General features: G+C 59.9%; 107 protein-coding genes and 1 pseudogene (1 of these 108 only partly in view). 54 read left to right on the top strand and 54 right to left on the bottom strand.

From position 1 onward, the window contains the following. Window positions 1-1721 carry the 5' portion of a TonB-dependent receptor gene (locus V6S97_RS24035; protein WP_077998773.1) on the bottom strand. The gene continues 346 nt to the left of window position 1, outside the view, so 1721 of the gene's 2067 nt are visible here — the first part of the coding sequence; the start codon lies at window positions 1719-1721; its stop codon lies beyond the left edge, outside the window. Window positions 1722-2016: 295 nt separating this feature from the next. On the opposite strand from V6S97_RS24035, the gene V6S97_RS24030 reads away from it, so the two are divergent. Beyond that, the gene (locus V6S97_RS24030; RefSeq protein WP_113007839.1) at window positions 2017-2793 is read left to right on the top strand and encodes an IclR family transcriptional regulator; all 777 of its coding nucleotides are present in this window, start codon (window positions 2017-2019) and stop codon (window positions 2791-2793) included. Between the two features lie 2 nt (window positions 2794-2795). Here V6S97_RS24030 and V6S97_RS24025 read toward each other — a convergent pair whose 3' ends face one another. Next, window positions 2796-4097 carry an NtaA/DmoA family FMN-dependent monooxygenase gene (locus V6S97_RS24025; RefSeq protein WP_020809008.1) on the bottom strand — a complete coding sequence of 434 codons (1302 nt, stop codon included), beginning with the start codon at window positions 4095-4097 and terminating at the stop codon, window positions 2796-2798. A 214-nt stretch (window positions 4098-4311) separates the two neighbouring features. On the opposite strand from V6S97_RS24025, the gene V6S97_RS24020 reads away from it, so the two are divergent. The 7 genes from V6S97_RS24020 (at window position 4312) to V6S97_RS23990 (ending at window position 12384) form a co-directional block, all read left to right on the top strand. Continuing rightward, window positions 4312-5112, top strand: a complete 801-nt coding sequence (locus V6S97_RS24020) for an ABC transporter ATP-binding protein (protein WP_020809009.1) — start codon at window positions 4312-4314, stop codon at window positions 5110-5112. Beyond that, window positions 5109-6122, top strand: coding sequence for a FecCD family ABC transporter permease (locus V6S97_RS24015; RefSeq protein WP_334427822.1), 1014 nt, complete (start codon window positions 5109-5111; stop codon window positions 6120-6122). Before V6S97_RS24020 ends, V6S97_RS24015 begins: the two co-directional genes overlap by 4 nt. Further along, complete coding sequence (locus V6S97_RS24010; protein ID WP_020809011.1) at window positions 6119-7183, top strand: FecCD family ABC transporter permease; 1065 nt, start codon at window positions 6119-6121, stop codon at window positions 7181-7183. The genes V6S97_RS24015 and V6S97_RS24010 overlap by 4 nt, the downstream gene beginning before the upstream one ends. Before the next feature lie 23 nt (window positions 7184-7206). Further along, on the top strand, window positions 7207-8160 hold the full coding sequence (locus V6S97_RS24005; protein WP_020809012.1) for an ABC transporter substrate-binding protein: 954 nt from the start codon (window positions 7207-7209) through the stop codon (window positions 8158-8160). 222 nt (window positions 8161-8382) lie between these two features. Next, complete coding sequence (locus V6S97_RS24000) at window positions 8383-9222, top strand: siderophore-interacting protein (protein ID WP_020809013.1); 840 nt, start codon at window positions 8383-8385, stop codon at window positions 9220-9222. After that, window positions 9215-9493, top strand: a complete 279-nt coding sequence (locus V6S97_RS23995; RefSeq protein WP_020809014.1) for a phosphopantetheine-binding protein — start codon at window positions 9215-9217, stop codon at window positions 9491-9493. Before V6S97_RS24000 ends, V6S97_RS23995 begins: the two co-directional genes overlap by 8 nt. A gap of 62 nt (window positions 9494-9555) precedes the next feature. Then, window positions 9556-12384: a condensation domain-containing protein gene (locus V6S97_RS23990; RefSeq protein WP_111821091.1), complete on the top strand. Its 2829-nt coding sequence runs from the start codon at window positions 9556-9558 to the stop codon at window positions 12382-12384. 301 nt (window positions 12385-12685) lie between these two features. Here the strand turns inward: V6S97_RS23990 and V6S97_RS23985 are convergent, their stop codons facing one another. Together V6S97_RS23985 and V6S97_RS23980 are read right to left on the bottom strand one after the other, a co-directional pair. Next, window positions 12686-14032: a condensation domain-containing protein gene (locus V6S97_RS23985; protein WP_334427820.1), complete on the bottom strand. Its 1347-nt coding sequence runs from the start codon at window positions 14030-14032 to the stop codon at window positions 12686-12688. Between the two features lie 61 nt (window positions 14033-14093). Further along, window positions 14094-18551, bottom strand: a complete 4458-nt coding sequence (locus V6S97_RS23980; RefSeq protein WP_334427819.1) for an amino acid adenylation domain-containing protein — start codon at window positions 18549-18551, stop codon at window positions 14094-14096. Between the two features lie 81 nt (window positions 18552-18632). Here V6S97_RS23980 and V6S97_RS23975 point away from each other — a divergent pair, with 81 nt between their 5' ends. From V6S97_RS23975 to V6S97_RS23950, 6 genes are all read left to right on the top strand, one after another. Then, window positions 18633-19808 (top strand): isochorismate synthase, encoded by a 1176-nt coding sequence (locus V6S97_RS23975; protein WP_020809018.1) that lies wholly within the window; start codon window positions 18633-18635, stop codon window positions 19806-19808. Window positions 19809-19826: 18 nt separating this feature from the next. Beyond that, entirely contained in the window at window positions 19827-21452 is a 1626-nt protein-coding gene (locus V6S97_RS23970; RefSeq protein WP_334427818.1) for a (2,3-dihydroxybenzoyl)adenylate synthase, read from the top strand. A 90-nt stretch (window positions 21453-21542) separates the two neighbouring features. Continuing rightward, complete coding sequence (locus V6S97_RS23965; protein ID WP_020809020.1) at window positions 21543-22412, top strand: isochorismatase; 870 nt, start codon at window positions 21543-21545, stop codon at window positions 22410-22412. A gap of 13 nt (window positions 22413-22425) precedes the next feature. Further along, entirely contained in the window at window positions 22426-23181 is a 756-nt protein-coding gene (gene dhbA / locus V6S97_RS23960; protein WP_020809021.1) for a 2,3-dihydro-2,3-dihydroxybenzoate dehydrogenase, read from the top strand. A 30-nt stretch (window positions 23182-23211) separates the two neighbouring features. Next, a complete protein-coding gene (locus tag V6S97_RS23955; RefSeq protein ID WP_020809022.1) occupies window positions 23212-23925 on the top strand; it encodes a 4'-phosphopantetheinyl transferase family protein in 714 nt (237 codons plus the stop codon). A gap of 129 nt (window positions 23926-24054) precedes the next feature. Beyond that, on the top strand, window positions 24055-25968 hold the full coding sequence (locus V6S97_RS23950; protein WP_112495134.1) for a PhoX family protein: 1914 nt from the start codon (window positions 24055-24057) through the stop codon (window positions 25966-25968). Window positions 25969-26074: 106 nt separating this feature from the next. Here the strand turns inward: V6S97_RS23950 and V6S97_RS23945 are convergent, their stop codons facing one another. The 14 genes from V6S97_RS23945 to ubiT all read right to left on the bottom strand — a co-directional run bounded on the left by V6S97_RS23945 (window position 26075) and on the right by ubiT (window position 37569). Next, the gene (locus tag V6S97_RS23945) at window positions 26075-26770 is read right to left on the bottom strand and encodes a cytochrome c3 family protein (RefSeq protein ID WP_031233457.1); all 696 of its coding nucleotides are present in this window, start codon (window positions 26768-26770) and stop codon (window positions 26075-26077) included. Between the two features lie 2 nt (window positions 26771-26772). Then, window positions 26773-27264, bottom strand: a complete 492-nt coding sequence (locus tag V6S97_RS23940; RefSeq protein ID WP_077998774.1) for a nitrate reductase cytochrome c-type subunit — start codon at window positions 27262-27264, stop codon at window positions 26773-26775. Next, window positions 27234-29738, bottom strand: a complete 2505-nt coding sequence (napA, locus tag V6S97_RS23935; protein ID WP_020809024.1) for a periplasmic nitrate reductase subunit alpha — start codon at window positions 29736-29738, stop codon at window positions 27234-27236. Before napA ends, V6S97_RS23940 begins: the two co-directional genes overlap by 31 nt. Beyond that, complete coding sequence (locus V6S97_RS23930; RefSeq protein ID WP_003504694.1) at window positions 29713-30000, bottom strand: chaperone NapD; 288 nt, start codon at window positions 29998-30000, stop codon at window positions 29713-29715. The genes napA and V6S97_RS23930 overlap by 26 nt, the downstream gene beginning before the upstream one ends. Next, window positions 29993-30493, bottom strand: coding sequence for a ferredoxin-type protein NapF (locus V6S97_RS23925; protein WP_031233459.1), 501 nt, complete (start codon window positions 30491-30493; stop codon window positions 29993-29995). Before V6S97_RS23925 ends, V6S97_RS23930 begins: the two co-directional genes overlap by 8 nt. 7 nt (window positions 30494-30500) lie before the next feature. Next, window positions 30501-30686 carry a periplasmic nitrate reductase, NapE protein gene (gene napE / locus V6S97_RS23920; RefSeq protein ID WP_003504689.1) on the bottom strand — a complete coding sequence of 62 codons (186 nt, stop codon included), beginning with the start codon at window positions 30684-30686 and terminating at the stop codon, window positions 30501-30503. 201 nt (window positions 30687-30887) lie between these two features. Next, window positions 30888-32075 (bottom strand): NnrS family protein, encoded by a 1188-nt coding sequence (locus tag V6S97_RS23915; protein WP_334427817.1) that lies wholly within the window; start codon window positions 32073-32075, stop codon window positions 30888-30890. Further along, complete coding sequence (locus tag V6S97_RS23910) at window positions 32072-32824, bottom strand: ATP-binding cassette domain-containing protein (protein WP_020809027.1); 753 nt, start codon at window positions 32822-32824, stop codon at window positions 32072-32074. Before V6S97_RS23910 ends, V6S97_RS23915 begins: the two co-directional genes overlap by 4 nt. Then, window positions 32821-33630, bottom strand: coding sequence for an ABC transporter permease (locus V6S97_RS23905; protein ID WP_020809028.1), 810 nt, complete (start codon window positions 33628-33630; stop codon window positions 32821-32823). Before V6S97_RS23905 ends, V6S97_RS23910 begins: the two co-directional genes overlap by 4 nt. Before the next feature lie 5 nt (window positions 33631-33635). After that, a complete protein-coding gene (locus tag V6S97_RS23900; RefSeq protein WP_020809029.1) occupies window positions 33636-34622 on the bottom strand; it encodes an ABC transporter substrate-binding protein in 987 nt (328 codons plus the stop codon). A 139-nt stretch (window positions 34623-34761) separates the two neighbouring features. Then, window positions 34762-35145, bottom strand: a complete 384-nt coding sequence (locus V6S97_RS23895) for a hypothetical protein (RefSeq protein WP_020809030.1) — start codon at window positions 35143-35145, stop codon at window positions 34762-34764. After that, window positions 35142-36080: a ubiquinone anaerobic biosynthesis protein UbiV gene (gene ubiV / locus V6S97_RS23890; RefSeq protein WP_080865053.1), complete on the bottom strand. Its 939-nt coding sequence runs from the start codon at window positions 36078-36080 to the stop codon at window positions 35142-35144. The genes V6S97_RS23895 and ubiV overlap by 4 nt, the downstream gene beginning before the upstream one ends. A gap of 5 nt (window positions 36081-36085) precedes the next feature. After that, the gene (gene ubiU, locus V6S97_RS23885; RefSeq protein WP_003504676.1) at window positions 36086-37063 is read right to left on the bottom strand and encodes a ubiquinone anaerobic biosynthesis protein UbiU; all 978 of its coding nucleotides are present in this window, start codon (window positions 37061-37063) and stop codon (window positions 36086-36088) included. Then, entirely contained in the window at window positions 37054-37569 is a 516-nt protein-coding gene (ubiT, locus tag V6S97_RS23880) for a ubiquinone anaerobic biosynthesis accessory factor UbiT (RefSeq protein WP_020809032.1), read from the bottom strand. The genes ubiU and ubiT overlap by 10 nt, the downstream gene beginning before the upstream one ends. Before the next feature lie 149 nt (window positions 37570-37718). Here ubiT and V6S97_RS23875 point away from each other — a divergent pair, with 149 nt between their 5' ends. The 3 genes from V6S97_RS23875 to V6S97_RS23865 are packed head-to-tail and all read left to right on the top strand — an operon-like array spanning window position 37719 to window position 40239. Further along, window positions 37719-38069, top strand: a complete 351-nt coding sequence (locus V6S97_RS23875) for a DUF488 domain-containing protein (RefSeq protein ID WP_111791762.1) — start codon at window positions 37719-37721, stop codon at window positions 38067-38069. Between the two features lie 56 nt (window positions 38070-38125). Continuing rightward, window positions 38126-39652: a UbiD family decarboxylase gene (locus V6S97_RS23870; RefSeq protein WP_020809034.1), complete on the top strand. Its 1527-nt coding sequence runs from the start codon at window positions 38126-38128 to the stop codon at window positions 39650-39652. After that, window positions 39649-40239, top strand: coding sequence for a UbiX family flavin prenyltransferase (locus V6S97_RS23865; protein WP_031233462.1), 591 nt, complete (start codon window positions 39649-39651; stop codon window positions 40237-40239). The genes V6S97_RS23870 and V6S97_RS23865 overlap by 4 nt, the downstream gene beginning before the upstream one ends. A 4-nt stretch (window positions 40240-40243) precedes the next feature. Here the strand turns inward: V6S97_RS23865 and V6S97_RS23860 are convergent, their stop codons facing one another. Further along, complete coding sequence (locus V6S97_RS23860) at window positions 40244-40921, bottom strand: NnrU family protein (protein WP_020809036.1); 678 nt, start codon at window positions 40919-40921, stop codon at window positions 40244-40246. Between the two features lie 12 nt (window positions 40922-40933). After that, window positions 40934-41089, bottom strand: a complete 156-nt coding sequence (locus V6S97_RS23855; protein WP_003504656.1) for a hypothetical protein — start codon at window positions 41087-41089, stop codon at window positions 40934-40936. A 137-nt stretch (window positions 41090-41226) separates the two neighbouring features. Between V6S97_RS23855 and V6S97_RS23850 the strand changes: the two genes are divergently transcribed. The 8 genes from V6S97_RS23850 to V6S97_RS23815 all read left to right on the top strand — a co-directional run bounded on the left by V6S97_RS23850 (window position 41227) and on the right by V6S97_RS23815 (window position 47971). Next, window positions 41227-41760 carry a cytochrome c oxidase subunit 3 gene (locus V6S97_RS23850; protein ID WP_020809037.1) on the top strand — a complete coding sequence of 178 codons (534 nt, stop codon included), beginning with the start codon at window positions 41227-41229 and terminating at the stop codon, window positions 41758-41760. Between the two features lie 4 nt (window positions 41761-41764). Further along, complete coding sequence (locus V6S97_RS23845; protein WP_334427816.1) at window positions 41765-42055, top strand: hypothetical protein; 291 nt, start codon at window positions 41765-41767, stop codon at window positions 42053-42055. A 178-nt stretch (window positions 42056-42233) separates the two neighbouring features. Next, a complete protein-coding gene (locus tag V6S97_RS23840) occupies window positions 42234-42686 on the top strand; it encodes a c-type cytochrome (protein WP_003504650.1) in 453 nt (150 codons plus the stop codon). A gap of 24 nt (window positions 42687-42710) precedes the next feature. Further along, a complete protein-coding gene (locus tag V6S97_RS23835; protein ID WP_003504648.1) occupies window positions 42711-44057 on the top strand; it encodes a nitric-oxide reductase large subunit in 1347 nt (448 codons plus the stop codon). 66 nt (window positions 44058-44123) lie between these two features. Next, window positions 44124-44936, top strand: coding sequence for a CbbQ/NirQ/NorQ/GpvN family protein (locus V6S97_RS23830; RefSeq protein ID WP_031233464.1), 813 nt, complete (start codon window positions 44124-44126; stop codon window positions 44934-44936). A 72-nt stretch (window positions 44937-45008) separates the two neighbouring features. Further along, window positions 45009-46907, top strand: coding sequence for a nitric oxide reductase activation protein NorD (locus V6S97_RS23825; RefSeq protein ID WP_334427815.1), 1899 nt, complete (start codon window positions 45009-45011; stop codon window positions 46905-46907). A 146-nt stretch (window positions 46908-47053) separates the two neighbouring features. Continuing rightward, window positions 47054-47359: a DUF2249 domain-containing protein gene (locus V6S97_RS23820; RefSeq protein WP_020809041.1), complete on the top strand. Its 306-nt coding sequence runs from the start codon at window positions 47054-47056 to the stop codon at window positions 47357-47359. Window positions 47360-47437: 78 nt separating this feature from the next. After that, the gene (locus tag V6S97_RS23815) at window positions 47438-47971 is read left to right on the top strand and encodes a DUF2249 domain-containing protein (protein WP_020809042.1); all 534 of its coding nucleotides are present in this window, start codon (window positions 47438-47440) and stop codon (window positions 47969-47971) included. Window positions 47972-48053: 82 nt separating this feature from the next. Here V6S97_RS23815 and V6S97_RS23810 read toward each other — a convergent pair whose 3' ends face one another. After that, window positions 48054-49286, bottom strand: coding sequence for an NnrS family protein (locus V6S97_RS23810; protein ID WP_020809043.1), 1233 nt, complete (start codon window positions 49284-49286; stop codon window positions 48054-48056). Between the two features lie 236 nt (window positions 49287-49522). On the opposite strand from V6S97_RS23810, the gene nirK reads away from it, so the two are divergent. From nirK to V6S97_RS23795, 3 genes are all read left to right on the top strand, one after another. Next, window positions 49523-50665, top strand: coding sequence for a copper-containing nitrite reductase (gene nirK, locus V6S97_RS23805; protein ID WP_020809044.1), 1143 nt, complete (start codon window positions 49523-49525; stop codon window positions 50663-50665). Window positions 50666-50776: 111 nt separating this feature from the next. After that, the gene (locus V6S97_RS23800; protein ID WP_003504636.1) at window positions 50777-51694 is read left to right on the top strand and encodes an SUMF1/EgtB/PvdO family nonheme iron enzyme; all 918 of its coding nucleotides are present in this window, start codon (window positions 50777-50779) and stop codon (window positions 51692-51694) included. Between the two features lie 149 nt (window positions 51695-51843). Next, on the top strand, window positions 51844-52545 hold the full coding sequence (locus V6S97_RS23795) for a Crp/Fnr family transcriptional regulator (RefSeq protein ID WP_020809046.1): 702 nt from the start codon (window positions 51844-51846) through the stop codon (window positions 52543-52545). Window positions 52546-52615: 70 nt separating this feature from the next. Here V6S97_RS23795 and V6S97_RS23790 read toward each other — a convergent pair whose 3' ends face one another. The 11 genes from V6S97_RS23790 to V6S97_RS23740 form a co-directional block, all read right to left on the bottom strand. Further along, window positions 52616-53011, bottom strand: coding sequence for a c-type cytochrome (locus tag V6S97_RS23790; protein WP_031233466.1), 396 nt, complete (start codon window positions 53009-53011; stop codon window positions 52616-52618). A 69-nt stretch (window positions 53012-53080) separates the two neighbouring features. Next, complete coding sequence (locus tag V6S97_RS23785) at window positions 53081-53641, bottom strand: gluconate 2-dehydrogenase subunit 3 family protein (RefSeq protein ID WP_334427826.1); 561 nt, start codon at window positions 53639-53641, stop codon at window positions 53081-53083. Beyond that, on the bottom strand, window positions 53641-55326 hold the full coding sequence (locus V6S97_RS23780; RefSeq protein WP_060726721.1) for a GMC oxidoreductase: 1686 nt from the start codon (window positions 55324-55326) through the stop codon (window positions 53641-53643). The genes V6S97_RS23785 and V6S97_RS23780 overlap by 1 nt, the downstream gene beginning before the upstream one ends. 148 nt (window positions 55327-55474) lie before the next feature. Then, window positions 55475-56329: a sugar phosphate isomerase/epimerase family protein gene (locus V6S97_RS23775; protein WP_162694552.1), complete on the bottom strand. Its 855-nt coding sequence runs from the start codon at window positions 56327-56329 to the stop codon at window positions 55475-55477. Between the two features lie 124 nt (window positions 56330-56453). Continuing rightward, on the bottom strand, window positions 56454-57623 hold the full coding sequence (locus tag V6S97_RS23770) for a Gfo/Idh/MocA family protein (RefSeq protein ID WP_060726719.1): 1170 nt from the start codon (window positions 57621-57623) through the stop codon (window positions 56454-56456). 11 nt (window positions 57624-57634) lie between these two features. Then, window positions 57635-58684 carry a sugar phosphate isomerase/epimerase family protein gene (locus V6S97_RS23765; RefSeq protein WP_334427814.1) on the bottom strand — a complete coding sequence of 350 codons (1050 nt, stop codon included), beginning with the start codon at window positions 58682-58684 and terminating at the stop codon, window positions 57635-57637. Between the two features lie 38 nt (window positions 58685-58722). Further along, the gene (locus V6S97_RS23760; RefSeq protein WP_060726717.1) at window positions 58723-59745 is read right to left on the bottom strand and encodes a LacI family DNA-binding transcriptional regulator; all 1023 of its coding nucleotides are present in this window, start codon (window positions 59743-59745) and stop codon (window positions 58723-58725) included. Window positions 59746-59748: 3 nt separating this feature from the next. Next, a complete protein-coding gene (locus V6S97_RS23755) occupies window positions 59749-60717 on the bottom strand; it encodes an ABC transporter permease (protein WP_003504616.1) in 969 nt (322 codons plus the stop codon). A 1-nt stretch (window position 60718) separates the two neighbouring features. Further along, entirely contained in the window at window positions 60719-61663 is a 945-nt protein-coding gene (locus tag V6S97_RS23750) for an ABC transporter permease (protein WP_077998776.1), read from the bottom strand. Then, the gene (locus V6S97_RS23745) at window positions 61660-63153 is read right to left on the bottom strand and encodes a sugar ABC transporter ATP-binding protein (protein WP_077998777.1); all 1494 of its coding nucleotides are present in this window, start codon (window positions 63151-63153) and stop codon (window positions 61660-61662) included. Before V6S97_RS23745 ends, V6S97_RS23750 begins: the two co-directional genes overlap by 4 nt. 103 nt (window positions 63154-63256) lie before the next feature. Next, window positions 63257-64279, bottom strand: coding sequence for a substrate-binding domain-containing protein (locus V6S97_RS23740; protein ID WP_035212759.1), 1023 nt, complete (start codon window positions 64277-64279; stop codon window positions 63257-63259). A 307-nt stretch (window positions 64280-64586) separates the two neighbouring features. Here V6S97_RS23740 and V6S97_RS23735 point away from each other — a divergent pair, with 307 nt between their 5' ends. From V6S97_RS23735 to V6S97_RS23715, 5 genes and pseudogenes are all read left to right on the top strand, one after another. After that, complete coding sequence (locus V6S97_RS23735; protein ID WP_060726714.1) at window positions 64587-64982, top strand: (R)-mandelonitrile lyase; 396 nt, start codon at window positions 64587-64589, stop codon at window positions 64980-64982. A 146-nt stretch (window positions 64983-65128) separates the two neighbouring features. After that, window positions 65129-65611 (top strand): hypothetical protein, encoded by a 483-nt coding sequence (locus tag V6S97_RS23730; RefSeq protein WP_236760280.1) that lies wholly within the window; start codon window positions 65129-65131, stop codon window positions 65609-65611. A gap of 66 nt (window positions 65612-65677) precedes the next feature. After that, window positions 65678-65860: a glucoamylase family protein gene (locus V6S97_RS23725; protein WP_334427811.1), complete on the top strand. Its 183-nt coding sequence runs from the start codon at window positions 65678-65680 to the stop codon at window positions 65858-65860. 56 nt (window positions 65861-65916) lie between these two features. After that, window positions 65917-66256, top strand: a pseudogene (locus tag V6S97_RS23720) (helix-turn-helix domain-containing protein); the annotation flags it as partial. Window positions 66257-66296: 40 nt separating this feature from the next. Continuing rightward, window positions 66297-66671, top strand: coding sequence for a VOC family protein (locus V6S97_RS23715; protein WP_060726713.1), 375 nt, complete (start codon window positions 66297-66299; stop codon window positions 66669-66671). A gap of 68 nt (window positions 66672-66739) precedes the next feature. On the opposite strand, the gene V6S97_RS23710 is transcribed toward V6S97_RS23715, so the two are convergent. Further along, window positions 66740-67636, bottom strand: a complete 897-nt coding sequence (locus V6S97_RS23710) for a LysR family transcriptional regulator (protein ID WP_060726712.1) — start codon at window positions 67634-67636, stop codon at window positions 66740-66742. 125 nt (window positions 67637-67761) lie between these two features. Between V6S97_RS23710 and V6S97_RS23705 the strand changes: the two genes are divergently transcribed. The 4 genes from V6S97_RS23705 to V6S97_RS23690 all read left to right on the top strand — a co-directional run bounded on the left by V6S97_RS23705 (window position 67762) and on the right by V6S97_RS23690 (window position 72188). Next, complete coding sequence (locus V6S97_RS23705) at window positions 67762-68733, top strand: MBL fold metallo-hydrolase (protein ID WP_060726711.1); 972 nt, start codon at window positions 67762-67764, stop codon at window positions 68731-68733. Between the two features lie 35 nt (window positions 68734-68768). Then, on the top strand, window positions 68769-69338 hold the full coding sequence (locus tag V6S97_RS23700; protein WP_060726710.1) for a pyridoxamine 5'-phosphate oxidase family protein: 570 nt from the start codon (window positions 68769-68771) through the stop codon (window positions 69336-69338). A gap of 344 nt (window positions 69339-69682) precedes the next feature. Then, on the top strand, window positions 69683-70927 hold the full coding sequence (locus V6S97_RS23695) for an MFS transporter (RefSeq protein WP_020010259.1): 1245 nt from the start codon (window positions 69683-69685) through the stop codon (window positions 70925-70927). Between the two features lie 352 nt (window positions 70928-71279). Next, window positions 71280-72188: a helix-turn-helix domain-containing protein gene (locus tag V6S97_RS23690; protein WP_060726709.1), complete on the top strand. Its 909-nt coding sequence runs from the start codon at window positions 71280-71282 to the stop codon at window positions 72186-72188. A gap of 199 nt (window positions 72189-72387) precedes the next feature. Here V6S97_RS23690 and pyrF (V6S97_RS23685) read toward each other — a convergent pair whose 3' ends face one another. The 7 genes from pyrF (V6S97_RS23685) to pyrF (V6S97_RS23655) are packed head-to-tail and all read right to left on the bottom strand — an operon-like array spanning window position 72388 to window position 78086. Next, a complete protein-coding gene (gene pyrF / locus V6S97_RS23685; RefSeq protein WP_020010257.1) occupies window positions 72388-73041 on the bottom strand; it encodes an orotidine-5'-phosphate decarboxylase in 654 nt (217 codons plus the stop codon). Then, window positions 73038-73346 carry a hypothetical protein gene (locus V6S97_RS23680; RefSeq protein WP_060726708.1) on the bottom strand — a complete coding sequence of 103 codons (309 nt, stop codon included), beginning with the start codon at window positions 73344-73346 and terminating at the stop codon, window positions 73038-73040. The genes pyrF (V6S97_RS23685) and V6S97_RS23680 overlap by 4 nt, the downstream gene beginning before the upstream one ends. Then, complete coding sequence (locus V6S97_RS23675; RefSeq protein ID WP_060726707.1) at window positions 73343-74467, bottom strand: aminotransferase class V-fold PLP-dependent enzyme; 1125 nt, start codon at window positions 74465-74467, stop codon at window positions 73343-73345. The genes V6S97_RS23680 and V6S97_RS23675 overlap by 4 nt, the downstream gene beginning before the upstream one ends. Further along, on the bottom strand, window positions 74451-75386 hold the full coding sequence (locus V6S97_RS23670; protein WP_112292881.1) for a hypothetical protein: 936 nt from the start codon (window positions 75384-75386) through the stop codon (window positions 74451-74453). Before V6S97_RS23670 ends, V6S97_RS23675 begins: the two co-directional genes overlap by 17 nt. Before the next feature lie 54 nt (window positions 75387-75440). Next, window positions 75441-76667 (bottom strand): aminotransferase class III-fold pyridoxal phosphate-dependent enzyme, encoded by a 1227-nt coding sequence (locus tag V6S97_RS23665; RefSeq protein ID WP_060726705.1) that lies wholly within the window; start codon window positions 76665-76667, stop codon window positions 75441-75443. 1 nt (window position 76668) lies between these two features. Then, the gene (locus V6S97_RS23660) at window positions 76669-77229 is read right to left on the bottom strand and encodes an NUDIX hydrolase (protein WP_060726704.1); all 561 of its coding nucleotides are present in this window, start codon (window positions 77227-77229) and stop codon (window positions 76669-76671) included. After that, entirely contained in the window at window positions 77229-78086 is an 858-nt protein-coding gene (pyrF, locus tag V6S97_RS23655; RefSeq protein ID WP_223565233.1) for an orotidine-5'-phosphate decarboxylase, read from the bottom strand. Before pyrF (V6S97_RS23655) ends, V6S97_RS23660 begins: the two co-directional genes overlap by 1 nt. A gap of 369 nt (window positions 78087-78455) precedes the next feature. Between pyrF (V6S97_RS23655) and V6S97_RS23650 the strand changes: the two genes are divergently transcribed. Together V6S97_RS23650 and V6S97_RS23645 are read left to right on the top strand one after the other, a co-directional pair. Next, window positions 78456-79646, top strand: a complete 1191-nt coding sequence (locus tag V6S97_RS23650) for an ATP-grasp domain-containing protein (protein WP_162266709.1) — start codon at window positions 78456-78458, stop codon at window positions 79644-79646. A 14-nt stretch (window positions 79647-79660) separates the two neighbouring features. Further along, on the top strand, window positions 79661-80947 hold the full coding sequence (locus V6S97_RS23645; RefSeq protein ID WP_060726702.1) for an aminotransferase-like domain-containing protein: 1287 nt from the start codon (window positions 79661-79663) through the stop codon (window positions 80945-80947). A 299-nt stretch (window positions 80948-81246) separates the two neighbouring features. On the opposite strand, the gene tmk is transcribed toward V6S97_RS23645, so the two are convergent. After that, window positions 81247-81933 carry a dTMP kinase gene (gene tmk, locus V6S97_RS23640; protein WP_060726701.1) on the bottom strand — a complete coding sequence of 229 codons (687 nt, stop codon included), beginning with the start codon at window positions 81931-81933 and terminating at the stop codon, window positions 81247-81249. After that, entirely contained in the window at window positions 81926-83149 is a 1224-nt protein-coding gene (locus V6S97_RS23635) for an MFS transporter (protein ID WP_111791766.1), read from the bottom strand. Before V6S97_RS23635 ends, tmk begins: the two co-directional genes overlap by 8 nt. A 272-nt stretch (window positions 83150-83421) precedes the next feature. Between V6S97_RS23635 and V6S97_RS23630 the strand changes: the two genes are divergently transcribed. Beyond that, window positions 83422-84432 (top strand): hypothetical protein, encoded by a 1011-nt coding sequence (locus V6S97_RS23630; RefSeq protein WP_060726699.1) that lies wholly within the window; start codon window positions 83422-83424, stop codon window positions 84430-84432. 383 nt (window positions 84433-84815) lie between these two features. Here V6S97_RS23630 and V6S97_RS23625 read toward each other — a convergent pair whose 3' ends face one another. Genes V6S97_RS23625 through V6S97_RS23605 form a run of 5 tightly spaced genes read right to left on the bottom strand, consistent with a single transcriptional unit; the run spans window position 84816 to window position 88905 of the window. Next, the gene (locus tag V6S97_RS23625; protein WP_334427810.1) at window positions 84816-85559 is read right to left on the bottom strand and encodes an ABC transporter permease; all 744 of its coding nucleotides are present in this window, start codon (window positions 85557-85559) and stop codon (window positions 84816-84818) included. A gap of 2 nt (window positions 85560-85561) precedes the next feature. Continuing rightward, window positions 85562-86566, bottom strand: coding sequence for an ABC transporter substrate-binding protein (locus tag V6S97_RS23620; RefSeq protein ID WP_060726697.1), 1005 nt, complete (start codon window positions 86564-86566; stop codon window positions 85562-85564). A 19-nt stretch (window positions 86567-86585) separates the two neighbouring features. Beyond that, window positions 86586-87353 (bottom strand): nucleoside phosphorylase, encoded by a 768-nt coding sequence (locus V6S97_RS23615; RefSeq protein WP_060726696.1) that lies wholly within the window; start codon window positions 87351-87353, stop codon window positions 86586-86588. Then, window positions 87350-88114, bottom strand: a complete 765-nt coding sequence (locus tag V6S97_RS23610; RefSeq protein WP_060726695.1) for an ABC transporter permease — start codon at window positions 88112-88114, stop codon at window positions 87350-87352. Before V6S97_RS23610 ends, V6S97_RS23615 begins: the two co-directional genes overlap by 4 nt. Beyond that, complete coding sequence (locus tag V6S97_RS23605) at window positions 88114-88905, bottom strand: ABC transporter ATP-binding protein (protein WP_060726694.1); 792 nt, start codon at window positions 88903-88905, stop codon at window positions 88114-88116. The genes V6S97_RS23610 and V6S97_RS23605 overlap by 1 nt, the downstream gene beginning before the upstream one ends. A 481-nt stretch (window positions 88906-89386) precedes the next feature. Between V6S97_RS23605 and V6S97_RS23600 the strand changes: the two genes are divergently transcribed. Genes V6S97_RS23600 through V6S97_RS23585 form a run of 4 tightly spaced genes read left to right on the top strand, consistent with a single transcriptional unit; the run spans window position 89387 to window position 93022 of the window. After that, complete coding sequence (locus tag V6S97_RS23600; RefSeq protein WP_077998783.1) at window positions 89387-90229, top strand: dihydroorotate dehydrogenase electron transfer subunit; 843 nt, start codon at window positions 89387-89389, stop codon at window positions 90227-90229. Further along, window positions 90229-91164: a dihydroorotate dehydrogenase gene (locus V6S97_RS23595; RefSeq protein WP_112277340.1), complete on the top strand. Its 936-nt coding sequence runs from the start codon at window positions 90229-90231 to the stop codon at window positions 91162-91164. The genes V6S97_RS23600 and V6S97_RS23595 overlap by 1 nt, the downstream gene beginning before the upstream one ends. Continuing rightward, window positions 91164-92828 (top strand): Zn-dependent hydrolase, encoded by a 1665-nt coding sequence (locus tag V6S97_RS23590; protein ID WP_112277341.1) that lies wholly within the window; start codon window positions 91164-91166, stop codon window positions 92826-92828. The genes V6S97_RS23595 and V6S97_RS23590 overlap by 1 nt, the downstream gene beginning before the upstream one ends. 2 nt (window positions 92829-92830) lie before the next feature. Beyond that, the gene (locus tag V6S97_RS23585; protein ID WP_060726691.1) at window positions 92831-93022 is read left to right on the top strand and encodes a hypothetical protein; all 192 of its coding nucleotides are present in this window, start codon (window positions 92831-92833) and stop codon (window positions 93020-93022) included. A 17-nt stretch (window positions 93023-93039) separates the two neighbouring features. Here V6S97_RS23585 and V6S97_RS23580 read toward each other — a convergent pair whose 3' ends face one another. Continuing rightward, window positions 93040-94074, bottom strand: coding sequence for a LacI family DNA-binding transcriptional regulator (locus tag V6S97_RS23580; protein ID WP_077998784.1), 1035 nt, complete (start codon window positions 94072-94074; stop codon window positions 93040-93042). 138 nt (window positions 94075-94212) lie between these two features. On the opposite strand from V6S97_RS23580, the gene V6S97_RS23575 reads away from it, so the two are divergent. The 6 genes from V6S97_RS23575 to V6S97_RS23550 all read left to right on the top strand — a co-directional run bounded on the left by V6S97_RS23575 (window position 94213) and on the right by V6S97_RS23550 (window position 100382). Further along, complete coding sequence (locus V6S97_RS23575; RefSeq protein WP_060726689.1) at window positions 94213-95247, top strand: Gfo/Idh/MocA family protein; 1035 nt, start codon at window positions 94213-94215, stop codon at window positions 95245-95247. A gap of 12 nt (window positions 95248-95259) precedes the next feature. Then, the gene (locus tag V6S97_RS23570) at window positions 95260-96162 is read left to right on the top strand and encodes a sugar phosphate isomerase/epimerase family protein (protein WP_060726688.1); all 903 of its coding nucleotides are present in this window, start codon (window positions 95260-95262) and stop codon (window positions 96160-96162) included. Window positions 96163-96226: 64 nt separating this feature from the next. Next, complete coding sequence (locus V6S97_RS23565; RefSeq protein ID WP_060726687.1) at window positions 96227-97459, top strand: ABC transporter substrate-binding protein; 1233 nt, start codon at window positions 96227-96229, stop codon at window positions 97457-97459. Window positions 97460-97573: 114 nt separating this feature from the next. Further along, complete coding sequence (locus V6S97_RS23560) at window positions 97574-98476, top strand: carbohydrate ABC transporter permease (protein WP_060726686.1); 903 nt, start codon at window positions 97574-97576, stop codon at window positions 98474-98476. Then, window positions 98473-99300: a carbohydrate ABC transporter permease gene (locus V6S97_RS23555; protein ID WP_060726685.1), complete on the top strand. Its 828-nt coding sequence runs from the start codon at window positions 98473-98475 to the stop codon at window positions 99298-99300. Before V6S97_RS23560 ends, V6S97_RS23555 begins: the two co-directional genes overlap by 4 nt. Continuing rightward, the gene (locus V6S97_RS23550; protein WP_060726684.1) at window positions 99297-100382 is read left to right on the top strand and encodes an ABC transporter ATP-binding protein; all 1086 of its coding nucleotides are present in this window, start codon (window positions 99297-99299) and stop codon (window positions 100380-100382) included. Before V6S97_RS23555 ends, V6S97_RS23550 begins: the two co-directional genes overlap by 4 nt. A gap of 107 nt (window positions 100383-100489) precedes the next feature. Here V6S97_RS23550 and V6S97_RS23545 read toward each other — a convergent pair whose 3' ends face one another. Further along, entirely contained in the window at window positions 100490-101155 is a 666-nt protein-coding gene (locus tag V6S97_RS23545; protein WP_111791768.1) for a transglutaminase-like cysteine peptidase, read from the bottom strand. Window positions 101156-101403: 248 nt separating this feature from the next. Between V6S97_RS23545 and V6S97_RS23540 the strand changes: the two genes are divergently transcribed. The 3 genes from V6S97_RS23540 to V6S97_RS23530 all read left to right on the top strand — a co-directional run bounded on the left by V6S97_RS23540 (window position 101404) and on the right by V6S97_RS23530 (window position 105457). Further along, window positions 101404-102420, top strand: coding sequence for a DUF1402 family protein (locus tag V6S97_RS23540; protein WP_111791314.1), 1017 nt, complete (start codon window positions 101404-101406; stop codon window positions 102418-102420). Window positions 102421-102797: 377 nt separating this feature from the next. Beyond that, window positions 102798-104357 carry a TerC family protein gene (locus V6S97_RS23535; RefSeq protein ID WP_060726681.1) on the top strand — a complete coding sequence of 520 codons (1560 nt, stop codon included), beginning with the start codon at window positions 102798-102800 and terminating at the stop codon, window positions 104355-104357. A gap of 113 nt (window positions 104358-104470) precedes the next feature. Then, a complete protein-coding gene (locus tag V6S97_RS23530; protein WP_060726680.1) occupies window positions 104471-105457 on the top strand; it encodes a LacI family DNA-binding transcriptional regulator in 987 nt (328 codons plus the stop codon). Between the two features lie 32 nt (window positions 105458-105489). On the opposite strand, the gene V6S97_RS23525 is transcribed toward V6S97_RS23530, so the two are convergent. The 3 genes from V6S97_RS23525 to V6S97_RS23515 form a co-directional block, all read right to left on the bottom strand. Next, complete coding sequence (locus tag V6S97_RS23525) at window positions 105490-107175, bottom strand: metallophosphoesterase family protein (RefSeq protein WP_111791769.1); 1686 nt, start codon at window positions 107173-107175, stop codon at window positions 105490-105492. Continuing rightward, window positions 107169-107777, bottom strand: a complete 609-nt coding sequence (locus V6S97_RS23520; RefSeq protein ID WP_111791770.1) for a dual specificity protein phosphatase family protein — start codon at window positions 107775-107777, stop codon at window positions 107169-107171. The genes V6S97_RS23525 and V6S97_RS23520 overlap by 7 nt, the downstream gene beginning before the upstream one ends. A gap of 64 nt (window positions 107778-107841) precedes the next feature. Continuing rightward, window positions 107842-108648, bottom strand: coding sequence for an inositol monophosphatase family protein (locus V6S97_RS23515; protein ID WP_060726727.1), 807 nt, complete (start codon window positions 108646-108648; stop codon window positions 107842-107844). A gap of 342 nt (window positions 108649-108990) precedes the next feature. Between V6S97_RS23515 and V6S97_RS23510 the strand changes: the two genes are divergently transcribed. After that, window positions 108991-110976 carry a putative bifunctional diguanylate cyclase/phosphodiesterase gene (locus V6S97_RS23510; protein ID WP_111791771.1) on the top strand — a complete coding sequence of 662 codons (1986 nt, stop codon included), beginning with the start codon at window positions 108991-108993 and terminating at the stop codon, window positions 110974-110976. A gap of 298 nt (window positions 110977-111274) precedes the next feature. Here V6S97_RS23510 and V6S97_RS23505 read toward each other — a convergent pair whose 3' ends face one another. Both V6S97_RS23505 and V6S97_RS23500 read right to left on the bottom strand, forming a co-directional pair. Beyond that, a complete protein-coding gene (locus V6S97_RS23505) occupies window positions 111275-112375 on the bottom strand; it encodes a hypothetical protein (protein ID WP_060726676.1) in 1101 nt (366 codons plus the stop codon). Then, window positions 112372-113745: DUF4150 domain-containing protein (locus V6S97_RS23500; RefSeq protein WP_334427809.1), on the bottom strand; the 1374-nt coding region annotated here is incomplete at its 5' end. The genes V6S97_RS23505 and V6S97_RS23500, both read right to left, overlap by 4 nt.

The raw sequence follows: 113745 nt of genomic DNA, 5'->3' as shown, positions 1-113745 counted from the left end.
GCGTTGCTGGAAATCTCGTCGATTTTCGTCTTCAGCAGACCGGCGCTGGCCTTCAGCGTCAGATTGTCGAGAACCCGGTAATCAGCCCCGATTTCCAGACCGTAAGCATGAGCCTCTTCGGCATTGACGGTGTAGGATTCGCTGATACCCGTGGAGACGACGACCGGCACGTTAAACTGGGCGTTCTTCATGTCCATGTAGAACAGGTTGCCGTTCACCGTCAGCGTATCGTCCAGCAGGCTGGCGCGGGTGAAGAGCTCGTAGTTCCAGATTGTTTCCTTGTCGAAGCTCCGCCATTTGCTGGTGGTCAGGTCGAATGCGACGCCGCCGGGGTTATAACCACGGCTGACGAGGCCGCCGACTGTCCAGTCGTCGTTGATGGCATAGGCCAGCGACGCCTTGGGCAGGATTTCCGAGAAGGTTTCGTCATAATTGACCGAGCTTCTGCTGGTGGCGCTCAGCGTCCGGTAACCGGCGCGCTGGATCTGGTCCTGCTGGTAGCGCAGGCCGCCCGTCAGGGTCCACTGGTCGGTCAGGCGATAGCTCAACTCGCTGAAGAGGCCGAGATTATCTTTGGTGTCGTTGAAGCGCGATGTTCCGCGCAGATAAAGCACCTCGTCGGCTTTCGTATGCGCGTAATAAATGCCCGCGACACCGCTCAGCACATCCTCTTGATCGCCAAAGGTGACGCGCGTTTCGTGCGAGGTGTTCTTGAGATCGACATCCGCATCGCCGTTATTTGCAATACCAACCCGGCGTTTGGCGGTGGAGGCGGAAAACTGCGTCTGGTTGAACAGTTTCACGCCGTTCTCGAAATCGTAATTGATATCGAGAATGCCGGTATTGGTGTACTGCCTGAAATTCGGCATCGTGGTGGTGATGTGGTTGAGATCCTCGAAGGGACGCGACGCCGCCTCCTGGCTCGGCCGGTTCGAAGCATTATAGGAATAGGTCAGCTTCGTCGAAAGGCCGGGGATTTCCGACGGCTCCCACAGCAGCTTGAAGCGGCCGTTGAATTCCTTGAAATCCTGATCGGTGCCGTCATGGGCAAATGCGGAATTGATATAATCGATGAAGGTATCGCGGCCGGAATAATCGATCGCCATGCGCGCCGCCAGCTCATCCTCGATCAACGGTCCGGAAAAGGCAAATGACGCCCGCTTCTGGTGATAATTGCCTATTTCGGCCTGATAGGAAGCCTCAGGCGTAAAGGTCGGGTCCTTGGTGTTGACGAGGATCGCGCCGGCGATGGCGTTGGCGCCCTGCGAGGTGGTCTGCGGGCCGCGGAAGACCTCGATGCTGTCGACATCCCAGATGGAGCTCGCGCCATAGATGAACTCGTTATAACCGAGATAATGGCCGTCGACATTGATCGTGGCGCGCGGCACCGTGCCGGTGAAGAAGGCGATGGAGCCGGTATTCGGTCCCTGTGTATCCTGTCCGCGGATGATGGGAGCGCTGACATTATCGGTATAAACGATGTTCGGGATATCCTTGATCGCTTCCGACACGGTCGGGTCGCCGGTCTTTTCCTTCCTGATTTCCTCGGCGGTTTTGACCGAAACGGACGAAGCCGTGTTCTTCATGTCGCGCGCCACTTTTTCACCGGTCACGACGATCGGTTTCAACACGGTCGTGCCCGCCGCCTCAGCCTGCTGATCCTGACCGAGAACCGGCGTCACAAACATCGTCGCCAGCGTCAGAGCGCTGACCCCGCTCATCAAACGACCGCTAGAGCTAAACCCCATCACACACCCCTAAAAAACATGAGTATTAAAGTCATATTCAAGTAACGGAAGCGTTATCCGTTTCGCAATAGAGAATGCGTTCTGTATTGCGGACAAAAAGGCTTCCGTAACGGGATGTGCCATATTTACAACAAAGTTTAATCAGCGCCTCGTCGGCAATCACGGCGTTGCGAATGAAAGCCACTGAAAAGTCCGCAGAAATCGATTCCGATTTTCACCCGGATGCGTTAGGCATTTCTCGATACACGGGGGAACAAGCTTGAACGCCATGGATGACGAAGCGGACGAAGCGCCCGAAAACGAGGGCGAAAAGCGCTCGGCGCTTATTCAATCCGTATCGATCGCGGCGCGTTTTCTCAACCTTCTCGCCAGATCGGATACGGCGCTTGCGCTTGGCGAACTGGCCAAACGCGCCGGCACCGGCCGTTCCACCGCCCATCGTTATATGCAGAGCCTGGTGCGGGAGGGACTGGTGACGCAGGACCCCGCAAGCGGCAGTTACGATCTTGGACCGGCGGCGCTGGGGATCGGCATCAGTGCGCTCCGGCGAATCAATCCGGTCGAAACCGCCGGTCGCCAGATGAAAGCGCTCGCCGCCCAAATCGGCGCCAGTTGCGGCGTGGCGATCTGGACCGAACGCGGCCCGACCGTGGTGCGATGGGCAAGAAGCGCCAGTTTTTCCATCAGCACCGTGGCGCTCGGCGATGTTCTGCCGCTGGATAACAGCGCCTGCGGGCTGGTCTTCCAGTCTTACCTGCCGCCGGAGAGGATAGCCGCGGTGCGCAAGCTGCAACCGGCGGCCTTTCGTGGCTCCCGCCCGGATGCCAGAGTTCTGGAAACCATTCGCGAGGTGGGTGGTGCGGAACTCAATGAACATCTGTTCTCCGCCCTGACGGGCAAGGCCGCGCCGGTCTTTGACGCCCAGGGCGAACTCTGTTGCGTCGTCACCACCGTATCCTTCGTGGCCAACGCCGAGGCCGAACAGCATTTTTCCCGACTGATCGAGGCGGCCAGACAGGCGACGGCCGAATCCGGCGGCGCATAAGCCTATTCGGCCAGATGTTCCGCGAAGGTGCAGCCGGAATAGGCCGTGCGGAACAGCCCGGCATCGGCGAGTTTCGGCAGCAACCGCTCCAGCACCAGCCGCATGGATGCCACCGAACCGCCGGGCACCGCGACAAAACCGTCACAGGCGCCGGCCGCCGCCCATTCGCGGATGGTCTCGAAAGCATCGTCAACCGTGCCGATGATCTGCCAATGGCCGGAACCCATCACCTCTGGCCGTCGCAGCAAATCGGCGACGCTCAGCGTCTCCCGTTCGATCAGCCGGCGCAGCAGATTTGCGTGGGTACGGCTTCTCGGTGTCTCCGGTGGCGGCGGCAGGTCAGATGCAGTCACGACCCGCTGCAATGGCCAGTCCGAAAGATCGAGGCCGGTCATATCGCGGATGGAGGCAACGGCGCGGCCGCGGTTGGCGCGGGCATGGGTTTCCGCAAAGAGCTCCAGCGCCTCCTTGCCGCTATCCGCCAGATAAAGGCTGAGGCCCGGCATCAGCTTCACACCGTCGGGGTTGCGGCCATGGCCCTCAGCACGCCGCCGCAAATCCGCCCGGAGCTCGATGGCAGCCTGCATATCCGGCGTTGAGGCAAAGACGGCGTCCGCCACCGACGAGGCGAAATCACGGCCTTCGGGCGAAGCGCCCGCCTGCACCAGCGGAATACGGCTGGCATGGGCCGGCAGGTTGAGCGGGCCTTTGACACTGAAATGCCTGCCCTCATGCGCGACCGGATGCACCAGCGAGGAATCGGCGAACCGCCCGCTTTCCCTGTCGAGTTTAAGAGCTTCGTTTGGAAAACTCGCCCAGAGCTGCTGTACGACCTGCGTGAATTCGGCGGCGCGCTCATAGCGCTCCTGCGGTGAAGGCATCTCTCTCAGGCCGAAATTTTCGTGCCCCTCCAGCGCCGTAACGATGTTCCACCCCGCCCTGCCGCTGCTCAGCCAGTTCAGCGACTGTATCTGGCGGGCGACCACATAGGGCGGCAGAAACGTGGTCGATACGGTGGATAACAGGCCGACATGGCTGGTTTCCCGGGCGATGGCGGAAAGAAGCATGGTTGGGTCCATGCTGGCAAATCCGCCGCCGGTTTCCAGCCCCTCGGTGCGCAGGAAAAGCGTATCCGGCCTGAACACGAAATCCACATGCGCGGCCTCCGCACGCTGCGCCAGATCGACGAAATAATCGCTGGAAAACACCCCGTTTATACCGCTGTCGGCACGCCGCCACGCCTCGCCGCTGAGCCAGGTTGGGGCCAGCGACATGCCGACATGAAGCTTGGTCGCGACTGACATGATGCACCTCGACTGAAATAACCGGTAAGAAATTCACGCCCTGAATCGGCAAATTTCGATTTGTGGAGAGTTTTACTATAGTTTAGTGTCGCTTCAAGACCACACCATCGCCCTTGCCGGAAAGAAACACGTTTTCTGCTAGTTCGATGTTTAAATTCAAATAGTTATAACGGCCGCGCGGCGTCTCGACGCATGGCCGCATGAATAACAGGAGTTGTATCCGGTGCTTGACGCCACGGACCTTCACGCCAGTTATGGCCATGTTCCCGTCTTGAGAGGACTGTCCGCCCGCTTCCGAGCCGGTCGCGTTACCGCGCTGGTCGGCCCCAATGGCTGCGGCAAGTCGACGCTGTTGAAGACCATCATGGGTTTCCTGCCTTTGTCATCAGGCAGGATAAGCCTGGGCGAGCGTTTGATCGGCGAGATCGGACGCCGGGACCTCGCCCGCCGCATCGCCTATCTGCCGCAGGAATGCCATTGCCCTGACTATATGACGCTTGGCGAGCTGATCGAGCTTGCCGGTTACGCCCGTTACGGTCTTGCAGGCGGCCCGACCGAACGCGACCGGGCGCTTTTTGCCGAGGCGCTGAAGACCGTCGGGCTGGAAGACAAGGCGAAAGCACAGGTCAACACGCTGTCCGGCGGCCAGCGCCAGCGCGCCTTCATCGCCATGGTGCTGGCGCAGGACACGGACGTGATCCTGATGGACGAGCCGGTCAACCATCTCGACATGAAGTACCAATATGCCGTTCTCGGCCTCGTGCGCGAACTGAGCGACAGGCACGGCAAGACGGTTATCGTCGTGCTGCACGATCTCAACCTCGCCGCCACTTTCGCCGATGATGTCATCATGCTGAAGGCCGGGCGGGTTCTGGCGTCCGGGCCGGTGACGAGTACGGTCACATCAGCCAATGTCGCCGAGGTCTTCGATCTCGAAGCCGATATCTTCTCCCGTCAGGGACGGCTCATCTGCGTGCCCCGGCTGGAGCGGCAGGAACAGGCCATTCCGGCATGACCTCTAAAATAACGCTGATTTTTGCCGCCGCGCTGCTGCTGGCCGCCATCCTCATCTTCAATCTGGTGGTGATGGCTGCCGAGATGCCGCTTGCCGAAATCGCGGCGACGCTCTGGCGTGGCGAGGCCGATACCTATCAGCAGTCGGTGCTTCTCTATCAGCAAATCCCGCGGTCGCTGATTGCGATTTATGTGGGCGCCACCACCGCCGTCAGCGGCTGCGTGCTGCAGGGGCTTGTCCGCAATCCCCTCGCCTCGCCCTCCACGCTGGGGCTGAATGCCGGGGCGACGCTTTTTGTGATCGCCGGCGCACTGGTGTTCGATTTCTCTCCCGAGGTGCAGGGGCTTGTGGCGCTCGCGGGCGCCGGTTTCGGCTTTGCCGCCTGCTTTTTCGTCGCGCGCCTCGCCGGACGATCAAACGATCCGCGCGGCCTGTCGCTCATCCTTTCCGGCGCGCTGGTTTCGATGCTGCTGATCGGCGTGACGAATGCCCTGCTTCTCTCCAACCCCACGCGGCGCGCCGAATTCCTGAGCTGGGTGGGTGGCAATATCAACCACGTCTATGCCGAGCGCCTGTTCGATTTCTGGTGGATCGGCGCCATTGCGCTGGTGATATTGTGGGCGGTCGCCCGGCCGCTGACGCTTGTTCTGCTGGGCGCGGAAAAGGCCGCTTCCGCCGGTGTGAATGTCACGCGCATTTCCCGGATCGCGCTTTTTGCCACCATGCTGGCCTCAGGCTCGGCGGTGGCGATCTGCGGCCCGATCGGTTTCGTCGGCCTCATCGTGCCGCATATGATCAGGCCGCTGGTGGGTGTGAATTTCACGTTCGCCTTGCCGGCGTCCGCCCTTGTCGGGGCAGGCCTCTGCGTGCTGGCCGATCTTGGCGCGCAAACCCTGTTTGCGCCCTATGTGGTCAATACCGGGCTGTTCATGGACCTGCTTGGAGGCCTCGTTTTCATCGTCATCGTCAAACGCTTCTATCTTTCGCCCTCGGCAAGGGGGCTTTCATGAAGCGGCATTTCGCCACCGACGGCAAAGCGGTGCTGCGGCTGCCAAGCGGCCTGCAGATCGGCATCGGCAATCTGAAAGCCGGCCTTGTCTTGATTGCGCTGGTGCTGGTGCTCGCCGCCCTGTCCGCCAGCCTCGGCAATACCGAAACCGGCCTCATCGATCTACTCCGCGGCCTCGCCGGCGGGCATCTCAGCGACGATCAGGCCTATGCGCTGTGGACGGTGCGGCTGCCGCGCATCCTGCTCGGTTTCATGGCCGGCTGGAGCGTGGCGCTGGCAGGCGCGATGCTGCAATCCGTCGCCCGCAATCCGCTGGCCGATCCCGGGCTCTTCGGACTGAGCCAGGGGTCAATGACCACCATCATGCTGCTTCTGGTGCTGGTGCCGGCCGCCGCCAAGACCCTGGTGGCGCTTGCGGCTATCGGCGGCGGTCTTGCCGTGGCCTTTCTTCTCATCGCGCTCGTCGGGCGCGAACGCTCGAGCGGTCTAGCCATATTGCTGATGGGGATCGCAATCGAATCAGCGCTTTCCTCCGTCTCATCGGTGCTTCTGCTCTATACGCCGGCCGAAACCTCGCTGGCCCTGGCGGACTGGATGGCGGGTTCGCTGTTTCAGGCAAGCTGGCCGACCATCCTCGTTTTCGCGCCCCTCTTCGGTGCAAGTCTTTTGGGTATTTTTCTCATCGGCCGGGCGCTCGCCGTTTTCGATCTCGGCAATGAAATGGCCATGGCGCTTGGCGAAACGGTCAGGCATTCGCGCCCGCTCGTCATTGTTTTTGCGGTGATCCTCAGCGCCGCTTCCGTCACGGCTGTCGGTCCTTTGACTTTTCTCGGCGTCATCGCCCCACATCTCGCCACCTTCGTTTCGCCGGCAGTCGGCCGCGCCAGACTTTTCCTCTCGGGTCTCACCGGCGGTATTCTGGTGGTAACCGCCGATACGCTGTCGCGCGGGCTGGTGGCCGATACGCCGATGCCGATCGGCCTTGCGCTGACGCTGATCGGCGTGCCGCTTTTCATCCTCACGCTGCGCCTGCAGGCGCTGCGCAGAACCAACAGCCACTGAAGATATCGAATAAAGGGAATGCCATGCGAATTGCCATCCTCATCGCCGCCATTCTGGCCGCCGGAACAAGCCTCGCCGCCGAGCGCAGTGTAACCGATGCCGCCGGCCGCAGCGTCTCCGTTCCGGAAAAGCCGCGACGCATCGTCGTCATGCACGAGCCGCTCTTGGGAGTGCCGCTGATGGATCTCGGCGCCAATGTGGTCGGCGCCTATGGCCGCAACAGCGACGGCAAATTCGCAACCGCCGTCGATTTCATCGATACGGTTCTGGGTGAAGGCCACGCAAAACCGAAAGGTTTCGGCGCCGTCGGCCAGATCGACCTTGAAAAGCTGCGGGCGCTGCAACCGGACCTGATCGTTGCCACCGAAATGGACAGTGGCAAGGCCGCGCAGCTTTCCACCGTCGCACCCGTCTATCTGCAAAAGGCAAGCGCCGGCAAAGCCTATGGCTTCAGCGTGGAGGAGGATCTTGCCGCTCTGGTCGGGCGAAGCGACGTCTACGCCGAGCGCCATAAGACCTATGACACCAGGCTTGCCGCGGTCAAAAAGGCGCTGGGCGAAGAGGCGAAAGGCAAGACCTATCTGGCGATCCTGCTGACCGACCAGATCAATGCGGTGGGCGACATGTCCGGCGCGGTGCAGGCGCTGGAGGATCTGGGATATGCCCGGCTGAAAATCGACAGCGCCGCCTCTTCGGGCGGAATGGGCTCGACCCTGGTGATGCCGCTCAGCGCCGATGCCTTCGGCAAGCTCAATCCCGATCTGCTTGTCGTGATGAACAGCTATACCAGCCCCGTCCGCGGCGAGGCAGGAACGCGCGCTGCACTTGAAAAGATCATTCCCGGCTGGGAGCGTTTCGTAAAACCGGCGCGCGAGAAAAGGATCGTCTTCCTCGATTCCACCAGGGTCACGACGCCTTCCATTCCGAGCGCCTTGCACACGTTGGACGAGGTCGAAAGCTGGGCCGGTCGCCGCTGATCAGTCGGCGGCAATGCAGTTTGAATCCGCAGCGATATAAACTTGAGTTTTTGAAGAAAGTTATATTGCGACAGCGGAAACCGCCTGTTATGGTTCGCGCATCTTGACGCAACGACGCCGGATCGCGTGCCGGAAAAATCCCGACGCGCGATTGTCCGGCCCGCCGATCCGGGACTGCGACACCGCCGACCCCATCGGCAATATCCCAGGAAAGACAACAGCATGAGCATGCCAGAAACGATAGGTTCCGCAACACCGGATCGCACTCCCAAACGCCATCGCCACGCCGTCGCGCTGCGCGCGCTCAATGTCGCGCGCGTCGAAAAGCTCAGCCGGTCCATGGTCCGCATCGTCCTGACCGGACCGGAACTGGAGGGCTTTGCGAGCCTCGGTTTTGACGACCACGTCAAGATGTTCTTCCCCCAGCCCGGCGAAACCGAACCGAGCCTGCCGGTGATCGGCCCGAACGGCATTGAATTCCCGGAAGGCGCGCCGCGCCCGCTGGCGCGCGACTACACGCCGCGCAGCTTCGATGCCGAAAAAGGCGAACTCGCCATCGATTTCGCCACCCATCATGACGGCCCCGCCAGCAACTGGGCGAAAGCCGCAAAGGTGGGTGACAAGGCATGGATCGCCGGTCCACGCGGCTCCTTCACCGTTCCCTTCACCTATGACTGGCATCTGCTGATTACCGACGATACCGGCCTTCCCGCGCTGGCGCGGCGGCTGGAGGAAATGCCCGAGGGTACCCGTGTCGTGGCGCTGATCGAGGTCGAGACGGATGCGGATCGGCTGGAACTTACGACGAAGGCGGACGCCTCGATTGTCTGGGTAACGCAAAAGACGGAAAACGGAACCGATCACGATGCATTGGCGGGCGCGCTGCGCAAGCTGGAGCTGCCGAAGGGCGACTTCTTCAGCTGGGTCGCCTGCGAATCGAGGACCGCAAAGGAGGTTCGCGCCCTTCTGGTCGAGGAGTTCGGCGCCAACCCCAAATGGACTCGCGCTTCCGGTTACTGGCGTCGCGGCGCCAGCGGCGTTCACGATCATTTCGATGAATGAACCGGTAATCGCGGCGGGTGCCATGCTGGAAGCGAAAACGATGATGACGGAACTCAAGGCCCTTCTCGCCAGGGTTCTGGATGATGAGGTGCGCGATATCGAACCGGGGGACAACCTGTTCGGCCGCGGGCTTCATTCGCTTGCCCTCATGCGCCTGATGCCGCCGCTTTCACAGCTTGCCGGGACGCGGCTCGATTATGACGATCTGGCCCGGCAGCCCACGCTTGCCGCCTGGCAGGCGCTCATCGAACGGTCGCGCGCGGGACATTGATCCCGCGAGAAAGATCAGCCGCTTTCCCAGGGCGGCCGCCGAATATTTCCAAGGAGAGGACCATGGCAGCAGACAATACACGTGTGCTCGCACGTCGCATCGAAGAAACCTTCGACAAGGGAAACGCAGCCCCGCCGAGCCAATACGAAGAACGGGTCTGGTTCGAGCAGTTTCAGGATCCTGATCAGGTCTTCCGGCAGCTTCTCGCCTATCGCATCGGTGAAGAATGCGATCTGCTGCGCCTGACCTCGGCGCTGAAGACGGTTTGCGAGGTCTGGCCCGAGCTGCGTGCGCGCTTTGCCTTCGGCGAGGACGGCACTCTTGCCAAGAGCATCGAAGCCCCGTCCGCATCCATCGTGCAATTGCTGCATGTTCCCTCGGCAGACGAGGCCCTCACCTTGCTGCACGCCCTCCAGGCAAGACCCTTCGATGCCGAAACCGACCCGCCGTTTCAGGCCGTCGTGCTTTTGAGCGAAGGAGAAATCCTGCTGGCATTTCTGGTCCACGGCTTGCTCCGCGAAGTCCTCTCGCCACAGATCCTGCTGGAAGGTATCACGGCGGCCTATGCCGGTGAGACGCCAAAGCCGCTTTCGCCGCGCGCGGTCGAAAACGGCAGCGTCGACCCACTTCCGCTCAGCTGGCTGCAACGGCCGGCCTCCGGCTCGACCGTCGTGGCGCTGCGGCAAAACGGGATCGACAGGCCGGCGAGCCACAGCCACGGTGTCGATCTTCCCGCACCCCTGCTCGGCCTCAACAGTTCCACGGCGGGGAATGCGCTTCTCGCCCGCGCCGGCTCGCGTTTCGCCCTTTTCCTCACAAAAAACGGTGGTCCAGAGACCGTAACCCTGCGCCTGCAGCCCGGCGTTGCCATGCCGATTTCAGCTGAAGCCGCAGCACGGGTAGCGATCTCCCGCGGCCAATCGCCCGAACAGGCTGAAAAGGCCGTGCTGGCGGGGCTGGAACAGCGAAACGACAATGAAGGTGGAACGGCCACCTTCACGCTGCAGGCGCTTGCGACACCCGTTCAGGCCATATCGGAGCATGGCCTCCAGTTTGAGCACCTGCCCCTGCCCTCCCTGCAATCCGGTCTCGGCCTGACCCTTGCTACCGGTCCGACCTCAACTGGCGATATCCGCCTAGAACTGACGGGTGGCAAGGAGACATCGCCACATGCGACGGCCTTCCTGCTGGAGCGCTTCGTCAGCCATCTTGAAGGCGGCGCGGATTTTTCCGGCATCGTCCCTCAAAACGCCGCGGCAGCATCGGAACAGGCAGCCCTTTCGCCCGCCGCTTCCGGTCAGAACGACGACACCGCCGCGACAATCCTTACCGAATTCCGTGAAGCGCTCGTCTCGCCCGACATGGGACCGGATGACGATTTCTTCGATTTCGGCGGCCATTCGCTGATCGCCACCCGTATCATCGGGCGTCTTCTCGCCAATCACGGCATCGAGCTGCGCTTCAACGATCTCTTCAGCTACCCGACCGCCGCCTCGCTCGCAAAACAGGCGACCCGGCTTGAAACCGCCGCACCTGCGCAGGCCGAGGCTACGGCGAACGGCTCTCTGACTGCGCCGCTCTCGCTGGCGCAGATGTCGCTCTGGAAGGCCTATGCCGCCTTCGGTTTCGGCGAAATCTTCAACATTCCCTTCGCGCTCGATTTCCGCGATCCCGTGGATGAGAATGCCTTCGAATGTGCCTTCCTCGATATCATCGAGCGCCATCCCGGCCTGCGGACCCATTTCTACGTCGAAAACGATACGGTTCTGCAGAAGATCGTGCCGATGCATGATCTGCCCGGTTACAAATGGTTCTGGACCAGCGAGGAAAGCCAAGGTGTCGACCGGCACGCGGAGGCCGGCTGGCGATTCGATCTTGCGCGTGAACTGCCGATGCGCCTACGCTTCCTGCGGGATGCGCAGACCGGCCGCCAGGTGCTTTCCTTCCTCTTCCATCACATCGTGCTGGACGAATGGTCGGTGAACCTGATGATGGACGAGCTGACCGAGGCCTACAGGGCAAGGGCTGCGGGCAAGGCCCCGGTCTTTGCGACCAGGCCGGCGCCCTTCCATGAATTTGCGAGAAAACAGGTCGCGTCAGGTGTGAATGCCGGCCATCTTGCCTACTGGACGGACATGCTGCGGGATGCGCCGAAAGGCCTTACCCTCAACGGACAGGATGGCACGCCGCACGAGGCGTCGCAGGATGAAGCCCCGGCAGGCGGCTGGATCGAGTTCAAGCTGGAAAAACATGTCAGCGACGGGCTTTACGCCATTGCCAGGCAGAACAGCGCCTCGCTGTTCAACGTGGTCTATGCCGCAATTGCCGCATCGCTGCGCCATCTCGGCGGATTGAGCGATCTTGTGGTCGGCACCTCGGCTTCGGGCCGCACGGACAGCGGTTATTTCGATACGATCGGTTATTTCACCACTGTCGTCGCCCATCGTGTGCGTTTCGGCGAGACCATGACCATCGGCGAACTGATTTCTTCGGTGAAGAACACCATCAACGGTTCGCTGGAACACAGCGAAATCCCGATCGATCTCGTCGAGGAAGCGCTGGGCATGACGCCGGGCCGTGATCATCTGTTCGAGGTCTTCATCCAGATCCACGCCAAGAACAAGCTGAACGGCACCCTCGCCGGGCCGGATGGCAAGCCGGTGGAGTTCCGCCAGATCGACCCTGACAAGCACGAATCCATGCTGGGACTGCAATTCGAGGTGATGGAAGAGACGATAGGCGGCGAGCGCTCCATTCGCGTGCTGATGAGCTATCGCTCCGATCGTTACGGCCCTGACGATGTCGAGCGGCTGCGCAACACCACCAGCGGTGTCTTCAGCCGTTTTGCCGAAGCCGGCGCTTCGAGCCGCGTGCTGACGACACTCGCCTGAACCGGACTTGGGCAAGGAAAATCCGGCTTCGCCTGGCGGAGCCGGGTTATTTTTACCTATGAGTGCTGCTGAGAATGTATTGGCGCGCGCCCTGCATCCGCACGCCGTTACCCCGGGCGTGGTCCGGGGTCCAGTGCGATCAAGTCCTGATCGCCAAAAAGTCCTTTCACGGCGCAGACGCGCCGTGGCTGGATGCCGGATCTAGTCCGGCATGACGGAACACGGATTTTTCGTCATTATCGATAACGCATGTCCAGCCTCACACCCCGAAGCCGGCCTGGCATCCGCCCACAGTCCCCCCTCAGACCGCCAGACGGAATGCCGTGGACGCCTCCGCCGCCGCAAGCGTCAGCGCCTCCTCGCGCAGCATGGCATCGAGGAACAATGGCAGTTCCTCACGGTAGCGGGCGAAATCCTCCTCTTGCGTCAGCGCCGAATCCGCATCGATATGCAGGTTCAGTTCGCTGCCGTCATCTTCGCCGCGGAAGGTAAGATTGAACCCGTCGCCGGGACCATTGGCAAGAATGTGCCTGATAACGACGAGCCCGGCAAAGACCGGTGCGCTGAAGGGAAGGACATTGATGAGCGGCGAGAAGAAGAAGCGCCGGCCCTTAGGGATTTCCCGATCGGCGGCGATCTGCTCGATGCGGTAGCGGCCATGCAGACGCTGCTTGCGCAGATTGGTGGCGTTGCGCCTCAGAAATGCACCGAGGCTCTCGCCCGACTCGATGGTGAGATGGAAGGGGAGGATATTGACAAGCATCGCCGGCATATGCGCGCCGACGCTGCCCCAGCGGCTCATGAAAGGCAGCCACAAGGTCAGCACATTGCGATCCAGACGCGGCAGGACACGGTGGAGATAAAGGCCTGAGAGCAGCACCAGAAGATCCGGCCAGCCGATCTCCATTGCACCCGCCACCTGCTGCAACCGCGTGCTGAACCCCTGCGGCAAGGCCGCATCGGCATGCAGGCCGCCGCCGCCATAGTCCTCGCAATCCTTGTCCAGCACCGGCAGATCGGCGGGTGCGGCGAGATAGGCCGCCCAGAAATCACGGTCCTTCTCGAAACGCCGGCTTTGCTTATAGGCATCCTCTTCGGCAAGGAAATCACCGAAGGGGTGGAAATCCGGACCCGCTTCGCCCTTGCCGCAATAGTGCCCGTAAAGCTGTCCGCAGCGCTGCTCGACCAGCGTCAGGCCATAACCATCCACGACGATATGATGGGCGCGGATGTACCAGAGATAGCGGTCATCCGCGATGCGATAGAGCAGCTGCGCAGAGAGCCTGTCGGTTCTGAGATCGAGCCTTGCTTCCACATCCGCGTTCATGCGCCGCAGCGCCTCTTCCAGGGGAGCGGGACTGGTGCGCAGGTCGATTAGTTCCACCACCGGGGCATGGCTTGGATCGCAGCATTGCTGCGGTGTCTCGCCATCGTCGCCGATACGAAAACGGATCGACAGGACTTCGGACTCGCGCACGGTGCGTGTAATTGCCTGAAGGAGCGCGCTTTCGTTCACCGCACCGGAAAGATCGATGTAATGGGCGACGGTGGAAACCGGCTCGTCGGGATGGAAGGAAAACTCCTCCCAGAAATCGAGTTGCGGCTGCGTCAGTGGAAGCCAGTCGCCGGCAGGATCGATATGCGCCATCTGTTTTTCCTTGAACAATTCCTGTTATCGGGCGCGAAATCCCGCCCGAAATGATTTGGGTTCACGCCGCCCGGGCGGCCAAAAGCGAGGTCACCTGTCTGGCATTGCGGCACCGCAGAAGCTGCTGCGGCGTCAGTTCCACGCCGAAGGCAGTGCGGATTTCAGCCGAAACGATCTTCAGATGCGAAGGCAAAAGACCGAGCGCCAGCAGGTCGCTGTTCGCATCCACATTCGCCGGTTTTTTACCCAGCACGCCAAGATAGATATCCAGCACCCGGCGGTCGCCCTGATCGGCGGCGGGAGCCACAGGGGCGGAGATTTTTGCCGGTTCCACACCACCCGTCGCGCCGGTCAGCAATTCGCGGGCGCGACGGCGATCCGGCTTGCCATTGGCCGAGAGCGGCAGATCGTCGACCTTGAGAAACCGGCCGGGCACATGCGATTCCGGCAGATGGCCCCGGGCAAAATTGCGCAGATCGGCGGTGGAGAGCTCGAGGCCGGACGAAACGACGTAGAGCACACCGATGGCCGCCTCGCCCTTTTGCTCGACACCGTAATCCACCACCAGAACGCGCTGGATGGAAGGATGGCGGATCAGCTCGTTTTCCACATCCGGCAGCGAAACGCGCACGCCGCGCACCTTGACGTAGCCATTGACGCGGCTTGCAAACATGATCTTGCCATCCGGCCGGTAGCGGCCACGGTCTCCGGTGCGGAAGGCGCGCACCGGCTTTCCCTCGGGATCGTTGACCGTCACGAAATCCGTCTGGGTAATCGCGCCATCTTCGAGATAGCCGATCGCCACATTCACGCCCGCCGTGTGGATGCGGCCAACGACACCGGCCGGGCAATGCTCGCCCTGATCGTTAAGGACGAAATATCGATTGGCGGGCAGCGGGTGGCCATAGGGCACGGCCGCGATATCTTCCGCAACGATCTCGTGCCAGATGCTCCAGATCGTCGTTTCCGTCGGCCCGCCGAGCGATATCAGCCGCAGATCGGACTTCAGCCTGCGAAGCTCTTCGATAATCACGGGCTTGATGTAATCGCCGCCCTGCGCCACGAGCCGGAGCGAAGAGAGCTGGTCACCACGGCGGCAGGAGAGAAGCATTTCGAGGATGGCCGGCACCGAGCACCAGAGCGTGACGCCATGTTCAGCCACCAACTCATTCCAGCGCACCGCATCCTTTTCCTCGCCGGGTTCCGGCAGCACCAGCGTCGCCCCGGCGACAAGCGCGCCGAAAACATCGAAGACGGACATGTCGTGATGCAGCGGGGTGACTGACATGAACACGTCACCCTCCGTCACCGCCCATTCCGCAAGCGTGCTGCCGATGACATTGGCCGTGGCGCGGTTGGAAAGCACGACGCATTTCGGTTTGCCTGTCGTGCCCGACGTGTAGAGATAATAGGCAGGCTCCTCGCTTCCGGAGAGTGCTGCTACGTCAGCCATGGTAACTGGCGCACCAGCCGGTGCGGGCACGGACAGAAGCTCCGCCGGATCGACAGCGTCGAAACCTTGCGGGACGCTGCGGGCGACGATGACGGCCGGGCGGCAATTGGTCAGCAGGTAGCGCAGGCGATCTTCCGGCGAGCCGGCATCGACCGGCGCCCAGACCGCTCCCATAAATGCTGCGGCGAGCGTGATGGCCGTATGTTCGGGACTGCGCGGCAGGCATACGGCCACGACATCGCCCCGGCCGATGCCGCGCGCCTTGAGGCCCGCCATCGCCCCTGCCACCATCTGACCGAGTTCGCCATAAGCGATGCGCCGTTTCCCGCTGACAAGTGCCGTGCGTGCTGGGTCACCCTCGAAAAGATGGCCGGCAATCCGCTCCAGAAATGGCGGGCAGACGAAGCTGCGCTCGTCACCATTCAGCCTGTAATGGGACAGGTCGACAATATCGCGTCTATTGAAGGAGAAAGCGCCGCTATCCGCGATCCCGGCAATCGCACGCTCGATGGCTGCGAGAATATCCGCCACCATCGCCGCATCGATCGCCTGCTCCGCATAGTCTATATCGAGGACAAGATCGCCCTGCGGATTCTGCGAAAAGCGGAAATCCATCGCCACCTGCGGCGTCTGCGTAAGCCCACCCACCCATCGCATCTCCGATTCGGGTGAGAGCGTCGGCCAGGTAAGGCCGTTGGTAATCACGACGGGCAAAGCAAGCCCGCCCGGATTGGCATTCAGAAGCACGCGATTGAGATCGATGCCCGAAAAAGCCAGATGGTTCAGCCCATCAAGCACATCCGTCTGCAGGCCTGCCGCCCGCTCCGCAAAGCTGCCCTTGGCTGCATCCCATTGGACGGCGATGAAGCTCGAGCGGTTGGCGAAGGCCCCTTCCACCTGCGGCGCAACGGGAATGCCGACGACAAGAGCGCCCTCATTGAGCCAGAGTGAGAGCACATCGAGGATCACCGCCGTCAGCGCCGAATTCTTGAACAGCCGCTCTTTCGCGCCGATCCGCGAAAAGGCGATGAAGCGCTGCTTTTCGACGAGCAGGCTCTGGCGGCTGTAACGCGATGCGGGAATGGTTTCGAGCGGTGCTTTCCACGGCAGTTGCGAGGGCACCTCGGCATCTTTCAGCTTGTCCGCCCAATAGGCAGCGTCCCCGGCGCGGGCCGCCGCGATGTCCTCCTTCGGCGTTCCGATCGTGGCGGCGGTTTCTGGCGGCAGGACGCCATCGAAGAGTTCCGCCGCAAGGCTGGCAATGGCCCGCCCATCAAGGATAAGCGCGTCGAAACGCAGGAAGACGACAACTTTATGCCCCGCCGTCCCGGTATCCGGCATATGGAAGATCGTGACCTGCCATGGCGAGGCTGCGAGATCGAAATGTGCATGGGAAAAATCCCGTTGCGCCGCCTCGATCCTTGCCTCGGCTTCCGGAACAGACAGGGCCGAAAGATCGACACGATCGAGATTGATCTTCGGCTCGTCGGAGACGATCTGCACCAGACGCCGCTCATCGATGCGGGTACGCAGGCTTTCATGTCTCCCGACCATTGCGGCAAGGCGCGACTGCAACAGTTCCGGGTCGATATTGCCGCGATATTCGCGGAACTCCTGCATCGCCACACCGCTGAGCGGCAGATGGGTGCCGCGCCCGAGCAGATAGGCCTGTTGCAGGGGTGAGAGTGGACGTTCCATGGGTTTTCCTTTTGCCTCGGCTGCCGCTTCCGGCTGCCGTGCGACCAATCGCTTCACCCTTGCAGAAGTAAGATCGGGGCTTTCCGCGAGCCGGCGGAGAAGAGCGACGTAGGTTTCGAACAAAGCGCGCAGCCAGCTCTCCGGCAGCGCATCGAGCCGCACGTCCCAGTTGATCAGCAGGCCGCCATCCACAGCCGCCACCTGCGCATCCAGCGCGACGCCCGGCCCCTGCGAGACGGTGTGGACCATCGGGCCGAACAACCGCCCGACGCGTTCCGAAAACAGCTCTCCGCCCGGAAGATCGACTCCGGCGGTAAAGACTACCGGCGAGGTCTGCAAATCACCGCGCTGGCGGGAAAGATCGCGCATGACGCTGACGCCCGGATAGGACTGGTGCGCGAGAAGGCCGTTCATTTCATCGAACAGCCGGCCGAGCAGCGCCTCGACGCTTTCTTCAGGCCTGATTTCCACGCCGAGCACGAGCACGTTGGAAAATTCGCCGACGATCTCATCGACCCCTTCCACCAACGGCGCGCGCCAGAAACCCGGCACGGAAAGCCGGAATTTCTCCGCCCCCGCCGCCTGCGACAGAGCCACCGCGAAAACGCCGAGCAGAAGGGTCGATGGCGTCACGGAGCAGCGCCGCGCCGTCCGCTCCAGACTGCCGCGCTCAGCCGCTGAAAGCAGCGTGGCGAGCCGGTCCGTGTGAACGGCGCGCGAGGGGTCATCGGGCAGAAACGGCAGCGGCGGAGCGTCCGGAACATCGGCAAGCCGTTGCCGCCACCATAAACGGTTCCTTTCGCGCCGGCCCCTCAAGTCAGGATCGGACGCAAGCCGTTCCGCCCAGTCGAAAAACGACGGGGGGACTGATTCGAACGTCTGTGTTTTGTCTACGCCTGCCGCCGTCTCGTAGAAGCGGGCAAGGTCTTCCATCACGATCCGCACGCTGGCCGGATCGATGGCCAGCATATCGGTGTCCACATGCAGACGGCAACGCCCTTCCGGCAACAGGCTGAGCGAAATCGCCGCCGGTGCGGCAGCACGAAGATCAGCCCCGCGATGGCTCCACTTCTCGCGTTTCGTCTCAAGACGGCGCGCAAGCGCCTCCGAATCAAGCGCGGTCATGTCCTCCACATCAAGGCGGAGCGGCCGGCCGACAGGATCGACGGACTGACGCCCTTCCGCGTCGATACGGAGGCTCAGCATGGGATGACGCCGGCAGAGACTTTCGACGGCAACGGCCAGTTTTTCCGCATCCACCGCCTGCCCCTCGAATTCGAGGTAAAGATGGGGCGTAACTTTCCCGAGTATTCCATCCGCCTCGCGGCCGACCCAATAGGCCACCTGCATCGGGGTTAAATTTAGCATGTGAGTTTGAACCGGTTGACAAAACATGATTAGCATACTCAAGTATAAGCCATCGTCAACCACTCGCACAGGAGGCATCCCATGAAAACGGGAGCACTCAGGACGAATGACGTCGAATCCGACGAAATTACTGAATTTAATAGAGAATTTCTGTTTACTTCCGGCAGCGGGCAATTACGCGCCAGGGGCATTCGCGAAAGGATCGCGATTCCCGCCCGTGGCGGCGAAGACATATCGAGCCCGCTGCAGCAGGCACTGGCCGGCGCCTTCGAGCGTGCGCGCCGGGACGGCGAGCAGAACCCCATCGCCATCGGCGCAATCCCCTTCGATGTCAGTGAACCTTCATGCCTGTATATTCCATACAACCATGAATGGAATTCAAGGGATGCCGCGCCGATCGTCGCCGATTCGGCCATGCCGGCGCTTATCGGTCAGAACAGCCTGCCGGACGAGACCGGTTTCAAGCGTGCCGTCGAGCATGCCATCGTCAATTTCCGTCATTCCGAAGTCCGCAAGGCGGTGCTTTCGGTCATGCGCGAACTGACTTTCGCCTCCGAGGTGGATGTCGAAAGATTGCTGGCGAGCCTCGCCAAGCAGAACCGCGAAGGTTACCAGTTCCGCATTCCGCTTCCCGATGGCGGCGACCTGATCGGCGTCAGCCCGGAACTCCTGATCCGCAAGCAGGGCGAGAAAATCATCTCGAACCCGCTGGCGGGATCCGCAAAACGCATGGTTGATCCGGCGGCGGACAAAGCCAATGCGGATCGGCTCTCGGCATCCGAAAAGGACCATTACGAGCACAGCCTGGTGATCGAGGATATCCGCTCGCTGCTTTCACCGGTCTGCGTCGAACTCGATGTTCCTGAAAAACCCTCCCTCATCAACACCGCTGCACTCTGGCATCTTTCAACGCGTATCGAAGGCCGCCTTGCCGATCCCGAGACCAATGCGCTGCAGCTTGCTTGCCTGCTGCACCCCACACCGGCCGTCTGCGGCTTCCCCACCGAGCGCGCCCATCGCCTCATCCGCTTCGTCGAGCCTTTCGAGCGCGGGCTCTTCACCGGCATGGTCGGCTGGACGGATTCTGAAGGCAATGGCGAATGGGTGGTGACCATCCGTTGCGGCACCGTGCAGCGGGAAACAGTGCGGCTCTTCGCCGGCGCCGGCATCGTGGAGGCCTCGGAGCCCGAATCCGAATGGGCCGAGGTGCAGACCAAACTCAAGACCATGCTGAACGCCTGCGGTCTTTCTGCCTAATTTTCCCAGGAACGAACCATGACAATCGAATTTGAACGCTGGCCCGAGGATTTCGTTCGCCGATACCGCGAACGCGGCTACTGGACCGACCGGCCGCTGAGCGGCATCCTCACCGAACAGGTGGAGCGCCGGCCGGATGCGACGGCGCTGATCTGCGGCGACCGCCGCTTCAGCTATGCCGATCTCGACCGGCAATCCTCCAATCTTGCCGGACATCTCTCCGCCGCGGGCGTTGGCAAAGGTGACACTGCGCTAGTGCAATTGCCTAACATCGCCGAGTTTTATCTCGTCTTTTTCGCGCTGATGAAAATCGGCGCAGCCCCCGTCAACGCACTTTTCAGCCATCGCCGGCTGGAAATGACCTCCTATGCGGAGCAGATTGCACCGAAGCTGGTGATTGCCTCGCGCAGCCACGAGCTTTTCGCCGATGACGCATTTGTGGAGACGCTGAAAGCAGTCTCCCCGAAGCTTGCGGTGACCCTGCTGCTCGGCGAAGCGGATCCGCAGCGCAGCCTTGAGCGGATGCTTGCCAATTCCGCCGAAAACCCGCCCGCCTACGCCCCTTCGGCGTCAGACGAGGTGGCGTTGTTCCAGCTTTCCGGCGGCAGCACCGGAACCCCGAAACTGATCCCGAGGACGCACAACGACTATGATTACAGCGCCCGGGCCAGCGCGGAGATTTGCGAACTCTCGCCTGAGACCCGTTTCCTTTGCGCCATTCCGGTGGCGCATAATTACCCGATGAGCTCGCCCGGCGCGCTCGGCGTTTTCCACGCCGGCGGCACCGTGGTCATGGCCACCAATCCGGAGCCGCTTGCCTGCTTCGATCTCATCGAAAAACACGAGATCGACATGGTGCCGCTGGTGCCGCCGGCCGTGGCGCTGTGGCTGCAGGCTGCACCCGCCCATCGTGAACGGCTGAAATCCCTCAAGCTCCTGCAGGTCGGCGGCGCAAGCTTTGCCGAAGCCCTGGCCCGCCAGGTGCCAGAAGTGCTGGGCTGCGACCTGCAGCAGGTATTCGGCATGGCGGAAGGGCTGGTGAACTACACCCGCGCCGGTGATCCCGACCATATCGTTTTCACCACGCAAGGGAGGCCGATCAGCCCGGATGACGAGATCCGCATCGTCGACGAGGACGGCAACGACGTGCCCGAGGGCGAAGCCGGCATGCTGGCGACCCGTGGCCCCTATACGTTCCGGGGCTATTACCGCGCGCCCGAACATAGCGCCCGGGTCTTCGACAGGGATGGGTTCTATTATTCCGGCGATGTCGTGCAGCGCACGCCCGAAGGTTATCTCCGGGTCGTCGGCCGGGTGAAGGACCAGATCAATCGCGGTGGCGAAAAGGTCGCTTCGGAGGAGGTCGAAAACCTTATCCTGCGGCATCCGGACGTCACCCATGCAGCACTCGTGGCGATGCACGACGAGCTTCTAGGTGAGAAAAGCTGCGTCTTCGTCGTTTCACGCAATCCCGCGCTCAAGGCGCCGGCCATCCGCCAGCATCTCGCCGGTCTCGGCGTCGCCGATTACAAGTTGCCGGATCGCGTCCGTTTCATCGAGGCCATGCCGCTCACCGCCGTTGGCAAGATCGACAAGAAACGTCTGCGCGACCTGCTTGTGACACCCGCCGCCATCAGCGCCTGACACGCGGCACAAACAAAGGGGGACGCTCAAAAAGAGCGTCCCGAAACCCGAGATTAAGCGCCCCTGGCGCAGCAAACCACCGAGGTCATCATGACAATCCCCAGCATTTCCGACTATCCGATGCCGGTCGCCGCAAGCTTTCCGGCCAACAAGACAAAATGGCAGCCCGATGCGAAACGCGCCGTACTTCTCATCCACGACATGCAGCGTTATTTCCTGCGGTTTTATGAGGCCGAAGGCAAGCTGATGACCACCCTCATCGACAATCTCGCAAAGGTGAAGGCTTGGGCGGTTCAGAACGGCGTACCTGTTATCTATACCGCCCAGCCGCATGACCAGCCGCCTGGCGACCGTGCGCTCCTCAATGATATGTGGGGACCGGGCCTCACCGTCGTCGACCCCGAACTGCAGAAGGTCGTGGATAAGCTCGCCCCGACGCCTGACGACGTGGTGCTGACCAAATGGCGCTACAGCGCCTTCCAGCGTTCCGACCTTACTGAGCGCATGAAGGGCTGGGGCCGCGACCAGATCATCGTCGGTGGCGTTTACGCCCATATCGGCTGCATGATGACGGCGGTGGAAGCCTTCATGAAGGATATTCAGCCCTTCATGATCGGTGACGGCGTTGCCGATTTCTCGGAAGCCGAACACCGCATGGCGCTGCAATATGTGGCGACACGCTGCGGCGTGGTGATCGACACCGCAAGCCTTGTCGGCGCGGGAGAAGCCACCGATATCAGCGAATGGCTGAAAGCCCGCGTCCTGCAAATGGTGGAGGATGAAAGCGATATCGACCCCGACGAGAACCTGATCTTCTACGGGCTGGATTCGCTGCAGGTGATGAAGCTTGCCGGCGAGCTGAAGGAACGCGGTGTCACCGTCGGTTTTGACGAGCTTGCGCGTGTACCCACACTTTCCGCCTGGTGGGCGCTGATCGAAGAAAAGCGGCTCGCAGCCTGAGCGGACGAAAAAGATGACGCAACAGAGATTTACCGGGCGGCGTGTGCTGGTGACGGGCACGGCCCAGGGCATCGGCCGCCGCATCGCCGAACGTTTCATCGAGGAAGGGGCCGAGGTCATCGGCCTCGACCTTCTGGCAAGAACGACGGAAGCGCCCTTCCGCCAGATCGCACTCGACATCACCGACGCGAGGGCGGTGGAGAAGGCCTGCAAGGCAATCGAAAGCGAATGGGGCGGGCTCGATATCCTGGTCAACGCCGCCGGCATCTTGCGGCTCGGCGACAGCGAAAGCCTGACGCCTGCGGACTGGAAAGCCTGCATGGACGTCAATGCAGCGGGACCGTTTTATATGCTGCGGCAATGGAGCAGCATCTTCAAACGGCAGCGGCGCGGTGCGATCGTCAATGTCGGCTCCAATGCCGCCGTCGTGCCGCGCATCGGCATGATGGCCTATTGCGCCTCCAAGGCGGCGCTGGTCAGCCTCAGCCATTGCGCCGCCCTTGAGCTTGCACCCTATGGCGTGCGCTGCAACGTCGTTTCACCGGGCTCCACCGATACGCCGATGCTTGCCGGCATGTTGAGCGATCCCGCCGGCAAGGAACGGCTGGTCGCCGGCCTGCCCGAGCAGTTCAAGCTCGGCATTCCGCTCGGCAAGATCGCAAGGCCTGATGATATCGCCGATACGGTGCTGTTTCTCGCCTCCGATCAGGCCGGGCATGTGACGATGCAGCAGATCGTGGTTGATGGCGGCGCCACGCTTGCGGCTTAAATTCGCGCCGTTGGATTGAAGGTGAAGAATATGGCCGTCGCAACGGCGTTTCATCGCGAAGCCGTCTCCGGCGATCCACCGGAGGCCATCTGGCCTTGGCCGGACGACAGCGGCGATTGCCATTGCCTCACCCTTCGTTACAGCGCCGAAGAAGGCGGCGGCGGCGATGTCCCTCCCTTGCCGCCGCAGCTTTTAAACGCCGCGCAGAGACGCAAGGCGGAATTCATCGCCGGCCGCAGATGCGCGGCGGAAGCCACGCGCCGCCTCACCGGCTACGCCGTCTTTCCCGGTATGGGTGAGGATCGCGCCCCGATCTGGCCCGAGGGCATCATCGGTGCGATTTCCCACAGCCATGGGCGGGCGATTGCGCTCGCCGGCTCTTCCCAGCGATTTCGCGGCATCGGCATCGATATCGAAAGGCTGCTGACCGAAGAGGAGGCCCGCGATATCGCCCCGCAGGCCTTGACCGCGAATGAGCGCCACAACCTCGGCAACGATATCGATCCCTTCATGACCGGGTTGATTTTTTCGGCCAAGGAAAGCCTGTTCAAGGCGCTTTATCCGACAGTGAAACGGCTGTTCTTTTTCGAGGCGGCCGAATTATCCGGCTTTGACGCAAACGGCTCCGCATCATTGCGCCTGACGGCCGACCTCGGCGAAGACTGGCGCCGCGGAACGGAGGTTCCCTTCCGCTTCTGCCGCTTCGAAGGCCTGCTGCTCACTCGCATCCTTCTCCCGCATTGAGGGAAAAATAGTAGATTCATAACTGAGAAGATCATATTTTAAACCCGTCTTCCCGTCATCCGAGTGAAACACTCGGAAGGTACGCAGCCTGTTGGAATGATTCCAAACATTGAACGGTGGAGACAGACTATGACCGACATCGATACGAGCAAATTGTCCTGGGACGAGTGGGACGAACTGCAGAACCCGCCGCCGGCCGAAACCGATTTCGACCGCGTGGTTGAAACCGCGATTTCCCGCCGCGGCTTTCTCGGCGGCGTGCTGGCCTTCGGTTCGGCCGCGGCCGCCATGGGCACGCTCGGCAACCTGTTGAGCAGCACTTCGGCGGAGGCGCAGGAAGCCGTCGCCGGCCGTTTCCCGTTCAAGCCGGTTGCCGCCGCAACCGACCACACCATCCATGTCCCGGAAGGCTATAACTGGAAGCCGCTGGCGAAATGGGGCCAGCCGCTGTTCTCCAACGTTCCCGATCTCGACCCCGCCAAGGGCGTCAGCGTTGAAAATTCCGACAAGGTCTTCGGCGAAAACACCGACGGTATGGAACTTTTCGTGGTCGGCAGCCATCAGCTGATCGCCGTCAACCACGAATATGTGAACCCGGAAACCAACCTGCCGCACGCTGAAAAAGGCAACCCGAAGACGGCCGACGATGTGAAGATCCTGCAGAACATGCAGGGCGTCACCGTCATGGAAGTTGCGGAAGACAAGGACGGCTGGAAGATCGTTCTCGACAGCCCCTTCAACCGCCGTATCCACCACAACACACCAATGAAGCTTTCCGGCCCGGCTGCAGGCTCCGATCTCGTCAAGACCGCCGCCGACCCTGATGGTATCGACTGTCTCGGGACCTTCAACAATTGCGGCGCCGGCCGCACACCGTGGGGCACCTACCTCACCTGCGAAGAGAACTTCAACGGCTATTTCGGCACCACCGACGCCACCTTCAAGCTGCCTGATGATTACAAGCGTTATGGCATCGTGGCCGAGACGCGTTATGCCTATGAGAAGTTTGACGAGCGTTTCGACGTCGCCAAGAACCCCAACGAACCGCGCCGCGCCGGTTATGTGGTCGAGATCGATCCTTCGGACGCCAAGTCCACCCCGATCAAGCGCACCGCGCTTGGCCGCATCAAGCATGAAAACGCCGCCGTGGTGATTGCCCGTGACGGCCGTGTCGTTGTTTACATGGGTGACGACGAGCGTGGCGAATTCCTCTATAAATTCGTCTCCAACGGCATCTACGTGCCGGGCGGCGACACCTCCAAGCTGCTTGACGAAGGCACGCTTTACGTCGCCAAGTTCTCCGATGACGGCGCCGGCGAGTGGCTGGCCCTGACCCCTGAAACCACGGGCATGAAGATCGACGAAATCTGCGTCTTCACCCGACAGGCCGCTTCCAAGGTCGGTGCAACGACGATGGACCGCCCGGAATGGGTCGCCATCAACCCGGTCGCCATCGAAGCCTATTGCGCGCTGACCAACAACAGCCGCCGCGGCGAAATGAAGGACGGCAAGCTGCGCGCCAATGCCGGCGGCGATGCCATGGCGACCAATGCCGCCAACCCGCGCGAGAAGAACGAATACGGCCAGATCGTGCGCTGGTATCCGGAAAATGACGACCATGCGGACGGCAAGTTCAAGTGGGACCTGTTCTGCATGGCCGGCAACCCCACCGTCCACAAGGACGCCTATGCGGGTTCTTCGAACATCAACGAAGGCAACATGTTCAACTCGCCTGACGGCATGATGTTCGATAGCACTGGTCTGCTCTGGATCCAGACCGACGGCGAGGATAGCAATGAAGGCAACTTCGCCGGCCAGGGCAACAACCAGATGCTGGCGGGCGACCCGGCCACCGGCCGCATCGAGCGCTTCCTGACTGCCCCGAAGGGTTCCGAAGTCACCGGCCAGACCTGGTCCGGCGACAAGCGCACCCACTTCGTCGGCATCCAGCACCCCGACGCCCCCTTCCCGGATGGGGAAGGCAAGCTGCCACGCTCGGCCCTCATCGCCATCAAGCGCGACGACAATGTGAAGATCGGCTGACGCATGGCTGAAGCAAACCCGGCCGCGGCTAACCCCCGGTCCGGTTTAATAAATGGAAACGCCGTGCATCCGGAAGGCTGCACGGCGTTTTGTTTTGCCAGACAGATCAGAAAACGTTCCGATGCACATCCGTCATCGCGCGCCTCAGGTCGTCCACAGCAGAGGCCGTCGGGCCCGGTTGGTCGTCTAGTGCCGGCGGCATTTTCCAGCCGGGGTCGATGCCTTCCATATTCGGCAATTCATGGGCGATGCCCTTGTGGCAATCGATGCAGGTGGCCTTGCCCGTCAGCAGATATCTGGAATGGATATCGGCGGCGCGCTGCGTCTGTTTGGTAAAATCCATGGCGGCGGAAGAATGGCAGTTGCGGCATTCCAGGCTGTCATTGGCCTTCAGGCGCGACCATTCGTGCTGGGCAAGCTCCAGCCGCTTGTCGAGGAACTTCTTGCGCGTATCGATGGTGCCGAAAATCTTGCCCCAGACCTCCTTGGAGGCCTGCATCTTGCGGGCGATCTTGTCCGTCCATTCATGCGGCACATGGCAATCCGGACAGGAGGCGCGCACGCCGGAACGGTTGGAGAAATGCACCGTCCGCGTCAGTTCCTCATAAACATTCGCGCGCATCTCATGACAGGAAATGCAGAAGGCTTCCTTGTTGGTCATCTCAAGCGCGGTGTTGAAGGCGCCCCAGAACATCACCCCGCCGACGAAGCCGCCAAGCGTCAGGAAGGCAAGGCTGAGCGTACCGGCCGGCGTCGTCAGAATAGCCCAGAGCCAGGCGAGAAGTTTTTTCACTCGGGCGATCATCATTCGCTACCCGCCGGTTTGACGCCCATTTCGCTCATGTCCTGAAACGTGTTGGGCACGAGCGGTCGCGTATCAGCCTGCGGCACATGGCAGGCTGTGCAGAAATAACGGCGCGGCGAAACATCCGCCAGCATCTGGCCTTCGCGCGTCATGTAATGCGTCACGCTGATCATCGGCGCGCCGGAATCCTGCGTGAATTCGCGCTTATGACAGGACAGGCAACGGTTGGCATTGACCGAAAGCTGGTAGCCGTCGATGGAATGGGGAATGACCGGCGGCTGTTCCGGATAGGCGCGCATGCGCCTGAAGTCGTCGATCACCCATTTCGGCAGAGGTTTGGCGGGCTCGGTGCGCATGGCGTCACCGCGCGGGCCGGACAATTCCGGCACCATCTGCGCAGCGGCACCCGTCGCCACCGCGACCACCAGAAGCGTGGCGACCATCCATCCGTGTTTCCTGATCATGCGACTGGCTCTATCTTGACTGCGCATTTCTTGAAATCCGTCTGCTTGGAGATGGGATCGGTTGCGTCGAGCGTCACCTTGTTGATGAGCTGGCTGGCATCGAACCAGGGAACGAAGATGACACCGGGCGGCATGCGGTTGCGTCCGCGCGTTTCCACGCGGGAGCGGATTTCGCCGCGGCGCGAGACGATGCGGATTTCCGCTCCCTGATTGAGCCCGCGCTTGCGCGCATCATCGGCATTCATGAAACAGCGGGCGCCGGGGAAAGCCTTGTAGAGTTCCGGCACGCGCATGGTCATGGAACCGGAATGCCAGTGCTCCAGCACGCGGCCCGTCACCAGCCAGGTATCGAATTCGTCGTCGGGGGATTCGGCCGGCGGCTCATAGGGCACGGCGATGATGACCGCCTTGCCGTCCTTGTTGCCGTAGAATTTCACGCCCTCGCCGGGTTTGACATAGGGGTCGTAACCCTCGCGGTAACGCCACAGCGTTTCCTTGCCGTCCACCACAGGCCAGCGCATGCCGCGCACCTCGTGATAGGCATCGTAAGGCGCAAGATCATGGCCGTGGCCGCGCCCGAAGGCGGCATATTCCTCGAAGAGGCCCTTCTGCAGATAGAAACCGAAATCCTTGGATTCCTGGTTCTGGTAATCCGCGTTGATCTCGCTCAGCGGGAACTTGCCGACATCGCTGTCCTTGAAGAGAACCTCATAAAGCGTCTTGCCGCGATAGGCGGGATTGGCGTCGAGTATCTCCGCCGGCCACACTTCATCGGTGGTGAAGCGCTTGGAAAATTCCACCAGCTGCCAGAGATCGGAACGCGCCTCACCCGAGGCCTCGACCAGCTGGTGCCAGACATGGGTGCGCCGCTCGGCATTGCCATAGGCCCCTTCCTTTTCCACCCACATGGCGGCGGGCAGAATGAGGTCGGCGCTCATGGCCGTGATGGTCGGATAGGCATCCGAGACCACGATGAAGTTTTCGGGATTTCGATAGCCCTGATAGGTCTCGTTCTTGGTGTTGGGACCTGCCTGTACGTTGTTATTGACCTGCACCCAGTAAAAATTCAGCTTGCCGTCGTGCAGCATGCGGTCCTGCTGCACGGCGTGATAACCCGGCTTTTCCGGGATAATGCCGTGCGGGATGCGCCAGATTTCTTCCGCATGTTTGCGGTGTTCGGGGTTGGTCACCGTCATGTCGGCCGGCAGGCGATGGGCGAAGGTTCCGACCTCACGCGCCGTGCCGCAGGCCGAGGGCTGGCCGGTGAGCGAGAACGGGCTGTTGCCCGGCTCGGAAATCTTTCCCGTCAGCAGATGAATGTTATAGACCATCTGGTTGGCCCAGACGCCGCGAACATGCTGGTTGAACCCCATGGTCCAGAGCGACATGACCTTGCGTTTCGGGTCGGCATAAAGCTCGGCCAGTTCTTCCAGAAAACCGGCTTCCACGCCGGTCATGGCGGCGGTTTTTTCCAGCGTGTATTCGGAGACGAACTCCTTGAAGGTCTCGAAATCGATCGCTTCCGTCTTGGTCGGATCAGCGGAATTGGCGGCATTCACCTCCACCGGGTTGTCCGGCCGCAGGCCGTAACCGATATCGGTGACGCCGCGCACGAATTTCGTGTGGTTCTTCACGAAATCCTCGTTGACGCGTCCGGTCTTGATAATGTGGTTGGCGATATAATTGAGGATGACGAGATCCGTACCCGGCTTGAAGACCATCGGGATATCGGCAAGGTCCATGCTGCGATGGGTGAAGGTCGAAAGCACCGCCACCTTCACATGGTCGAACCCCAGGCGCCGGTCGGCGATACGCGTCCACAAAATGGGGTGCATTTCCGCCATGTTCGAACCCCAGAGCACAAAGGCATCGGCATGTTCGAAATCGTCGTAACAGCCCATCGGCTCATCCATGCCGAAGGTGCGCATGAAGGCATAGGCAGCAGACGCCATGCAGTGACGGGCATTGGGATCGAGATTGTTGGAGCGGAAGCCGGCGCGCATCAGCTTGGTCGCGGCATAACCCTCGAAGATCGTCCACTGGCCGGAACCGAACATGCCCACCGCCGTCGGTCCCTTTTCCTTCAGCACCCGCTTGCACTGCGCGGCCATCACGTCGAAGGCCTCGTCCCAGCTTACCGGCTCGAACTCGCCATCCTTGGCGTAGACGCCGTTCTTCTTGCGCAGCAACGGGGTCTGCAGGCGGTCCTTGCCATACATGATCTTGGACAGGAAATAGCCCTTGATGCAGTTGAGGCCACGATTGACCTCCGCCTGCATGTCGCCATGGGTGGCGACGACCTTGCCTTCCTTGACGCCGACCATGACGCCGCAGCCCGTGCCGCAGAAACGACAGGGCGCCTTCGACCATTTGATCTGCAAGGCGGAAACGCCGCCCGGCACCGGCTGTGCGGCCGCCGGAAGCGCAATGCCCGCCGTTGCCGCCGCAATGCCGGCGGCATGCGCCTTCAATAGATCACGCCGCGTCAGTTCGCTGCTCATCGCCGCCTGTCTCCTCTGTATCGACGTGTTCGAAAACCATGTTGGCGGCAATCACACCGTCGAGTGTCGAAATATAAGTGAGCGTATCGCCCAGCATGCCGGTGCTCGTGCCATCGATGACGATGACGATCTTGCCGTTGCCCTCGCCATGAACCTCGACATTATCGAGCGTTAAAAGCGTTGCGAGCACGGCGTCGCGCATCTGCGGCATCACCGCCACCACGGCGCTTGAAACATGATACCGCCCTGTATTTTCAGGCATATTGCATCTCCGTGGCTGTTTCCTTGATCTCGATCACACCGGCCGGGCAGACGGACACGCAGGCCCCGCAGCCGGTGCAGGCTTGTTCGATAAGTTCAGGCACGAAGGGACCGCCGCGGCGCGGGCGAAACCGGATGGCCTCGGTCGGGCAGGCATCGCGGCAGGCCTGGCAATCAATATTGCCGAAGGCGAGACAGCCTTTACCGATCGCCATGACATGATCGAAGCGTTGGGCAGCAGGGACGGCAAACACCGGTTCCGGACAGGCTTCGGCGCATTTGCCGCAAAAGGTGCATTCCCCGACGGAAAAATCCACCGAAGGCAAACCGCCCACCATGGCAATGATGCCGGTGGGACAGGCTTCGACACATTTTGCGCAACCGCTACAAGCGGTGAGGTCGCTCAACGCGACCCCGGGGGGACAGATGCGTGGTCTATGTTTTTGCCCGCCGCGCAGCAAATCGCGCCGGCTGAGGGAGGCTTCCATCATCATGGCGCCCTCAATGACCGGGCGGCCCCGGAGGGCCGTAAATGATCTGGAACATCCAGACGATAAAGCCATAAGCCCCGACAAATCCGACCGCCAGAACGGGCCAAATTCCAAAGGCCAGAACGGCGAAGGTCACAAGTTCCCTCGTCCGGCCAGGCTTTTCATCTGTGTGTTGAGGCGCGACTATTTTAGGCATATTCGCGTTTCCTATTCGTTTCGAGTCATCATCGGCTAAAAGACGGAAATATTCAACCACTTGATTTTATTGATTATTTATCAAAACTAACATTCATCAAGACGGCTCACCTAAGTCACTGATTTCGCATTGTGCTTTTGCTGAAAAAATAAACAGTCGACGTAAAAACGGTTGAATGCGCCTGCTGCGGGAATCTCGCTCTCATCCGCAGGCTCCCGTATCGTCCATTCCCGGCGCGCGCATGAAGGGCAGAAAACCCTGCAGCCAGATGCCGAAACTCGCCGCCCAGAGCATTGCACTGAGACCATGATGATAGGGTGACAGGATCGCGGCGAAATCGAACTCAGACAGGATGCGGATCAGCCCGGCCGCCACCATCAGGGCCGCCGCCGCATGGGCCTGCCAAGGCAGAGACGCCAGATTGCGGCCCGTGTGCCGAAGCCCGGCGATGATGAAAACCGCCATGACAGCGCATCCAAGCGCCCCGACAGACAGGAGATGCAGCCCTGCGGCGGGCGTGACGGAAAAACCGAGCCGTGTCGCCCCGAGCGCCAGAAATCCCGCGCCGGCAAAGGCGTTGCCAAGGCCGAGCAGCAGCACCTCGGTCCTGAAGACCGCACGCCCGATGAACCATTCGGCCAGCCGGTCGAAAAACGCCGCACCGGCCGCAAGCGCTAGCCAGGCGCAGACATCGCTTTGCGGAAAGGCGAGCCTCGCCGCCATATAAATCGTCACCATGGCGCCCGCCATGTGCTGGCGGCCGGGATGCGGCCGGTAAGGCGTGGTCTCTCCGCTTGGATCGAGCGCCAGATCGATGACGACCACATTGATGCGGGCTGCCGAGAGCGAAAACAGCACGATGAAGATGCACAGCGCCACTTCCAGGCAGCGGGATGCGAATGCGAGATCGCCGGCCCACCAGCCATAACGCACACCCGCTTCCGTCGCCGCGAAAAGAAGAAGCCAGATGAGAAATGTCAGGTGCTTCACCGTGCGCCGCGCCAGCATTGCCCTGCCGATGAGGGCAGAGAGCGCCAGCAGAAAAGCCATATCAAAAAAGCCGGCCAGCAGGCTCCACGCATCAGCCCCCAAGACACCGATGATGCGGCCCGGCAGCCAGAGGCAGGCAAGATGGACCAGCGCTCTCCCCTGCGCCGGTTTCGTATCCGTCCATTCCGGCGCCGCCGACCCGAGGAAACCCGCAAGCGCCATGCCATAGGTGCCAAAAATCATCTCATGGGCGTGCCATTGCGAGGCAGGCACGGCATCGGCGAAAGGCAGGCCATAACCGCCGATAACCACCCACAAAAACGGCCAGACCGCGCCATGCGTGGCGGCCAGAGGAAAAAACAGCCGCAGGGCTTCGGAAAGGATCGGCGGCGGCCTCATCTGACCCGCTCCCTCGCCGAAAACAGTTCGGCAAAGGCCGGGCTCTCGGCCAGGCGTTCCGCTTCATCGAACACCGCCCGCGCCATGCGCCCGCCCGGCGAGCCGGAAGGCTTGTGAGCGGCAACCACGCGGCCGTCCATGCCTGAAAGCACGATCAGCCTGTCGGCCACCATCAGCGCTTCATGAAGATCATGGGTGACAAGAAGGGTGGAGAAACCGCGCCTGCGGGCGGTACCCACCAGAAGCTCCTGCAAATGGCGTCGCAGGCCGACATCGACGGCGCTGAAAGGTTCGTCCAGAAACAGCATGTCCGGCTCCACCGCCAGCGCCCGCGCCACACCGGCGCGCTGGCGCATGCCGCCGGAAAGCTCGACCGGATATTTGCCGAAATCCGCTTCTTCCAGCCCAACTTCGAGCGCAAAACACCCAGCCCTTTCACGGCGTTCCCGTTTCGGCATGCCGGTGGCCGCAAGGCCGTAGGCTATATTGTCGATCAGCGTCATCCATGGCAGCAGCCGCGGTTCCTGAAAGACCAGACCCTGCCGGCGATATCGACGATGCACGCGGCCGCGAACGGGATCGATGATGCCAGCCGCGATCTGCAGGATCGTCGTCTTGCCGCTGCCGGAAGGGCCAAGCAGCGCCACGGTTTCCCCCAGCGCTATGCTCAGGTCGAAATTCTCGAACAGGCTGCGACCTAAAAAGGCGTGGCCGACATGTTCAAAACGCAGGTTGGAATGATCGCTCATCGTTTGACACCCCATGGCAGCCCGGCGGCGCGCCAGCGTTCCAGCGCTTCGCGCAGCAGATGCAGCAGGCCGTAATCGGTGAGCAGCGCCAGCGCGACGGTGATGGTGAGCCAGGCGCTGACCTGCGCGATATCGAACAGCGCGCGTGCGGTGGCCAGTTCGCCGCCAATGCCGCCGGAATTCGACAGAAGCTCGGCCATGACAGTGACTTTCCACGCACTGCCGGCCGTCGTGGTCCAGGCGGGAAAGAGATAGGAAAGCACATGCGGCATGGTGACGGTGCGCAACCGGTAAAACCATGGAGCACCGAAGGCCTGCGCCATCACCTCCAGCTGACGATCCCGCTTGGCGACACCTTCCAATGCACCGGCAAAGGAAACGGGAGCCGATGCGATGACAACGGTCATGACGGCAGTGCCGCCGGAGGAACCGAACCAGATCAGCGCCAGCACGATCCAGCCTATGGGCGGAACGCCGAGCAGGACGGTGACAACAGGCTTCATCAGCCGCATGGCCGCGAAGGAGTAACCCGCCATCACGCCGGCGACGGTGCCGATGCCCGCCGCAATGGTGAAACCGGTCAGGGCCCTGACCGCGCTCTGCGACAGGATCGCGAAGAAATCCGGCCTCGCCGCAAGCACTCCGATAGCCGCGAAGGTCTCACCCGGCGAAGGCAGGATGAAGGAGCCATAAATTTCATGCCCGGCCTGCCAGGCGGCGAGAAAGCAGAAAATACCCGAAAGCCCCGCCCAGCCCGCCCAGAGATAGCGGCCCATCCAGCCAAGACTTTCGAGAATGCGGTTCATGCCTGCTACACCAGATAAAAACCGTCATCCGGCCGCCGACCGCCGATGATCGCGGGGCCGGCCTTGGCGAGTTCATCGTAAAACGCCTCAAGATCGGTACGCGCAGCACTCGCCTTCAGCGCACATAGATGGCTAGTCGGGAAGGAGGCAGCGATGATGTCAGGCGGAAAGCCCAGGGCTTCGGCGACGGCATCGGCCGCCGTCTTCGGGTCGGCGATGGCGCTGGCGAGCGCCGCCTCCATGGCGGCCTGTAGAGCCTCTATGCCGGACTTGCCGAGCTTTTGCTGAACCTGCGACGTCAAGGCGAGACCGGCCTGCGGGATTTCGGCCTTGCCGGCCACCTTCGCCCATTCCTGCTGGATATCGATGGTGCGGTGGACGGTCATGAAAAACGACTTCGCCTTGATCAGCACAGCGGTTGCGGCCGGTTCGCTGAGCAGCGCCGCATCCACCCTGCCCGTCAGCAGCAATTGCACAGCTTCCGGCGGCGAGGCGGCATATTCCAGCTTGATGTCGCCGGACTTCAAGCCGTTTTCGGCAACAAGGCGATGCAGCACGAAATCGGGCATATCATTCTTGAACGGCAAAGCGAGCGTCTTGCCGGAAAGGCTTTTCAGGGAGTTCAGCGTCTCGTCTTTCGAAACGATATAGAGCAGACCCGTGGTCAGCACGTTGAGCAGCCCGAGGCCGAGGCCGCGATTATGGAGATTGGCGGCGCCATAACTCGGCATCACCACCGCCCCCATGGAGCCGGAGGCAACGGCCGCGCGCATTTCATCCGGCGTTTTCCAGGCCTTGAAGACGGCTTCAGGCGCAACGTCCTTCAGGAACCCGCCTTTTACGGCATGGGCCAGCACGGCGGACGGCGCGGCGGGAGGCCCGTAAAAGGTGAGCGGTGTCTCGGCTTTCAGAATATGCGGTGCGGCAAGCGTCGCCACCGTGAAACCGGAAAGGGCCGAAAGAGCCTGACGACGGGTGAGATGATGGGCCATGGTCCTGATCCTTGTTCGCGCCGGAAGCGCCCCGATGCCGCACAACCAGCCTTGCGGCCCGGAGCGTCACCAACCCGGAAATGACATTTTGCAAGCGGGTGCTCTTTGCGCAGGATCAAACAGCACCGGAAGCAAGGGGCTATTTGCATGTTTTAAGAGACCGGGCCTCTCGCAGAATGCGCGAACCCTCCTGCGCGGCGGCGGCGATATCGAGAAACATCAGGCTCGCCGTTTCGACGACGCCTTCATCGACCGTATCGTCCTCGGCAAAATCCGACAGCATATCGGCTAGAAGCCCGATCTTGCGCCGCTCCTCGCGGGCGGCGGCAAGGAGCTTGACGACATTGCGCTGGCGCTCGAAATCCTCAAGCTCGCGCAGCGCCTCGTGCACCTTGTCACGGCAGTCGCAATCGAGCGCGCTTTGCAAAACCACGTTACGCACGAGATGGATCGCCGCCGCGATATCCGCCCCGCCCGGCGCTGCCGCAGACTGTGGTTGCGCGTTTTTTCCGTTCGTCGTCATGCATTCACCCCATGCGCCGTGTTGCGGGCGCGGGCGATCCAGGCCGCCCCTTCCTGCCCGTGGTGAAAACCATTGGAAAAAGGCACGTCCGGATAGATTTGGCTGAGACGGGCAAGACCATCTTCCGCACCCCGCCTGCCGGTCAGAACGTCGTCATGGATCTGCGCCACCGCCACCATGTCGCAATCCTGCGGCGAGAGGCGGAAGCGGGCGATGCCGGCAGCGGCCAGATCCTGCAATTCGCCAAGCAGCGACTGGCAGGTGTGCGACACTGTCTGCACTCCGTTCAGCGCCAGAAATGATTGCCGGTCAAGCGTGCGGACCGGCAATCCATCCGGATCGTCGCCGCAGACGAACTGGCAATTATCCTTGATATTGCCCCTGGCGCGGGCATGGGCGCAGCGCGCCGAAATGGCGAGCGGCAGGCGGCCGAAGGCGAAGATTTCGAAGTCCACATCAGGCGTCTCCGCCACGATGCGCTCCACCGAGATCATCGGCAGTTCCGGCGGCAGGCAGATGGCGCTTGCCCCGCGCGAGGAGAGCAGCCGCGCGGTCGCGGCATTATAGACATTCACCATCGGCCCGACGACGTGCGGCGCGCCATGCAGCATGCCAAGGGCGGAAAGGTCATTCGCCTCGACGGGATAGGGACTATCGGCGATCAGGCCGCGCAGCTGGCGGCTTTCCCGTTCCAGCGTCACCAGTGAAAGCGTCGAGAGGACCACCTGTTTTCCGGCGTTCTCCAGCCGCTCGATCACCTCTGCCAGATGCGGCTCGGTGAAATGAAACCGTTTGGAACAGACGGTCTCGCCGAGATAGACATGGCTGACGGGCGCCTCATCGGCGATGCGGAAATAGAAATCTCGCCATTTCTCGCCCTGCCAGAGATAAAGGACCGGGCCGAGCGCCAGAGTGGCCTTTGCGGGTTTTACCATCGCCTTCATCTCCAGCGTTTCTCATAAGCGCCAACGGTGGTGCGCTGGCCTTCACTTAAGAGCCGCAGGCGTGAGAGCAGCCTGCCGCGCTCTTCGGCACCGGCGGAAAGCGCCCGGTGCAGGGTGGAAACCACTTCCGCCACATAGGCCTTGCCGCGCTGGCGACCCTCGATCTTCAGCGCGCTGACCCCCGCCTCGCGCAGCGCATCGATCTGGTCCATCACGTCAAGCGATACCGGATCCTCGAAGGCATAGGACTTGTCATCGGCAATCTCGAAACGGCCCTTGCACAGCGTCGGGTAACCCGCCGCCTCCCCCGCCGGAAAGCGGTTGATGGTGTAATCACCGAGTTCCGACACCAGCTCCTGCCCATCCTGCCGGTAATGCACATGGCTTGCCGGCGAGCAGACGCCGTTCATGTTGGGTGATTTGCCTGTGGCATAGGAGGACAGCGAGCACCGCCCTTCTGCCATGACGCAGAGACCGCCGAACACGAAGATTTCGATTTCGCAGCGGATTTGCCGCGCCAGCCGGGCGATGTCGGAAATCGTCAGGGTGCGCGGCAGCACCACCCGTTTCGCGCCGAAGGCATCGACGAGAAAATTGACCGCATCGGCATTGGAGGCGGAGGCCTGTACCGAGACGTGGATGCGCTGCTGCGGATGGTTTTCCGCCACATGCGCCATCAGGCCGAAATCGGCGAGGATAAGCGCGTCAGCCCCCGCCTTCACGGCATCGGCCGCGCCGCGATACCAGATATCCTCATTACCGGCGCGCATGAAGGTGTTGAGCGCCACAAAGGTCTGGACACCGCGTTTCTTCGCGTAAGTGATGGCGTCGGCCAGCTCTTCGCGGGAAAAATTGAGGCCGGGAAAATTGCGGGCGTTGGTTTCATCACGAAAGCCGCAATAGACGGCGTCCGCCCCGGCATCCACGGCCTCACGAAAGGCGGCGGGCGTTCCCGCAGGACAGATCAGTTCCATGCCTGCTCTCCCCGCGTTTCGGACAGAACGTGGCCGCGCAGACGGTTCGCGACACGCGTTACCACGGGCGCGAAAGGCCCGGCAAATGCACCGAGGTCACGCGGCAGATCGATACCGCTGTCATCAAGCGCATTGCGCAGCGCCAGCATCGCCTCCATGTCGCCGGTGACGCTCAGATCACGCGAAAAGAACAGCGCATCGGCATCCTGCCGCCCCTCCATCAGCGCAAGCAGCATGAAAAGCGGTCCCTCGACCGCCGCGTCCGTCTTGGGCAGGCGGCCCTTTCGGCTGACGGTGATGGCAGGACTTGCGGGTTCGACCATGAAGGCGAAGGGGAGATCGACAGGCAGAAAAGCGTAGCGCTTGTTGCGATGTTCGCCGAGCCGGACGAACATATTAGGATGCCGCTTCATGATCTGCGCCAGCATCGCCGCCGTCGCTCGCTGCACCACGGCAATCGGCAGAAAATTCAAGGGGGTGGCGATGGCGGCGGGAAAAGGTCTCATGAAGGGTCCTGTCGGCTCTGTTGCGGGCGGCAACCTAACCGTGGCGCACGGATGGCGGTTTGAGCGAACGCAAAGACAGGGTAATTTTCCGGCGTGAAACCGTGAAAAGCGCTATAGATCACGGACTTGCCAAGCGAAGGAGGTCGCCCATGTCCGATATAAGGGTCAAACGGGTTTACGAACCCGCCAGCGACGATGACGGCACGCGCGTTCTGGTGGACCGGCTCTGGCCGCGCGGCATGCGTAAGGAAGATGCAAAACTGTCGCTATGGCTGAAGGCGATCGCGCCCAGCAACGAATTGCGAAAGAACTTCTCCCATATGCCATCGCGCTTTGCCGAATTCACCCGGCACTATCATGAGGAACTGGCGGCCAACCCCGATGCCGTGGCCCAGATGAAGGAGCTGATGGCGAAAGGCCGGGTCACACTGCTTTATGCCGCCCACGATACCGAACACAACCACGCCCTCGTTCTCGCCGACTATCTTCGTTCGCACTGAACCCGCATTTGCGGCAGCGCAAGGACATGCCCCACTGCCACCGGCAAACAAGCGGCATGAGAGACGAACCGACAGACACAAAGACAGAAGAGAAACCCGCCCGCGCTGCCGATCTGCGCGGTTTCGTCCGGCTGCTGGAAGAGCGTGGGCAGCTGCGGCGAATCCGCCAGCCGGTCTCGCTGGTGCACGAGATCACCGAAATCCACCACCGCGTGCTCGCCGAGGGCGGGCCGGCGCTGCTGTTCGAGCAACCCGTCGACCACGAGGGCAAGGTGCGGGAGATGCCGCTGCTTGCCAATCTGTTCGGCACGCGTCAACGCATCGAATGGGGGCTCGGGCTGGAAACGGGCGGCCTGCCCACGCTTGGCGCGAAGCTGGCAGAATTGCGCGAGCCGCGGCCGCCGAAAACCATGGCAGAGGCCTGGAGCAAGCTGCCTTTGCTCCGGGCAGCACTTTCCATGCGGCCACGCAACGTCTCCCGCGCGCCGGTGCAGGAAAGGGTGCTGACGGGAGATGCAGTCGACCTTGCCCACCTGCCGGTGCAATGGTGCTGGCCGGGCGAACCGGCCCCGCTCATCACCTGGCCGCTGGTCATCACCCGTTCGCCTGATGATCCCGACGATATCAATGTCGGCATCTACCGCATGCAGACGCTTGGGCCGGACAGGGTGATCATGCGCTGGCTGGCTCATCGTGGCGGGGCACATCACCACCGGCTGTGGCAGGCGCGCGGGCTGGATATGCCCATCACCATCGCCATCGGCACTGATCCCGCCACCATTCTCGCCGCCGTCATGCCGCTTCCCGAACATATCAGCGAGCTTGGCTTTTCCGGCCTGCTGCGCGGCATGAAAAGCCGCATCGCCAGAGCCTTGACCGTGCCGATGCCGGTGCCCGCCAATGCCGAGATCGTGCTGGAAGGCACCGTCTCAGTAAAGGAAACGGCGCTGGAAGGCCCTTACGGCGACCATACCGGCTATTATAATTCCGTCGAAGCCTTTCCGGTCATGACGCTATCGGCAATCACCATGCGCCGCAATCCGATCTATCTTTCCACCTATACCGGCCGGCCGCCGGATGAACCCTCGGTTCTCGGCGAAGCCATGCTCGAGATTTTCCTGCCGCTCGTCAAAAGACAATTTGCGGAAATCGTTGATCTGTGGATGCCGCCGGAGGCCTGTTCCTATCGCGTGATGGTCGCTTCGATCGACAAACGATATCCGGGGCAGGCAAAACGGGTGATGATGGGCCTTTGGTCGATGCTGCCGCAGTTCAGCTATGTAAAACTCATCATTCTGGTCGATCCCGATATTGATGTGCGCAACTGGGCGGATGTGGTCTGGGCGCTCTCCACCCGTTTCGACGCCTCGCGCGATACAACGATCATCGACGACACGCCGATTGATTATCTCGACTTCGCCTCGCCGAAAGCCGGGCTCGGCGGCAAGATGGGGCTGGATGCCACCCGCAAGCTGCCGCCGGAGACGGAGCGTGAATGGGGCCGCGTGCTATCAATGACACCTGACGTGATCGCGAAAGTCGATGTGATGTGGCGTGATCTCGGCCTTGGAGAACGGCCATGACCCCGTGTCGTGTGGTGGTGGGCGTCAGTGGCGCATCGGGTGCCGGCATAGCCCTGCGCATCGTTGAACGCCTCGCCGGGATGAAAAGCGTCGAAATCCATCTTGTCCTGTCGCAATCGGCCAGACGCACCGTGCTGCATGAGGAAGGTGCGCAAGCCATGGGGCGGATGTTGTCGCTCGCCAGTGTCAATCACGCCGTCGATGACATCGGCGCGGCAATTGCCAGCGGCTCTTTCCCGACAGCCGGCATGATCGTTGCACCCTGCTCCATGCGCACACTTGCGGCCATTGCAACCGGGTTTTCGGACAATCTTCTCACCCGCGCCGCCGATGTGCATCTGAAGGAGCGCCGGAAGCTGATCCTGATGACACGCGAGACGCCGCTGCATCTCATCCATCTGCGCAACATGTGCGCTGTGACGGAAGCGGGCGCCACCGTCATGCCGCCGGTTCCGGCCTTTTACAACAGACCGCAAAGCATCGCCGATATTGTCGACCAGATGGCCGCTCGCGCCATTGATCAGCTCGGTATCGCTTCCGCGCCGCAGGCTACTATATGGCAGCCACATGTTGTGAAAGCGCCCTGAGCGATCAGAGATAGGCCATAGGGTCCGCGCCGAAGAGCGCAGCATGGCCACCTGCCAGCAGCCACCAGATCGTCAACGCCGTCAGCGCCGCAGCAAGCAGCATCGGCCCGTCCACGGCGAGGCGCGTTTTGCCGGAGAGGATTGCTGCGAAGGGAACCGTTGCGCTGCCGGCAGCCGTCGCGCCCCACGCATCGCCCAGTCTTTTCCGGGCGCGTTTTTCGGTCATGGCCATTCCACCGAACGAAAACAACGCAAAACCGCCGAACAGGATGACCGAGCGCAGGTCGCCATTCGGCACGACATGGCCAAGCGACCAGAACAGAAAACCGACAAGCACCGGGTGCCGCGTGATGCGCACGATTGCCCCCGGCTCCTGCCCCTGCCGCACGGAAATGGAGAGCGGATTGACGCTGAAGAGGCCTGCCAGCACGAAAAACAGACCAGTCGGAGCAGCGAGAAACGTGACGTGCGCCTGCCAGGGCGCGACATCCCAGAGCGGAATGTAATCGACGGACAGCGCGGCGTAAAAAACCCAGGCCAGCGTCAGAAGCGAGACGACCGAATAAGCGCCGAAATAAGCGGGCCCGCCGATGGCCGCAATCAGCCGGCCGCGCACGGCCGGCACGGCGGGAATGGAATGCAGCGCCACGAAAAGCGAAAGAGCGGCGACAAGTTCAAGCATCCGACTGCCTTCTCATTGGTTCAGGAACAGCACCGACGCAATCGCCACGGAGGCAAGAACGGCGGAAACCGCGCCCATGCGCTGTAATACTCCCATACGGTACAACAGTACCGCAAAGCCAATGATAACAGGGGTTGCGACAATCAGCCCGACCTGTGCGTCGTTCATGGGAAGCTCCATTTTCCAGAGTTGCGCTTTGTCAGGACAATAGGGCTTTGCGCGCTCCCTTCTTTGACCGACCGCAAAGAAGCGGGGTTTGAGGACGCCTAAGCGTGGCTTGCTGTTTTACAATTACGGACAAGGCCATGGCGATCAATACGGAAGAGGAAAGCGGAAATCTGCTCCTGTGGATTCTGGTCTGGAGCGAACTTGCCGCCTTCGGCGCGCTGATCGGGGCGTTCATCATCGCCTTCGCTCTCAATCCCGAGGGATTTGCCGCCGCACGCCAGCATCTGCAGCCGCAGCTTGCCGGTCTCAATACGCTGATATTGCTGGCAAGCGGCTGGCAGGCGGCCGTTGCGGCCAGCCGCTACACCGCGCTGCCGGGCAAAAGGCGGGCGCTTGTCCTTGCCGGCCTGCTGGGCTTCGCTTTCGTTGGTGTGAAGCTCTATGAATATTCCACCGAAATCGCCTTCGCCTCCGATCCCGCCTATGGCGCATTCTTTGAGCTTTATTTCCTGCTCACCGGCTTCCATCTGCTGCATGTCATCTTCGTCGCAATCCTGCTGTTCATCGTGGCCTGCTGGCCGAAAAACGAGAACATCACGCTGGTGACGACGCTGTGGCATGTCATCGATCTGGTCTGGATCGTCATCTTTCCCGTCGTTTATCTGGTTTGACATCATGATCCATCGCACCTCCCGCCAGCTTGCAAGAAGCTTCGCAGCACTCGCCATTCTCGTTCTCGCCGGCACGGCCGTCGTCATATCGTGGAAGGCGGCGTTTCTGCCGCCGGTCGCAGCCGCCTGCCTGGTGCTGCTTTTCGCGCTCTTGAAATCCAGACGCGTCATCGACGACTTTCTGGGCTTTCGGAAAGAGCGCGGCCCGCTGCGCGCCGCCCTTCTGGCATGGCCCGCCATCTTCGCCGCCGCCGCGCTTTTGCGGGCGTTTCTCCAGGGCATTTTGTCACTCTGAAAAGCCCGGCGGCACCACCTCTCCCATTGTTTGCCAAAAGGCAAAGAACGCCCGCGGCCAACGGCTAGAAAGGGTTCAGGCCCCACCGCATTCCGCCAGCCAGCTGGCAAATCCCGGCATGAGGGTTCGATCAAGCCAGTCCGCATAAGCGGTCTTCCGGATGGAAAGGACCATTGGCATGGCAGAACGCCTGACCAAAACAGGAGCGCGAAACGTCTTTTACGGCGGCTCCATCTTCTTCTTTGTCATATTCGTCGGGCTGACCGCCCATAGCCATTATTACATGCGCACCACCTCGACGGATGAAAGCACGCTGACGGAAAGCGTCGCACGCGGCAAACACGTGTGGGAGAAAAATTCCTGCATCAACTGTCACACGCTGCTCGGCGAAGGCGCCTATTTCGCGCCTGAACTCGGCAACGTCTGGAAGCGCTATGGCGGCGTGGAAGACAAGCAAGCGGCGCGCGATTCCATCAAGGGCTGGATGGCCGCCCAGCCGACCGGCATCGAGGGCCGACGCCAGATGCCGCAGTTCAATCTCACCGAACAGGAGCTCGATGATCTCGTCGACTTCCTCGAATGGACGAGCCGGATCAAGACGCAGAACTGGCCGCCGAACGAGGCGGGTTGAGGTGGACGGCAAGGAGATGACGAGATGAAATACCAGACACAAAAAGTCGCCATGCTGTATTTTTACGGCGCAATCGGGCTGTTCGTGGCGCAGATCCTGTTCGGCGTCGTCGCCGCCACGATCTACGTACTGCCCAACACGCTTTCAGAGCTTCTGCCCTTCAATATCGTGCGCATGATCCACACCAACGCCCTTGTGGTGTGGCTGCTGATGGGCTTCATGGGCTCGACCTTCTACCTGCTGCCGGAAGAGACGGAAACGGAGCTTTACAGCCCGAAACTCGCCATCGCGCAGTTCTGGATCTTTCTGGTGGCCGCAGCCGTTGCGGTGGTCGGATATATGTTCCGCATCCACGAAGGCCGCGAATTCCTCGAGCAGCCCTTCGCCATCAAGGTCGGCATCGTCCTCGTCGTTCTGATGTTCCTGTTCAACATCACCATGACGGCGCTGAAGGGCCGCAAGACCACTGTTATCAACATCCTGCTCTTCGGTCTCTGGGGTCTGGCTATCTTCTTCCTCTTCGCCTTCTACAACCCCATGAACCTGGCGCTCGACAAGATGTACTGGTGGTACGTCATCCATCTGTGGGTGGAAGGCGTGTGGGAACTGATCATGGCCTCGATCCTCGCCTTCCTGATGATCAAGCTCAACGGCATCGACCGCGAAGTGGTGGAAAAATGGCTCTATGTCATCGTCGGCCTTGCCCTCTTCTCGGGCATTCTCGGCACCGGACACCACTATTACTGGATCGGCGCGCCGGGTTACTGGCAGTGGATCGGCTCGCTCTTCTCGACGCTCGAAGTGGCCCCCTTCTTCACCATGGTCATCTTCACCTTCGTCATGACCTGGAAGGCCGGCCGCAAGCATGAGAACCGCGCGGCACTGCTCTGGTCGATCGGCTGCTCGGTCATGGCCTTCTTCGGTGCCGGCGTCTGGGGCTTCCTGCATACGCTGTCGTCGGTGAATTACTATAGCCACGGCACGCAGCTCACCGCAGCCCACGGACACCTCGCCTTCTTCGGCGCCTATGTGATGCTGAACCTCGCCATGATGGCCTATGCCGTGCCGGAAATGCGAAAGCGCGCGCCTTACAATCAGTGGCTTTCGATGACGAGCTTCTGGGTGATGTGCACGGCCATGTCGGTGATGACCTTCGCGCTGACCTTTGCCGGCGTGGTGCAGATCCAGCTACAGCGCGTCATGGGCGAAAGCTTCATGGATGTGCAGGACCATCTGGCGATCTTCTACTGGATCCGCCTCGGCTCGGGTTTCGCGGTTCTCATTTCGGCGGCCATGTTCATCTGGGCAATCCTGGTCCCGGGCAAAGAAAAACAGGGTGACGTTGCCCGCCTCGTGCAGCCCGCCGAATGAGAAAACGGACCGGCTCTCCTTTTCCCCCGGAGAGCCGGTTCCTTACCATCAAACATGGAGATGACCATGAATACCCTCTTCCGCCCGACACCGCCGCCCCTGCCGGATGCCCCCTTCTACACGCCGCTCGGCAATGAATGCGTGCTGTTCGAAAGCGCCTGGGTGCGGCAATTACCGCTTCTGCTGAAAGGCCCGACAGGCTGCGGCAAAACCCGTTTCGTCAGCCATATGGCGGCGAAACTCGGCCTGCCGCTTTCGACAGTTTCATGCCACGACGACCTTGCCGCCGCCGACCTGACCGGCCGTTACCTGCTGAAAGGCGGTGAAACCGTGTGGATGGACGGCCCGCTGACACGCTCGGTGCGCCAGGGCGGCATATGTTACCTCGACGAGATCGTCGAGGCGCGCAAGGATGTGGCCGTAGTGCTGCATCCGCTTACCGACGACCGCCGCATCCTGCCGCTGGAGCGCACCGGCGAGGTTCTGGAAGCGCCCTCCGGCTTCATGCTCGTCGTGTCCTACAATCCCGGCTACCAGAACCTTCTGAAAAGCCTGAAGCCCAGCACCCGCCAGCGTTTCGTCGCCATCGAATTCGATTTCCTGCCGAAGGAGCAGGAGATTGCCGTCGTTTCGCATGAAAGCGGGCTGGATGCGCGCGATGTCGAGCCGCTCGTCGATCTCGCCCACCGGCTGCGCGGCTTGAAAGGCCACGATCTGGAAGAGGGCGTCTCCACCCGCCTGCTCGTTTATTGCGCCAGCCTCATCGATACCGGCCTTCCCGCCCGCCAGGCCGTGCGCGCGGCGATGATCGAGCCGCTGACCGACGAGCCTGACGTAAAGGCCGCGCTGCATGAAGTCGCGGATGCGATCATCCGATAGGGCGCATTTATATCCATCTCGGAATGCGCGGCGAGGCCCGCGCATTCCGGCTCGATGCCATGAGGATAAACCATGCTGGACTTTCTGGAACTGGAAGAAACCGTCGGCCGCGCCTGGCACAGGCTGATCGGCGAAACCGGCACATGGCTGCGCTTTCCGGATCATGCCGTGAAGCTGGAGGATATGCAGGCCGTGCTGGCCATCTGTTTCCGCGGTTTTGGCGGTGAACATGCGGTGCAGATCGCCCCGGCCCGCGCCCGCACCTCCACGCACCGGCTGAGGCTTCGCCAACGCATGGGCCTTGGCGAAGAAAAATTGGCCCAGCCCGGCCGTGATCATGCCACGCTGATGCTGCCGCCGGTGCTCGATCTGTTTCCCGACCGCCGCCTCAACCGCGATCTTTATCTCTGGCTCGCTGCCGCCATGGCGCTGATGCCGATTCAACCGGTCGTGGCCGCCGACCCGCTGCGCAACGATCTTGTCCGGCTCGACCGCGCCGCAGAACTGGCGGAAGCCGTCATCCATGCCTTCCCCGGAATGAAGACCCGTTATCGCCGGCTTTGCGCTGCCCTGCTCGCGGTGCGCCAGAAGCGGCCGCTGCCGCAGGCCGAGCAGCAGGTGGAACAACGGGTGCTCTCCATGCTGGCGGAAGCGGCGGGGATCGAGGGCCACACACCACCCGCCGGCTTCCCGGCCAAGGCGCCGCCGCGCTACCTGCCCATCCTGCCGGTTCCGCTCTGGCCGGACACGCTGCTGCGCGAAACCTCCGAGGCGCGGCAGGGCGAAGACCAGCCGGCGGCGAGCGCCGCGCCGCAGGGGGCGGAAGCGGCCCGCCATATCGCCGTGCGTGAAAAGGCGGAGAACCGGCAGACCGAGCGAAGCCCCTTCATCCTCAACCGTTTCGAAAAAATCCTTGCCATGGCCGAGATGGTCAATGTCGACCGTCCCGGTGACGACAGCGACGATGCCGACGGCAGTGCGGCCGACGAGTTGGACGACATGACGCTGGGAGAAAGAAAGGGACGGCCTTCCGCCCGCTTCCGCTTCGATCTCGACCTGCCGCCCGAAGCGCTGGATCATACGCCGCTGACGGCGGAACTGACCTATCCCGAATGGGATTATCGCAGTGGCACCTACCTCGCCGACCATTGCCGGGTCATCGCCTCCCCTGCGAAGGGTGCCGAGACGGCGTCGGAACCCGACCCGGACACCAAGAGCCTTATCCGCCGGGTCAGGCGGCAGTTCGAGGTGCTGAGGCCAAGTCACGAGATGCTGCGAGCCCAGCTTGACGGCAACGATCTCGATCTTGACGCGGTGGTGCGCGCCAGAAGCGACATCGCCGCCGGCGGACAGGGCAGCGACCGCATTCATATGGCAAGCCGCCCGCAGGCGCATGATCTTGCCGTGACGATCCTCGTCGACGTATCGCTGTCGACCGACGCCTGGTTCGACAATCGCCGAGTGCTGGACGTGGAAAAGGAAGCGCTGCTGGTGCTTGCCCACGGGCTTTCCGCCTGCGGCGACAGTCACTCGATCCTGACCTTCACCTCACGCCGCCGCTCCTGGGTGCGAGTGGAGACAGTGAAGGATTTCGATGAACCGATGGGCCACACTATCGAGCGTCGCATCGCGGCGCTGAAGCCCGGCTTCTACACCCGCATCGGTCCCGCCATCCGCCACGCCAGCGCCAAGCTGCATGAAAGACCGGAGCGCCGCAAGCTGCTTCTGTTGCTGACGGATGGCAAGCCGAATGATGTCGATCATTATGAAGGTCGCTTCGCCATCGAGGACAGCCGCCGCGCCGTTTCCGAGGCAAGGCGCTCGGGCGTCAGCGTCTTCGGGGTGACTGTCGACAGCAAGGCGCAATCCTATATTCCGGCCATGTTCGGCCAGAACGGTTATGCCATCGTCAGCAGGATAGCGAAGCTGCCATCGGCGCTGCCGGCAATCTATCGCAGCCTTGCCGGCTGAAGCGTGTCGCGCAAACAGACCTGACGAATCTCAGGTTTATTTGCGCGGCGACAATGTCCCCCAACCGCACGGCGGATAGGTTTTTCCAGTCCGCCGGCCGGCCGCACCGCCGGACATAGTTTCATCCGCGGCCGTGGAGCCAGCCTATGTCCGAAGCCCAAACTGCAACCAATATCGATGTGCGCATCATTCCGCACCGCGAACGCCATCCGCGCATTTTCGGCGCGCTTAGCGCATTGGCTCAAGGGCAATCGCTGCAGATCACCAGCGATCACGATCCCCGTCCGCTGCTTTACCAGCTTGCCACCAATTTCCCCGGTGAATTCGGCTGGGAATATCTCGAACAGGGTCCGGAAGTCTGGCGTCTCGATATCAGCCGGCTGGAAGAACAGGCCGAAGGCTCCGAGGACGATATGTCCGGTTGCGAATGCTGCTGCGGATCCGAGCATTGACCCCAGCGCCTGCGGCATGGTGAAAAGACCTCTGGCGGACGGCTCGTGCCGCCGCCAGCCGACTAACGAGGTGAAGCAATGACGGAAATGATCAGGGAACTCGATGTCCGGCCGCTTTTGCAGAGCGGCGGCGAGCCCTTTCCGGCAATCATGGAAGCCGTGGCCGGGCTTGCGCCGGGTGAGGCGCTGCGATTATTGGCCACCTTCCGGCCCGTTCCGCTGTTCAAGGTGATGGCCGAGCGCGGTTTTAACCATCAGGTCCGGGAAATCGGCGGCGGCGACTGGGAAGTGCTGTTTACGCCGCAATCCAGTGAAGCCGAGCAGATTTCCGTTTCACCGGCGCTTGCGGGCAACGCAGAGGAGCCGCAGATATGGCCCGACCCGGTCACCTATCTCGATCTCAGCGACGAGGCGACCGAGGGTCAGACGAGCCGTACGCTTGCCGCACTTGACCGTCTTCCCCCGGGTGCCGTGATCTTCGTGCTGATGCCGCAGGAACCGACCTTCCTCTACCCGGAGCTTCTGGCCCGGGGCCATCAATGGGCCGGTAATTTCGACGAGGCGCGCACGGCGTTTCGCATCTTCATCCGCGCCGGGGCCGGTGCACATTAAACCATCGGGTATCCTCGATAGCGAAACGCCCCGGAAATTGCTTCCGGGGCGTTTCGTTTTGGCGGTTTAGCAACGAACCCGACTACGCTTTCAGCGGTTTGCGCTCACGCATCAGTATCGGCCCGTATTCAACGCAGAAGAGACCGAAACCCACGATCCAGAGAAGCGCCGAGCAGGCGTAAAGATGCATCATGGCGCCGGGGAAGAACTCGGCTGTAGGTCTCAGCAGCGCGCAGGTGATCAGCGCCACATAAGCGGCAATAGTGACCCTGCTGGCCGCAAGCTTGCGTCCGGTGTGGCCAAGGCTTGCTCTCGTCATGACCGCAAGCATCATGCAGCCGATGACGCCGACAGTGAAGATGTGCAGGACGGACCGCGTGTCCATGACATCGAGAGCCGCCAGCGCAATGGCGATGAAACCGGCGGGGATGAAGGCATAGGCCACATGCAGCACTACTAGCACCTGCTCAGGCCAGGTTGTCCAGCCGCGCCAGCGGATGAGACGCACGGCGTGCATGAAAGCTGCCAGAAGTGCCGTGGGCACGGCCACCATGCTCTCGGGCTCTACCGTCCAGACGGCCAGCGCCGCGATGCCGGTGAGGATGGCGGCGGTGTCGAAGCCATTATAGGGCACGGGGAAATCCGTGCGGCCGAAACGGTTCAGCCAGTTGCGGGTAAAACTCGGCACGATCCGGCCGCCGACGATAATGACGAGCACGGTGTAGGCCGAAACGGCAAGGCGGGTCGCCATCTGGCTCAGGTCGCCTTCGATCGCCGCCACATGGAAAATGATATTGGCGACGGAAAGCGCCAATAGCCCGCCCAGCACTTTGAGGTCCTTCCACTTGCGCCCGGCAATGACCTCGCGCGCGCAGATCGTGAGAAGTGCCGGCAGGAAAAGTCCGTCAACGGCTGCGGCGGTGACCACGCCCACCGTGTCCGGCACGAGCAGGAAAATCCGGCCCGCGCACCAGAGCGCAAACAGCCAGACCAGCGGTTTGCCCGACACCGGCAGCCGCCCCGTCCAGTTCGGCACAGCCGTCAGTAGAAAGCCGGCCAGCACCGCCGAAGCGAAACCAAACAGCATCTCATGGGCATGCCAGTTCGGCGCACCGTAATCTCCGCCGATGTCGACAAGGCCGGAAAGGGCTGCGATCCACAACACCATCGCCACGATGGCCCAGATGGCGCCGCCGAGGAAAAATGGCCGGAAGCCGTAAGAAAAGATAACCGGGCCGGTGCGTGCCAGCCCCCTTGGAATGCCGCCCTTTGGCCGGCTGCGCCCTTCGGTGAGAACGGTTTGGCTACCACTCATTATAATGCTCCTCGTTTGGTCTTGACATATGTCTAGACGCAAGCCCGTCTCGCTTCTTTGCGAACAGGCAAAGAGGAGGTGTGACGCCTCCGCATGAAGCCGTAACCGCCTGCCAAAATGTCGCAGGTGGCCCGACGCGCAGTTTGCTCCATCTCAAATTGTATTTCCGCCCCTCCGCTACAAATGCTGTGACAGAGCGAAACATGCTCTGCCCTAAGAGGGACAGGAGAAATATGATGACGGAAACCTTCCACATCACACGGCGTAATATTCTCGCAGGCGCAGCATTTGCAGGGGCTGTAGCCCCCATGGTCATACCATCGGCGGCGAGCGCGGCAGAGGAAAAGAAGGCCGCAGCCAAGCCATTGACGAGCGCGGAGATTGCAGCGCTTCCTCGCGTAAAGGTTGATCTCGTCAAGCCGCCCTTCGTGCACGCCCATACGCAGAAAGCCGAAGGCGGACCGAAGATCGTCGAGTTCACCTTGACGATCAAGGAACAGAAAATGGTCCTCGACGACAAGGGCACCGAGGTCCACGCCATGACGTTCAACGGCTCGGTTCCCGGCCCCTTGATGGTGGTGCATCAGGACGACTATGTCGAACTGACCCTCATCAACCCCGATACCAATGAGCTGCAGCACAATATCGATTTCCACTCGGCCACCGGCGCGCTCGGCGGCGGCGGGCTCACCATCGTCAACCCCGGTGAAAAGGCGATCCTGCGGTTCAAGGCCACCAAGGCCGGCGTCTTCGTCTATCACTGCGCACCTCCCGGCATGGTGCCGTGGCACGTTACCTCGGGCATGAATGGCGCGATCATGGTGCTGCCGCGCGAGGGCCTGACGGACGGCCACGGCAAGGAGCTTGTTTATGACAAGGTCTATTATGTCGGCGAACAGGACTTCTACATCCCCCGCGACGAGAACGGCAGTTTCAAGAAATATGAAAGCGCCGGCGACGCCATGGCCGATACGCTGGAAGTCATGCGCAAGCTGACGCCAAGCCACATCGTCTTTAACGGCGCAGTCGGCGCCCTGACGGGGGAACACGCCCTTCAGGCCGCCGTGGGCGAAAAGGTGCTGATCGTGCATTCGCAGGCGAACCGCGATACCCGCCCGCACCTCATCGGCGGCCATGGCGATTATGTCTGGGCGACGGGCAAATTCCGCAACCCGCCGGATCTCGACCAGGAAACCTGGTTCATCCCCGGCGGCACGGCGGGCGCGGCCTTCTATACCTTCGAGCAGCCCGGCATCTATGCCTATGTCAACCACAACCTCATTGAAGCCTTCGAGCTGGGCGCGGCGGCCCACTTCAAGGTGACGGGTGAGTGGAACAATAGCCTGATGCAAGCGGTGCTCGCTCCGTCGAGCATCTAACGCGCCCGGAAGCGCGCCGCCGCCAACAGAGTGCGGCGCGCTTCCTTTCTGCTCTCTACGGCCTGAAGGCAGGCCCGAACTTTGGCGTTCCCAAAACGCAGGCAGGTTCCCATGGGCATTCCCGGCAACAGCCATTTTCCAAATGCCGTCTCGCTCCTTTTGCCGCTCTCGCTTGCCACGCTGCTGGCAACGGCGATCGGTTTCCAGTCGGGGATCATCCGCAGCGGCACTGATCCGCGCGCAGCCATGGCGCCGCCGCAGGTCGTTACCGTGCCTGCTGGCAGTTTCACCTACCGGGCGGAAGGCGAATATTTCCGCAATGGTTATGCCGTCGATGGGCCGATGGTCGACGTAACGATGCGGCAAAATCTGACGATCATGAAATATCAGGTGTCGAGCGCGGATTATGCGCGCTGCGTCGCCGAAGGCGGCTGCCAGCAGCCGGAACCCGGCTTTGCCGCTGCGGTCGGCGGCGAGATACCGGCAACCGGCATCAGCCAGGATGATGCCCATGCCTATGCCGCATGGCTGAGCGAGCGGACGGGCACCACCTGGCGCCTGCCGAGTGATACTGAACTGGCCTTTGCCGCCGGCTCGCTTTTTCCGGACGAGACGCTTGGCGTAGCTGCCGATAGTGAAAACCCGGCCTTGCGCTGGCTGGCGGATTATGAGCGGCAGACCAGCCGCAAGGCCTCGGGCAATCCCGTTCCGCAATCCTATGGCAGCTTCGGCGAAAACGAATATGGCCTTGCCGATTTCGGCGGCAATGTCTGGGAATGGACCTCGAGCTGCAGCCGGCGTGTGACGCTTGGCAAGGATGGCGAAATGCTGGATACCGTCGCCTCCTGCGGTATTCCCGTCGCTTCGGGAAAACACCGTGCGGCGATGAGCGCCTTCGTCAAAAACCCGAAAAGCGGCGGCTGCGCGGTCGGCGTGCCGCCTGATAATCTCGGTTTCCGGCTCGTGAAGGATACGCGCTGGTATGCACCGCTTCTCGAAAAGCTTCGCGCAGCCGCTCTCATTTCTTGATAATCGTCAATTAAAACAATTAGTTGATTTATATCATTTGATCTTCTTCCACCGGTGATAGTGCTGTATTGTGAAGATACAGAAAAGGCCGATACCCGATTGCCCATTGCGGGAACCGTGGCGGCGGCCGACCACCGGAGAGGGTGCAAGTGAAGATTGACCGAAGCGTCATCCGGTCGCTGGCCTTGTTTGCCAAGATGGCCGACGATGAGCTGGACGGACTGCTGACCCACGCCACATCCCGGCTAGTGCCGGCGGGCGAAGCCATTTTCGAGCAGGGCCGGCCGGCCACGCATTTCTTCCTGCTCATCCACGGCCGCCTGAAGGTAACGCAGGTGACCCATGACGGTCAGCAGATCATCGTGCGCGTGGTGCATCCCGGCGATCTCTTCGGTTTCGCAAGGGCGCTGCAGCGGGCCGATTATCCCGGTACCGCAACGACGGCTGCCGAAAGCGTGATCCTGTCCTGGCAAACCGATCTCTGGCCGCAATTCGTCGAGCAGAACCCGCATCTTGCCGTCTCAGCCATGCAGACAATCGGCCAGCGTCTCGAGGAAGCCCATACGCGCATCCGCGAAATGTCGACGCAGGAAGTGGAGCGCCGGGTGGCCCATGCCGTGCTGCGCCTTTCGCAGCAGGCGGGCCGCAAGGAGCTGGACGGCATCCGCATCGACTTCCCGATTTCGCGTCAGGATATCGCCGAAATGACCGGCACGACGCTGCACACCGTTTCGCGCATTCTCAGCAGCTGGGAGACCAAGGGGCTGGTGCAGGGCGGGCGGCAGAAGCTTCTGGTCTGCAATCTGCCGGGCCTTGCCCAGCTGGCGGAAGGCGAAGCCAGCCAGGTGTAGAGTGGAGGCGCCTGCCTCCATGTGCTTGGCCTTCGCCAAGGGCGGGCCTCGACCGGGTAGCCCCCGGCTCTCACTCAACCGGCTTTGAGGCCGCGCTTTCAATATAGGCGATGAGATTGTCCAGATCTTCCGGCTTGCTGATGCCGGCCAGCGCCATCTTGTTTCCGGGTATTTTCTTTTTTGGCGCGCTCAGGAAATCCCGCAATTCCTCCGGCGTCCAGACGAGACCGTCCTCGCCCGCTTTTTTCATCGCACTCGAATAAGTATAGTCAGGCACGCCGCCCGCCGCACGGCCAATGATGCCGTTAAGCTGTGGGCCGACCCTGTTTTTCGCGCCCCCGCCTATGGCGTGACAGGCGGAACAGCGCTTGAAGACCGCCTCCCCCTTGGCAACATCGCCCTCCGAAAGAGCGGGAACGGTGCTTGCGGTCAGCATAGCCGCCGCGATGATGAGTGTCTTGCGCATCATGTCATCCTTGTCTTGCCGTATGAATGCGGCCCGCCCGCAAATGCGGACGGGCCAACAGCTCTCTCTTCAGGTCGTGCCCCAGGCAGGCGTGCCCCTCTTGTAGGAAATGCGGTCTTCGAAACCACCGGGAACCTCGTCGTAGACGAGAACTTCCGTGGCCCCGATCTTCGAGGTGAAGAAGCCGAGCAGCGTCAGTTGCTTGACCAGCGTGAAGGCGTGCGGTTTCGCCGGTGTCTGTTCAGCCTTGGCCTGCTTGTCCAGCGCCGAAAGCAGCGCCTGTCGCTCTCCCGCCGTCAGCTCCAGAAAGGCCTTCTTGTGTTCGGTCTGGCTGCGCTTCTCGATGTCCGAAATTGCCGAAAGGAAGAGCGCCCGCTGCTCGTCGGTGTAGCAATCGGCTGCATAGACGGCCATGAATGCACCCACTTCGGCATCCTTCGCACCGGGCGTGGAAGTGCGGGGAATGATGGTCTCCGCCACTTCGTCCAGAAAGTGGATTTCCTCCGGTGTAAAGACATGGCCAGCGCCGGCAGGCTTGGCAGCATTTTCCGCGGCCGTCAGGACATCCGCGCCGATCAGCGGAAGGCCGGTGGCAATGGCTATCAGTTTCAGCAGTTCGCGTCTGTTCATCATAGGTTCCCCTTCTTGCGTTCGGAAACGGCAAATTCGGCGGCACGCGCCGTCAGCGCCATGTAGGTCAAAGACGGGTTGACGCAGGAAGCCGAGGTCATGCAGGCACCATCAGTCACGAAGACGTTCTGTGCATCCCAGACCTGGTTGTTGCCGTTGAGGACGGAGGTTTTCGGGTCGCGCCCCATGCGGGCCGTTCCCATTTCGTGAATGCCCATGCCGGGTGCATAGCTGCCCCTGGAGGGTTTGACGTTCTTGATGCCGACCGCCTCGAACATCTCGACGGCGTCATTGACCATGTCTTCGCGCATGTCGAGTTCGTTCTGCTTCATCTCGACATTCATGGAGAGGACCGGAAGGCCCCATTTGTCCTTCTTCTCATGATCGAGCTTCACGCGGTTCTCATGGTAGGGCAGCATTTCGCCGAAAGCGGTCATGCCGATGGTCCAGCCGCCCGGCTCGGTCAGCGCTTCCTTGTAATCGGCTCCGATATTGAGCTCGGCGATTTCCCGTTCCCAGCGCGAACGGCTGGCCGAGCCCTGATACCCGAAACCACGCAGATATTTGCGCTTGTCGTCGCCGGTATTGCGGAAACGCGGAATGTAGAAACCCGCGGGACGGCGGCCCTTGAAGTAGAAGTCCTCGAAACCTTCCACCTGGCCTGTCGCGCCCATGCGGAAATGGTGGTCCATCACGTTGTGGCCGAGTTCGCCTGAGCTGCTGCCAAGCCCGCCTTCCCAGACATCGGTGGCCGAATTCATCAGCACCCAGGTCGAGTTCAGCGTCGAGGCGTTCAGGAAAATGATGTCGGCGGTGTATTCATAGGTCAGGTTGGTTTCTGCATCGATGATCTCGACGCCGCGCGCCTTCTTCCTGTCCTTGTCGTAGAGGATTTCCTTGACGATGGAGAAAGGCCGCAAAGTGAGATTGCCGGTGGCGACCGCCGCAGGCAGGGTGGATGCCTGCGTGCTGAAATAGCCGCCGAAGGGACAGCCCAGCCGGCACTTGTTGCGGAACTGACAGCGCGTGCGCTCCTGATCGGGAAGTTCCTGGGTAATGTTGGCGCAGCGCGAATTGATGAGGTGGCGCGTGCCCTTGAACGCCTTCTTCAGCCGGCTGGCCACATCCTGCTCCACGAAATTGAGCGGAATGGGCGGCAGGAATTCGCCGTCAGGGAGAATGTCCAGCCCCTCGCGGCTGCCGGAAATGCCGGCGAAGCGCTCGACATAATCATACCAGGGGGAGACGTCTTCATAACGGATCGGCCAGTCGACGGCGATGCCTTCTTTCGCATTGGCCTCGAAATCGGTCTGCGACCAGCGATAGGTCTGACGGCCCCAGAGCAGCGAGCGGCCGCCGACATGATAACCGCGGAACCAGTCGAACCGCTTTTCCTCGACATAGGGCGTTTCCTGCTCATCGGCCCACATGCCGAGCGTTGCCTCTTCCAGCAGATAATCGCGGCTGAGAACGGGATATTTCGCCTTCATTTCCTGCGTGGCGCGGTTGCGATGGGGGTAATCCCAGGCTTCCTTGTCGGCATTCTGATAGTCGGTGATGTGCTCGATGTTGCGGCCGCGCTCCAGCATCAGGACCTTCAGGCCCTTTTGCGTGAGTTCCTTTGCGGCCCAGCCTCCACTGATGCCCGAGCCGACAACAATCGCATCATAATGATTGTTTGCCATGATAACTCCTCCGATGTGAGCTTGGAAAAAACGACAGGACAAAACGCTTCCCGTCGCGACGCGGCGGAAACTGGTTATGTGTCTGTCGAACCTCATGCGCCCCGGCGAACCGGCCGCCGGGGAGCGGTTCTGGTTTTACTGGCAGTGTTTACTGAATGGTCGGCAGGCGTTCGCTCAGGAACGCATTGCCCTTGGTCACGACGGCTTCGGCATCGAGCGGAAGGTCGTGCTCAAGGATGAACCATTTTGCGCCGGCCTGTTTTGCCGCCGGCAGGATCGTCTTCCAGTCGAGAGTGCCGGTGCCGAGTGTGGCGAAGCCGCGCTCGTTTTCCGCCGTTCCCGCAGGCGCATTGTCCTTGGCATGGATGGCAAAAACCTTGCCCTTCAATGTGCCGAGGAACTCTGCCGGATCATTGCGGCTGCGCGCCACCCAGGCGACGTCGACTTCGGCCTGCAGTTTCGGGCCTGCCGCATCGAGCAGCAGTTCAAGCGCCGTCTTGCCGTCGAACTTGACCATTTCAAAGTCGTGATTGTGGTAGGCCATGGAGAGGCCTGCCGCAGACAGTTTGTCCGCATATCCGCCGAGCTCCTTGCCCAAGGCGGTCCAGCCTGCGGCGTCCTTCGGACGGTCTTCCGGCTTCAGGAAAGGCACGGTCACGACCGGATTGCCGACGGCCTTCTGCTCCGTGATGACCTCGTCGAGATTGCCGCGCAGCTTGTCGATCGGCACGTGCGAAGAAATGACCTTGATCTTGTGCTTTTCGAGAAGCGTGTTCAGTTCGCTGGCGCTGACCTTCTGCATGTCCACCGTTTCCACGGCGGAAACGCCTGCGCGGTTGAGGATGGCAAGCTGCTCTTCCAGCGTTCCGGAATTGCGCAGGGTATACATCTGCGCGGCGATCGGCAGCGTCTTGCTGTCATCGGCAAAAACCGGATTTGCGAAACCGGCCGCCAGTCCGACGACGAATGCCATGCCTGCAAGTTTTGACTTGAACGTTTTCAAACGCGTAACTCCCTTTCCGTTTGATCAATGTGACGACACGCCCACCCTTCCCTGTCTCCTTGACCGGGCAGGTGCCGGGCACAGCCTCCGGTGCCCTGCGTCGTCTCCTCCGATAGGCTGCGACCTAGATGTCGATTTTGACCCAGGTCGAGGTCTGGCTGGAGCGAACGGCGGCATCGATGAATGCGAGACCCGCAAGGCCGTCCTCCATGCCGGGGTAAATCACCTCCCCGGCGGCTGTTTTTCCCTCCCTTTTGGCGATGATTGCATCTGCGGCTTCGCGGTAGATCGTCGCAAAACCCTCGAGATATCCTTCCGGGTGCCCTGACGGCACGCGGCTGACGCGGTTGGCGGCAGCTCCCGCGCCCGCACCGTTGCGGGTGATCAGCCGCTTCGGCTCCCCATAAGGCGTGAACCACAGCTCATCCGGCACCCGGTGGTGCCATTCAAGCCCGCCTTTATTGCCATAGACCCGGAGCGACAGGGCGTTTTCATTACCGACCGCGATCTGGCTTGCCCAGAGCATGCCCTTGGCGCCGCTTTCATAACGCAAGAGAATATTGGCGCTGTCATCCAGCTGCCGGCCCGGCACGAAGGAGGTCAGATCCGCATAAAGGCTGCTGGGGATTTCGCCCGTGACGAAGGCGGCAGCGTTGAAAGCGTGCGTGCCGATATCGCCGATTGCCCCGCCCGCGCCGGAGCGGCTGGGGTCCGTGCGCCATTCCGCGCCCTTCGCCCCGGTCTTTTCAACCGCTTCGGTCAGCCAGTCCTGCGCATATTCGGCCTGGACGTGACGCAGCTTGCCGATATCGCCACTGGCAATCATCTCCCGCATCTGCCGCAGCATGGCATAGCCGGTGTAATTATGCGTCAGAATGAACAGCCTGTCGGATGCCCCGACGATTTTGGCCAGTTCCTTCGCCTCCTCCAGTGTCGCGGTCACCGGCTTGTCGCAGATGACGTGGATCCCGGCCTCGAGAAAGGCCTTGGACGGGGCGAAATGAAGGTGGTTGGGGGTCACGATGGCGACCGCCTCGATTCCGTCTTCACGACCGGCCTCAACCGCCGCCATCTCCTCGAACGAGGCATAGGAGCGCTCCGGCGCGATGCCGAGCAGCGTTGCCGAAGCGGCAGCACGCGTCGCATCGGAGGAAAGTGCGCCGGCCACGAGTTCGTAACGGTCATCCAGCCGGGCGGCGATGCGGTGCACTGCGCCGATGAAAGCGCCCTGACCGCCGCCGACCATTCCGAGACGGATGCGGCGGCCATCGAATTTTTTTGTAACGGAGGACATGGCTATCCCTTTCAAAGTCCGAGAAGGCGGCGATTGGCGGCATCATCGACGCCGCTTTTGGCGAAATCGTCGAAAGCCCGCTCGGTCACGCGGATGATGTGGTTTTCAATGAAGGCTACGCCCTCACGCGCGCCGTCTTCCGGGTGCTTCAGCGCGCATTCCCATTCCAGCACCGCCCAGCCGTCGAAGTCATATTGGGTGAGCTTGGAAAAGACTGCGCCGAAATCCACGTGCCCGTCGCCCAGCGAACGGAAACGCCCCGGCCGGTCGACCCAGCTCTGATAACCGCCATAGACGCCCGAGCGGCCCGTCGGATTGAACTCGGCATCCTTGACGTGAAAGGCGCGGATACGCTCGTGATAGATGTCGATGAAATCGAGATAATCCATTGCCTGCAGCACGAAATGCGAGGGATCGTAGAGGATGTTGGCGCGTGCATGATTGCCGGTGGCGTCAAGAAAACGCTCGAAGGTGACGCCGTCGTGCAGATCCTCACCCGGATGCAGTTCATAGCAGAGATCGACACCATTCTCCTCGAAAGCATCGAGAATGGGTGTCCAGCGCTTGCCGAGTTCAGCAAAGGCCATTTCGACAAGACCAGCCGGACGCTGCGGCCACGGATAAACGAACGGCCATGCGAGCGCACCGGAGAAAGTCGCATGGCTTTTGAGGCCAAGATGCTGCGACGCCTTCGCCGCACACTTCAGCTGGTTGACCGCCCATTCCCGCCGCGCCTGCGGTTTGCCGCGCAGTTCGGCCGGTGCAAAACCGTCGAACATTTCATCATAGGCCGGGTGAACGGTCACAAGCTGACCCTGAATATGGGTCGAAAGCTCCGTGATTTCGACGCCAATCTCGGCCAGACGGCCCTTGATATCGTCGCAATAGCCCTTGGAGGCGGCGGCTTTCTCGAGATCGAAGAGCTTGGGATCGGTCGGCACCTGAATGCCCTTGTAACCGAGGGAAGCCGCCCATTGGCCGAGATTGTCGAGCGTGTCGAAGGGAGCTTTATCCCCGACAAATTGCGCGAGGAAAATCGCCGGGCCTCTGATCGTCTTCATGTCCTTACACTCCTTGCATTCACAATTCCGACTGGCCGCTACCGGTGCGGCGGGTGGCAGGGCGCGACCGAGCCGCGCACCACCAGTTCCGTATCCAGCACGATGGTTTCGGCCGTGCGTTTGCCGTTCAGCCGGTCCACCATCAGCGCCATGGCCTTACGGCCCATCTCCTGCCGGGGCTGGCGCACCGTCGTCAGCGGCGGTTCGAAGGCATTGGCGAAGATGATGTCGTCGAAGCCGATGACGGAGACATCGGACGGAACCGACAGGTCCCTGCCCCGCAACTCGCTGATCGCGCCGATCGCCATCTGGTCGCTCGATGCAAAGATCGCGGTGAAGGCAATGCCATTTTCAAGAAGACCTGCAATAGCCTGACGGCCGGCCTCGATGCTGTAATCGCCCGTCACAACAAGTTCGTCGGCATAAGCAATATCGGCCTCGGCAAGTGCATCACGGTAACCGTCGAAACGTTCCTGCGCCAGACTTTCCGGCACGGGACCGGCCAGATGCACTATCCTTTTGTGTCCGGCCTCTATGAGGTGGCGCATGGCGTTGATGGAGGCGGCGCGGTTATCGACCTTGACGGTCGGCAGCGCGAGGCCGGGCACCGTTTCCGACGCGATGACGATGGGCGGCAGCGCATCGCCCTGATCGAGAAGCTCGGACGGGAACTGGCCAGTCATCAGGATCAGGCCGTCGGCATGTTTCTGCCGCACCATGTCGATATGGGTCGCCACACGGTGCTCGTCGTTGCGGGCGTCACCCATCAGCACCTTGAAACCCGCTTCGCCGGCCGCTTCCTCAACGCCCTTGTAGATTTCGAGATAAAACGGGTTACCGATATCGCGAACGAGAAGGATGACGGTGTTGTTGGATTGACGCCGGAAGCTCGCCGCCTGCGCATTGGGAACGAAGTTCGCCTGCCGGACGGCGTCGAAAACCTTCTTCCGGGTTTCCGGGCGAACCTTGTCGGGTTGCTGCAGCGCCCGCGATACGGTCGCGATCGAAACGCCCGCGAGAGCTGCAACTTCCCTGATATTCGAACCTTGGTCTTTGCTCATCTGTCACACACGCAACTGCTTTTGGCGGCCATAAAGCAGCATCAGCGCTAGCAACGTGACACCGAATATGATCTGCCGTGCCCATACATCGAGGTTGAGCGTTATCAGTACGCTTTGCAGAATGGTGAGCGCAACTGCCCCGGCCATGGTTCCGACATATCCGCCCGCACCGCCCGCAAGCGAGGTGCCTCCGATGACAACAGCGATGATCGACGGAAGCACATATTGGTCACCGACGGAGATGAAGGACGTGCCTGTGTAACCGATGACGCAGACCCCGGTCAGCCCGGCAAACAGGCCGGAAAGGCCATAAAGTAGCGTGCGGATCAGGGAGACGGGCAATCCGGTGAGCGTCGCCGCTCTCTCATTCGAGCCGATGGCATAGATGGCGAAACCGAAGGCCGTGCGGCGCAGCACGAACAGCATGATCGCGGCGATGCCCAGCCAGACGAAGAGCACGCCGGGAATGCCGAAGACGAGCGGGCGGTTGATGAAGCCCGCCAGCAGCGGTGCCGCCGCACCTGATGGAACGCCCTGCGAATAAACCACCAGACCGCCCTGAATGACCGCCGTCATGCCGAGCGTCATCACCAGCGGCGGAATACGCACGAAGGTGATGCCGAGGCCGTTGATGAGGCCGATCAGGAAAGGAATGCCGCCCGCAACGAGAATGGCAAGCGGAATGCCGGCATTCTGGCCGTTCATCATGTTGCCGGCAAGGACCGCGCCGAGCGAGATCATCGCACCAACGGAAAGATCGATGCCTTCGCGTCCGCCGAGGATGACGAGGTTCTGCCCCGCCGCGACGATGCCGAGAATGGCGGCGATCGTCAGCAACCGCACGATCTGCGAGCCCTGTGCAAAACCGGGCGAGAGCAATTCCCCGACCAGCAAAAGGAAGGCGGACGCGCCAATGGCAATGGTCAGAGGATCGGTGAGAAGGGTTTTGAGTTGCAAGCCGGGATTGGTCATATCAACGCCTCGTCACCAGAACACCGCCGGCAAGAGCCGTCAGCACGATCAACCCCTGCACCAGTGTCTGGTACTCAAAGGGCAAGCCCGCAAAGAAAATCACATTACCGATCATGCCGAGCACCAGCGCGCCGGCAATCGACCCGGTCGAACTGCCGAAGCCGCCGGAAAGTGCGGTGCCGCCCAAGACCACCGCCGAGATGGAAGAGAGCGCGAGACTTGCGCCCAGAAGCGGATCGCCCGAGGCCGTCTCGCCGGTGAGGCAGAGCGCTGCCAGCGCCGAAAACAGCCCGGAGATCATGTAGGCGCCAATGCGGATGCCGGAGAGGCGCAGGCCCGTCTGGAAGGCTCCGGTGCGATTGCCGCCGACCGCCAGGAGATGCGTGTTAAACGGAATGCGCGATACGATCAGCGTGAAGGCGATGCCGGCCACGAGCACCCACAGCACGAAGGGCACGCCGATGAAGCTGCCGGAATAGGTCTGCCAAAAGGCTTCCGGCACCGGAAGACCCGCCTGCGGCAGCACCCAGATCGCCGTCCCGGCGAAGATGATGCCTGTCGCAAAAGTCGTGACAATCGGCTGGAAACGCAGGCCGGAGATGAAGAGGCCATTGACCAGTCCACAGAGCAGCCCGACAGCCGCACCCGCCGCCATGCCGGCAAAGACGGCGCCCGTCGTACCACCCAGCGCCGCGATGACACTGACGGTGACGACATTGGCGAGCGCCACGATGCTGCCGACCGACAAATCGATATCTCCCGCCAGAATGACATAGGTCTGGCCGATGGCCACCAGGATCAGGGGCAGAAATGTGGTCAGGTTCGACTGCAGCACGGAGGGCTGAACGAAAGACGGCTGCAGAAACGTGTTGACGGCAACGAGAACGGCCAGAACCACGAGGGTGATGATCCAGGGTTGCCTGCGCAGAAAACCGGAAGAGCTCATGCGGCGTCTCCATAAGCGGCGCGGGTCATGTTTACGGATGTCATGTCGGCTCCGGTCAGTTCCGCGGAGATGCGCCCGCCATTGAAGACGAGAATGCGGTCGGCATATTCGAGGATTTCCGCATCTTCCGAGGAATAGAGAAGAATGGTCGCGCCGGCATCGGCCTGCTGCCGCATCAGCGCGAAGAGATCGGCCTTCGCGCCGAGATCGATGCCCTTGGTCGGATCATCGAGCAGCAGCAGTTTTGGTGCGGTGGCAAGCCAGCGGGAAATGAAGATCTTCTGCTGGTTGCCGCCGGACAGCGTGCCGATCGGCATATCCAGGCCGGCGAACTTCGTCTTCATGTCATCCGCGACCTTCTGCACGCGCGGCTTCAGCGTCGCGGGCCGGACCAGCCGCATCTTTTCGCGCACCATGAGGGCCGCGACGAGATTTTCAAAGATCGACCGGCCCTGAAGCGACGCGTCACGCCCGCGGTCACCCGAGACATAGGCAAAACCACTATGAACGGCCTGAGAAGGCTTGCCGATGGTGATGTCACTGCCCTCGAACCGGATTTGCCCCGTTGCAAACGGGCTGGCGCCAAACAAGCCCTTCAGCAAGGCCGATTGTCCCTGCCCCTGCAGACCGGCCAGACCGACGATTTCGCCCGGATAGGCTTCAAGACTGACGCCACGCACGCCCTCGCCCGCAACATCCGTTACCTTGAGGCTGGGGACTGCGGCGGCACGCCCCTGCTGGCGAGCCGGTGCTGCGCGGACATCGCCGACCATATCGTGCACGACGGCCTCGCGGCTGGTGGTGGCCGTATCCAGTTCGGAAATCGTCGCGCCATTGCGCATCACGGTGATGCGGTCGCAGACGGCAAAGACCTCATCGAGACGGTGGGAAATCATGATGGTGGAGACGCCGTCGGCCTTCTTGGCCCGAAGTATCTCAAAAAAGCGCTGCGACTGGCGGCCATCGAGCGCCGCCGTCGCCTCGTCCATGATCATCAGGCTGGCATTCTGGGCGAATACCTTGAGGATTTCGACTAGCTGGCGCTGATCCGGCGGCAGCGTGCCGACGATCGCATCCGGCTCCAGCCCTTCGCCAGCCACGCCTTCAAACAGCGCGATCAGTCTGCCCGCTTCGGCCTTCAGCGCCTTGCTGTCGACAAAGACGCCGCGTTTCGGCTCACGCCCTAGGAAAATATTATCAGCGACGGAAAGCTGCGGAATGAGGCTCAGTTCCTGATAAAACAGCGCGACACCGGCATTTTCGGCGTCCCGCGGGCTTTTGAAGCGCACGTCCTCACCGTTGAACCTGATGGTGCCGCTGGTCGGCGCGACCGCGCCCGCAACGATCTTGCAGAGCGTGCTCTTGCCGCAGCCATTGGCGCCCAGGAGCGCGTGAATTTCACCGCGGCCCACGGTCAGCCTGCCGTCCGAAAGCGCACGCACGGCGCCAAAATTCTTCGTTATGCCGGCCGCTTCCAAAGCGTTCGCCATCGCATGTCCCCGAATTGTGTCTGTCGCAGGCGGATGGCCAAGGCCCGGTCCGCGCTCGAATTTCTGGTTCGGGCCGGCGTTCGCCGCCGGCCCGAGACGGATATTACTTGAAGAACTCGCCCGCCTGTTCCGGCGTCACGGTTGCCGTAACGGACCAGTAGCCGGGTTTGCCTTCTGCAGTCTTGATGTTGTCGGCAAGATTGTCGTTGCTGACGAAGGGGATCGGAATGTAGATGGCGTTGCCATAGGTGCCGCCAAAAATGCCGTCCTTGAATTCCTTGCCCTGCAGCTTCAGGACAGCAACGTTGAGCGCGCTGGCCATGACGCCGGGAGGATTGACCGAAGCGCCGGAATTGAACTTTTCCTTTTCCCAACGGGTCATGAAGTCCTTGCGGATCTCACCGGTTGCGGCAATGTCCTTGGTCTTGCCGGCGGCTTCGATGGCGCGCCATGCGCCGTCTGCCATGCCGTCCTGAACCCAGACGCCGCTAATATCGGGATAGGTTGCAAGCAGGTTCTGCATGGCCTGCTGGCCCTGCGCCTGATCCCAGCTCGCATTGGCTTCGTTCAGCACCTTGATGTCAGGGTATTTCTTGAACACTTCGCGGTAACCGGCGACGCGGGCTTCGTTGGCGGGGTTGCCGGCGATGCCGTTGATGGCGACGACACTTCCCTTGCCCTTCAACGCATCAGCAAGCCATTGTGCGGACTGGGCCGCCCATGCCTTCTGGTCGATGCCGACATAGATCGCATCCTTGGAAGACACTTCCGCATCGGTGGCGATGACGAGAATGTTGCGCGCCTTGGCCTGCGCAAAGATCGGGTCGAAGGCCGTCGGGCTGCCGGGATTGATGAGGATCGCATCAACGCCCTGGTTCATGAAGTTGCGGATGTGACCGATCTGCCCCTGCACATCGACATTGCCGCTCTGAACGACGACTTCGACCTTGACGCCCTTTTCGCCCCACGCTTTTGCGGCAGCCTGAGCCTCTTCGATCATCTGCGTGCGCCATTCGCTGCCGACGAAGGAATTGGAAAGACCGATCTTGAAGCTCTGCTCCTGGGCGTGCGCGGACGTGCCGGCCGCCAGCACCAAAGCGGCGGCAGCCATCAAATGTCTAAACATGAAATTTGCTCCTCCAAGCTCGGTTTTCAACTGATGAAACCGTTTACATCGGTGAATGTAACCGGTTTCATAACTGAGTCAATCCCGAGAATGATTTTTGTTGCGGCGTGCAGAAAGAAGGAAAATGACGGTTGGAAGCGTTCGAAAACCCATATGGAAGAGCGGGATAACCACGCGAGAACGGTCGTGTCATCGGGTTTTCGAGAGGCATATAACCGTTTCCGATCGGGCAGATTTTCACTCGGCTGTGGACAAGCGGGGAATTCCCACATCAAATCGCCGCTCGAGACCAGTCAGGAGAACAACCATGGAAATACTGCGCGCGGGAACACGAGCGTCCGGTAAAGGCCCGGATGCCTGGTTCACCGGTTCGGTCCGTATCGATCCGCTCTTTAACCCCTTCGATGCCGAACGGGTACAGGGTGCTCAGGTGACTTTCGAACCCGGCGCCCGCACCGCCTGGCACACCCATCCCCTCGGCCAGACCCTGATCGTAGTATCCGGCCTTGGCCGCGCGCAGCGTGAGGGCGGGCCGGTGGAGGAGATTCGCCCCGGTGATATCGTCTGGTTTGAACCGGGTGAACGACACTGGCACGGCGCCGCACCTGATGTGGCGATGACCCATATTGCGCTTCAGGAGGTCAAGGACGGCAAGGCGGTAGGCTGGATGGAGCATGTGACGGATGAGCAATACGGCGCATGACGCTGCTCCGCAGATCTGGCGGATGAACGGCCCGTAGCAGCGTGCGGGAGCGCCGGCATCCGCAGCCAATCCGCTGCGCCTGCGAGCCGGATAAGCCTGTTTGCGGGTCTGCTTCTGGTTTTGCTGCGGATCATCCGAGGTTGGAAGTGACGGACGAATTTCCTGCTCAACTTGATGGCCTGCATCACAGTACCTTCGATTATTTCTGGTCCGGCAGCCATCCTGAGAGCGGCCTTCCGAGGGACAGCATGGGATCGGAGGGTCGGCCGATCCACGACATCACGTCCATATCGGGTGTTGGCTTCGGATTTCTTACACTGATCGTCGGCGTTTACCGTTCCTGGATCACAAGGCAGGCGGCGGTCGACCGGGCAAACCGCATGCTGCGATCTCTCGGCGCGGTGAAACTATTTCACGGTGCCTTTCCGCATTTTGTCCATACGTCTGGCGGCAAGACAATCCCATTTGCAAAGTTCGACGACGGCGGCGATCTCGTCGAGACTGCGCTTCTGGTTCAGGCGCTGATCTGCGCCCGCGAGTTCTTTGGTGAGCAATCATCAGGCGAAATCGATCTGCGCCGGTCCGTTAACGACATCGTGGAGGCGGTGGTGTGGGACTGGTTTACGTAGGGAAAGCCTGGGCCCCTTTTCTAGCATTGGAGCCCCCGGTTCGGCTGGGCGAAGAACCTGCCGATTGTGGGATGGAACGAGGCACTGGTGTGTTATGTGCTTGCGGCGGAATCAGCCACACACGCGATAGACACGGCATCTTACCACTCCGTTTGGGCGCGCAAGGGCGAAATCAGGAACGGCGAGACTTATCTCGGTGTCAGGTTGCCGCATGCCGAGCCTTTTGGAGGTCCGCTCTTCCTGTCGTAGTTTTCGTTCTGCACTCTCGATCCGCGCGGTCTGGGTGATGCCTATTGCAGCGATTTCTTCATCTGCCGCTGACGGATGAATCGCGGCTTATACAGATTGCGTCGGAACTGGTGAATAATCCGTCCGATCGCAGTACGATGGCGCAGTGGGCAACGCGAGTGGCAATGAGCAAGAATTCGCTCGCACGTCTCTTTCAGCGGGAGACCGGCCTTACCTTTGGCCGTTGGCGCCAACAGTTGCAATTAATCGTCGCAATCCGAAGCCTTGGCAGCAGGGGCGACAGTAAAGGACGTTTCGGGCGACCTCGGATATGAATCGGTGTCGGCGTTCATTACCATGTTCAAGAAGGCTCTCGGAACGTCAACATCAAGATATCTAAGAAACTTCGACCGCTAAAAGTCACGAAAACGGACGGGCAGTCCAGAGGAGATAAAGCATGTTCACCCACGTCATGATCGGCAGCAACGACCTGGAGCGCGCGAGAGATTTCTACGATGCCACCTTCGTCGCTCTGGGCGGCAAGCCTGGCGAGATGGACGCCAGAGGCCGACTGATCTACGCCCATGAAGGAGGACGACTGATGATCACGACACCCATTGACGGCAAACCGGCGACCGCTGCCAACGGTGGAACAATCGGTATCGCGGCCACGACCCCCGACCATGTCCTGGCGTGGCATGCCGCAGGTGTCGCACACGGCGGAACGGCAATCGAGAGCCCGCCCACGGCACGTCCGAACGGGGTGTTCGTTGCATATCTTCGCGACCCCGACGGAAATAAACTGACTGCAAGGACGCCTCAGACGAAATGAGGCAGACAGCCCCGTACACGGTTGGTTTCATGAAATAGAGTCAATCGGTGGTGGGTCCTGATGGGAATTTAATGGGCCAGTCGATCGCGCAAGCGGGGCGTAATCCAATCCAGGAAGCATCGAACCTTCGTTGGCAATGGATCGGCTGGTCCGTAGACGACATTCACGGGTAGCGGTTCCGGCGCAAATTCCACAAGTACTTCCTGCAGGGCGCCAGAACGTAACTGGTCTGCAATCTGGTAGGAGAGCACGCGGATGATGCCGATACCCGATACGGCCGCCTGAATTGCGGCCTCTGTCGTGTTGACCGCAAGCCTTGGGCGGGGTTCGACATTGAAGGTCACCCCGTCGCGGCGGTAACGCACTTCAGGCGCGGTCGCGAAGCCCTGAAAGCTTATACCGTCGTGCCGGACGAGGTCGTCGGGGTCAAGCGGAACGCCCCGCCGGGTGAGATAGTCAGGGCTGGCGCACACGACCCGGCGGACTGCGCCAACACGTGTTACGATCAGCGCGCTATCGGTGAGATGTCCAATGCGAAGGGCGACATCAACATGTTCATCCGACAGACTTATCTGGCGGTCCGTCAGCGTCAGCCGCATATCGATTTCGGGTTGCTCCTTGAGGAATTCCAGTGCAAGTGGCAAAACGTGACGCTCGCCGAAAGTAATTGGCGCGGTTACATGCAGCCCTCCGCGCAGCGCGCCGTAGTCGCCGCTGGCCTGCCGCTCTGCCGCCTCCAGTTCCTCCAAAATACGCCGTGACGCGGCGACGTAATTTCGTCCTTCATCCGTCAAGGTCAGGCCGCGGCGCGTCCGCAGCATCAGACGGGCGCCAAGGTGCTTTTCGAGGTCGGCGACCTTGCGGCTGACGGTGGCGAGCGGGGCCTGCAAACGCCGTGCCCCCGCCGAGAGGCTGCCGGCGTCGACCACCGCGAGCAGGACTGACATCGCTTCGAACCGATCCATTCTATCCTTCCGTAAAATGAGAGGGAATCTCCCGGAATCGTAGGATACCGTATCGGTTTTGGATATCCTAGTTTTCATGATGTCGAGGGGCCTTCCCTCATTGCCAGAATAAGGAGAAAGACGTCATGCCCAATCTTTCGCGTCGTGCCTTTGCCAGCGCTCTTCCTTTTGGCCTCCTCGGGGGCGGACTGATCCATGGCGCGCAGGCCCTTGCCGCAACACCGGAACCGGTTACGACGCTGGCCAGCGTAACGCCGCTGGCGCAGATCCGCGTCGGCCGCTTTACGGTGACCGCGCTGACGGACGGCCATGCAGATATGCCCTACACCTTTTTTCCCGGCCGTGACCCGGCCGAGGTGGAACGGCAGGCAGTCGCCCAGTTCACCGCCAGGCCAAGCGGCGTGCGGTTTCTGTTCAACCAGTATCTTGTCGACGATGGCCAACGTCGCATCCTGATTGATGCAGGCGCAGCGGGCTCCATCGGGCAAACCGGCAATCTGCCGCAAGCCCTCGCCAGGCTTGGTCTGCAGCTTGATCAGATCGATGCGGTCATCGTGACGCACATGCATCAGGACCACATGGGCGGCCTGATCGCCGGCGGCAAGAACAATTACCCGAATGCGGAGGTCTATATCGATCGGCGCGACGTCAGGCATTGGACCGACCCCGCCAAGCGCAGCGGCGCACCCGAATTCCTCCAGACGAGCTTCCAGATGGCGGAAGAAGTGGTGCGCCTCTACCCCAGACTTCAGGCGATCGATGGAGAGCGTGAAATTGTACCCGGCGTAACGATTGTCGACCTGACCGGCCACACGCCCGGCCATATCGGCGTTCGGGTGGAAGATGAGGGAAAGAGCCTTATCATGGTCTCAGACATGATCTTCCCGGTCGTACATCCAGGAGCGACCGACGTGTTCTTTCTGTTCGAGCAGGACCAGGCAGCCGCCAAGGCAATGCGTGATCGCTTTTTCCCTCGCGCCGCGTCGGAAGGCGCACTGATTGCCGCCACGCACATGCCGTTTCCGGGGTTAGGCCATGTCGTTGCCGACCGTGGACAAATCCGTTGGCAGGTTGCGGATTGGGCTTTGCAAGACTGAGGCCGGTTTCGGCCGCCTGGAGAGGCAGATGGAAAATGAGAAAATATCTTGATATTGCAACAACGTCCTCCGTGGCGGCCGCACAGGATCACTATGGAAGTGCCGAGCGATGGGCGCGCATTGCCGCGCGCGGCGGCGCCGATGAGACGCCCGGAAGCCAGCGCCTCGGCCCCGCAGAAGCAGCCTTCATTCGGGAACGCGACGGTTTTTATCTCGCCAGTGTTTCAGAAACGGGCTGGCCTTACGTCCAGTACCGGGGCGGGCCGGCCGGCTTCCTCACCACACTCGACCCGACACTGCTCGGCTTTGCCGACTTTCGCGGTAACCGGCAATATATCACGACAGGCAATGTGCAGGTGAACGATCGCGTCTCGCTGTTTCTGATGGATTACGCGCATCAGCGCCGCCTGAAGATTTTCGCCCGTATGCGGATCATCGACGCAGCAGATGATCCATTGCTGGCAAAGAGGTTGACCATGCCAGACTATCCTGCCCGGGTGGAACGTCTTGTCCTCATCGCCGTGGAGGCATTCGACTGGAACTGCCCCCAGCATATAACGCCGCGCTTCACACTTGCCGAGCTGGAACGTTGGCGCATGGACTGACCAACGCCCCGTTTTCAGGGCTTCGGGAACTTTGTCGAGCCGACGGGGACGGGACATAACCCGCTTCGTCCATCCCCGCGTGCATGTAGGACGATCTGGTCAGGATTGGACTCATTGGTTTTCCGGAGTTCATGCTGCAGCCTTTGTTACGAACGGGAATTCTCTACCGTTCCCCGGACATTCGAGGGCGCATTTGTTGCCTCGTGCGACATTGAATATTGGTCATGCGCGTCTCGCCCAAGACGTTTTCAAGCGACTGTCTAAATACTGAGATAAATATTGACGATTGAGACATTGATGTGGTCTATTCTTCTTTTCGTCGTCAGGTCAAAAAGGGGAACAAAATGACCATTGACACTGCGTATCGTGAGGAAGTGACTTCATCGAGTCCGAGTGAAGTGGATGGAAAGGCCAAGAAGGCGATGCTGGGCGCCGCTATCGGTTATGCGATGGACGGGTTCGATCTGCTGATCCTCGGGTTTATGTTGAAAGCAATTTCGAGCGACCTCTCCCTGAGCCCGGGTCAGGCGGCATCGCTCGTTACCGCGACGCTCATTGGCGCCGTCATCGGGGGCGTTCTGTTTGGCATGCTCTCCGACAGACTGGGCCGTGTCAAAGTTCTGACCTGGACCATCGTACTTTTTGCCGTCTTCACTGGACTTTGCGCCCTTGCACAGGGCTATTGGGACCTTCTTTTCTACCGGACGATGGCCGGCCTCGGCCTTGGCGGTGAGTTCGGCATCGGGATGGCCTTGGTGGCCGAGGCCTGGCCGGCAAACAAACGCGCCAGAGCGTCATCCTATGTCGGTCTGGGGTGGCAACTTGGTGTCCTGGCAGCGGCGATTGTGACGCCAATGCTCTTGCCTGTGATCGGGTGGCGGGGGATGTTCGCGATCGGGATTTTCCCGGCTGTCGTTGCCTACTTCATTCGAAACTCCTTGCACGAGCCCGAGGTTTTTGTCGCAAACAAAGCCGGAAAATCTACCAAATCCTCGCTGCGACTTCTTGTAAAAGACTGGGACACCACAAAACTCAGTATCGGGATGGCTATTCTCTGCTCGGTTCAGAATTTCGGCTATTACGGCGTGATGATCTGGCTCCCGAATTATCTTGCTACCCGGTTTGGCTTTGCACTGACACAATCGGCGATCTGGACGACCGTGACGATTGCGGGGATGGCACTGGGCATTTTTATGTTTGGTCACATTGCAGACCGGATCGGTCGTCGTCCTGCCTTCTTCGGGTACATGTTCATGGCCGCTGTTATGGTCGTGATCTACTCGCAACTGACCGACCCATACGAATTGCTGGTGGCAGGTGCAGTTATGGGATTCTTCGTCAACGGAATGCTTGGCGGTTACGGCGCCCTTATCAGCGAGCTTTTTCCGACCGCGGCCCGCGCTACCGCACAAAATGTCCTCTTTAATGTCGGACGCGGTGTCGGTGGATTTGGTCCCGTCGTGGTTGGCACTATTGCTTCGTTCTACGGATTTGAACTGGCTATCGCGCTGTTGGCGACGTTGTATATTCTCGACATGGTCGCCATGTGGCTCCTGATCCCGGAACGGCGCGGACGTGAGCTTTCCTGACGATTGAGCGAGCATCAACGGCTGCAAATTCGACACCCTGCCGCAGAACTCGGCAGGGTGAACCCGACTGGCAAGCGGAGCGAAATGTTGAAATGATGCCGCCCATGCGGCGTTTTCGGCGCAACAGGAAGATGCATTGATTTTTCGCAGCATAATTTCCGCCTGCCCGTCACTGCAAGGTTCAACGGTCGTCCCATCGAGCGATTGCTTGGCGGTATTTTATCGGGGGGGGTCTAGAAGTTTAGATTTGTATAAATACCATGCAGGCATTGTGGCATGTTGCCCCGATCCTTCCGGTATGCGAACGGTATCGCTCATGTATTAGTCTTTGAAAGTTGGCGGCGGCATCAGGATGACTGACGAAACTGCATATGATGATGTAATTCGGATCGACGAGATTGGTGCGCGATTGCAGGCCTATCGTATCGGTCACGGTCTTTCGCCGGAGGAAATGGCGAAACGTCTCGGCATTTCCCGTGCCGCCCTTTATCGCGCGGAGAAAGGGGAGATTCTCAAGATAGAGCTGCTCGTCAGCATCACCAAGGTGTTGGGCGTTTCTATCCAGAGCCTCCTTGGCGTTGACATCGAATATATTGACACCGCCGGCTCCTTCTTTGAGCGCATGCGTCAGCTCGAGGAGAAGAGCGAGCAGATCATTGGTTTTTTTGGCCCGATCTCTTATCTGCTGACCTCCGAAGTCTACGATGAGATGCTTCAGGAGGTCTTCCTCGATACAGCTCCCATGGATGACGCGACCAAAGACGCAATCCGCCGGTTGATCGATACGTTGAAGGGACGAAAGAAAAACTACCGATTGCGCCGGCCTTTGCTCGTTAGCCTGATCGCCTCCTCAGATCTTGAGCGTTTCCTTCTCCATGGCCTGATTGGTCGCCAGGATTTGCCGGAAGAAGTTCAGAGGCGCCGCCGTGTCATGGCATGCCGGGAAGTGCGCCACATCAGCAGCCTGTTTCGAAAGCAGCCCCTGGGGGTGCAACTGGGGATTCTTCCGCAATCCGTCCCCTCTACCAGCTTCCAGATTTTTCGTCAGGCCGATCACTCGGTGTTGGCTATCAGTCCGTTCCGTTTGGGAGAGCAGCCAAATATTCGCGTCGGGGTCGGTCTGATAACCACCTCCCAGGACGGCGTGCGACTGCATGAGGACATTTCACGTCAAATGTGGGAGCAGGCGCTGAAGGCGACCGAAGCGGCGGACTTCATTGATAATCTGATAGCCAAATACGGTGTGGACGACGACCGGTAGGGTCGAGTGGAACCTCCGGTCTTTCGACGACGCCGCGTCCCGCGCGGCTTACTGTCGCGGAGTAGTTTGCATCAGCCATTTTGACTGACATCAGCCACTGTAGTTCTCCGGCGGCTGATGGTCTGTGGACAGATCCGGTAACTGCCGGAGCGCGCAGTTAACGGGAGAAGCCGTCCCCAAATGGAGACGGCCTCCAGGGTCAGTTCAGCACAGCCGTGACCGCCTGGACGGGATCCTCGGCGTTATAGATCGCGCGCCCGACGATGGAATAGGTGCCCCCGGCTTGCATAACCTCGTTGTGCTTGCCGCCCTGGGCTCCGACGCCGCAGCAAACGATGACCGGGTCGGGACCAATAATGTCTCTGATTTCTGCGATCCTGTTGGGTCTGTTGCCAGGTGCCTGGGTGCCGTAGACCCCCATGTCAGCTGCAAGCCGGGCCATGTCGTTGGCAATTGGAGCGGTAAATAATTTCCCACCCGGATTCGTCAGTTCCAACTGGACAATGATGCCCACGTTATCGCCGGCGGCCTCCATGCATTCCGAAATCCCGTCGGGACCGACAAAGCCGTGCACCATTACGGCTGAACCGCCGTTGTCCGCCACGATTTTCACGATCTGGGCACTCGTATGCGGAACGTCGGCGACCTTGAGGTCAGCAAAGACAGGCTTCCCGTAACGGTCTGCCAGTTTGCGGATCGTTGCAGCGCCCTCCCGCATTACCAGAGGGTTACAGACCTTGATAACATCGACATATTCACTGATGACATCGAGTACCCGGGCATTCTCATCGAAAGAGGGCAAATCCGCCGCGAATATAAGACCGGTGCGTTTTTCTCCCAGAAACTTGCTCATTGTTGCAACTCCATTCTCGTGATCAGATCGTGAAAAAATGCAAGGCCGGATTGCGCGTCGATCAGCCGCGAGAGCGAGAATTCGCATTCCGCGTTCAGCGTGAGCAATTCTCCGTCCGGGCCGTGCGCCACCAGTGCGGCGGGCTGCCTCAGTCGCAAGGTTCGCCAGCGGTCCTCAAGCAGCAGCGTGGCGATCTCGTCGAGTGTCGTCGACCTTAGATGGCCTACCAGGTGGACACGGTCGGGCTCCTCTGCGCAGGGGCGTGGTTCTTCGATTACAAGGCGATCGGATCGATATAGCGTCATGGCCGACCCGTCTCCTCTGCGACAAAGTCCGCAAATATCTGCACAGCCTCTACAGCGCTACGGATCTCGTCTTCACGAGTGAACCGGCTGATGCTGAAGCGGAGGGTGCCGACGTTTCCCAGACCTAGTTCTTCGTGAATTGTCGGGGCGCAGTGAAGCCCTCCCCTAGCGATTATGTCCTGGCTGCGCAGAAAGGGAATCCAGTCAGCTTCCGGTGAGCCCGGCAGCTTGCAGGCGACAACGCCTGAACGCTTCTGATAGGGTCGCCGCCCGAGAGGCTGGATGCCGGGAACCGACTGAAGTCCGCTCCAGAGCATCTCGGTGAGGTTTTCGATCCGACGGCGAATGTCGTGAGCACCGTCATTCTGCTCTTCAAGTGCGGCGCCCAGTGCAAGTATCGCCGGTAAATTCGGTGTGCCAACCTCGACGAAATTCCCGCCAGTATCGCCGAGCGCGAGTTCAGCTGAATTGCTGCCGGTACCGCCAAGAATAAACGGAACAAGCCTGCGGCGCGCTACAAGCACGGCCGCACCAGGCATTGAATGCAGATGCTTGTGAGCCGGAAATACGATGAAGTCAGCGTCATCCAGATCGTCAATGGGGCAAAAGCCGACCGATTGTGACGCATCCACGAGCACAGCCGCTTTCGGAAATCGCGAGCGGATGCGCCTGATGAGCGTCGTCACATCATAAACAGAACCGGTGACGTTACTGGTGTGGGTCAGGCAAACCAGTTTTGGCTCGTCAATGACGTCGAGGAAGGAAAAGTCGGGTTCCTCGTGAAGATCATGAACCCGAGCAACCTGCCAACTGACGCCCGGTATTCCGTTGAGTGTTCTCAGAACCGCGTTGTGCGACCGGTTGTCGGTGACGCAATGGTCTCCCAGACCGACATATCCCCGGATTACGGCATTAAGCGCCAGCGTCGCATCCGAAAGGAAGAAGAGATGCGTGTGGTCCACGCCCAGCAGCGAGGCTATGCGCCCCCGCACCAGTTCGATTTGCGGCTCAGCGCTGTGACGCACATCCGATGGTATCGATTGCAGCGCCGCGGAATAGGCCTCTACCGCAGAGATGGCCTTTGGATATCCTGTGGTGGCATTGTTAAGGTAGACTGACATGATACACCGGCTGTGGAGAGGTGAAGGAGGGAACAGCTGACTGTGAAAAACGGTCCTGTAGATCACGCTCACAGTTGCGGCAGTTGACGCACAGCGCCGGATATTCCTTCCATATGTGCGGCATAGGGATGCGATCCAGCGCCCAAGCGGTGACGCACACGGATGAATGGAAAAGCGGCACGAGGCCCTGTGCCTTTACGGCGGCGACGAAGGTATTGAAATCGTCATCCAGCGGGCGCGCAGTGAGACTGGCGTGCACAGGATGAGTATAGGCCGAATCCTGCTGCTGCGTCGTTGTGTAGAGCATCCCGACACAGATCGCATCGGGTCGTTCCGCTTCCAGAACCTGGAGGACATGATCCAGGTCCTTCAGCGTGGCAGGCAGGAATGGCTTCAGATACATGCAGACGAACACACCGTGCTTGCGCGCCAAGGCGAAATTACGAATTCGATCGGCGACAGGGGCAGCCCGTGGCTCGATTTTGCCGGCCTTGGCGAGTGACGAGAAAGAGGTGAAGAGCACGACCTGATTAGGGTAGGCATGGGTGCTGATCACCTCCAGCGCAGCCTCCGGAACCTTTTCCTTCGTCGGAATCTGCACCGGATTGCCAAGCGAGAGCACTGCGCGCAGCACACAGAGAACCTTCTCTGTCGATCGTTCGTTCTTGAAGGGTTCGGAATCCGGGCAGAGCGAGACAATCGTGCCGTTGCGACCCGGCCGGAAATAGGGGGACTGAAGCAAGGCTTCGGCGCTGTTGGAAAGTGCGGCATCATCGACGAACACCTGGGGTCCCGCCGGGGAGATGATATAGCAATAGGAACAACCGCTACCGCAGCCCCGCGTCGTGATATTGATGAACACCCGGTCGCCCGGCTCATCGCCCTGATTGAGAAAATGGATGTGGTCTGGAAAAGGCATTCGCAACTCCTACGAGGCAGATGACCGACTAGCGGTCTGCAAGCGGTTCTTGGATCAGGCGAATAATGGCAAAGATGCCCTCAGAGCCCGCTCGATGCGTGCGGACAGGTCGGACCAGTCAATCTCCGCGTGGGAAAGACAGAAGAAGGATGGGTGCCCCTGAAGGAGCAATATGCCGTGATCGGCAAAGATGCGGGGTATCTTCGCCCGCAGACCGAGATTGTTTTCTATGTCTTCGCTGAAGCGTAATTCAAACAGCGATCCCCCGAGTATCAGCTCGACATAGATCTGGTCTCCAAGGCCGACGTTTGCTGCAGCGTTGGTGAATACATTGACGAAGCGCTCGGAAATTTCTCCAAACATCGAATATCCATGCAGCTCTTCCATGAGCTGATGCGTCGCCGAGGCGGCGAAAACGCCCAAAAGCTCCTTGCAATAGGTTCCGCTTATCTTCGCCTCGAGGTAATCACTGGACATGGATGGCGGGCCGACAAGCAAAGAGACCGGGGCGCCGTTTCCGATTGCCTTGCCAAGCACGACGTAGTCCGCGTCAAGACCGACTGCGGCGAGCGCTCCCATAGGTGAGACCCGTCCTGCGGTTTTTGTTTCATCCGCCACGACCTGAACACCACGATCGCGGCAGAGTGCAATCGCTTCGGAGAGATCCGCCGGCGACATCAATGACAACTGATAGGCGTCAAATAACAACGCGGCATAGGTATCGGGCGCATCGTCAAGAATCTGTCTCAGGCTGTCAATCCGCAGATCAATCCAGTTGACCACGGGTTCGCTCTCGCTCATCCCGCGAGTGAAAGAATTGGGGCGGATTTCACTGCGGTGCGGCGATGAAAGCCGCTCGTGCCATCGTGGACTGTTGCCGATCTGTGCGTCGTGCCAGCCTATATAGCCGCATCGGATCAGACCTTTACGGCCGGTTTTCTTGCACGCCAGCCGAGCGGCTGCAGTCATGGCGTCAGAGGAGTGCTTGAAGTAGCCGACGCTGTGATTTTGATAGGCCTCAGGCAGAAAGGCTTCGAGAAAATCGACGTGTTGTCCGGCATAACCCGGGAAGTGTATTGCGCCAGCCGCTTTCTGCCGGAAAATACTTGTGAAATCAGGCCGCGCATGACCCAGCACAACCGGCCCAAAACCCAGGATGAAGTCGTAATAATTGCGGCCCTTGGTATCTGTAACGAGCGCACCGCTGCCCTCCCTGAAGAGGATTTCCTCCCCGTTTGACAGAAAAAATTGACAAACACCCGATGTTGCAAGCCTTACCATGTCACTCCCTCAATGTGAGTAAATCTCTTGTCGCGTCATCAGGCGAAACTTGCCTGGCGGACGCGCGGTAAATGTTCAGCGAGAATCTTGCGGAAGGTGCGAGATCCGCGGCGCTGAATGCGTGCGGATCAACCAGATGGAAGCCACTATTTTTTGCCGGTTCGGTAACGGTCAGGGGACCGGAGCGCCAGCGGCAGATATAAGACACGACAATCCACTTCGCAGATGCTCCCGACGCTCCTTCCCGTTCATGCTGGAGGCGCATGTGAGAAAACCGCTCGATTTCAATTATGGCCGCTGTTCCGACTTCTTCTGCAATTTCCCGGTGCAATGCGTCCCGAAATCGCTCTGAGTCGTGGCATTGCCCCCCAATCCCCTCAAGGAGGCCAATATTGTCGCGGCACATCGGTCCCCTCTTGATGAGAACCACTTGCCCTTCATCGTTCAGAACAAGTCCTTCAACGGCAAAATTGGTTGTATTGATATCGATGCCCAGCCGTGAGCGGGCCACAAAGAGTTCAGCAATATCCGTGGGTTCCGGGAAGGATAAAAGTGTAGGCATCAGCGCCCCTGCTCTTGCAGCAAGCGAGCTGAACGGGCAAAGCCCGCGATTGTCTCGCGAAGCCGGTCTCTGTCAGGTCCTGCCGAAAGGATTGACCGGGAGACTGTTGGGATTACACGCGATGCACTTGACCCGAACATTTTATGCGCGTCCTGCATCGTTGCCCCCTGTGCGCCGATACCCGGAGAAAGGAAGAGGGATCGGGGCATCGCATCCAGAAGTGTTGCGCTTTCGGCTCCGCCCGTAGCGCCGACGACTGCGCCAACCGGCCCGATATCGCCCTCATTTTCCAGGGCGTCGTTCCAGGCCGTGATGGATGTTGCGACATCAAGAGCGACGCTGCGCCCCTGCGTCATGGCGGATTGAACGGATGCGCCCTCTGGATTGGACGAGCGGACCACCACAAATACCGCCGTCTCCGTCGAAGCCGCTCGCCGAAACAGGGGCGATAGCGCCGAGGGTCCCAGATAAGGACTGGCGGTGACTGCGTCGGCACCGAAGGCGCTTTCGGGCCCAAGCCATGCGCTCGCATAAGCTTCCATGCTCGAACCAATATCGCCGCGCTTTGCATCAGCGATAACCAGCAGGTCCCGCGACTTCGCCTCGCTTATGAAACGAGCAAGCAATTGCATGCCTTCGGGCCCAAAGGATTCAAAGAAAGCCACTTGCGGCTTAACGATGCCGGCCAGCCCGTCAAGGGCGTCAAGAAGCACGCGACAGAGCTGTGCCGCTCCCTGTGCATCGGGCGCAAGCCCCCACGATTGAAGAACCGTGGTTGACGGGTCGAACCCGACGCAGAGTGGTGACACCTTTTGAGCGGTTCGCATAAAGCGCGAGGAAAAGTTGGCGGATGACATGAATACCCTTTTTCGTCATTTCGTCTTAATAATGAGATTATGTTCATAAAAAACTCAAGCCAAAATTGTTGTTTTTAAATCCGAACACCGGATGGTGCTTGCGGGCTTTATATCTAAGTAAATGTTAAATATAGATATTATTGAAAGTTTTATTTTCCGCCTGACGGCATTTTTGGCGCCGTCAACGCTATATTTAGCATCTTGCTTGTCTCAATAAATGTACTAATGTCAGAAAACATCACGATCAAGTTCGCCATCGAGCGACGGCTGCGGAGGAAGTGCGGCTCTTTCGCCATTCCGCCCCGTGGATCAGGGAGATCGAAGAGCAGCCCTTTGGAAGCAGGCGTCCGAAAACATTCGGATCGGTGTTTGAGCAAAGAACAGGAGCGGGCATTGGCAAGAATTGTAATACTCAACCGGGTTGATCCGGAGCGCGTCCGGTACAATCAGGTAATCGACCACGATATGCATGAGGTGACCTATATCGGTCAGTTCCTCGACGGGGTGTCGCCTGCGCGAGCACGGATCATCACCGCCAAACTGTCCGACCTTGATCCGGATGCGCTACCGGCGCTGATAGAAGAGGCATGCGCGAATTGCGACTGCCTGGTTGCACGCGGTGAGCGTGACCTCATTCTCGCCGCCCAAATCCGTGAACGGTTCAATATTCCCGGCGACACGGTCGCAAAGGTGCTCCCGATCCGCGACAAACTGACAATGCGAATGTCAGTCCGTGGATCAACCGTCAGGCAGCCCGCATTCTGGTCGCTTGCACAATACAAGCGCGCGAGTGGCCGGATACCGCTCCATCAGACACTGGTGCTCAAGCCGCGACTGGATGCAGCCAGCAACGGTATCTGGATCGGTTCACGAAATGAACTTGATGCCCGCGTCGAAACCCTTCGTGAGACAGACTGGCTCGTCGAAGAATATATCCCCGGCGACATCCTTCATCTTGACGGGCTTTTGCAGGGGGGAAAGCTGGACATCCTGCAAGCGTCGAAATACGTCAATACGTGTTTTTCCTATGCGGCTGGCTCAGCCCTCGGCTCAACGCAAATCGAAAATCCCGAATGGGCGAGCACGGCTGTAACGGAGCTTTCCCGCCTGCTCAACTATTCCGACGGCGGGTTTCATCTCGAAATGATTGTTGACGGCAATGGTCAACCACATTTTCTGGAATTCGCAGGGCGCATCGGCGGCGCCTATATCGCCGAAGCCTTCGAGTTAAAGACCGGAGTCAATCTCCACCACGCGGATTTGCGTTGCGCGATTGGCGAAACTGCAAACGTTGTCCTCGGCCGGGGCGCCCAAGACATGTTCGGGTGGTTCCTCTTTCCTTATGGCGCGAACCTCGATTGCGGCTCGGTCAGGCAGACCTTTGACGACCAGTTCGTCCGGTGCCTGATCAACGCGCAACCCACCAGACCGGACGTTCCTTCCTATAGCGAAATCCATTCGCCGTTTTGCGGGATCGTGCGGAAACCGTCGTCTTGCGAGGACGTCATTCATGAAATTGTCCGTCACGTGACCGCAGTACCCGTGGCCAGCGCATCCTGAACCGGGAGAAATTTATGACGAACGAAAAATCGATATCCCCTCAAACACAAACCTGGGAAAAGCGGTTCGCGGACCGAGCCAGGAACATGCATGCATCGGAAATTCGGGATCTGTTTGCTTTGCTGGGAAATCCCGATATCATTTCCTTCGCGGGTGGATTTCCTGACGCTGATCTTTTTGCCTCTCCGCAGTTTCTTGACGGCTATCAGAAATACCTTCGGGATTGCCCGCAGGTCTCCCTGCAATACTGCGCCAGTGAAGGCTATCTGCCGCTACGACGCTGGATCGCCGGTTTCATGCACCGACAGGGCGTCATCTGCAGTTCAGACAACATCCTGATTACGTCGGGAGCGCAGCAGGCCATCGAATTTCTTTCTCGTCTCTTTCTCGAAAAAGGCAGCTCTGTTGCGATCTCAAAGCCGAGCTACCTCGGTGCGCTGCAAATCTTCGACGCTTATGAACCCGACTACCGCTTTTTCGACGCGAAAGGGAAAGCTGCAGGGCGCCCGAGCCCAGACACCGACGACGCCAGTCCATTGAAGCTCATCTATGCCAATCCGGACTTCTCGAACCCGACGGGTGAAACGATGGGAACATGCGCGCGGCGTCGGCTGCTTGCCCTTGCACGCGATAATGACATCCCCCTGGTCGAGGACGCGGCCTACAGCGCGTTACGATACGAAGGAAGCACGCTTCCTTCAATCATGCAGCTCGATATCGAGGAATGTGGCTCGATCGAAAACTCTCTTGTTGTCTATTGCGGCAGTTTCTCCAAGACAATGACTCCCGGCATGCGGATCGGCTGGATATGTGCTGCAACCCCCCTTATCCAGAAGCTGGTGTTGCTGAAGCAGTCCAGCGACCTCAACAGTTCAACGATCAACCAGATGGTAATGCACCGCGTTGCAGCTGAAATGTTTGACGAGCGTGTGCTTGCCTCGCGGCAGGCCTATCGGCAGAGACGCGACAATCTGATCAGTGCGCTCGAGCAATACATGCCCGACAAGGTCTGCTGGCAGAAACCGGAGGGCGGGATGTTCGTCTGGCTGACGCTGCCGGACGGTCTCGACGCCAATGCTCTGCTTGCCAAGGCTATTGCTCTCGAAGGCGTCGCTTTTGTTCCTGGTCGCCCCTTCCACCCCGATGGTTCGGGCCGGAATACGCTTCGCCTCTGCTTCACCTCCTGCCCACCGGAGCGCGCGCGGGAAGGCATCAAGCGACTGAGCCGCCTGATCATCGATGAAATGGCGGATCTCCGTTCAGTCGCGCCGCCGGAAATGGTACCGGTTCCCGGTCTCTGAGAGAGATTTTTCAAGCCTTGTGTGCTGTATGCGGGGCGTTGCAGTGCAGTCTGGCGCTTGCCGTGATTTCTGACGGTTGGGAAGCGTACTGTCCCGCACGAGGGCGGCGGGAGAACCATGCCGCCAGGGCGGGAGACCAGGCGCGCGAAGGCATGGATATCATGCCTCTCGACTTTCAGGCCGCTCCTCCAGACGGGGTCGCTGCGTCTCAGGTACGTTTGTCTACAGAAAATGCGGGCAGGACGCCGCGGTTGTGTATGACGAACGTTGGGAGCGAGAGGCGTTTTCCGGGAAGTGCTTCAAATGCGCAAACCGGTGGCGCCGGCAGGCGCGGGGCGTCTTGTCGTCACGTCTGAAGCGGGCGCAACCAGCTGCCATATCTCACGGAACACCTCTTCCCTTTCCGCTTGGGCCGCCACTATGTTCAGCTCGGGTGCCAGGCTCCTGAAGTTATCCATAACGCGGTTGATGGTCTCGATTGAATTTTCTTCGTGCTTCAGCTTGTCGCCATCGCGCGCCAGCAGCCGTTCCCTGACAATCTCTGCTTTGACGTCGAGATAGATCGCACAGTCTGGCCGGGGAATCCCCTGATTGATCGTCCGGATGAACTCCGGGTCGATCCCCCTGCTCCGAAAAAAGGCGACAGAAGAGAATACATAGCGGTCGCTGATGACTGTCTGGCCACGCGCAAGTGCAGGTATTATGACGTTGCTGCAGTGCCGCACCCTGTCTGCTGCCGCAAACAATGCGAGTGCGCGGACGGTTTCCGGCGTGCCGCCACTGTTCAGGAACTGCTGGACAAGTTCGCTCTGGCGATACCAGTCCGATGGCTGTCGGGTCAGGACGACATTATGGCCGAGTTCAGCGAGCCGTCTGTGCAGAAGTTCGATCTGTGTCGTTTTGCCTGCGCCGTCGAAGCCCTCGACTGCGATTAACCTTCCAGGCCAGCGTGTTTGCGCCCAGGTGAAGGAATGAGTTTTAGTCATGCGCGTCTCTTTCCGTGGTTGCTTGCCCGACGGCTGCGCCGGCAAAATTGGTGGTGAGATAAATTGCTGCTGCAATTACGACGACACCCAGGCCCCAGAAGACATAATGGGTTCGTACGCTTTCCACCCCCGTCAGCGCCGGCATTGAAAATACTATCAGTCCAAAGGCGCTGGTGACCGCCTGGGTATATGTGCGAACCCTGCCGATCGTTTCCATGTCAGCCAGCTCGATCATTCGCCCGTCGCACAGGATCTTCGAGAACGAGAATGCAAAGCCCATCAGAAGATACAGACCCGCGACCGACATGGAGTTCAGTGAAAACGATACGGTGGCGGTGAAAAGCCCCAGGGCGACGATGGAAAGATACTCGAAGCCACCCAGGCCGGACCGTCTCAACAAACGCGCGACGCAGGCCGCGGCGGCGATGCCGCCGACTGACCAAAGTGCATCAATCAGCCCATATAGCTCGCTGCCGCCGTCAAGTTCGTTTTGCACCAGAAGCGGGAGCATAACATTCGACAACTGACCGACAGAAGTGCTTAAGCCAATCAGAAGAGCCAGCCGGCCAAGTTCCGGCTTGCGCAGGAAGAACCGATAGCCTTCCCCCATCTGCGCTACATAGCTTTTCCGCGCACTGACCGGTGGATTTGCGTCCGGCAGGCCGAGCAGGCAGACTACGACGAGAGCGCATAGAGCGGAACCGACGATGAAACCCGCATGGATCGGCAGCCACATCAGAACGACCCCTCCAAGGCCCGCCCCTGCAATCATCGATCCCTGCCGCAGACCGTTGGCAATTGCATTTGTACGCTTAATGTCGCCCTTGTCGACGATGGACTTCTGAATAGCGTCGAGGGCTCCGCCCTGGACAAGCGCCGCTGCGGCAATGCAGGCGGCGATGAGAAGAAGCATCCCATAGGACGGCGCGTAACCGAGCAAATGTGCAAACCAGGGCGTTGCCATCGCGCATCCGAACAACGTCTGTCCGAATATCGCCAACCGTTTTCTGCTGCGCCGGTCGATCAAGGCTCCGACACTTGGTGCCAGGATTACGTTCATGAGATGACCAACCAGAAAAGCTATGCCCACGAGAGCTACCGATCCCCCGATCAGTGCCGATGACCATCCGAGGGTAATCACCCAGAGGCCTCGGGTGACGCCAGCAAGCGTTATCGCCGTAAAATATCGGGAAATCAAAGGCGCGCGCCTCCTCATATTCTGAAAAAGTCTCAAAATTGATATATTATGGAGATTGATCACGCAATATATATTTTGAAACTTCGGCAGCCTCGCGCCGCGGCTTCCCTCGATACGTCGAAGATACGGCGTTTTGACGGAAAATTACTACAATATTGCATTTTACGGCATGTTCCGACGTTACTTTGAACCTCTTGCGCGCCCATCCCACGGTTGTGGCGGATGGTTGACAATGAGAAAAGTATAAATAATGATACGTTATTCGCAATCGTAGCCCTAGCAGGTGTCAAATGAATCTTATGCCGGCCACGCCATCGACATTCTCGTTTTTAAACGGCCACCTGCGGATTGATCGCGATGAAATACTGGCCCGCTGCCGACCAGCTGAGGGCGATATCGTCGTTTTGTCGGGGACGCTGGTGGAGGGTATCGGGAACAAGCACTCTGACATCGACGTCTACGTCATATGCGACGAGCTTCCGCCGGTCAGGCACACTGGCGATCACAGTTTCTTCATTGAGCAGAACGGCGGATTGCGCACTTTCGTCGACTACATTCGTGAAGATGGCGTGGCTTTTGACGTCGAATATTATACCCGAGCCGAGGTCGAGGCGATGAAGGATGATGTTCTGGCGCTTTACCAGCTGGCGCGTCGGGGAACAAAGACCTTGCGCAAAAAGCTTCCCCTTTCGTCCGAAGATGCGCTGCACAAGATGCAGGTCGGCATCACGGTCACGGGCAACAGCGAATTTGTGCAACTGTTTCCGACAGACTTCTGGGAAAAACTCTCCTTCGTCCAATACCGTAATCGGACCGGTGGCTATCCCGAATTCAAGGATTTGATGGGGACATGGGGTTCCGGCGACTTCGATACCAGCTTCCTCGTCTGTACCATGTTTTTGATGGATCAGGCGGCCGGACTTTGCCATCTCGCCGGGAGCACCAACGCCAAGCCCAAATGGGTCATGCAAAACCTCAAGCGCCTGCCAGAACCGTTGCGTCCCCTGGGTCAGGAAGTTATCGCCTGGTACGGCTCCGCAGGCAGTGCAATATCCGACAGGAAGGCAGCAGTGCTTGCAGCCTGTGAATTGATGACCAAAATCTATGAGGCGAATACAGCGCTCCTAAACGCCAGCGGCGATATTTTCTACTCGGCTGAAGAAGCTCTGCGCCTGACGCAGGAGGAATTCATGCGAGAACCTTTCCACGACCCGCAAACGGTCCTGGAGTTCGAATTCCGGCGGCTGCTTTTCAACACCGGCACGCGTTCGGTACGGGAATTCCTCGTCCAGAACGTATGACTGGCAACAGAAACGCGACGATCGGGGAAAAGGCGTTATAGCCACAAGCCGGCACGCCGGATGCTGCATCGGTATGCGATCAGCACCAACGGTCCATAAAAATGTCATCACCATCGGACGCCAGCGTCGCAGTCGACCGGACCACGGCGCCAGACTGCTGTTTCAGGCGGCTTCTGACTGAACTTGCAAATGGCGGGACAAACGCGGATGTGAGAGTCCGCAGCAACGGACCGTGTCTGGTGATTGGAGCCGGCTGGTCTTGTCCGCTATCAGTTCACCCGCCCACGCATGGGTGCACATCGTCGGTGGTTATCGTTTCGCCGACCCTTCGTATATCCCGGCAGTCAGAATCCGCGAAGGAAGACGGCAGAACACCGTGTGCTTCAGGATGACTGGAACCTGCCAACCAGGCGGCGTCTCATCAATTCGACAGCCTCATAAAAGGCCCAGCCGATCAGTGACAGAAGCATGACCATGCCGATGACAACGGATGTGTCACTGTTTTCCTGACCCGACGACAGAAGATAGCCGATCCCTTCATTTGCGCCCATCAGTTCGCCGATGACAGCTGCCGTTATGGCAAGCGTTGTGGCGACTGCCATGCCTGCGAGGACCGACGGTAATGCAGTTGGCAATTCAATGTGGCGGAACCGCTGCCATGGGCTTAACCTGAGCACCGTTGCGAGATCACGGAAGCTGCTTTCCCCATAGCGCAGGCCGGTCATCATGCCGGACATGACCGGAAAGAACGTGACGATCGCGATCAGAACGATCTTCGGAGCCGGCCCGATACCCAGCCACAAAAGCAAAAGCGGGGCGATTGCAATCTTTGGAGCTGTCTGCAGGAGCAGAACGAGCGGCGTGGCAAAACGTTCGACCGGGGGCAGCCGGACAAAGACTGCGCCGGCGAAGACGCCGGCAAGCGTGCCGAGCATGAACCCCGCGACAATTTCAGACAGCGTCACCCACATATGCCGGCCGAGGCTGGCGTTTTTGTACAGGAAACCGAACCTGTGGAATACTTCGACGGGCCCCGGCAAAAGAAACGCCGGCACGTCGAAGAGATAGATGATTGCCGTCCACAGAAAGAAGGTTGCGGTCAGACCCGCCACGCCACGCAGAAGCATCCTTATTGGCCGATCGAATAGGGGTCGATAACGAAATCGGCGGCCTTGGGAGGAGTGTCGATCACCTTGTATTGCGCCAGGATGTCGGCATTCTTCTGCCAGCCCGCCATGTCGGCCGCGCCAAGACCCATTTTCCTGGTAAGGGTGCTCTGCCAGACGGAGGGCACGAATGTCTGTTCAAACGCCGTGGTCAACATGGGCTTTTGATCCCTGGGCCAGGTTGGCGCGTATTTTTCAAGCGCGATATCAAGTGCCTCAGACACGTGGCCGTCTATTACCCATTGGTACGACTGGGTGATTGCAGTGGTGAAGCGCCTGGCAAGATCGGCGTTTTCCGAAAGTTTGCTGTCGCTGGTAACAACCACATTGCCAAAGGAGGGCAGGAAGTCGTTGGACAGAATCATGGTGACCTTGGTACTTTCGGCTTCCAGATTGTATTTTCGCAGTTCGGAAAAGACTATGGCATCGACCTGATCAGCCTGCAGCGACTGGACGATCGCTCCTGTCGCCACGACTTCGACGGAAACGTCGTCAAGTGTCAGGCTGGCGCGTTGCAAACCAACCTGAAGCTGGAGGTAGTTCGGGCTGGCAAGGCTGGTGACGGCGACCCTCTTGCCTTTCAGGTCCGCGTAAGATCTGATTCCGCTCTCTTCCTTCGCCAACAGCGCGCCGATGCCGCGCTGATATGTGGTGTGGATCACCTTGACCGGTAGACCGTTAGCCACAGCGGCAACGACCGCATCACCATTCGGAAAGCCAAAATCGACATTCCCGGCAGCAATGTTGGTGAGAATGTCAGCCGCAGCGGCGTAAATGAATTCAACCTTGATTCCGTTTTTTTCGAAAATCCCTTTCTCCACGCCTGCGTAAAGGGGGGCGTAAAACGGTGCGGCAGCACCGTCGATCTGAAGTATCACCTTGTCTGCAGCGCTCGCCGTCATGGCAACAAGTGGCGAAATTGAAACAGCAATAAGACCGGCCGCGGCCGCGCTGGAAATTTTGAACATCGTTTGACCCCTCGGTTGTTTACGGTCTGGAGAAAGCGCGTCCCGCAATGCGCAGAAGATTTCGCTGGGTGGGCTCGTAATCGTCGAGCCATTCATCTGTGGCGCGATTTCCGTGAATTCCGAGGAGGCAACCGGTTTCAAGTCCGATTGCATTTCCGACTGTCAAAAGGATCTCGCTTTCCATTTCGACGCCAATCGCACCCAGAGCCTGGAAGTGGCCGACGAAATTTCCACACACGTCCCGACCGTCGTCGACAGGCCGGTAGCGGCGGTCCTGGCCCAGATAATAGCTGTCGGTCGACGCGACCATGCCGGTGCGACAGGTGATGCCAAGTTCGGAGGCCGCATCGACCAGGCCGGTGACGATACGCGAGGACGCCTTGGCCTTGCCGCCAGCCATGCGGTAGGTGCACGCAGAGCCGGTATCGCCTACAGCCTGGTTTACTGCGACGAAAGAGCCGGGCGCATATTGCGCCGCCAGCGCCGACATGCCCCCGATGCGCACTACCTTCCTGGCGCCGAGCATGGCAAGTTCCACCAGGGCGATTTCAGTCGAGGGACCGCCAATGCCGGTGGAGCATATGGTCAGTCTCCGGCCCTCGTAGGTGCCGGTTATGACTGCAAACTCCCGCTTGCGACCGAAATCGGTCACGTCCTCCATCATGTCGGCGAGCAAATGGACACGGTCCGGATCGCCAGGCGTTAGAACATTTTCTGCAATGTCGCCAGGCCCGCAGGGCAGATGCGGCGGCCTGCCGTTGTTCCAGGGAAAGGCGGCGCTTGTCATTTCCTCGTCCCCTTCCACGAGAGAAGCCGGTTTTCCAGCGAGGACAAGACGACATGCATCACAAGACCGAGTGCGACGGTCAGCAGAACGGCAGCAAAGAGCAGCGGCGTCTTGTAGGTAGCGGCGGCATAGGTCATCAGGTATCCAAGTCCGAGCTTTCCCGACATCCACTCGGCCAGCACCGCACCAACCAGCGCCTGGACCGCGCCGATCTTCAGGCCGACGAAGATCTCCGGCAGTGCCGACGGAAATTCGATCTGCACAAATCGCTGGATTTTGCCGAGACCCAGAAGTGTCGCTAGGTCCCTCATTTTTGGATCGAGCGTTCGGAACCCTGACAGGGCACCAATAAAGACCGGGAAGAACACAAGCGAGAAGACAAGGATGATTTTGGACAGAACCCCAAAGCCGAACCACACGATGAAGAGGGGCGCGAGCGCAATTTTAGGTGCTGTCTGAAGGATAACGAGCGGGCCGTCCAGCCAGACCGAGAGTGTCGGAAAACGCGTCATCGCGTAGGCCAGAGCGATGCCGGCGATCAGGCCCAGGAAGAGCCCGAGCACGATGTTCTGGATGGTGAAGCCGAGATGCAGCCAGAGATCACCGTTGCTCGCAATGGCGACCAGTGCACCCCAGGTGCGCGCCGGAGAGGGCAGAAGATAGGCAGGCATTGCCATCGGACCAGTAGCAAGCCACCAGAGTGCAAGCAGCGCTGCCAGTGACAGGATATAGTCGATACAGGCGCTGAAGTGCCTCGCCATTATTGCGGCTTCCCGTCACGGGTTTCGCCAGGCGTACGTAAATCGCGGCGAAGCCGGGCGACGAGTGAGTGGTAGGCGGGGTCGAGTTTGGTTTCTTCGCCGCGTGGTCGCGCGAGATTGACCTCATGGATAGATTTCAGTTTGCCCGGGCGCGCGGTCATCACCATGACCCGGTCAGCGAGATAGACGGCTTCTTCGACGCTGTGGGTAACCAGCAGGATCGTTTTTCCGGTGGCCTGCCAGATCCGCAGCAGTTCGTCGTTCAGCGTGTCTCGTGTCAGTAGATCGACCGCGGAGAACGGCTCGTCCATCAACAGGATCGGTGGATCATCCGATAACGAACGGGCGATTGCCGCGCGCTGGCGCATTCCACCTGACAGTTCGCGCGGCAAAGCGCCCTCGAAGCCGAAAAGGCCTACCATTTTGATCAAATCGAGTGCAATCCTGTCCGCCGCAGCGCGAGAAACCCCGGCGGTGTCGAGGGGAAACCGGACGTTTTCGAGGGTCGTTTTCCAGGGAAGAAGAACCGGCTCCTGAAAAACGAAACCTACCGGACGCTTATGGCCGGCAGTGTCGAGCCTTATGGTGCCGCCGCTTGGGTGGTCAAGACCGGAAATCAGGCGGAGGAGCGTCGATTTCCCGCAGCCTGAAGGCCCAACGATCGCGATGAATTCGCCTGGCCTGACGTCAATGGTTAACGGCTCCAGCGCAGTCACCGTCCCGTGGTCAGCGACAAACGTCTTATGGATGCCTGCGATATCGATCATCGGCCCGGATTGCGTCACCCTCATTTCTCCGTATCCCGAACAAGAAACCGGCGTCGCCCGACTGCCTTCCCTGTCTGTCAGTTTTAGTCGCGTGAATAGAAAGGTTTCACAAAAAGTTTCACAAAGCAAGCCAAGTTCTCAAAGATGAGACTTATACCAATAACGTGTTTTTGACCGAAGTAATTCCGGCGTCGGCGGCTCACAGCGCGTCCCCGCTCGACAGATTTGTACCGAAGTCGCCGGTAAACCCGCCGCAGCCTGATTATTAATGCGATAAATCTCAATTTTGAGAATCTTGTTGACTTTTTATGCGTTGAGGGACATGTTTTGTTTTTGAACGCAGGAGTGCACATGACACTTTGTTGCCTTATCGCCCGACGCTGATCTGGGTTTTGGTCGCACGATGACGGTGTTTTCCGTCTGCGTACTTTCCTCTCCGTCTATGCTTGCCTCAACAGCGGACTTGGCCCCTGGAGGATAGCCCTTTTTTCCCCGGATTCACGACATGTCAGCCAGTCTTTGTGCTTTTCCAGCTTCTGCTCCTCTTCCACCCCGTCGATCCATTCATGAGGTCGAGACGATCATAAAACGACACGAGCCGGTAAACGGCCAGTACCGCCTGGTGGTGCTCTCGGCCCCGGATTCAGTCCTCGATTGCCGGCCGGGCCAGTTCTTTCACATTCTTTGCCCTCAGACGGATCGATTCCAGCCATTTTTCCGTCGACCGATGAGCATCTACTCGTATGACCTGGAAGAAGGAGAGCTTGCCTTCCTCTATAAGGTGGCTGGTGCCGGCACCCGTGCGCTGTCTGAACTAAAGGCAGGCGACACGCTCGATATCGTCGGCCCAATTGGCCAGGGTTTCGAATTAAAGGCTGAATGGCAACGGCCTCTTCTTCTAGCGCGGGGTGTAGGGCTGGCGACCCTTGCGCCGCTTGCCAGGGAATGTGCGTACACGGGGCGGCGACTGACCGCGATTTGCAGCGCGCGCTCTCCCGAGCTTCTTATGTCTACAGATCTTTTTCGCGCTTATGGCGCGGAAGTCATCACCGTTACCGATCTGGAAAGCAATTCAGGCGTGGAGAGCCTGACACCGCTAATCGATAAGCTGGTCGAAAGCCACCAGGTCGATTCTCTCTTCACCTGCGGGTCGGCCCGCCTGATGCGCATGGTGCAGGACATCGCTACCAGGCATGCTATTGGGGGTCAGGTTGCACTGGAGCAGCACATGGCGTGCGGCATTGGCATGTGCCAGGCCTGTGTACGACCCTTCAAGCGCTCGGCAGAGGCAGTCAATCTCAGGGTCTGCCGTGAAGGTCCTGTCTTTGACCTCGATGAGGTGCTGTGATGACGGATCTTTCCACGCGGATCGGAACTCTGTCGCTAAAGAACCCGATCATGCCGGCGTCCGGTACATTCTCCGAAGAATTGGCGGATGTTTTCGACCTTGACTGCATTGGTGCGCATGTGACCAAGACCATCACCCGAGAAAGGCGTTCAGGCAACCCTGTGCCGCGTGTCTGTGAGATCCGTGGTGCAATGCTGAACTCGATCGGGATACCAAGCAAGGGCGCGGAGTGGTTTGTCAGGAACACAATTCCTTTCTACACGCAGTATGAGGCGCCTCTTGTCGTCAGCATATCCGCGGGAACGGCCGACGATTTTGCCCGGTTCTCCGAGGAGATCAGCATTCCAGGTGTTGACGCGATCGAGGTCAATATTTCCTGTCCCAATATTGAAGATCACGGCAAGGCCTTCGCCATGCGTCCCGGTTCGACCGAAAACGTGATTCGGAAAATCCGTGACGCAACGGATCTGCCTCTCTGGGCAAAGCTGTCGCCCAATACAGGTGAAGTGGTGGAGGTGGCGCAGGCGGCCGAAGCGGCAGGTGCCAACGCACTCGTCGCGGCCAATACCATGCTAGCCATGGCCATTGACAGCCGCACCGGCGAGATCCGGCTTGGGAATGTTATGGGCGGCCTGTCCGGCCCGGCCATAAAACCAATCACGCTGCGCATGACGTATCAGTGCGCTAACGCGGTTTCCATCCCTGTAATCGGTTGCGGGGGCATCTCTACGGTTGATGACGTCATCGAATATCTGATGGCCGGCGCACGTGCCGTGCAGGTGGGCACCGCCACTTTCATCAGCCCCAATACCATGCCGCGTCTTGTCCGTGAGCTCGAAACTGCGCTCATTGCCCGCGGCCTCGCCAGTGTGGATGCATTAATCGGCACTGCAAAACTTGCCAGAGAAACAATCGCTCTTGCGGAGTATCCCTGATGTCTGCAAGCCTTGCGAACACGGACGAAATCAACGACCTGTCCAGCACAGCCGTCCATCTGTTCAGGCAGGTCGCCAAACAATCCGCTGATCTCGAAGGCGTCAGTCGACCCGCGTTCTCCGATGTCGAAACTGGTACGCTGCAGTTCCTGATGGATTTTGCCCGTGCTGAAGGGCTGGCCGCTGTGTGGGATCAAGGTCGCAACGTCGTATTCTCGCTACCCGAACATCAGACGGCCGATCGCTTTATATTATGTGGTTCACATGTCGACAGCGTTCCTCGCGGAGGGAATTTCGACGGACTGGCCGGGGTTCTGTCAGGTATCATGTGCCTGGTTCGTGCCAGGCGAGAGGGCAACAGCTTCTCCCAGCCGGTAAAGGTCATTGCCATGCGCGGCGAGGAAAGCGCATGGTTTGGTCCCTGCTACGTGGGGTCCAAAGCTCTTCTTGGCGTACTTTCACCGGAGGAACTTGCCGCAAGACATCGAGGTGACGGACGGACGCTTTCCAACCATATGGAAGCCGCAGGCATCGACATGGAGCCGATCCGCGCCGGCAGACCGATTATCGACGCGAAACGTGTGAGCGCCTATCTCGAGGTCCACATCGAGCAGGGTCCTGTTTTGGTAGAGCGCAATCTGCCGACCGGGATCGTGTCGGGTATACGCGGTAATTTTCGTTACAGAAAAATCGCCTGTTATGGCGAGGCGGGTCATTCCGGGGCGGTTCCCCTCGCCTATAGACATGACGCGGTGCTCGCCATGGCGGAACTCCTCAACGTTCTTGATGCCGCCTGGCATGAATTTGTCGCCGCCGGCCGTGATCTCGTCATAACCAGTGGCATGGTTTCGACAGATCAACAGAAACATGCATTGACCCGGATCCCCGATTTTATAGAGTTCAGTCTGGATATTCGCAGCCAGGATAGCGGGATGCTTAACAGCATGCATTCGTTTGTTCTTGCCCAGATCGCTCGAATCGAGCGCGAGCGCGCGGTTCGTTTCGACACCGGTGAAGCTTTATGGACGAGCCCGGCGATCTGCGATGAGAAACTCATCGCTCATCTGGAGGAGGCCACGAGGGCGACAGGTTCACCCGTTTGCCTGCTTGCATCAGGCGGCGGCCATGATGCGGCGGTGTTCTCGGAAGCGGGAATTCCATCCGGTATGATCTTTATCCGCAATCGCAACGGATCTCATAATCCGCAAGAAGCGATGACAATGGAGGACTTCGACGTCGCGACGGACATCCTCTATCAGTTTCTGGTCAACCCGGTTGCATTACCTTCGAGGGAGCCCTCCCCTCGGGAAAAAGAAAAGGCGAAGAAACCCATGTTTAAAATGATTGCCGATATCATCCGGGAAAAAGGTAACGGCTCTCGGGCTTATCACAGCGCCGCAACCGTGGCCCGGAAGGCCGCGCTGGCGGATCCCGAGCGGGCTGCTGGCTATTTCATTCTTGCGGTGGCAGCCCAGGAGTTTGCCGATCTGCATTATGGCGAGGCCACGCAGGCGGATGTTTTTGACCGCGAACTGGACCGCTTCCAGAATGCCGTAGACACGCTTGACCTGGCATTTGGGGGCTCGGACGCAGACCAGAAGCTGAAGGCCATATCAATGATGGCAATACATTTTATTGCTGGGGAGCAAGGCCAGCAGCTTTAAAAATGCCACCTCGCTATTGCGCCTTAAAGATCGCCGCGTTGATGGATGATGTCGCCGAGCAAATGGCGCGTGAAGGCGTTGAAGCAGCCGTGAAGGGCCATAGCGCCACCCTCGCCGACGACGAAAGATATAAGGAAGACCAGTATAAATTCAATCCTTTCGGCGTCGCCAGCATTGGCGGCTACAAGCTTTAACGCCCCTGCGCAGCGGCCTATGCGGCGGGGGCGGGATCGCTCTCGCCGGCCACCAGAAGCATGGGCCATACGCAATGGCGGGCCTGACCGGGATAAAAGGGCGCGTAGGCCGGCATGGTCGATAATAGCGTCTGGGCGACCGTCACGCCGAGATCATGCAGGGACATGCGGAAACTGGTGAGGCGAGGCTCCAGAAACTGGCCGCGCGGGCCATCGCGAAAGCCGATGACGGCAAGATCGCCCCCCGGTTTCAGGCCCGCTTCCGCCAGCCGGCGATAAAGACCGACCGCCATCAGCTCGTAAATCAGCACGATCGCCGTTGGCCGGGGCCGCATCTGCAGCCATTCGCTGGCGGCGTGATACCCCCCCTGCTCGCTCGATTTCGCCCGGATGACCAGAGAGGAATCATAGGCGATGCCATTGCCTTCCAACGCGCGCCTGTATCCCTCCAGAAAAATGTAACCGAGATTGATGTCGCTGTCGGGCACGGCAACCGCGATCGAGCGATGCCCGGCAGCGGCGAGACGGTCCACGGCGCTTTTCGCGACCCCTTCGAAATCGAGGTCGATCCAGGCGTGACTGTCGCTGGAAGCGGTCCGTCCGAGCGATACGAAAGGCAGGCGGGTCTGCTTCAGGAAATCCACACGCTTGTCGGTCCGCCGGGTCGCGGAAATGATCATCGCATCCACCATGCGGCGCGCCACCATGCGCTTCAAATATTCATCCGGATCCTCGTCCCCCGGGCAAGGGAGAACGATGAGATCGAGATTATGCTCGGAAAACACGCTTTGCAGACCATCCGTCACACCCAGAAAGAAGTTGTCGGAGTTTTCAACAGTCTGCGCGTCGCTGCCGGTCATCAGGCCGATGACATTGGTGGTTCCCTGCCGCAGGCTGCGGCCGGACTGGTTGGCGACATAACCCAGCTTTTCCGCCGCTTCGAGAACACGCCGCCGCGTCTCTTCGTTCACATCCGGCTTGCCGTTCAGGGCACGGGAAACAGTGCCTATCGATATCTCGAGATAATCGGCAAGCTGACGAATTCCTTTCATGCACTCCCCTCCCAGGCCCGGCGCGCAATCGACGCGCCCCTTAACGGTCTTGACATATCTAACATCATTGGCATAGTCTCGTAAACGTTTACGACGCTCTGCGCAAAGAGGAGTTTGCCAAGAGCCCGGGGAGATGAGATGACTTTTAGTGCCGTTTTATGCGGGTGCGGAGCCATGGCCAAAGGCTGGTTGCGCGCCATTCAATCAACGCCGGAAATCGCCAGTGCGATCAAGATCGCCGGTCTGGTGGATCTGAACGAGAACACGGCCCGCGCGCTGGCCGAAGAATTCGCCCTCACCGACGCGGTCATCGGCACGGATCTCCGCAGGGTTCTCGCTGAAACCAAGGCCGACATCCTTTTTGATATCGTCATCCCGCAGGCGCGTTTCGCCGTGGTTGAGGCCGGTCTAGAGGCCGGGTGCCATGTGCTCAGCGAAAAGCCGCTTGCCGCCTCGATGGAGGAAGCCGCAACGCTGGTGGAACTGGCGAAGAAATCAGGCAAAATTCATGCTGTGGTGCAAAACCGGCGGTTTGTGGCCGGTATCCGGCGGCTGCGCCGCGCGCTGGAAGACGGCGTTATCGGCGATCTGACGGCCATCCATTGCGATTTCTTCCTTGGGCCGCATTTTGGCGGCTTCCGCGAGGAAATGAAGAACGTCCTGCTTCTCGACATGGCGATCCACACCTTCGATGCAGCCCGTTTCGTCGCCAATGAAAAACCCCTCTCCGTCTTTTGCGTGGAGAAGAACCCGGCCGGTTCCTGGTATGCCCATGGGGCAAGCGCCAACGCCATTTTCGAGTTTTCCAACGATGTCGTCTTCACCTATCGCGGCTCGTGGTGCGCCGAAGGCGAGCGGACCAGCTGGGAAGCGCGCTGGCGGCTGATCGGCTCCAAGGGCATGATCCTGTGGGACGGGGAAGACAATTTCTCCGCCTCGGTGGCCGGCGACGAACAGGGGCTTCTGCGTGGCTTTAAGACCGTAAACGTTTCCGAAGCCGTTTCCGAGAAGGACACGCGCGGCCATGCCAGCGTCATTCTCTCGTTCCTCGAATCCATCCGCACCGGCCAGATGCCGGAGACAGCCTCCTTCGACAACATCAACAGCCTTGCCATGGTGATCGGCGCGATTGAAAGCGCCCGCCTCGGCCAGCGTGTTTCAATTGCAGCATAAGGACTGAAAGACGTGAGCAATCCGGCAACATCCATCCGCATCGGCACCATGGTCAGCGCCACCAAGGGCCAGGCGGCCGAACGTATCGGCCAGATCGCCGATCTCGGCTTTGAAAGCTTCGAGCCGTTCTTCTGGCAGACCACCAACGGTCAGGACCTTGCCGAGCTCGGCAAGCGCTGCCTTGACGCGATCGGCGAGCGCGACATCACCATCAGCACGCTCGGCATGTTCGGCAATCCGCTGGAAGAAACCGAGATCGACCTTGAGACATTGCAGGGCTGGAAAGACTGCATCGACAATGCCCACCATTTCGGCGCGACCTGCGTTGCGGGTTTCACCGGCCGGCTTCGCGGCAAACCGCTGCCGGAAAGCCTTCCCCGATATAAGGAAATCTGGAGCGAGCTTGCAAAACGCGCCGCCGACAAGGGCGTGAAGATCGCCTTTGAAAACTGCGCCATGGATGGCAACTGGCAGACCGGCGACTGGAACATCGCGCACAACCCTGATGCCTGGGAACTGATGTTCAACGAAACGCCGGATGACCATATCGGCATCGAATGGGAACCCTGCCATCAGATGGTCTATCTGATCGACCCGCTGCCGCAAATCCGAAAATGGGCGGACAAGATTTTCCACGTACACGGCAAGGACGCGACAATCCGCTGGGACGTCATTCGCGAGCACGGCATTTTCGGCAAGGAAAAATTCGTCTTCATGCGCACGCCGGGCTTCGGCGACAGCAACTGGACGGACATTGTTTCCGAACTGCGCCTCGCCGGCTGGTCCGGCTCCATCGACATCGAAGGCTGGCATGATCCGGTCTATCGCGATGCGCTGGAAATGACGGGCCAGGTGCATGGCCTGAACTATCTGAAAAAATGCCGCGGCGGCGATTTCGTCGTCGACCCGACATAACGGCAACCTTTTGGGAGAAGGTTTCCGAAAATTGCAGAGAGACGATAACCAAGAGGAGGAGATTATGGGTATCGCGAAATGCATGATGGCCGGCGCAATTTTGCTGGCGAGCGTATCAGCCGGCGCAATCACCGCGCAGGCCGAGGATGTGACGTTGACCCTCTGGTCGCTGGATCGAGATATCCAGCCGGCGCCGAACCTTATCAAAGAGTTCAATGCGCTCAATAACGGCATCAAGATCGAATACCGGCAATTGCAGTTCGATGATGTGGTGAGCGAATCCATGCGCGCTTATTCGACCGGCAATGCGCCCGACATCATCGCCATCGACAACCCCAACCACGCCATGTTCGCCGCACGCGGGGCCTTTCTCGATGTGACCGACATGATCGCCAACTCTGAAGTCATCAAGACGGAGAATTATTTTCCGGGGCCGCTGAAATCGGTGATGTGGGACGGCAAATATTTCGGCGTGCCGAAGGCGACGAATACGATTGCGCTTTATTATAACAAGGACCTGTTCAAGGCCGCAGGGCTCGACGCGGCAAAACCGCCGCAGACCTGGGATGAGCTGGTGGGCGCGGCCCGCAAGCTGACCAATCCCGCAAAGAACGTCTATGGCATCAGTTTCAGCGCCAAGGCGAATGAGGAAGGCACCTTCCAGTTCCTGCCCTGGGCGCAGATGGCGGGCGCGACGTACAAGAACATCAATACCGAGGGCGCCGTCAAAGCGCTCGAAACATGGAAGCTGATGCTGGACGAAAAGCTGGCATCTCCCGATACACTGACGCGCAGCCAGTGGGATTCCACCGCCACCTTCAACGCCGGCAATGCCGCCATGGTCATTTCTGGCCCATGGGAAATCGACCGCATGCTGAAGGACGCCAAGTTCGACTGGGGCGTGGCCCTGCTGCCGGTGCCCACACCCGATGCGCCCCGATCTTCGGCCATGGGCGACTATAACTGGGCGATCTTCTCCAAGACCAAACATCCGGAAGAGGCCTTCAAGGCAATCGAATTCTTCGCCTCGAAGGACAAGGATATGTTCAAAAACTTCGGCCAATTGCCGGCGCGTTCGGATATTCCGGTTCCGCCAACCGGCAATGCGTTGAAGGATGAAGCGCTAAAAACCTTCGTGGAACAGCTGAAATATGCGCAGCCGCGTGGCCCCTCACCCGAATGGCCGAAGATTTCCAAGGCGATACAGGACGCCATTCAGGGCGCCCTGTCGGGTCAGATGACGCCGAAGGCTGCGCTTGATCAGGCCGCTGAAAAGATAAAGCTGGTCGAAGGCTGATCTATCTGGGCGGGCGGGCCGGTTTCCCCGGCCTCCACCCAAGGGTTCCTCCCGGTGGGGCTGCCTGTCGCGACAAGCGGCGGCGGCCCCGACTGGAGCTTTTGAGGATGTTTCATGAAAAAACTGTTTTCCAGCGTCAGTGACGGTCGCGGTTTCGACATCGTCCTTGTCGCCTTTCCTTTGGGCTTCCTGTTCGTCATGGCCGGGCTGCCGCTCATCTACAATATTGTCATGAGCTTTCAGGAAGTCGACATGTTCAGTCTGGGCACCTTCGTGCGCCCCTTCGTCGGCTTCAAGAACTATGTCGACCTGTTCCGGCAGCCGGAAACATTGCCGATCCTTTTCAACACGGTCACCTTCGTCGTGGCCTCGATTGCCGGGCAGTTCGCGATCGGCTTTGGCCTGGCGCTGTTCTTCTGGGTCAATTTTCCCGGCGCCACCTGGCTGCGCGGCCTGTTCCTCGTCTCCTGGGTCATGCCCGGCCTCGTCGTCGGCGCCATCTGGAACTGGATTCTCTCGGGCGATTTCGGCGTCTTGAATTTCTTCCTGCGGGAAAGCGGCCTGGTATCGGGCAATATCTTCTGGCGCTCGGATGCGAATTTTTCGCTCTGGGCCGTCGTCATCGCCAATATCTGGCTCGGCACCTCCTTCAACATGATCCTGCTGTCAGTCGGCCTCGCCTCCATTCCCGGCGACCTCTACGAAGCCGCGGAACTGGATGGAGCCAATGCCTGGCAGCGCTTCTACACCATCACCCTGCCAATGATGCGCTCCACCATCGGCGCGATCGTCTCGCTCGGCCTGATCTTCACGCTGCAGCAATTCGATCTTTTCGCCGCCATTACCGATGGCGGACCGAACAACAGTTCCAACGTGGCGCAATATTGGGCCTGGGACCTGTCCTTCCGGCAATATGATTTCGGCAAGGGTGCGACGATATCCGTCATCATGATCGTTTTCGTCATGCTGGCCTCCATCGTTTATGTGCGCTCCACACGGCATGAGGTGCGCGGATGAGCATCACCAACCGCGATCGGCTGATGCTGGTAATCGCCATCATTCTCGCCATCATCTACCTCTTCCCGCTTTACTGGATGTATCTGACCTCGCTCAAAAGCGGCTCGGAAATGTTCGCCAATCCGCCCTCCTTCTGGCCCAGCGATCCGCAATGGCAAACCTATGCCTATGTCTGGAACAGCCGCAACATGGGGCGCTACCTGTGGAATTCGGTGCTGATCGCTTCCAGCGCAGTGCTGCTGATCACCGTTCTCGGCGTCGGCTGCGCCTATGTTCTGGCGCGGTATCGCAATGTCTGGGTGGATATCGGCCTGTTCCTCATCCTCATGCTGCAGGTTCTGCCGGCATCGCTGATGATCACGCCAATCTTCGTCGGTTTCTCGCAATTCGGATTGCTGGATTATCCGCGGCTATCGGTCATCCTCGCCATTGCGGCAAAAAGCATGCCCTTCTTTGTCGTCCTGGTGCGCGCCACCTTCATGGCCGTGCCGCAGGAGCTGGAAGAGGCGGCGCTGGTGGATGGCAATTCCCGGGTCGGGGCCTTCTTCAACATCGTGCTGCCGCTTGCCAGGAACGGTATCCTCGTCAGCGCCATCCTCATCTTCATGCAGGCCTTCGGCGAATTCGTCTATTCGAAATCCATCATCCAGGCGGCCGAATTGCAGCCCGCCAGCGTCGGCCTCAACTCCTTCATGGGCCCCAACACCAGCGAATGGAACAACATCATGGCCTATGCGACCATGTATGTGACGCCCATTCTCGCCCTCTTCATTCTCTTGCAGCGCCGCATCGTATCCGGCCTGACCTCGGGAGCGCTCAAATGACCCTTCAGATCGAACTATCAGGCGTCAACAAATATTACGGCGCCTTCCATGCGCTGAAGAACATCAACCTTTCCATCAAGAAGGGCACCTTCGTGGCACTTGTCGGCCCATCCGGCTGCGGCAAGTCTACCCTTCTGCGCTCACTCGCGGGCCTGGAGACCATATCGGCCGGCGACATGCGTATTGCCGGCACCCTCATGAACGGCGTGCCGCCACGCAAGCGCGATGTGGCCATGGTGTTTCAGTCCTATGCGCTCTACCCGCATATGACTGTCGAAGAAAACCTCACCTATTCGCTACGCATGCGTGGCGTGGCCAAGGCCGAGGCCCGCAGGGCGGCGGAAGAGGTTGCGGCCACGACCGGACTCTCCAAGCTGATGAAGCGTTATCCCCGCGAACTCTCCGGCGGCCAGCGCCAGCGTGTGGCCATGAGCCGGGCGATCATCCGCAATCCGCAGGCCTTCCTGTTCGATGAGCCGCTCTCCAACCTCGATGCGGCCCTGCGCGTCCATATGCGCAAGGAAATCCGCGCCCTTCACGACCGCCTGCATGCAACTTCAGTCTACGTCACCCACGACCAGATCGAGGCAATGACCATGGCTGATCATGTCGTCGTCATGCGTGACGGCGTCATCGAACAGCAGGGCACGCCGCTGGAACTTTACGACCGCCCGGTCAATCGTTTCGTTGCGGGTTTCATCGGCTCACCGGCCATGAATTTCATTCCGGCGACAGTCAGTCCGGACGGCGCTTCGCTTCTACTGCAGTTCGGCGAAGGTGAGCCGCAGCAATCCATAAGGGCGCCAGCCACCCTGCCGCCCGGCAAACATGTGATCGTCGGCATCCGGCCGGAACATATCCGGCCGGCAGCGGCAGAGGGGGCGGCATTGGCATTGCCGGTTTCAGCCGTGGAAACAACCGGTTCGGCCACCTTCCTCACAACAGGAACATCCACCGAACTGGTCATCGCGGTACAGGGACGCAGCGCAGTCAAGGCTGGCGAGATCATTGGCCTCGATATCAACCCGGCCGATATGCACCTCTTCGACGAGGCAACGGGCATTGGCCTTGCGAGACAATAATCCATATCCGTAGAAGGGCTATGCTCGCGGGCCGCATGACGGCCCGCTGTCCTTGCCGGGGGCGCCAAACCTGTTCTTACCCGGTCCTGCTCTTGCTGTGAGTGGTTTCAGCGCGATTTGAAGATATCGAACAAGCTACGGCGCGCTGTCGCGGAGGTGGCGGTAGCCCGACCAGCCTCGCGGGAGGCGATTGCCGGCGCAGCGGGCCCTTCTATATCCACCCAGCGACCGGCATGATCGGTGGATTGGCGTTTCAGATAGGTATAGGCCGTTTCGTCCCAGCGCAAAACCTTCGCCTTCATATTGTCGAGAATGAAATCTCCCCGATCGGTTCTGACTGTCAGGATGGCGTGGCCCTCTCCCCGTTCGTCCCGCACCACTGTTATCAGGAGATTTGAAACAGCAAAACCGGACTGCATCAGGCGCCTGCGCTTCTCCAGCGCAAGGTCTTCGCAGTCGCCCGCACCCTTGTAGGGATATTCCCAATAATCCTCATAACCCCAAACCTCCATGTCGGTGCGCTGGTCGATCTCGACGTTAACGGCATTGTTCACCGAAACAATCGTTGCCCAGGCATCGGGGGTGAGGGTGAGGGGCGGCGTGGCCGTCACCGGCTGACATTCAACCGAATGCCGCTGGCAGAAGTCATAGTGGCCGACAGGCTGCGACGTGATCTTGCCAGTCTGCATGAAAGGAGACGCCTGAACCGGCGCAGCCAGGCAGGTCGCAATCAGAATGCAACAGGCTTGCAGCAATTTGATGGGAAGGGTCATGGTCGTCTCCTGACGACAGACCTATCGGCGGCGATTTGCGTTCACATGAAACAAAAAGCTCGATTTTTAACGAACCGGGAATTTCGGTCTCGATCGTGCTGGAGACGAGCGCGCAAATGACATCGATCAGAACGCGCATCAAACGGCCCCCAACGGTAAAGTGAGCGATGCGAACTTGTCAGCTATGGCCAGCCTGCCTATGAAGGAGCCCTCGCCGCGATAACAATCCACGTTACAGAGAACGCTGCATGAGCCTGTTTGCGAAGACTTCCCGCGCAGCCGCCGTCATCCTGGCGCTGGCCTCCCTTCCTTCCTATGCGCTGGCGCAGCAGGTGACCGTCGTTCCCCCCGGGAACAGCTCCGCCGAGCAGCCGGAAATCCCCAGAGCCTCGGCGATCCGCACCAGGGCCTCGTACACGACCTACGACGAAAAGTTTCGGAAGACGGTCGATCTTTTAAACAGCGAGCCCGCCCTTCTCGGCAAGATCAAGAAGGCCGCAGCGGCCTACGGGATTGACCCCATCCATATCGTCGGCGCCATCGTCGGGGAACATACGTTCAACGTCTCGGCCGTGGATCGCCTGCAGACCTACTACATCAAGGCCATTTCCTACGCCGAACTCGATATAAAGTTCAGCTATGACGGTGTTTCCCTGAAGACATTTCTGCAGCGGCCGGAATTCCGGCCCTGTGAAACGCTTGCCACCACGTCGGAACAATGGAGTTGCCGTGATACCGTCTGGGACGAGAGTTTCCGCGGCAAGGTGGTGGATGGTGTGAGCTATGAGGCCATCTCCTTCCAGCGCGCTTTCTTCCAGCCCTTTTATGCCGGGCAGACCTTCGGCCTTGGCCAGATCAGCCCGTTGACGGCCCTGCAGGTGACCGATCTCGTCAACAGGACGAGCGGCCTGCCGAAACTGTCGGCGGACAGGCCGAAAGATATCTACCGTGACGTTATGGATCCCGACCGCAGCATCATCTACATCGCCGCCATCCTCAGGGATTCCATCGATGCCTACAGGGAAAAAGGCTTCGACATTTCCGGCAATCCCGGCATCACTGCCACGCTTTACAATGTCGGCCAGCCAAGGCGTCGCGCCGAACGTCTGCGGGCTGCCGTGGATGCAGGGGCAAAAAAACTGCTGCCGGTCGAAAACTATTATGGATGGCTGATCAACGAGCGCCTCGACGTCCTGAAAAGCATTCTCGACGGCAAGGCCATCGACCAGCGGACGACCTCTGATATCGGCGGGAAAAAGCAATAACGGCTTTTTATCGTCAAACAATCAGGCAACCGCCCAGATTGCGCATCGCGCGTATTTCTCGGGAAATAACCGCTTATTTGCGCGCAAAGATTGCTCAAACGCATCGTCATGGCATCAAAAAACCGAAAATCGCTTTTCCAGCGGCCGAAAATTTGTTAGGTCGACCGGCACAAGAATTTACTGATAGTGGGATAAATCAACCCGATGCCTGACGAAGGCGACAGTACAGACGGTAGTCGACACCGAACGAGGCTGGCTCGCGTAACGCGAAGCCAGCCTCGGATCTTCTTGTTTTCATCAACGCGACGACTTCCAGCCTCGGATGTGCAATCCGGGGCTTTGCGCGTTTGCACCCATTCCCATAAAGGCTCCTGAACATGGAATTCCTCGCAGATCCGAACATCTGGATCGGCCTCGTCACCCTTATCGTTCTCGAAGTCGTCCTCGGCATCGACAATCTCGTTTTCATCGCGATCCTTGCCGACAAGCTGCCGCCGCACCAGCGCCACAGGGCCCGGATCGTCGGCCTGTCGCTGGCGCTCATCATGCGCCTCCTGCTGCTGTTTTCCATCTCCTGGATCGTCACGCTGACACGGCCGCTTTTCACCGTCGCCGATTTTTCCTTCTCGGGGCGCGATCTCATCCTCATTCTCGGCGGCGCCTTCCTGCTCGCCAAGGGAACCATGGAGCTGCACGAACGGCTGGAAGGTGATCAGAAGCCGAAACAGGGCAAGGTAGTGCATGCGGTCTTCTGGCAGGTCATCGTGCAGATCGTCGTGCTCGATGCCGTGTTCTCGCTTGACAGCGTCATCACCGCTGTCGGCATGGTCAATAATCTCTGGGTGATGATTACCGCTGTCTGCGTGGCCATGGCCGTGATGATGGCAGCATCCAGGCCGCTGATGGCTTTCGTGTCGAAACATCCGACCGTGGTCATTCTCTGCCTCGGTTTTCTCCTGATGATCGGCTTCAGCCTGATTGTCGAGGGTTTCGGCTTCCATCTGCCCAAGGGTTATCTTTACGCCGCCATCGGCTTTTCCGTGCTTATCGAGGCGGCGAACCAGCTTGGCAGGCGCAACCGTGAAAAGCGCATCACCGCCGGCGATATGCGTGAGCGCACCTCCGACGCCATTCTGCGGCTTCTGGGCGGCCGGGTTGGCGAACAACCATCCCTCGGTGAGACTGCCGACGTCATCGCCGCGCAGGCAGCGCAAAGCGATCTGTTCAAATCCGAGGAAAAGGACATGATCCGCGGGGTGCTCACGCTGGCCGAGCGTCCCGTCGTCTCAATCATGACGCCACGAACGGAGATCGACTGGCTCGATGTCGACGCCGACCACGACACGCTGAGACACCGCCTGCTGGAACTCGACCATTCCCGATTGATGCTGGCGCAGGGCAAGCTGGATTCATTCCTCGGCGTCGCCGCGACAAGGGATCTGCTGCGTGATCTTCTGCACGACGGAAAACTGAACCTTGAGCGCTCGCTGCGTGAGCCCCTCGTGGTGCATGAAAGCGCCACGGCGCTGCAGGTCATGGAACAGCTGCGAAAATCGCCCCTGCAGATGGCCGTCATCATCGATGAATATGGCACGTTGCAGGGCATAGCAACGCCGACGGATATTCTCGAGGCGATTGCGGGCGAGTTTCCGGATGAGGGCGAGGAAGCGCAGATTTCCGAACGGGCGGAGGATGGTTCCTGGCTGCTGGATGGCGCTGTGGACGTCAGAAGGGTATCCTATCTCCTGGATATCAATCTGGTGGACGAGGCCGACCGCTACTCCACAATCGCGGGCTACATCCTCTGGCGTCTCAATCGCCTTCCCGAAGTCGGCGAACATATTGCGGGCGACGGGTTCGAGTTCGAGATCGTCTCGTGCTCCGACAGAAACATCGAAAAGATCCGGGCGTGGAACACCACCCTCTCCGATGGATGATCCGGGCGCGGGAGGCGGCCGGCAGGAGCGCCTCCCGTCCAAATGTTTCGAATGGAATAGGCGACGCCATATAGCCTGTGATATCAGACCATGGTTCGCAACGGGGGAGTTGAATGGCGAGAGGGTTCGTGACAGCCGAAGAGGTGGCGAAAAAGGCCGGGGTCTCGCGTTCCGCCGTCTCGCGCACCTTCACACCCGGCGGCAGCGTATCGAAGGCCGTGCGGCGCAAGGTGCTCAAAGCCGCACAGGAACTCGGCTACCGCGTCAACCGTCTGGCGCAGGGTCTCAACAATGACCGCTCCAATCTCATCGGTGTCGTCGGCGCCAATCTCAGTTCTCCCTTCATTTCAAAGCAGCTCGATCTGCTCAGCATCGGGCTTCTGCGCCGTGGGCTGCAATGCCTGTTGCTGAATGCGGCGGATGCCCGCAAGGACATTGCGCCGCTGATCGAGCGTCTCTTCGAGTTTCGCGCCCAGGCCATCGTCGTTCTCTCCGGTGAACCGCCGGCGTCGATTGTCGATGAATGCATCGCCAACGGCGTGCGCCTCATCCTCATCAATCAGCGTCTTGATCGCACCGACACGAACATGGTGCTGAGCGACGATTCCCGCGGCGCCGATCTTGCCGCCATGCGGCTTGTCGAAGCGAAATGCAAAAAGGTCGCGGTCATTTCCAGCGGCAGCCAGACGCCGGCACAGTTGCGCCGTGCCGGCGCCTTCACCCAGCGCATGAGCATCGAAGGCGTCGAGGTCGTGCCATGGTCCGGCGGGCCGACGAGCTATGACAGCGGTTATCAGGCCGGCCGCGAGTTGCTCACGGACAAGACAATAGACGGCGCCTTCTGCGTGACCGATCTGCTGGCACTTGGTTTCATGGATGCCGCCCGGCTGGAAATGGGCCGCCGGGTGCCGGAAGATATCTCGATTGTCGGTTTCGACGACATTCCGCAGGCCGGCTGGAAAAGCTACCAGCTGACAACCATTGCCCAGTCCTTCGACGCGCTGACCGAGAAGGTCTTGACCGCGCTCGATAGCGATGAGCCGGAAACCCGGCTTCAGGTCGTGCCCGTTTCCATGGTCGAGCGCATCACCGCGCGCTAGACCAAATCTCCTTCCGGGCAAAACTCTTCAGTTCAAACCGCAACGCGTTCATGGTGCGGCGCAAGCCGAAGCTCCAGATCGCGCGGGCTGCCTTCGGCACGCTCAAGAAACAGGCCGAGTGCTCCGAAGAAGATTTCGAGAAAGCTCTCCACCGAGCCATCGTGATGATCCGGCTTACGACCAAAGCGTTCCGCCAGCGTTCGATAAAGGGAAAGCCGTTGCGGCGCGATATGCGGCAGCGAAAGACCTGCGCCCTGGCGTAGGCAATACCAATCGGCAATCAGCTCGAACATCGGCAGGTCTGAGGACAGGATAGCATCATCAGGCGAGGATCGGTCTTCGCCTTCAAGTAGGTCGAGAACGTCCCGAACGCTTTTGTCGGCGATTGCCCTGACGACAGCGGCCGGCCATTCCTTGGCGAAATAGCGATGCCTGATCAGCGCCCTGTTGTGACCCAGCAGAAAATCACCGTAATTGCCCGCCGCGAAAGCCCGGTCGTCTTCCTCACCCGCCAGTGCTGTTTCCTGCGCGTAACCGCTGCAAATGCGGCCATTGACCGGCAGGGCAGCCATCTCCACCGTCTCGACAAGGATTTCCTGCCGCGACGGGTGGACGACCTTGAAGGCGGGCGGAAAGGCGACGAGCGACGGCACGGCGATATTGGTGAGCGAGTTTTCGCCTTCCCCGCGACGGGTCACGCCTTCCACGTGCAGGTGCCCGCTGAAATGGACGGCAAGCCCGGCCTGCCGCAGCGCATCCTCCACCGCCCTGCGCGGCGTGCGGCGCACGACATTGGTTTTTCCGAACAGGGCGCTTTCCGCACCGCTTGCGCCATCGAAAGGATCGAGCGCCGGATAGTGGGAAAAGCCAAGCAATGTCTTGCCGAGCGCCTGCGCCCTGCGGCGCACATCGGCGATCCAGTCAATGATGAAAGGCTTGCAGCGCAAAAGCGCGTTCCAGCCGCCGGAGGTGCTGTCCGTAAAAGCCGCGTCCTCACCCCTTTCAAACTCACCATCGAGTGGTTCGAAAATATTGGCGTCGATCATCAGGAGCCACAGGCCCGGCTCGGGCTCGACCAGATAGGAAGCATCCATCAGGCGATAGACATTGCGACCATCGGGTGAGCGCACCTCGTACATCCGGTCTTCCGCCGCATCGGAAAGACCGAAGGGGGTTTCCCAATGCAGATAATCCGGCTGACGGAAATAACCGAAGGCCGCCATCGGGCCAAGACCCGCCGGATAACCCTCGCAATACATGCGATCGCTGATAATGACGCGCTCGCCGGCCCGCCGTACATCGCTTGAAACGGAAAGGCACCTGCCATTCTCCGTCAGAAATTCCTTGGTGTGGTGCCGGCCAAGCGGGCCGAAAATATCGTGATTTCCGGGCAGTGCGTAAAAGGCAGTGCCGTGGGCATGGCTGTGGCGCTGCAGAATGCCCTTCAGCGTCTCCGTCGTTTCCCGCTGGCCGTCATCGGTATAATCGCCAAGCAGCACCACATGGCGAATGCCGCGCTGGCGCACGTCTTCGAGCGCCGCATGCAGCGCATCGGTGCTTTCGTTGAAAACCCGGGTGGATTCGCGTGTATCGGACCAACTGCGCATGGTGATGCGCTGGCCATCAATCTCGATGCCGGGAAACCCGAAATCGGCTGCCGTGTCATGAAAATGCACGTCGGCGATGACGGCAACCGAGGGAAGCGTGCGTGTCAGCATGAGTGAGCAGTCTTTCTGCCCTCGACCATGTCGATCCATTCGGAAGCACGGCGAGCGGCGGCATAAAGCATCGGTTTCGGTGTCTCGAACCATTCATCCGGCCGCAATTCCCGTCTCGTGCGGATCACGGCCAGTGCATCGTCGAGGGTGGGATAGAGATCCGGCCGCTGCTTGTGCAGGAAAAGCGCCACCAGCGAAACGGAGCGGCTGCGGCCGCCGCGGCAATTGACGAGCACATTGCCGCCATCGGCAAAGGGATAGGTTTCCCGCTTCGGCATGGTCTGGCGAAGCGCGCCGTCGAGAATGTAATAGGCGCCCAGCATCATGGTGTCGGGGCTACCCTCGCCATCAATAAGGCCGAGCTTGTAATAACGAATGTCGCCATAACCTACCGCGCGCCTGTCGCCCTCTTCTGCCGTGGCCTGCACGAGATTGATATCCAGATTGACGGCGCAATTGACGACGATGGTGATGCCATGCCGGCGCAGGAGCCCGAGATCACCCGCACCATCGCTGCCGCCAATGTAAAGCGCAGCATTGTGCGGGCCCAGCCCTTCCGCAATCAGGCTGATTGCTGGCCGGGCATAAACGGGTCCATCCATTTCATTCCTCCACATGCACGGAGCCCCCTTTAAAGGGTCTCCGTCATAAATCATCCCGCCGCAGCTACCGCGCGGCAAGGACTATGTTCGACGCCTGGCTGACGCCTTTGGCAACACCGGCGGCTGCGGCCAGCACCGGCCCGCCATCCCGCAAGCTGCCGATTTCCAGAAATGGGCACACGTCGCCGCCAGCTTCGCTGACGAGTAGCAGGCCCGCAAGACAATCCCATGAATTCATATGCAATTCGAGATAGCCGTCGGAACGGCCATCGGCCACATAGGCGAGCGCCAGAGCACCGGAGCCGGCGCGGCGGACATTCGCGCCCATATCGAGCAGCTTCGTGACCACATCGAGATAGGTGGCGTTCGCGACCCGGGTGGACCAGCCCATCTCGATCGAAGCCGCATCGAAACGCTCCGTTTCCGCCGTCCGGATCGGCTCCCCGTTACGTGTCGCACCTTCGCCGCGGCGGGCGAGATAAAGCTCGCCGAGGGCGGGGTTATAGATCGCTCCGATTTCTGTCCGTCCGTTTTCGACATATGCGATAGAGATGCAGAAATGCGGAATGCCACGGGCAAAATTGGCGGTGCCGTCAATAGGATCCACCACCCAGACGCGCTCTCCGATCTCGCCGCCGCCTTCTTCGCCGAAAAAACTGTCATCCGGGAAAGCAGCCGAGATCGCGCCGCGAATATGCGCTTCGGAAGCCGCATCCGTCACCGTCAGAAAATCCTGCGGCCCCTTCATCGAAAAACTGCGCGTGGCCTCGCCCTCAAAACCTTTCAGCACCAGCTCCCCGGCGGACAGGATAACGCTGCGGCACAGTTCGGCTCGCGCCGCCAAGGTGTCGGGATAGTGGATTAAATCCATGTGCAAGAACCATTCCTCGAATTTTGAACACGCGTTCATAATGCACGCGCGCTCAAGCTTTTCAAGAGAATCTAAAAGGGAACTCATGAATATCGAGGGAGAGAAGCCTCATTCTACCAGATCAATAGATTTTCCACGGCGCATGGCAAGAAGCGAAGGGTTTTCTCACCCATCGGACATACCAATCCAGGAAACGCTTAATAACGAAAATAATGAAATGTTGCGAAATGCAGCGCCTGCATCTTGCGGTTGATACAGTTTTATGTCGGTTAACCCTGTGCATTTCCAACGATGTAACGGGAATTAAGTTACAAATGCCGCTCTGTACTTGAAGAGCCATAAATGAAATTACTGACCGCCACACAAAAATTGCAGGACTTCGTGTCCGTTCGGTCCGACAATCCTGATCTGCTGAAAGCGCAGTACCGTGCTTTCACCCGACAGATGCCGATGATGTATTTCATTCTGCTCTCAAGTACATGGGCGCTTGCCGTAACGCATATGCAGGTGGCGCCGCTCTGGCTCACCATTGGAATTCCCGGTCTCTTCACCCTCGGCTGCACGCTGAGAGTCACCTTCTGGTGGAGGACGCGTGGTATAGATCCCGCACCCAAGGTGGCACATGCAGCCCTTCAGCGTACCAATCGTCTGGCTGCCGGCATCGCCATGGCATTCACGCTCTGGTCTTTTTTGCTGGTGCCCTATGGGGATGCCTATACGCGATCCCACGTCGCCTTCTATATGGCGATTACCGTCATTTCCTGCATTTTCTGTCTGATGTATGTTCGCTCGGCCGCTTTCATGGTGACGGTCATCGTCAATGGCGCCTTCATCGCCTTCTTTCTGGCGTCGCGGCAACCGACATTTGTCGCCATCGCCATCAACGTGCTGCTGGTCTGCACCGGCATGATGTCCATCCTGCTGACCAACTACCGCAATTTTGAGCGCATGGTCATTTCACAGCAGCGCACGGAAGCGCTCAGCAATGAAAACCTGCTGCTTGCCAATATTGACAGCCTGACGGAACTGCCCAACCGCCGCGCCTTCTTCGCCCACCTTGAAGCCGAGCTCGAAAAGGCGAGGACCAACGGAACCCGGCTGGCGCTGGGCGTCATCGATCTGGACGGGTTCAAGCCGGTCAACGACCTTTATGGACACTCCGTGGGAGACAGGCTGTTGATCAATGTCAGCAAGCGCCTCACCGCCAATCTGAAGGCCAGCAAGGCGTTTCGACTGGGCGGCGACGAATTTGCCATTGTCGCGCCTATCATACCTGATGATGCGCAACTCGTGGCAAATGCCAATGCGATCTCCGAGCAGCTGAGGGCGCCTTACCATATGCCTGAGGGAACGGTGCATGTTTCCGCATCCATGGGAATAGCGGTCTTTCCACACCTCGCCTCCACGCTCGAGCAGCTTTTCGACAGGGCTGACTATGCCCTCTACCATGCCAAGAAAACCCGGCGTGGCGATGCCGTTCTGTTCGATGCGGAGCACGAAAAGCAGATCAATATTGAAGCCCGCGTCGAGCACCTGCTCAAACAGCGGGATATGGAAAACGAGCTTTCGGTCGTGTTCCAGCCGATCGTCGATATACGCGACGGAAGGACGGCAGGGTTTGAAGCGCTGGCGCGCTGGCACAGCCCGGTTCTCGGGCATGTGCCGCCTTGCCAGTTCTTCCCCATCGCGGAACGGGCCGGCATCGTCGGTTCGCTGACGCGGCCGCTTCTCAAAATGGCGCTCGCCTCCGCCGCCACATGGGAACCCTCCCTGCGCCTGTCGTTCAACCTTTCGGCCCAGGACCTCAATTCCCATGAGGGCGTGCTTTCCCTGCTCGGCATCATCGAAAACAGCAGCTTCGATGCACGACGGCTGGACCTTGAAATTACCGAGACGGCTTTTGCCCATGATTTCGAACAGGTGAGGCAATCGGTCGAAATGCTGCGCCGCCTCGGCTGCGGCATATCGCTGGACGATTTCGGCACCGGCTATTCCAGCCTGACGCGACTGCATGCATTGCCGCTGACCAAGATCAAGATCGACCGCAGCTTCGTCACGGACCTGCACGAAAAACCGGCCAGCTACAAAATCGTGAAATCCCTCCTCACCCTCAGTCGCGACATGGGACTGGAATGCGTGGTGGAAGGGGTGGAAACACCAGCCGAGCTAACCGCACTCGAAGGCCTCGGCGCCACGCTGGTGCAGGGCTACATCTATGCGCCGCCGCTTCGGGAAGAGGATGTCGGTGCGTTTCTTTCGGGCCAGGCGAGTCCCAAACATCGCACCAAATCCATAGCTCTCAAAAATCCAAACAAGGCTTGGTGGTAAGCTCCGATGCGCTCCCAAGTAAAACTTCCCCAGCGCCGGAATAGACATCACCGATGAGCCAACCTGGGTCAGGGATACATCAAGCGCCAAAGAGATGATACGTGCCTCATCAAGGACATGCAGCCGTATTGCAGCGTCCCGGTGGCGGCCCATGTGTCTCGGCATTGTGGTTCGCCGCTGTAGTTGTCGGGGGGAGGCTCATGCCATTTCCCTCCCGGTCCACGTTGCTGCGATTTTAGAAGGCCTCAGGCAGACCCAGCCGCATCAATAACATTCGAAGCCTTCGGAAGCTCGCAACTCAGAGATCTGGGTGTTCTATCCGCTCCCAAGCCGCACCATCGAAGCGGAAAACATCTTTCGATGCGACGACCCAAAGCACGTTTTCGATCACCTGCGCAAAAAACGGACCATTGTCGATAGATTCGTTATCATCACGATTGCTCAAGCGCGGAAGAGGAGGATCAAATCTGCCAAAACGTCCTGTCTTGGGATCATACTCATAAAGACCGCCGGGACGAACGCTCGCCGCCATGACGAGTTTTTCCCGATACGGAGTGATCATGTGAAAGAGATTATGCTGCTGCCGTAATGCGACAGGCGAAAATCCCCGTGTGTGACTTCCGTGTATGAGAACACCTTCTCTCCCACATACCCAGACACTGTCAGGATTCTCGATGTAAATTCCGGTCAAAGCGGCCACCGGAATTGGAATTTTCAGTTCGTGCAACTCATGACCATCCCAGAAACAAAGGACCGGTTTGGTACCAGGCCCCTCCTCCCCGCAAAGATAGATGGCTTCTTCCGACAAACCGTTTATGTCAAAGAACAGTATATCGCGGGAGGCTGGATTGAGGGCCGACCGAGTGACCCATTCCTGCCATTCCGGAGAAAGAAATTCCGGCTCTTTTTCAGGCTTTGCTTCCTCCTGCGCATTTGGGTTCAGCAACAATTTATCGGTCAGGAGACGCCAATCATTGTTCCCCTTGCGAACATAGATTTGCCCCCCCTCTCCGCAGGCATATAGGTGTTGCCCGATCTCGCGGATGCGAGTGAGACGCCCGTAGCCTTTCGAATCGTCACTCCAACTACCGGCTCCCTGAATTTTCTCTTGAAAATTCTCCTTCCAGTAGGTGTGATAAACGTCACCCTCCGACGACAGCAAAACGAAATAACCATCTGGCGTAGCGTGCTCAGCGCTATGATACACAGTCATGCTTTGAATATGGAAACCGAAGTCGGAATACGTCCAGTCCTGCGGCGGCACGTCGTCACGATCATACCGATAAAATCGGCCATCAGGATCGAAAGGTTCAGCATTGTCTCTCGTTGCGACAACGGCGAGCGTTTTGCCCGACCTCGCATATGCTCTCGTGAAATCGATAGGCAGCTTGGTTTTCATGGTTTTCTGGTCGCTCCTTCAACAGCTCCAGACTTCAAAGCCGATATGGTTTCTTCAGGAAGGGGAGGATATTGTTTAGCTCGTAAAAGCTGGAACGGATTTTTTCCAGCATATTGGGTCGTCAGGGCTGCCATAATCTCTTTTGCACAATCGGGCCTCACGCTTATCATAGCCTGGGCTGACGCCTGAACTACTTTATGTAAGGGTGCCGTAAAAGGTGGCGTTGAATTTCTACCCGCATTTTCGATCGCCTTGTCCGCCAGATGACCACCCCAGTGCTCGGTTTGCTCTACCCGGGCATTCCCAATAACACATATAGCCATACCATCATTAAGGCTGGGCATATTCGGAATGCGCTTATCGGCATCCTCTCTCGCGCCATAACGAAGCGTCCAGTCCGGAACTATATGGTGAGCCTGCATGCCGTACTGACCGCAGACGCTCTTCATCTTGGCGTAACGGTCGACCTGACACTTCTTGCGGTATTCGTCCCGATCGGAGACACGTACGGTTTCGCTCTGGGGTAATGCCTGTGGCCGGCTTTCTGGTTCCTCACGCACTCGCTGCCGATGTCGACGGAGCTCCTCCATCGCCCAATCCCGCATCTCCCAGCTGTCATGTCCGGCGTCGACACCCTCGTCGAACATTTCTTTGATCCGCCGCTCCTGATCGTCCCGTGGGACGACGTCAGACAGATTTGCACCATTATCGGGGATAAGGACGCTTGATAATATCCCGATGACATTTAGGCGGCGGGCCCAAATGCCCACCCTCGCGAGACGGCCAACTTTTGCAAGATCGCTCACAACCCTGTGAGGCGGGGTACGATACCACTGAGGCGCTCGGGCGGGTCCCGGGGTTATCACCCTTCCCGGACCACGAGGAACAGTCTGGGGGACAGTCGGCCTTGTCGCCGGCATTCCTCCGCGAAGTGCTTGCGCAGAGTTTTGAGCTGCCCCAGTCGTCGCTGCGGCAGCCGATCCCGCATAAGCGTATTTCTCACCCGCTTTAAACGGCTCGGGCGACGCATCGCTCATAACCCGGCCTTCGTCCGACCCGTCCTGCCATCTAAGCGACCCCCGCACCGGATCATCATCCTTGGGAGGATCATAGGTCTGCGTGCTGCGGACGAAGATCGCCTCACCCTGGGTATTCCTGCTGTTCATATAAAAACGATCGAGGTGGCGAATGACATGCGAGCCTTCAGCAAGCACCTGATCAGCGTGCCCGATGGGTTCGCAGATGCTTTCCACCGTGCCGGATTTTACCCCCTTACGGTTACCGGGCGCGTCGCCGTGCACATGTGTCGTACACGAACGCATCACCATTGCCTTTTTGCCGGTGAACCGAACAGACGGCGTATAGTTTTT

The sequence above is a fragment of the Agrobacterium sp. CCNWLW155 genome (assembly GCF_036888815.1).
Taxonomy (GTDB): Bacteria; Pseudomonadota; Alphaproteobacteria; order Rhizobiales; family Rhizobiaceae; genus Agrobacterium; species Agrobacterium radiobacter.
This window is presented reverse-complemented; position numbering and strand designations above follow the sequence as displayed.

What these genes read in the sequence shown, in the direction of transcription:
- V6S97_RS24030 (WP_113007839.1), top strand. Translation starts at nt 2,017, where the DNA reads ATGGATGACGAAGCGGACGAAGCGCCCGAAAACGAGGGCGAAAAGCGC.
- V6S97_RS24025 (WP_020809008.1), bottom strand. Translation starts at nt 4,097, where the DNA reads ATGTCAGTCGCGACCAAGCTTCATGTCGGCATGTCGCTGGCCCCAACC.
- V6S97_RS24015 (WP_334427822.1), top strand. Translation starts at nt 5,109, where the DNA reads ATGACCTCTAAAATAACGCTGATTTTTGCCGCCGCGCTGCTGCTGGCC.
- V6S97_RS24010 (WP_020809011.1), top strand. Translation starts at nt 6,119, where the DNA reads ATGAAGCGGCATTTCGCCACCGACGGCAAAGCGGTGCTGCGGCTGCCA.
- V6S97_RS24005 (WP_020809012.1), top strand. Translation starts at nt 7,207, where the DNA reads ATGCGAATTGCCATCCTCATCGCCGCCATTCTGGCCGCCGGAACAAGC.
- V6S97_RS24000 (WP_020809013.1), top strand. Translation starts at nt 8,383, where the DNA reads ATGAGCATGCCAGAAACGATAGGTTCCGCAACACCGGATCGCACTCCC.
- V6S97_RS23995 (WP_020809014.1), top strand. Translation starts at nt 9,215, where the DNA reads ATGAATGAACCGGTAATCGCGGCGGGTGCCATGCTGGAAGCGAAAACG.
- V6S97_RS23990 (WP_111821091.1), top strand. Translation starts at nt 9,556, where the DNA reads ATGGCAGCAGACAATACACGTGTGCTCGCACGTCGCATCGAAGAAACC.
- V6S97_RS23985 (WP_334427820.1), bottom strand. Translation starts at nt 14,032, where the DNA reads ATGGCGCATATCGATCCTGCCGGCGACTGGCTTCCACTGACGCAGCCG.
- V6S97_RS23980 (WP_334427819.1), bottom strand. Translation starts at nt 18,551, where the DNA reads ATGCTAAATTTAACCCCGATGCAGGTGGCCTATTGGGTCGGCCGCGAG.
- V6S97_RS23975 (WP_020809018.1), top strand. Translation starts at nt 18,633, where the DNA reads ATGAAAACGGGAGCACTCAGGACGAATGACGTCGAATCCGACGAAATT.
- V6S97_RS23970 (WP_334427818.1), top strand. Translation starts at nt 19,827, where the DNA reads ATGACAATCGAATTTGAACGCTGGCCCGAGGATTTCGTTCGCCGATAC.
- V6S97_RS23965 (WP_020809020.1), top strand. Translation starts at nt 21,543, where the DNA reads ATGACAATCCCCAGCATTTCCGACTATCCGATGCCGGTCGCCGCAAGC.
- dhbA (WP_020809021.1), top strand. Translation starts at nt 22,426, where the DNA reads ATGACGCAACAGAGATTTACCGGGCGGCGTGTGCTGGTGACGGGCACG.
- V6S97_RS23955 (WP_020809022.1), top strand. Translation starts at nt 23,212, where the DNA reads ATGGCCGTCGCAACGGCGTTTCATCGCGAAGCCGTCTCCGGCGATCCA.
- V6S97_RS23950 (WP_112495134.1), top strand. Translation starts at nt 24,055, where the DNA reads ATGACCGACATCGATACGAGCAAATTGTCCTGGGACGAGTGGGACGAA.
- V6S97_RS23940 (WP_077998774.1), bottom strand. Translation starts at nt 27,264, where the DNA reads ATGCGCAGTCAAGATAGAGCCAGTCGCATGATCAGGAAACACGGATGG.
- napA (WP_020809024.1), bottom strand. Translation starts at nt 29,738, where the DNA reads ATGAGCAGCGAACTGACGCGGCGTGATCTATTGAAGGCGCATGCCGCC.
- V6S97_RS23930 (WP_003504694.1), bottom strand. Translation starts at nt 30,000, where the DNA reads ATGCCTGAAAATACAGGGCGGTATCATGTTTCAAGCGCCGTGGTGGCG.
- V6S97_RS23925 (WP_031233459.1), bottom strand. Translation starts at nt 30,493, where the DNA reads ATGATGATGGAAGCCTCCCTCAGCCGGCGCGATTTGCTGCGCGGCGGG.
- napE (WP_003504689.1), bottom strand. Translation starts at nt 30,686, where the DNA reads ATGCCTAAAATAGTCGCGCCTCAACACACAGATGAAAAGCCTGGCCGG.
- V6S97_RS23915 (WP_334427817.1), bottom strand. Translation starts at nt 32,075, where the DNA reads ATGAGGCCGCCGCCGATCCTTTCCGAAGCCCTGCGGCTGTTTTTTCCT.
- V6S97_RS23910 (WP_020809027.1), bottom strand. Translation starts at nt 32,824, where the DNA reads ATGAGCGATCATTCCAACCTGCGTTTTGAACATGTCGGCCACGCCTTT.
- V6S97_RS23905 (WP_020809028.1), bottom strand. Translation starts at nt 33,630, where the DNA reads ATGAACCGCATTCTCGAAAGTCTTGGCTGGATGGGCCGCTATCTCTGG.
- V6S97_RS23900 (WP_020809029.1), bottom strand. Translation starts at nt 34,622, where the DNA reads ATGGCCCATCATCTCACCCGTCGTCAGGCTCTTTCGGCCCTTTCCGGT.
- V6S97_RS23895 (WP_020809030.1), bottom strand. Translation starts at nt 35,145, where the DNA reads ATGACGACGAACGGAAAAAACGCGCAACCACAGTCTGCGGCAGCGCCG.
- ubiV (WP_080865053.1), bottom strand. Translation starts at nt 36,080, where the DNA reads ATGGTAAAACCCGCAAAGGCCACTCTGGCGCTCGGCCCGGTCCTTTAT.
- ubiU (WP_003504676.1), bottom strand. Translation starts at nt 37,063, where the DNA reads ATGGAACTGATCTGTCCTGCGGGAACGCCCGCCGCCTTTCGTGAGGCC.
- ubiT (WP_020809032.1), bottom strand. Translation starts at nt 37,569, where the DNA reads ATGAGACCTTTTCCCGCCGCCATCGCCACCCCCTTGAATTTTCTGCCG.
- V6S97_RS23875 (WP_111791762.1), top strand. Translation starts at nt 37,719, where the DNA reads ATGTCCGATATAAGGGTCAAACGGGTTTACGAACCCGCCAGCGACGAT.
- V6S97_RS23870 (WP_020809034.1), top strand. Translation starts at nt 38,126, where the DNA reads ATGAGAGACGAACCGACAGACACAAAGACAGAAGAGAAACCCGCCCGC.
- V6S97_RS23865 (WP_031233462.1), top strand. Translation starts at nt 39,649, where the DNA reads ATGACCCCGTGTCGTGTGGTGGTGGGCGTCAGTGGCGCATCGGGTGCC.
- V6S97_RS23860 (WP_020809036.1), bottom strand. Translation starts at nt 40,921, where the DNA reads ATGCTTGAACTTGTCGCCGCTCTTTCGCTTTTCGTGGCGCTGCATTCC.
- V6S97_RS23855 (WP_003504656.1), bottom strand. Translation starts at nt 41,089, where the DNA reads ATGAACGACGCACAGGTCGGGCTGATTGTCGCAACCCCTGTTATCATT.
- V6S97_RS23850 (WP_020809037.1), top strand. Translation starts at nt 41,227, where the DNA reads ATGGCGATCAATACGGAAGAGGAAAGCGGAAATCTGCTCCTGTGGATT.
- V6S97_RS23845 (WP_334427816.1), top strand. Translation starts at nt 41,765, where the DNA reads ATGATCCATCGCACCTCCCGCCAGCTTGCAAGAAGCTTCGCAGCACTC.
- V6S97_RS23840 (WP_003504650.1), top strand. Translation starts at nt 42,234, where the DNA reads ATGGCAGAACGCCTGACCAAAACAGGAGCGCGAAACGTCTTTTACGGC.
- V6S97_RS23835 (WP_003504648.1), top strand. Translation starts at nt 42,711, where the DNA reads ATGAAATACCAGACACAAAAAGTCGCCATGCTGTATTTTTACGGCGCA.
- V6S97_RS23830 (WP_031233464.1), top strand. Translation starts at nt 44,124, where the DNA reads ATGAATACCCTCTTCCGCCCGACACCGCCGCCCCTGCCGGATGCCCCC.
- V6S97_RS23825 (WP_334427815.1), top strand. Translation starts at nt 45,009, where the DNA reads ATGCTGGACTTTCTGGAACTGGAAGAAACCGTCGGCCGCGCCTGGCAC.
- V6S97_RS23820 (WP_020809041.1), top strand. Translation starts at nt 47,054, where the DNA reads ATGTCCGAAGCCCAAACTGCAACCAATATCGATGTGCGCATCATTCCG.
- V6S97_RS23815 (WP_020809042.1), top strand. Translation starts at nt 47,438, where the DNA reads ATGACGGAAATGATCAGGGAACTCGATGTCCGGCCGCTTTTGCAGAGC.
- V6S97_RS23810 (WP_020809043.1), bottom strand. Translation starts at nt 49,286, where the DNA reads ATGAGTGGTAGCCAAACCGTTCTCACCGAAGGGCGCAGCCGGCCAAAG.
- nirK (WP_020809044.1), top strand. Translation starts at nt 49,523, where the DNA reads ATGACGGAAACCTTCCACATCACACGGCGTAATATTCTCGCAGGCGCA.
- V6S97_RS23800 (WP_003504636.1), top strand. Translation starts at nt 50,777, where the DNA reads ATGGGCATTCCCGGCAACAGCCATTTTCCAAATGCCGTCTCGCTCCTT.
- V6S97_RS23790 (WP_031233466.1), bottom strand. Translation starts at nt 53,011, where the DNA reads ATGCGCAAGACACTCATCATCGCGGCGGCTATGCTGACCGCAAGCACC.
- V6S97_RS23785 (WP_334427826.1), bottom strand. Translation starts at nt 53,641, where the DNA reads ATGAACAGACGCGAACTGCTGAAACTGATAGCCATTGCCACCGGCCTT.
- V6S97_RS23780 (WP_060726721.1), bottom strand. Translation starts at nt 55,326, where the DNA reads ATGGCAAACAATCATTATGATGCGATTGTTGTCGGCTCGGGCATCAGT.
- V6S97_RS23770 (WP_060726719.1), bottom strand. Translation starts at nt 57,623, where the DNA reads ATGTCCTCCGTTACAAAAAAATTCGATGGCCGCCGCATCCGTCTCGGA.
- V6S97_RS23765 (WP_334427814.1), bottom strand. Translation starts at nt 58,684, where the DNA reads ATGAAGACGATCAGAGGCCCGGCGATTTTCCTCGCGCAATTTGTCGGG.
- V6S97_RS23760 (WP_060726717.1), bottom strand. Translation starts at nt 59,745, where the DNA reads ATGAGCAAAGACCAAGGTTCGAATATCAGGGAAGTTGCAGCTCTCGCG.
- V6S97_RS23755 (WP_003504616.1), bottom strand. Translation starts at nt 60,717, where the DNA reads ATGACCAATCCCGGCTTGCAACTCAAAACCCTTCTCACCGATCCTCTG.
- V6S97_RS23750 (WP_077998776.1), bottom strand. Translation starts at nt 61,663, where the DNA reads ATGAGCTCTTCCGGTTTTCTGCGCAGGCAACCCTGGATCATCACCCTC.
- V6S97_RS23745 (WP_077998777.1), bottom strand. Translation starts at nt 63,153, where the DNA reads ATGGCGAACGCTTTGGAAGCGGCCGGCATAACGAAGAATTTTGGCGCC.
- V6S97_RS23740 (WP_035212759.1), bottom strand. Translation starts at nt 64,279, where the DNA reads ATGTTTAGACATTTGATGGCTGCCGCCGCTTTGGTGCTGGCGGCCGGC.
- V6S97_RS23735 (WP_060726714.1), top strand. Translation starts at nt 64,587, where the DNA reads ATGGAAATACTGCGCGCGGGAACACGAGCGTCCGGTAAAGGCCCGGAT.
- V6S97_RS23715 (WP_060726713.1), top strand. Translation starts at nt 66,297, where the DNA reads ATGTTCACCCACGTCATGATCGGCAGCAACGACCTGGAGCGCGCGAGA.
- V6S97_RS23710 (WP_060726712.1), bottom strand. Translation starts at nt 67,636, where the DNA reads ATGGATCGGTTCGAAGCGATGTCAGTCCTGCTCGCGGTGGTCGACGCC.
- V6S97_RS23705 (WP_060726711.1), top strand. Translation starts at nt 67,762, where the DNA reads ATGCCCAATCTTTCGCGTCGTGCCTTTGCCAGCGCTCTTCCTTTTGGC.
- V6S97_RS23700 (WP_060726710.1), top strand. Translation starts at nt 68,769, where the DNA reads ATGAGAAAATATCTTGATATTGCAACAACGTCCTCCGTGGCGGCCGCA.
- V6S97_RS23695 (WP_020010259.1), top strand. Translation starts at nt 69,683, where the DNA reads ATGACCATTGACACTGCGTATCGTGAGGAAGTGACTTCATCGAGTCCG.
- V6S97_RS23690 (WP_060726709.1), top strand. Translation starts at nt 71,280, where the DNA reads ATGACTGACGAAACTGCATATGATGATGTAATTCGGATCGACGAGATT.
- pyrF (WP_020010257.1), bottom strand. Translation starts at nt 73,041, where the DNA reads ATGAGCAAGTTTCTGGGAGAAAAACGCACCGGTCTTATATTCGCGGCG.
- V6S97_RS23680 (WP_060726708.1), bottom strand. Translation starts at nt 73,346, where the DNA reads ATGACGCTATATCGATCCGATCGCCTTGTAATCGAAGAACCACGCCCC.
- V6S97_RS23675 (WP_060726707.1), bottom strand. Translation starts at nt 74,467, where the DNA reads ATGTCAGTCTACCTTAACAATGCCACCACAGGATATCCAAAGGCCATC.
- V6S97_RS23670 (WP_112292881.1), bottom strand. Translation starts at nt 75,386, where the DNA reads ATGCCTTTTCCAGACCACATCCATTTTCTCAATCAGGGCGATGAGCCG.
- V6S97_RS23665 (WP_060726705.1), bottom strand. Translation starts at nt 76,667, where the DNA reads ATGGTAAGGCTTGCAACATCGGGTGTTTGTCAATTTTTTCTGTCAAAC.
- V6S97_RS23660 (WP_060726704.1), bottom strand. Translation starts at nt 77,229, where the DNA reads ATGCCTACACTTTTATCCTTCCCGGAACCCACGGATATTGCTGAACTC.
- pyrF (WP_223565233.1), bottom strand. Translation starts at nt 78,086, where the DNA reads ATGTCATCCGCCAACTTTTCCTCGCGCTTTATGCGAACCGCTCAAAAG.
- V6S97_RS23645 (WP_060726702.1), top strand. Translation starts at nt 79,661, where the DNA reads ATGACGAACGAAAAATCGATATCCCCTCAAACACAAACCTGGGAAAAG.
- tmk (WP_060726701.1), bottom strand. Translation starts at nt 81,933, where the DNA reads ATGACTAAAACTCATTCCTTCACCTGGGCGCAAACACGCTGGCCTGGA.
- V6S97_RS23635 (WP_111791766.1), bottom strand. Translation starts at nt 83,149, where the DNA reads ATGAGGAGGCGCGCGCCTTTGATTTCCCGATATTTTACGGCGATAACG.
- V6S97_RS23630 (WP_060726699.1), top strand. Translation starts at nt 83,422, where the DNA reads ATGAATCTTATGCCGGCCACGCCATCGACATTCTCGTTTTTAAACGGC.
- V6S97_RS23625 (WP_334427810.1), bottom strand. Translation starts at nt 85,559, where the DNA reads ATGCTTCTGCGTGGCGTGGCGGGTCTGACCGCAACCTTCTTTCTGTGG.
- V6S97_RS23620 (WP_060726697.1), bottom strand. Translation starts at nt 86,566, where the DNA reads ATGTTCAAAATTTCCAGCGCGGCCGCGGCCGGTCTTATTGCTGTTTCA.
- V6S97_RS23615 (WP_060726696.1), bottom strand. Translation starts at nt 87,353, where the DNA reads ATGACAAGCGCCGCCTTTCCCTGGAACAACGGCAGGCCGCCGCATCTG.
- V6S97_RS23610 (WP_060726695.1), bottom strand. Translation starts at nt 88,114, where the DNA reads ATGGCGAGGCACTTCAGCGCCTGTATCGACTATATCCTGTCACTGGCA.
- V6S97_RS23605 (WP_060726694.1), bottom strand. Translation starts at nt 88,905, where the DNA reads ATGAGGGTGACGCAATCCGGGCCGATGATCGATATCGCAGGCATCCAT.
- V6S97_RS23600 (WP_077998783.1), top strand. Translation starts at nt 89,387, where the DNA reads ATGTCAGCCAGTCTTTGTGCTTTTCCAGCTTCTGCTCCTCTTCCACCC.
- V6S97_RS23595 (WP_112277340.1), top strand. Translation starts at nt 90,229, where the DNA reads ATGACGGATCTTTCCACGCGGATCGGAACTCTGTCGCTAAAGAACCCG.
- V6S97_RS23590 (WP_112277341.1), top strand. Translation starts at nt 91,164, where the DNA reads ATGTCTGCAAGCCTTGCGAACACGGACGAAATCAACGACCTGTCCAGC.
- V6S97_RS23585 (WP_060726691.1), top strand. Translation starts at nt 92,831, where the DNA reads ATGCCACCTCGCTATTGCGCCTTAAAGATCGCCGCGTTGATGGATGAT.
- V6S97_RS23580 (WP_077998784.1), bottom strand. Translation starts at nt 94,074, where the DNA reads ATGAAAGGAATTCGTCAGCTTGCCGATTATCTCGAGATATCGATAGGC.
- V6S97_RS23575 (WP_060726689.1), top strand. Translation starts at nt 94,213, where the DNA reads ATGACTTTTAGTGCCGTTTTATGCGGGTGCGGAGCCATGGCCAAAGGC.
- V6S97_RS23565 (WP_060726687.1), top strand. Translation starts at nt 96,227, where the DNA reads ATGGGTATCGCGAAATGCATGATGGCCGGCGCAATTTTGCTGGCGAGC.
- V6S97_RS23560 (WP_060726686.1), top strand. Translation starts at nt 97,574, where the DNA reads ATGAAAAAACTGTTTTCCAGCGTCAGTGACGGTCGCGGTTTCGACATC.
- V6S97_RS23555 (WP_060726685.1), top strand. Translation starts at nt 98,473, where the DNA reads ATGAGCATCACCAACCGCGATCGGCTGATGCTGGTAATCGCCATCATT.
- V6S97_RS23550 (WP_060726684.1), top strand. Translation starts at nt 99,297, where the DNA reads ATGACCCTTCAGATCGAACTATCAGGCGTCAACAAATATTACGGCGCC.
- V6S97_RS23545 (WP_111791768.1), bottom strand. Translation starts at nt 101,155, where the DNA reads ATGACCCTTCCCATCAAATTGCTGCAAGCCTGTTGCATTCTGATTGCG.
- V6S97_RS23540 (WP_111791314.1), top strand. Translation starts at nt 101,404, where the DNA reads ATGAGCCTGTTTGCGAAGACTTCCCGCGCAGCCGCCGTCATCCTGGCG.
- V6S97_RS23535 (WP_060726681.1), top strand. Translation starts at nt 102,798, where the DNA reads ATGGAATTCCTCGCAGATCCGAACATCTGGATCGGCCTCGTCACCCTT.
- V6S97_RS23530 (WP_060726680.1), top strand. Translation starts at nt 104,471, where the DNA reads ATGGCGAGAGGGTTCGTGACAGCCGAAGAGGTGGCGAAAAAGGCCGGG.
- V6S97_RS23525 (WP_111791769.1), bottom strand. Translation starts at nt 107,175, where the DNA reads ATGCTGACACGCACGCTTCCCTCGGTTGCCGTCATCGCCGACGTGCAT.
- V6S97_RS23520 (WP_111791770.1), bottom strand. Translation starts at nt 107,777, where the DNA reads ATGGATGGACCCGTTTATGCCCGGCCAGCAATCAGCCTGATTGCGGAA.
- V6S97_RS23515 (WP_060726727.1), bottom strand. Translation starts at nt 108,648, where the DNA reads ATGGATTTAATCCACTATCCCGACACCTTGGCGGCGCGAGCCGAACTG.
- V6S97_RS23510 (WP_111791771.1), top strand. Translation starts at nt 108,991, where the DNA reads ATGAAATTACTGACCGCCACACAAAAATTGCAGGACTTCGTGTCCGTT.
- V6S97_RS23505 (WP_060726676.1), bottom strand. Translation starts at nt 112,375, where the DNA reads ATGAAAACCAAGCTGCCTATCGATTTCACGAGAGCATATGCGAGGTCG.